At 59.6% G+C, this 113584-nt stretch carries 105 protein-coding genes and 3 pseudogenes (2 of these 108 cut by a window edge); 49 read left to right on the top strand and 59 right to left on the bottom strand.

The features are described from left to right. From OYW20_RS10045 to OYW20_RS10020, 6 genes are all read right to left on the bottom strand, one after another. Nucleotides 1–905, bottom strand: partial view of an MFS transporter gene (locus OYW20_RS10045; protein WP_268800530.1) — the 5' portion only. Its footprint begins 418 nt before the window's first position; 905 of the gene's 1323 nt are visible here — the first part of the coding sequence; it begins with the start codon at nt 903–905; its stop codon lies off the left edge, out of view. Between the two features lie 92 nt (nt 906–997). Further along, nucleotides 998–1876 carry an SMP-30/gluconolactonase/LRE family protein gene (locus OYW20_RS10040; protein WP_268800529.1) on the bottom strand — a complete coding sequence of 293 codons (879 nt, stop codon included), beginning with the start codon at nt 1874–1876 and terminating at the stop codon, nt 998–1000. A gap of 49 nt (nt 1877–1925) precedes the next feature. Continuing rightward, on the bottom strand, nt 1926–2858 hold the full coding sequence (locus OYW20_RS10035; protein WP_268800528.1) for a BKACE family enzyme: 933 nt from the start codon (nt 2856–2858) through the stop codon (nt 1926–1928). A gap of 106 nt (nt 2859–2964) precedes the next feature. Further along, the gene (locus OYW20_RS10030; protein WP_268800527.1) at nt 2965–3753 is read right to left on the bottom strand and encodes an SDR family oxidoreductase; all 789 of its coding nucleotides are present in this window, start codon (nt 3751–3753) and stop codon (nt 2965–2967) included. Next, on the bottom strand, nt 3750–4472 hold the full coding sequence (locus tag OYW20_RS10025; RefSeq protein ID WP_268800526.1) for a GntR family transcriptional regulator: 723 nt from the start codon (nt 4470–4472) through the stop codon (nt 3750–3752). Before OYW20_RS10025 ends, OYW20_RS10030 begins: the two co-directional genes overlap by 4 nt. 503 nt (nt 4473–4975) lie before the next feature. Beyond that, on the bottom strand, nt 4976–5173 hold the full coding sequence (locus tag OYW20_RS10020) for a hypothetical protein (protein WP_268800525.1): 198 nt from the start codon (nt 5171–5173) through the stop codon (nt 4976–4978). Between the two features lie 216 nt (nt 5174–5389). On the opposite strand from OYW20_RS10020, the gene folE reads away from it, so the two are divergent. Both folE and OYW20_RS10010 read left to right on the top strand, forming a co-directional pair. Then, complete coding sequence (gene folE / locus OYW20_RS10015) at nt 5390–5935, top strand: GTP cyclohydrolase I FolE (protein WP_268800524.1); 546 nt, start codon at nt 5390–5392, stop codon at nt 5933–5935. A gap of 60 nt (nt 5936–5995) precedes the next feature. Further along, nucleotides 5996–6367 carry a glutathione S-transferase N-terminal domain-containing protein gene (locus OYW20_RS10010; protein ID WP_268800523.1) on the top strand — a complete coding sequence of 124 codons (372 nt, stop codon included), beginning with the start codon at nt 5996–5998 and terminating at the stop codon, nt 6365–6367. 3 nt (nt 6368–6370) lie between these two features. Here OYW20_RS10010 and OYW20_RS10005 read toward each other — a convergent pair whose 3' ends face one another. Genes OYW20_RS10005 through OYW20_RS09995 form a run of 3 tightly spaced genes read right to left on the bottom strand, consistent with a single transcriptional unit; the run spans nt 6371 to nt 8604 of the window. Then, a complete protein-coding gene (locus tag OYW20_RS10005; RefSeq protein WP_268800522.1) occupies nt 6371–6763 on the bottom strand; it encodes a lysozyme inhibitor LprI family protein in 393 nt (130 codons plus the stop codon). Nucleotides 6764–6789: 26 nt separating this feature from the next. Beyond that, entirely contained in the window at nt 6790–7392 is a 603-nt protein-coding gene (locus OYW20_RS10000; protein WP_268800521.1) for a glutathione S-transferase family protein, read from the bottom strand. A 45-nt stretch (nt 7393–7437) separates the two neighbouring features. Then, nucleotides 7438–8604 (bottom strand): aminotransferase-like domain-containing protein, encoded by a 1167-nt coding sequence (locus OYW20_RS09995; RefSeq protein ID WP_268800520.1) that lies wholly within the window; start codon nt 8602–8604, stop codon nt 7438–7440. 81 nt (nt 8605–8685) lie between these two features. Between OYW20_RS09995 and OYW20_RS09990 the strand changes: the two genes are divergently transcribed. Both OYW20_RS09990 and OYW20_RS09985 read left to right on the top strand, forming a co-directional pair. Further along, nucleotides 8686–9138 carry a MarR family transcriptional regulator gene (locus tag OYW20_RS09990; RefSeq protein WP_268800519.1) on the top strand — a complete coding sequence of 151 codons (453 nt, stop codon included), beginning with the start codon at nt 8686–8688 and terminating at the stop codon, nt 9136–9138. Between the two features lie 265 nt (nt 9139–9403). Beyond that, entirely contained in the window at nt 9404–10594 is a 1191-nt protein-coding gene (locus OYW20_RS09985; protein WP_268800518.1) for a benzoate/H(+) symporter BenE family transporter, read from the top strand. Between the two features lie 133 nt (nt 10595–10727). On the opposite strand, the gene OYW20_RS26190 is transcribed toward OYW20_RS09985, so the two are convergent. Both OYW20_RS26190 and OYW20_RS26185 read right to left on the bottom strand, forming a co-directional pair. Beyond that, nucleotides 10728–11432: a methyl-accepting chemotaxis protein gene (locus OYW20_RS26190; protein WP_408005507.1), complete on the bottom strand. Its 705-nt coding sequence runs from the start codon at nt 11430–11432 to the stop codon at nt 10728–10730. A 204-nt stretch (nt 11433–11636) separates the two neighbouring features. Then, nucleotides 11637–11762: pseudogene (locus tag OYW20_RS26185) on the bottom strand (HAMP domain-containing protein); the annotation flags it as partial. Between the two features lie 974 nt (nt 11763–12736). Here OYW20_RS26185 and OYW20_RS09975 point away from each other — a divergent pair. Then, nucleotides 12737–12907, top strand: a complete 171-nt coding sequence (locus tag OYW20_RS09975) for a hypothetical protein (protein ID WP_268800516.1) — start codon at nt 12737–12739, stop codon at nt 12905–12907. Between the two features lie 62 nt (nt 12908–12969). On the opposite strand, the gene OYW20_RS09970 is transcribed toward OYW20_RS09975, so the two are convergent. From OYW20_RS09970 to OYW20_RS09960, 3 genes are all read right to left on the bottom strand, one after another. Further along, complete coding sequence (locus tag OYW20_RS09970; RefSeq protein WP_268800515.1) at nt 12970–13902, bottom strand: S66 peptidase family protein; 933 nt, start codon at nt 13900–13902, stop codon at nt 12970–12972. Nucleotides 13903–13977: 75 nt separating this feature from the next. Then, entirely contained in the window at nt 13978–15447 is a 1470-nt protein-coding gene (locus OYW20_RS09965) for a mechanosensitive ion channel family protein (protein WP_268800514.1), read from the bottom strand. 130 nt (nt 15448–15577) lie between these two features. Next, a complete protein-coding gene (locus tag OYW20_RS09960; protein WP_268800513.1) occupies nt 15578–16339 on the bottom strand; it encodes an SDR family oxidoreductase in 762 nt (253 codons plus the stop codon). Between the two features lie 232 nt (nt 16340–16571). Between OYW20_RS09960 and OYW20_RS09955 the strand changes: the two genes are divergently transcribed. The 3 genes from OYW20_RS09955 (at nt 16572) to OYW20_RS09945 (ending at nt 19813) form a co-directional block, all read left to right on the top strand. Next, nucleotides 16572–17576 (top strand): NADP-dependent oxidoreductase, encoded by a 1005-nt coding sequence (locus OYW20_RS09955; protein WP_268800512.1) that lies wholly within the window; start codon nt 16572–16574, stop codon nt 17574–17576. 217 nt (nt 17577–17793) lie between these two features. Continuing rightward, entirely contained in the window at nt 17794–19137 is a 1344-nt protein-coding gene (pssA, locus tag OYW20_RS09950) for a CDP-diacylglycerol--serine O-phosphatidyltransferase (protein WP_268800511.1), read from the top strand. A 16-nt stretch (nt 19138–19153) separates the two neighbouring features. After that, nucleotides 19154–19813, top strand: coding sequence for a TetR/AcrR family transcriptional regulator (locus tag OYW20_RS09945; RefSeq protein ID WP_268800510.1), 660 nt, complete (start codon nt 19154–19156; stop codon nt 19811–19813). A 276-nt stretch (nt 19814–20089) separates the two neighbouring features. Here the strand turns inward: OYW20_RS09945 and OYW20_RS09940 are convergent, their stop codons facing one another. The 4 genes from OYW20_RS09940 to OYW20_RS09925 form a co-directional block, all read right to left on the bottom strand. Beyond that, nucleotides 20090–23680, bottom strand: a complete 3591-nt coding sequence (locus OYW20_RS09940; protein WP_268800509.1) for a molybdopterin cofactor-binding domain-containing protein — start codon at nt 23678–23680, stop codon at nt 20090–20092. A 14-nt stretch (nt 23681–23694) separates the two neighbouring features. After that, a complete protein-coding gene (locus tag OYW20_RS09935; RefSeq protein ID WP_268800508.1) occupies nt 23695–24183 on the bottom strand; it encodes a (2Fe-2S)-binding protein in 489 nt (162 codons plus the stop codon). 210 nt (nt 24184–24393) lie between these two features. Continuing rightward, nucleotides 24394–24852, bottom strand: a complete 459-nt coding sequence (locus OYW20_RS09930; protein WP_268800507.1) for a MarR family winged helix-turn-helix transcriptional regulator — start codon at nt 24850–24852, stop codon at nt 24394–24396. A 170-nt stretch (nt 24853–25022) separates the two neighbouring features. Beyond that, on the bottom strand, nt 25023–26075 hold the full coding sequence (locus OYW20_RS09925) for a 2,5-dihydroxypyridine 5,6-dioxygenase (RefSeq protein ID WP_268800506.1): 1053 nt from the start codon (nt 26073–26075) through the stop codon (nt 25023–25025). A gap of 340 nt (nt 26076–26415) precedes the next feature. Between OYW20_RS09925 and OYW20_RS09920 the strand changes: the two genes are divergently transcribed. From OYW20_RS09920 to OYW20_RS09895, 6 genes are all read left to right on the top strand, one after another. Continuing rightward, nucleotides 26416–27564, top strand: coding sequence for an FAD-dependent monooxygenase (locus tag OYW20_RS09920; RefSeq protein ID WP_268800505.1), 1149 nt, complete (start codon nt 26416–26418; stop codon nt 27562–27564). Next, nucleotides 27561–28394 carry an alpha/beta fold hydrolase gene (locus OYW20_RS09915; protein WP_268800504.1) on the top strand — a complete coding sequence of 278 codons (834 nt, stop codon included), beginning with the start codon at nt 27561–27563 and terminating at the stop codon, nt 28392–28394. The genes OYW20_RS09920 and OYW20_RS09915 overlap by 4 nt, the downstream gene beginning before the upstream one ends. Before the next feature lie 159 nt (nt 28395–28553). Further along, nucleotides 28554–29201: an N-carbamoylsarcosine amidohydrolase gene (locus OYW20_RS09910; protein ID WP_268800503.1), complete on the top strand. Its 648-nt coding sequence runs from the start codon at nt 28554–28556 to the stop codon at nt 29199–29201. Between the two features lie 114 nt (nt 29202–29315). Continuing rightward, on the top strand, nt 29316–30629 hold the full coding sequence (locus OYW20_RS09905; protein ID WP_268800502.1) for an MFS transporter: 1314 nt from the start codon (nt 29316–29318) through the stop codon (nt 30627–30629). Nucleotides 30630–30682: 53 nt separating this feature from the next. Continuing rightward, the gene (locus tag OYW20_RS09900) at nt 30683–31759 is read left to right on the top strand and encodes a nucleoside hydrolase (protein ID WP_268800501.1); all 1077 of its coding nucleotides are present in this window, start codon (nt 30683–30685) and stop codon (nt 31757–31759) included. 201 nt (nt 31760–31960) lie between these two features. Then, the gene (locus tag OYW20_RS09895) at nt 31961–32296 is read left to right on the top strand and encodes a hypothetical protein (protein WP_268800500.1); all 336 of its coding nucleotides are present in this window, start codon (nt 31961–31963) and stop codon (nt 32294–32296) included. Between the two features lie 302 nt (nt 32297–32598). Here OYW20_RS09895 and OYW20_RS09890 read toward each other — a convergent pair whose 3' ends face one another. The 8 genes from OYW20_RS09890 to OYW20_RS09855 form a co-directional block, all read right to left on the bottom strand. Beyond that, nucleotides 32599–33498, bottom strand: a complete 900-nt coding sequence (locus tag OYW20_RS09890) for an ATP-grasp domain-containing protein (protein WP_268800499.1) — start codon at nt 33496–33498, stop codon at nt 32599–32601. 126 nt (nt 33499–33624) lie between these two features. Then, on the bottom strand, nt 33625–34371 hold the full coding sequence (locus OYW20_RS09885; protein WP_268800498.1) for an SDR family oxidoreductase: 747 nt from the start codon (nt 34369–34371) through the stop codon (nt 33625–33627). A 49-nt stretch (nt 34372–34420) separates the two neighbouring features. Then, nucleotides 34421–35545, bottom strand: coding sequence for a homoserine O-acetyltransferase MetX (metX, locus tag OYW20_RS09880; RefSeq protein WP_268800497.1), 1125 nt, complete (start codon nt 35543–35545; stop codon nt 34421–34423). A gap of 94 nt (nt 35546–35639) precedes the next feature. Beyond that, complete coding sequence (gene cysK / locus OYW20_RS09875; protein ID WP_268800496.1) at nt 35640–36617, bottom strand: cysteine synthase A; 978 nt, start codon at nt 36615–36617, stop codon at nt 35640–35642. Then, on the bottom strand, nt 36604–37404 hold the full coding sequence (gene dapF, locus OYW20_RS09870) for a diaminopimelate epimerase (RefSeq protein ID WP_268800495.1): 801 nt from the start codon (nt 37402–37404) through the stop codon (nt 36604–36606). The genes cysK and dapF overlap by 14 nt, the downstream gene beginning before the upstream one ends. 159 nt (nt 37405–37563) lie before the next feature. Then, nucleotides 37564–38391, bottom strand: coding sequence for an arginase family protein (locus tag OYW20_RS09865; RefSeq protein WP_268800494.1), 828 nt, complete (start codon nt 38389–38391; stop codon nt 37564–37566). A gap of 268 nt (nt 38392–38659) precedes the next feature. Continuing rightward, nucleotides 38660–39436: a YqcI/YcgG family protein gene (locus OYW20_RS09860; RefSeq protein ID WP_268800493.1), complete on the bottom strand. Its 777-nt coding sequence runs from the start codon at nt 39434–39436 to the stop codon at nt 38660–38662. A 64-nt stretch (nt 39437–39500) separates the two neighbouring features. Then, nucleotides 39501–40661 (bottom strand): MFS transporter, encoded by a 1161-nt coding sequence (locus tag OYW20_RS09855; RefSeq protein ID WP_268800492.1) that lies wholly within the window; start codon nt 40659–40661, stop codon nt 39501–39503. 92 nt (nt 40662–40753) lie between these two features. Between OYW20_RS09855 and OYW20_RS09850 the strand changes: the two genes are divergently transcribed. Next, the gene (locus OYW20_RS09850; RefSeq protein WP_268800491.1) at nt 40754–42085 is read left to right on the top strand and encodes an aminotransferase-like domain-containing protein; all 1332 of its coding nucleotides are present in this window, start codon (nt 40754–40756) and stop codon (nt 42083–42085) included. Nucleotides 42086–42252: 167 nt separating this feature from the next. On the opposite strand, the gene ligD is transcribed toward OYW20_RS09850, so the two are convergent. The 9 genes from ligD to OYW20_RS09805 form a co-directional block, all read right to left on the bottom strand. Further along, a complete protein-coding gene (gene ligD, locus OYW20_RS09845; protein WP_268800490.1) occupies nt 42253–44901 on the bottom strand; it encodes a DNA ligase D in 2649 nt (882 codons plus the stop codon). Between the two features lie 51 nt (nt 44902–44952). Then, nucleotides 44953–45867 carry a non-homologous end joining protein Ku gene (ku, locus tag OYW20_RS09840; RefSeq protein ID WP_268800489.1) on the bottom strand — a complete coding sequence of 305 codons (915 nt, stop codon included), beginning with the start codon at nt 45865–45867 and terminating at the stop codon, nt 44953–44955. A 91-nt stretch (nt 45868–45958) separates the two neighbouring features. Continuing rightward, nucleotides 45959–46414, bottom strand: coding sequence for an REP-associated tyrosine transposase (locus OYW20_RS09835; RefSeq protein WP_268800488.1), 456 nt, complete (start codon nt 46412–46414; stop codon nt 45959–45961). 222 nt (nt 46415–46636) lie between these two features. Then, nucleotides 46637–47365: an MFS transporter gene (locus OYW20_RS09830; protein ID WP_268800487.1), complete on the bottom strand. Its 729-nt coding sequence runs from the start codon at nt 47363–47365 to the stop codon at nt 46637–46639. Nucleotides 47366–47469: 104 nt separating this feature from the next. After that, nucleotides 47470–48408 carry a hydroxymethylglutaryl-CoA lyase gene (locus tag OYW20_RS09825; protein WP_268800486.1) on the bottom strand — a complete coding sequence of 313 codons (939 nt, stop codon included), beginning with the start codon at nt 48406–48408 and terminating at the stop codon, nt 47470–47472. Then, the gene (locus tag OYW20_RS09820) at nt 48405–49598 is read right to left on the bottom strand and encodes a CaiB/BaiF CoA transferase family protein (RefSeq protein ID WP_268800485.1); all 1194 of its coding nucleotides are present in this window, start codon (nt 49596–49598) and stop codon (nt 48405–48407) included. Before OYW20_RS09820 ends, OYW20_RS09825 begins: the two co-directional genes overlap by 4 nt. A 70-nt stretch (nt 49599–49668) precedes the next feature. Next, complete coding sequence (locus tag OYW20_RS09815) at nt 49669–50619, bottom strand: LysR family transcriptional regulator (protein WP_268800484.1); 951 nt, start codon at nt 50617–50619, stop codon at nt 49669–49671. Nucleotides 50620–51106: 487 nt separating this feature from the next. Next, nucleotides 51107–51706: a peroxidase-related enzyme gene (locus OYW20_RS09810; protein WP_268800483.1), complete on the bottom strand. Its 600-nt coding sequence runs from the start codon at nt 51704–51706 to the stop codon at nt 51107–51109. Further along, nucleotides 51703–52338, bottom strand: a complete 636-nt coding sequence (locus OYW20_RS09805; protein ID WP_408005485.1) for a LysR substrate-binding domain-containing protein — start codon at nt 52336–52338, stop codon at nt 51703–51705. Before OYW20_RS09805 ends, OYW20_RS09810 begins: the two co-directional genes overlap by 4 nt. A 217-nt stretch (nt 52339–52555) precedes the next feature. On the opposite strand from OYW20_RS09805, the gene OYW20_RS09800 reads away from it, so the two are divergent. Further along, nucleotides 52556–53281, top strand: coding sequence for a dienelactone hydrolase family protein (locus OYW20_RS09800; protein WP_268800482.1), 726 nt, complete (start codon nt 52556–52558; stop codon nt 53279–53281). 304 nt (nt 53282–53585) lie between these two features. Here OYW20_RS09800 and OYW20_RS09795 read toward each other — a convergent pair whose 3' ends face one another. Both OYW20_RS09795 and OYW20_RS09790 read right to left on the bottom strand, forming a co-directional pair. Then, nucleotides 53586–54695: an HlyD family secretion protein gene (locus OYW20_RS09795; protein WP_408005506.1), complete on the bottom strand. Its 1110-nt coding sequence runs from the start codon at nt 54693–54695 to the stop codon at nt 53586–53588. 83 nt (nt 54696–54778) lie between these two features. Next, entirely contained in the window at nt 54779–56455 is a 1677-nt protein-coding gene (locus OYW20_RS09790) for an MFS transporter (protein WP_268800480.1), read from the bottom strand. A gap of 284 nt (nt 56456–56739) precedes the next feature. Here OYW20_RS09790 and OYW20_RS09785 point away from each other — a divergent pair, with 284 nt between their 5' ends. The 4 genes from OYW20_RS09785 (at nt 56740) to OYW20_RS09770 (ending at nt 62119) form a co-directional block, all read left to right on the top strand. Beyond that, on the top strand, nt 56740–57096 hold the full coding sequence (locus OYW20_RS09785) for a DUF427 domain-containing protein (RefSeq protein WP_268800479.1): 357 nt from the start codon (nt 56740–56742) through the stop codon (nt 57094–57096). 179 nt (nt 57097–57275) lie between these two features. Next, on the top strand, nt 57276–59423 hold the full coding sequence (gene egtB, locus OYW20_RS09780) for an ergothioneine biosynthesis protein EgtB (protein WP_268800478.1): 2148 nt from the start codon (nt 57276–57278) through the stop codon (nt 59421–59423). Between the two features lie 442 nt (nt 59424–59865). Next, nucleotides 59866–60966, top strand: a complete 1101-nt coding sequence (locus OYW20_RS09775) for an enoyl-CoA hydratase/isomerase family protein (RefSeq protein ID WP_268800477.1) — start codon at nt 59866–59868, stop codon at nt 60964–60966. A gap of 1 nt (nt 60967) precedes the next feature. Further along, nucleotides 60968–62119 (top strand): acyl-CoA dehydrogenase family protein, encoded by a 1152-nt coding sequence (locus tag OYW20_RS09770; RefSeq protein WP_268800476.1) that lies wholly within the window; start codon nt 60968–60970, stop codon nt 62117–62119. A 59-nt stretch (nt 62120–62178) separates the two neighbouring features. Here OYW20_RS09770 and OYW20_RS09765 read toward each other — a convergent pair whose 3' ends face one another. From OYW20_RS09765 to dnaX, 5 genes are all read right to left on the bottom strand, one after another. Beyond that, nucleotides 62179–67467, bottom strand: coding sequence for a dermonecrotic toxin domain-containing protein (locus OYW20_RS09765; RefSeq protein ID WP_268800475.1), 5289 nt, complete (start codon nt 67465–67467; stop codon nt 62179–62181). Between the two features lie 119 nt (nt 67468–67586). Further along, a complete protein-coding gene (gene recR, locus OYW20_RS09760) occupies nt 67587–68189 on the bottom strand; it encodes a recombination mediator RecR (RefSeq protein ID WP_268800474.1) in 603 nt (200 codons plus the stop codon). 83 nt (nt 68190–68272) lie between these two features. After that, nucleotides 68273–69301 (bottom strand): NADP-dependent oxidoreductase, encoded by a 1029-nt coding sequence (locus tag OYW20_RS09755; protein ID WP_268800473.1) that lies wholly within the window; start codon nt 69299–69301, stop codon nt 68273–68275. Nucleotides 69302–69493: 192 nt separating this feature from the next. Continuing rightward, nucleotides 69494–69820 carry a YbaB/EbfC family nucleoid-associated protein gene (locus OYW20_RS09750; protein WP_268800472.1) on the bottom strand — a complete coding sequence of 109 codons (327 nt, stop codon included), beginning with the start codon at nt 69818–69820 and terminating at the stop codon, nt 69494–69496. A 66-nt stretch (nt 69821–69886) separates the two neighbouring features. Continuing rightward, on the bottom strand, nt 69887–72100 hold the full coding sequence (gene dnaX / locus OYW20_RS09745; RefSeq protein ID WP_268800471.1) for a DNA polymerase III subunit gamma/tau: 2214 nt from the start codon (nt 72098–72100) through the stop codon (nt 69887–69889). Between the two features lie 177 nt (nt 72101–72277). Between dnaX and OYW20_RS09740 the strand changes: the two genes are divergently transcribed. Both OYW20_RS09740 and OYW20_RS09735 read left to right on the top strand, forming a co-directional pair. Beyond that, nucleotides 72278–73039, top strand: coding sequence for a substrate-binding periplasmic protein (locus OYW20_RS09740; protein WP_268800470.1), 762 nt, complete (start codon nt 72278–72280; stop codon nt 73037–73039). Between the two features lie 121 nt (nt 73040–73160). Continuing rightward, nucleotides 73161–74876 (top strand): acid phosphatase, encoded by a 1716-nt coding sequence (locus OYW20_RS09735; RefSeq protein WP_268800469.1) that lies wholly within the window; start codon nt 73161–73163, stop codon nt 74874–74876. A gap of 182 nt (nt 74877–75058) precedes the next feature. Here OYW20_RS09735 and OYW20_RS09730 read toward each other — a convergent pair whose 3' ends face one another. Then, nucleotides 75059–75598 carry a DinB family protein gene (locus OYW20_RS09730; RefSeq protein ID WP_268800468.1) on the bottom strand — a complete coding sequence of 180 codons (540 nt, stop codon included), beginning with the start codon at nt 75596–75598 and terminating at the stop codon, nt 75059–75061. A 172-nt stretch (nt 75599–75770) separates the two neighbouring features. Here OYW20_RS09730 and OYW20_RS09725 point away from each other — a divergent pair, with 172 nt between their 5' ends. Genes OYW20_RS09725 through arsH form a run of 3 tightly spaced genes read left to right on the top strand, consistent with a single transcriptional unit; the run spans nt 75771 to nt 77348 of the window. After that, nucleotides 75771–76121, top strand: coding sequence for a metalloregulator ArsR/SmtB family transcription factor (locus tag OYW20_RS09725; RefSeq protein WP_268800467.1), 351 nt, complete (start codon nt 75771–75773; stop codon nt 76119–76121). Nucleotides 76122–76143: 22 nt separating this feature from the next. After that, nucleotides 76144–76617 carry an arsenate reductase ArsC gene (locus OYW20_RS09720; RefSeq protein ID WP_268800466.1) on the top strand — a complete coding sequence of 158 codons (474 nt, stop codon included), beginning with the start codon at nt 76144–76146 and terminating at the stop codon, nt 76615–76617. Beyond that, nucleotides 76617–77348, top strand: coding sequence for an arsenical resistance protein ArsH (gene arsH, locus OYW20_RS09715; protein ID WP_268800465.1), 732 nt, complete (start codon nt 76617–76619; stop codon nt 77346–77348). Before OYW20_RS09720 ends, arsH begins: the two co-directional genes overlap by 1 nt. A 28-nt stretch (nt 77349–77376) precedes the next feature. Here arsH and OYW20_RS09710 read toward each other — a convergent pair whose 3' ends face one another. The 5 genes from OYW20_RS09710 to OYW20_RS09690 form a co-directional block, all read right to left on the bottom strand. Beyond that, entirely contained in the window at nt 77377–78630 is a 1254-nt protein-coding gene (locus OYW20_RS09710; protein ID WP_268800464.1) for an MFS transporter, read from the bottom strand. A 70-nt stretch (nt 78631–78700) separates the two neighbouring features. Continuing rightward, entirely contained in the window at nt 78701–79627 is a 927-nt protein-coding gene (gene coaA / locus OYW20_RS09705; RefSeq protein ID WP_268800463.1) for a type I pantothenate kinase, read from the bottom strand. Between the two features lie 95 nt (nt 79628–79722). Continuing rightward, nucleotides 79723–81678, bottom strand: a complete 1956-nt coding sequence (locus OYW20_RS09700; RefSeq protein WP_268800462.1) for a putative bifunctional diguanylate cyclase/phosphodiesterase — start codon at nt 81676–81678, stop codon at nt 79723–79725. A 70-nt stretch (nt 81679–81748) separates the two neighbouring features. Next, on the bottom strand, nt 81749–81967 hold the full coding sequence (locus OYW20_RS25995; protein WP_328284815.1) for a hypothetical protein: 219 nt from the start codon (nt 81965–81967) through the stop codon (nt 81749–81751). 658 nt (nt 81968–82625) lie between these two features. Continuing rightward, nucleotides 82626–83477 (bottom strand): CAP domain-containing protein, encoded by an 852-nt coding sequence (locus OYW20_RS09690; RefSeq protein ID WP_268800461.1) that lies wholly within the window; start codon nt 83475–83477, stop codon nt 82626–82628. 52 nt (nt 83478–83529) lie between these two features. Between OYW20_RS09690 and OYW20_RS09685 the strand changes: the two genes are divergently transcribed. Then, nucleotides 83530–84171 (top strand): DNA-3-methyladenine glycosylase I, encoded by a 642-nt coding sequence (locus OYW20_RS09685; protein WP_268801093.1) that lies wholly within the window; start codon nt 83530–83532, stop codon nt 84169–84171. Here OYW20_RS09685 and OYW20_RS09680 read toward each other — a convergent pair. Next, a complete protein-coding gene (locus OYW20_RS09680; protein WP_268800460.1) occupies nt 84150–84494 on the bottom strand; it encodes a hypothetical protein in 345 nt (114 codons plus the stop codon). The genes OYW20_RS09685 and OYW20_RS09680 overlap by 22 nt on opposite strands. A gap of 135 nt (nt 84495–84629) precedes the next feature. On the opposite strand from OYW20_RS09680, the gene OYW20_RS09675 reads away from it, so the two are divergent. The 6 genes from OYW20_RS09675 (at nt 84630) to OYW20_RS09650 (ending at nt 89746) form a co-directional block, all read left to right on the top strand. Then, nucleotides 84630–85031, top strand: a complete 402-nt coding sequence (locus OYW20_RS09675) for a hypothetical protein (RefSeq protein WP_268800459.1) — start codon at nt 84630–84632, stop codon at nt 85029–85031. 127 nt (nt 85032–85158) lie between these two features. Further along, nucleotides 85159–85722, top strand: a complete 564-nt coding sequence (locus OYW20_RS09670; RefSeq protein WP_268800458.1) for a type 1 glutamine amidotransferase domain-containing protein — start codon at nt 85159–85161, stop codon at nt 85720–85722. A gap of 152 nt (nt 85723–85874) precedes the next feature. Further along, nucleotides 85875–86540 carry a glycosyltransferase gene (locus tag OYW20_RS09665; RefSeq protein ID WP_268800457.1) on the top strand — a complete coding sequence of 222 codons (666 nt, stop codon included), beginning with the start codon at nt 85875–85877 and terminating at the stop codon, nt 86538–86540. Nucleotides 86541–86607: 67 nt separating this feature from the next. After that, on the top strand, nt 86608–87936 hold the full coding sequence (locus tag OYW20_RS09660; protein ID WP_268800456.1) for an Nramp family divalent metal transporter: 1329 nt from the start codon (nt 86608–86610) through the stop codon (nt 87934–87936). A gap of 131 nt (nt 87937–88067) precedes the next feature. Further along, a complete protein-coding gene (locus tag OYW20_RS09655) occupies nt 88068–89171 on the top strand; it encodes a catalase family protein (RefSeq protein ID WP_268800455.1) in 1104 nt (367 codons plus the stop codon). A gap of 149 nt (nt 89172–89320) precedes the next feature. Next, nucleotides 89321–89746: a nuclear transport factor 2 family protein gene (locus OYW20_RS09650; RefSeq protein ID WP_268801092.1), complete on the top strand. Its 426-nt coding sequence runs from the start codon at nt 89321–89323 to the stop codon at nt 89744–89746. Nucleotides 89747–90009: 263 nt separating this feature from the next. Here the strand turns inward: OYW20_RS09650 and OYW20_RS09645 are convergent, their stop codons facing one another. Next, nucleotides 90010–90381, bottom strand: coding sequence for a histone-like nucleoid-structuring protein, MvaT/MvaU family (locus OYW20_RS09645; protein ID WP_268800454.1), 372 nt, complete (start codon nt 90379–90381; stop codon nt 90010–90012). A gap of 144 nt (nt 90382–90525) precedes the next feature. Continuing rightward, the gene (locus tag OYW20_RS09640; RefSeq protein ID WP_268800453.1) at nt 90526–90855 is read right to left on the bottom strand and encodes a hypothetical protein; all 330 of its coding nucleotides are present in this window, start codon (nt 90853–90855) and stop codon (nt 90526–90528) included. A 646-nt stretch (nt 90856–91501) separates the two neighbouring features. On the opposite strand from OYW20_RS09640, the gene OYW20_RS09635 reads away from it, so the two are divergent. Further along, nucleotides 91502–92128 carry a BapA/Bap/LapF family prefix-like domain-containing protein gene (locus OYW20_RS09635; RefSeq protein ID WP_268800452.1) on the top strand — a complete coding sequence of 209 codons (627 nt, stop codon included), beginning with the start codon at nt 91502–91504 and terminating at the stop codon, nt 92126–92128. Here OYW20_RS09635 and OYW20_RS26180 read toward each other — a convergent pair. Then, a pseudogene (locus OYW20_RS26180) lies at nt 92125–92229 on the bottom strand (SAM-dependent methyltransferase); the annotation flags it as partial. The gene OYW20_RS09635 and the pseudogene OYW20_RS26180 sit on opposite strands and share 4 nt — an antisense overlap. A 340-nt stretch (nt 92230–92569) precedes the next feature. Here OYW20_RS26180 and OYW20_RS09625 point away from each other — a divergent pair. Together OYW20_RS09625 and OYW20_RS09620 are read left to right on the top strand one after the other, a co-directional pair. After that, nucleotides 92570–93981: pseudogene (locus OYW20_RS09625) on the top strand (ATPase domain-containing protein). A 63-nt stretch (nt 93982–94044) separates the two neighbouring features. Further along, complete coding sequence (locus OYW20_RS09620; protein WP_268800451.1) at nt 94045–94428, top strand: response regulator; 384 nt, start codon at nt 94045–94047, stop codon at nt 94426–94428. Nucleotides 94429–94643: 215 nt separating this feature from the next. Here the strand turns inward: OYW20_RS09620 and OYW20_RS09615 are convergent, their stop codons facing one another. The 4 genes from OYW20_RS09615 to OYW20_RS09600 form a co-directional block, all read right to left on the bottom strand. Beyond that, complete coding sequence (locus tag OYW20_RS09615; protein ID WP_268800450.1) at nt 94644–95123, bottom strand: copper chaperone PCu(A)C; 480 nt, start codon at nt 95121–95123, stop codon at nt 94644–94646. Next, nucleotides 95123–95731 carry an SCO family protein gene (locus OYW20_RS09610; protein WP_268800449.1) on the bottom strand — a complete coding sequence of 203 codons (609 nt, stop codon included), beginning with the start codon at nt 95729–95731 and terminating at the stop codon, nt 95123–95125. Before OYW20_RS09610 ends, OYW20_RS09615 begins: the two co-directional genes overlap by 1 nt. 141 nt (nt 95732–95872) lie before the next feature. Further along, nucleotides 95873–96259, bottom strand: coding sequence for a DUF2946 family protein (locus OYW20_RS09605; protein ID WP_268800448.1), 387 nt, complete (start codon nt 96257–96259; stop codon nt 95873–95875). A 157-nt stretch (nt 96260–96416) separates the two neighbouring features. Continuing rightward, the gene (locus OYW20_RS09600) at nt 96417–97514 is read right to left on the bottom strand and encodes an NADH:flavin oxidoreductase/NADH oxidase (protein WP_268800447.1); all 1098 of its coding nucleotides are present in this window, start codon (nt 97512–97514) and stop codon (nt 96417–96419) included. A 182-nt stretch (nt 97515–97696) separates the two neighbouring features. Here OYW20_RS09600 and OYW20_RS09595 point away from each other — a divergent pair, with 182 nt between their 5' ends. Continuing rightward, nucleotides 97697–98566, top strand: a complete 870-nt coding sequence (locus tag OYW20_RS09595; protein ID WP_268800446.1) for a LysR family transcriptional regulator — start codon at nt 97697–97699, stop codon at nt 98564–98566. A gap of 148 nt (nt 98567–98714) precedes the next feature. Continuing rightward, a complete protein-coding gene (gene yghX / locus OYW20_RS09590; protein WP_268800445.1) occupies nt 98715–99602 on the top strand; it encodes a YghX family hydrolase in 888 nt (295 codons plus the stop codon). A gap of 18 nt (nt 99603–99620) precedes the next feature. Here yghX and OYW20_RS09585 read toward each other — a convergent pair whose 3' ends face one another. Further along, nucleotides 99621–100253, bottom strand: a complete 633-nt coding sequence (locus OYW20_RS09585) for a cell wall hydrolase (RefSeq protein ID WP_268800444.1) — start codon at nt 100251–100253, stop codon at nt 99621–99623. Nucleotides 100254–100437: 184 nt separating this feature from the next. Between OYW20_RS09585 and OYW20_RS09580 the strand changes: the two genes are divergently transcribed. Further along, nucleotides 100438–100878, top strand: a complete 441-nt coding sequence (locus OYW20_RS09580; protein WP_268801091.1) for a YqaA family protein — start codon at nt 100438–100440, stop codon at nt 100876–100878. A 133-nt stretch (nt 100879–101011) separates the two neighbouring features. Then, nucleotides 101012–102823: an ABC transporter ATP-binding protein gene (locus OYW20_RS09575; protein WP_268800443.1), complete on the top strand. Its 1812-nt coding sequence runs from the start codon at nt 101012–101014 to the stop codon at nt 102821–102823. A 189-nt stretch (nt 102824–103012) separates the two neighbouring features. On the opposite strand, the gene OYW20_RS09570 is transcribed toward OYW20_RS09575, so the two are convergent. Then, on the bottom strand, nt 103013–103303 hold the full coding sequence (locus OYW20_RS09570; RefSeq protein ID WP_268800442.1) for a hypothetical protein: 291 nt from the start codon (nt 103301–103303) through the stop codon (nt 103013–103015). A 134-nt stretch (nt 103304–103437) separates the two neighbouring features. On the opposite strand from OYW20_RS09570, the gene OYW20_RS09565 reads away from it, so the two are divergent. The 7 genes from OYW20_RS09565 (at nt 103438) to OYW20_RS09535 (ending at nt 110076) form a co-directional block, all read left to right on the top strand. Further along, nucleotides 103438–103644: a DUF6434 domain-containing protein gene (locus tag OYW20_RS09565; RefSeq protein ID WP_268800441.1), complete on the top strand. Its 207-nt coding sequence runs from the start codon at nt 103438–103440 to the stop codon at nt 103642–103644. An 8-nt stretch (nt 103645–103652) separates the two neighbouring features. Beyond that, nucleotides 103653–104048: a YkvA family protein gene (locus OYW20_RS09560; protein WP_268800440.1), complete on the top strand. Its 396-nt coding sequence runs from the start codon at nt 103653–103655 to the stop codon at nt 104046–104048. A 178-nt stretch (nt 104049–104226) separates the two neighbouring features. Beyond that, entirely contained in the window at nt 104227–105525 is a 1299-nt protein-coding gene (locus tag OYW20_RS09555) for a sialidase family protein (RefSeq protein ID WP_268800439.1), read from the top strand. Beyond that, a complete protein-coding gene (locus tag OYW20_RS09550) occupies nt 105522–106139 on the top strand; it encodes a hypothetical protein (RefSeq protein WP_268801090.1) in 618 nt (205 codons plus the stop codon). Before OYW20_RS09555 ends, OYW20_RS09550 begins: the two co-directional genes overlap by 4 nt. Before the next feature lie 33 nt (nt 106140–106172). Beyond that, on the top strand, nt 106173–108209 hold the full coding sequence (locus OYW20_RS09545) for an LTA synthase family protein (protein WP_268800438.1): 2037 nt from the start codon (nt 106173–106175) through the stop codon (nt 108207–108209). A gap of 73 nt (nt 108210–108282) precedes the next feature. Beyond that, a complete protein-coding gene (locus tag OYW20_RS09540; RefSeq protein WP_268800437.1) occupies nt 108283–109245 on the top strand; it encodes a GNAT family N-acetyltransferase in 963 nt (320 codons plus the stop codon). Between the two features lie 129 nt (nt 109246–109374). Further along, nucleotides 109375–110076, top strand: a complete 702-nt coding sequence (locus OYW20_RS09535) for a DUF3053 domain-containing protein (protein ID WP_268800436.1) — start codon at nt 109375–109377, stop codon at nt 110074–110076. An 88-nt stretch (nt 110077–110164) separates the two neighbouring features. Here the strand turns inward: OYW20_RS09535 and OYW20_RS09530 are convergent, their stop codons facing one another. Further along, complete coding sequence (locus OYW20_RS09530; RefSeq protein ID WP_268800435.1) at nt 110165–111133, bottom strand: GlxA family transcriptional regulator; 969 nt, start codon at nt 111131–111133, stop codon at nt 110165–110167. A gap of 233 nt (nt 111134–111366) precedes the next feature. On the opposite strand from OYW20_RS09530, the gene OYW20_RS09525 reads away from it, so the two are divergent. The 3 genes from OYW20_RS09525 to OYW20_RS09515 all read left to right on the top strand — a co-directional run. After that, nucleotides 111367–111960: a TetR/AcrR family transcriptional regulator gene (locus OYW20_RS09525; RefSeq protein ID WP_268800434.1), complete on the top strand. Its 594-nt coding sequence runs from the start codon at nt 111367–111369 to the stop codon at nt 111958–111960. A gap of 30 nt (nt 111961–111990) precedes the next feature. Then, complete coding sequence (locus tag OYW20_RS09520; protein WP_268800433.1) at nt 111991–112674, top strand: type 1 glutamine amidotransferase domain-containing protein; 684 nt, start codon at nt 111991–111993, stop codon at nt 112672–112674. Between the two features lie 133 nt (nt 112675–112807). After that, nucleotides 112808–113584, top strand: the 5' portion of a protein-coding gene (locus tag OYW20_RS09515; RefSeq protein ID WP_268800432.1) for an alkene reductase. Its footprint extends 312 nt past the window's final position; 777 of the gene's 1089 nt are visible here — the first part of the coding sequence; the start codon lies at nt 112808–112810; its stop codon lies off the right edge, out of view.

The raw sequence follows: 113584 nt of genomic DNA, 5'->3' as shown, positions 1-113584 counted from the left end.
CAGATCAGTTGCCCCAGAATGCCGGTCAGGGTGAACACCACGCTCATGCCGGCTGACTCCGCCAGCGACAGGTTGAGGATGTTGTAGAGATAGGCCGGCAACACGATGTTTACGCCCATGTACACCACCTGCGTAAGCAGGGTGTTGCCCGCAGTCAGCGCAATGTTGCGATCACTGATGGTGGCCTTGAAAGTCTTCCAGGCCTGGCCTTTTACGTTTGCCGAAGGCGTGCTGTCGGGGGCGGTCATCCCTTTGGCCGCGATGTCGACGTAGAGCGCGGCAATCCGCTCGGCAGTCGAATAGCGCGACCAGAAAATCATCAGCGGCAGCGCCACCACGAACGCGAAAAAGAATACATAACGCCAGTTTTCTTCACCGAACGTGGTGATGACGAAACTCGCTACGAGGCCGCTCAACAACGCGCCTATCGGGTATCCGGTGTGGTGCGCGCCGAGTGCGAAGCCGCGACGTTCCACCGGCCACCATTCGGCGGTGTTGCTGACGCCCACGGGCTCGCCCCAGCCAGCACCCAGGTTTACGCCCACGCGCAAGGCAATGAACGTCGCCAGACTCCCACTCAACGCCTTGAACCCCGAGAGAAAAGAAATCGCGGTGTAGCCCAACACCAGCGGCACCTGGAACCGCGCCCGCTTCCAGCCTCCACCGTAGCGGTCGCTCCAGATCGAGCCCGGAATATCGAGGACGGCCAGCGCCAGCATGACCACGGTTGCCGTGGTGCCCCACTGGTCTGCCGATAAATCGAAATGCTTGGAAATGGTCGGCCCCAGGCGCAATACGATCTCGCGGTCATAGGCGTTGAGGATCCAGATCATCCAGCACACCAGCAACGACACCCACGAATAGCGGTGAATCTTGCCCAACGATGCTTTCTTATTATTTTGCATGAGGGTCTCCAGGCGTGCCGCACACGCCCAATCGAGAGGGTTCAGTCGTCCTTAACGGTCATGTTCACTGTTTGGAAATCGGTTCGGAAATGTCAGCTGGCAAAGCGCCGCTCGGCCACCCCTTGCACGCCCAGCCCGGTGATCGCAAACAGCGCGCCACGTTGCTGACCGTCTTCGGGGAAGCGCGGCAACGGCGGCCTGGCCATGGAGGTGACAAACAATGTGTCCAGATTCGGCCCGCCAAACGCCAGGCTGGTGACCTTCTTGACCGGCATGTCGATGACACGGTCAACCTGGCCGTCCGGCGTGTAACGGACCAGTTTTCCGGCGTACACCAAGGCCTGCCACAGGCATCCTTCGGCGTCCACGGTGCAACCATCCGCTGCCCCGCCGCCGCTAGTGTCGACCGCAGCGAAGGTGCGCCGATTGCCCACATCTCCGGTAGCGTTGTCGTAGTCGTACGCCCAGATATCGCCGGACCAGGTGTCGGCAAAATAGAAGGTTTCACCGTTCGGGCTCCAACACGGGCCGTTCGAGCAAATGATGCCGTCGTCCAGCGTGTGCAGGCTCATGTCCGGGTCCAGGCGGTACAGGCTGGCGCTGGCCTCCTCCTCCAGAGTGTCCATGGAGCCAAAGACGAAGCGCCCGTGACGATCGACTTTGCCGTCGTTGAGTCGGTTGTTCGGACGACCCGGTTCCGGATCGACGATCAGCTTCAGATCTCCGCTCGGCAGGTCAAGGTGGTAGAGGCCGTTCTGCAGCGCCACGATGGCGGCATCGCCGTTCTGGCGCAGGGCCATGGAGCCTATTTTCTGCCCGACGTCCCACGCCCGCAGCTCGCGCCCGTCATCGGTACACCGCAGGACGCGGCCATCAAAGCTGTCGATCCAGTACAAACGCTGTTGCTCCACATCCCACACAGGGCCTTCGCCCAGCGTGGTCTTCACATCAACGACTATTTCGATACGCATGTTTGCACCCCTCTTTTGTTTTTATGGGCGTTTGCTGTGGAGACGGTTTTTAGAAGTCCACCGCATGCTTGCCTTTGAGATCGAGCATTTCCCGGGCTTCGTCTGGCGTGGCGACGCGCCCGCCCAAAGCCTGGATCACTGTGCGGATGCGTTTAACCTGATCAGCGTTGGAGGCGGCGAGTTTGCCCGGGCCATCCCACAGAGAATCTTCCAGCCCTACGCGCACGTTGCTGCCCATCGCAAGCCCCATGGTGCCCAGTGGAATCTGATTGCGCCCCGCGCCGAGGATCGACCACTCGTAGGCGTCCCCAAACAAACGGTCGGCGGTACGTCGCATGTGTGCGAGGTCTTCGGGGTGGCCGCCGATCCCGCCACGCAGGCCGAACACCGACTGAATGAAAATCGGCGCCTTGAGCAGCCCGCGTTGCAGGAAGTGCGCGGCGGTGTACAGATGGCCGATGTCGTAGCACTCGATTTCGAACCGGGTGCGGTTCTCGGCGCAGGCGTTGAGGATGTGTGCGATGTCGCGAAAGGTATTGCGAAAGATCCGGTCATCGCTTTCCGCGAGGTACGGCCGCTCCCAGTCGTGCTTGAACTCGGTGAAGCGGTCGAGCATTTCGTACAGACCGAAGTTCATCGAGCCCATGTTCAGCGACGCCAGTTCCGGCTTGAGTTGCGCCACCGGCTGCAAGCGTTCTTCCACGCCCATCGTCGGCGCGCCGCCTGTAGTGATGTTGATCACTACGTCGATCTTGGCTTTGATCTGCGGCAAAAACTGGCGGAACAGGTCGACCTCCTGGCTGGGACGCCCATCAACCGGATCCCGCGCATGCAAGTGGACAATCGCGGCACCCGCGTTCGCGGCACCAATGGCAGCATCAGCGATTTCCTGCGGGGTGATGGGTAAATGCGGCGACATCGACGGTGTATGAATCGCCCCCGTGACAGCACATGTGATGATGACCGGGCGTTTTTTGGACATGAGTGTTCTCCATTCTTGTTGTTAGCGAGAAAGTTCTGGTGTGACGGCGGCTCGAAAAAGGCGGCGAGTCGTTACTGCAAAGTCTCTGGACGGTTGACCAGCCGTTTCAGAGGTATTCGACGTTGCCATCCACGCTGATGGCCTGCCCGGTGACATTGCGCGCAGCAGGCGAACACAAGAACAGCGCCATGGCCGCGACGTCTTCGGCGGTGACCATGCGTTTCAGCGAAATTTTCTTCAGGTATTCCTGCCGCATCTCGGCCTCGGGCACGTTCATCTGCTCGGCGCGCGCTCGAATGACGCCGTCCATGCGCGGACCTTCAACGATGCCTGGCAGCAAGGCGTTGACCCGGATGTCGCTCTCACCCAGTTCCGAGGCAAGCGACTTCATCAAACCGACGATGGCCCATTTGGTCGCCGCGTAAGGCGTACGCCAGGCATACCCCAGGCGCCCCGCTACCGAAGCGATGTGGATCAGGTGCGCGTTGGGCGATTGCTTGAGCAGCGGCACGGCGTGATGGGCGAAGCGGTATTGCGCGGTGAGGTTGATGTCGAGGGTACGCTGCCAGTCTTCGTCGCTGATGGCGTCGATACCGGCCGTGGGACCAGCGATGCCGGCATTGTTGACCAACACATCGAGGCCGCCGAACTGCTCGCGCTGCACCTGAAACACAGCCTCGATCTGCGCAGGGTCGCCGACGTCGGCGCGAGTGGCGGTGCTGTCAGGGTAACGATCACGGAACGCGGCAATGGCCGCTTCGCTGACGTCGCACACGTGAACCCTGGCACCGGCTTCCATGTACGCCGCGGCGAGGACTTCGCCAATGCCGGCCGCGCCGCCGGATATCAGGACCCGAAGGCCGGTGTAGGGAATCAGCCGATTCAAAACGCTCATGCTTTTTTCACTCCTGAGACGGATGACCGCGAACGGTCGCTCTTGACGAGCAGACGCGCCAGGGAATCGGCGGCCTGCATGATGTCATCGGTCACCGCGGCCCTGGCTGCGGCGCCGTCGCGTGCTGCCAGCGCTGCGACGATGCGGTCGTGCGCCTCCATCGAGCGCTCAAGGTGCGCTCTGTCGGGCGCTACCAGCGCAAAACAGGGGCCCATGTGCAGCCAGAAATTCTCCACGGCAGCCGTCGTCAACTCGGCCTTGGCCACCGCGTAAATGCGTCGGTGAAAGGCAAAGTTGGTCCAGAGATAGCGGGAAACATCGATGTGATCGGCGGCGTGCTGCATCTGCGCGCACAAGTCGCTGATCTCGGCGAGATCGGCATCGGTAAGCAGCGCGACGGCTTTTTCCGCCAGCAGGCCTTCGAGGGCGACTCGTGCATCGCGAATTTCGCGCAGCCTTGCCGGGGTCATCAGGCGCACACGCAGGCGGGAGGTTTCAGTGACTTCGAACGCGTTTTCAGCGCTCAGACGGCTCAGTGCTTCGCGCACCGGCATGGGACTGGAGCCCAGCGCTTCGGCCAGCCCGCGAATGGTCAGCTTCTGGCCTGGCTGGAAACGACCACTCATCAAGGCTTCGCGGATCTGGCGATAAACCTGATCTTGCAGCGTATCGCGGGAAACCTGGCGCATGGTCGGCAGGAGGATCGGACGATCTGTCATGAGGAGAAGCCTGTGTCGTCGTTCTTATGGCTCGAATATGTGATCACAAATCAAATAAGTCAAATCATTTCAGCGGGCACAAAAAAACCGGATCAAACAATTGATCCGGCTTTATAGAACGGACGCTTCTGGTCTTCAAACGGTCAGCGCGGGCCGGTCCACCCTGACCGCCGCCTGGTCCCCAGAACGGCCAGCAACCGGACATGGCTGACATTACTGCCATCACCATCGCGACTTTTGCTCTACGACTCAACAGAGTGGGTACTCTCTGGACGACAGGTATTTATTTATCACCCTGCACACTCTTACAGCGTGCGAAGGTGAATCCGCGTAGACACTTGGTAGGTGTCGGGTACCGGGTCCGATACAGAGTTCGCCTGATCAATTCTATGGAAGGAAGTACCCGACAACAAAAGACCGCGACGGGGAGCCCTTCAGTCGCGGCCTTTGTGCTTGCGTGACGTGGCTACAACGCCATTTTGAGTGGATCGATCTGGTCGGGATCAGCGACGGTAGTCACCGGGGCCTGGACCGTATCCGCGGCCGCCGTCGTAATGCCCGCCTTCGTAGCGTCCACCGTCGTAATAGCGGTGGTCGTATCCGCCGCCGTGTCGCCCCCATCCGGGGCCAAAAAAACATCCCGAAACCGACGACGTCAGGGCGATCACCAGTGCGATTTTCGCGATTCGGCTCAACATCATGATTACTCTCTTCGTCCGGGCATCTATCACCCGTTAACTCAGACACCGAGTAGATACATTTCTGCATGTTTCGCACGGTAAAGGTTCGGTAAAGGTCATCGCGGACGCTTTGCGCTTCATCGCCGTGGCCTTCTTGTCGGTCGGCGGCGGTCCACTTCTCCCGACGGCTACGCTACTATGTGCGCCTTATCGAAACCCACACGGAAACACAGCCCTGTGACACTGGAACATAATTACACCGAGATATTGAGCCAGCTTGGCGAGGACGTTTCCCGCGAAGGCCTGCTCGACACTCCCAAGCGCGCCGCCAAAGCCATGAAGTACCTGTGTCACGGCTATGAGCAAACCCTGGAAGAAGTCACCAACGGTGCGCTGTTCAGCTCCGACAACAGCGAAATGGTGGTAGTCAAGGACATCGAGTTGTATTCGCTGTGCGAGCATCACCTGCTGCCCTTCATCGGCAAGGCCCACGTGGCCTACATCCCTAGCGGCAAGGTGCTGGGGCTGTCGAAGGTCGCGCGCATTGTCGACATGTTCGCCCGCCGCCTGCAGATACAGGAAAACCTCTCTCGCCAGATCGCCGAAGCCGTTCAGCAGATCACCGGCGCACTGGGCGTGGCGGTGGTCATCGAAGCCAAGCACATGTGCATGATGATGCGCGGCGTCGAGAAACAGAATTCGTCGATGATCACGTCGGTGATGCTGGGTGAGTTCCGCGAAAACGCGGCAACCCGCAGCGAATTCCTCAGCCTTATTCGCTGATTCTGCGTCATTCAGGGCGCGGCATATCGTCGCGCCCCGTTCGTCCACCGAGGTTCTATCGTGTTCATGAAGGCATTGAGAGTGGGCTTGGGCCAACTCGTTATCCTCATCGATTTCATCACCCGTCCGGGCAAGAAACAGCGCTCACCAGCCGCCCAGACAGCGGTCGATGAATCCGCAAGAGACCTGACGCTCTATCAGTTTCACGCCTGCCCTTTCTGCGTGAAAACCCGTCGCACCCTGCGCCGTCTGAACGTGCCGGTGGCTCTGCGTGATGCGAAAAACAACGAACTGGATCGCCAGACCCTGCTCAACGAAGGCGGCAAGGTCAAAGTCCCTTGCCTGCGCATCGAAGAAGCGGGTCAGACGGTCTGGATGTATGAATCCAAGGTGATCATCGATTACCTGGAGAAGCGCTTTTCAGCGGTGTGAAGCCTATTTCGGGCAGCCTTCCTGGCGACAAGCCACATAACCCTTTAACTGCTCGGCGCGCACTTTGGTGTGCGCGGCCAGGCAGTTGGTCTGCAACAGCGGCCAGATAGAACCCGAATCCTCGCGTTTACCCACCTGATACGCACAATCGGTATCACGAAACGCAATCCACTTCTTCTGCGCATCCTGGAGCGCCTGCTTTTTCGCAGGCGTCTTGAGGTAATTCATCTGCGCCTTGTATTGAGCGTTCAAGTCAGCATCCAGTGTCGCCAGTTCCTTGGCCGCGCACTGGTTCATGGCTGCCTGATTGGCGTCGCAGCCTTCAGCGCTGGCCGACGCAGAACAGCCGATGCCCAGTGCCATGAACATCCCTGCCGCTATCATTCTGAGTTGCATGCCTGTTATCCCTTTATTGAATGGCTTCAGTCGAGCATGCCGATGTAACCCGGCTGCTGCTTGACGCGCAACAACCACTGCTCGATGGCCGGGAACTGCGCCAGATCGAAGCCGCCCTGGTGGGCAACATGGGTGTAGGCGTAGAGCGCAATGTCGGCAATCGAAAACTCATCGCCCACCAGAAACGGTGTGCGGATCAGTTGTTGCTCCATGACTTTCAAGGCTCTGTAGCCCTGCTTGTGCATGGCTTTGTATTCTTCGAGCCGCTCCTGCGGCAACCCCAGATAAAACTGAATGAAGCGCGCCACGGCGATGCTCGGCTCGTGGCTGTATTGCTCGAAGAACTGCCATTGCAGCATCTGTGTGCGCAGTCGCGGCTCGGTCAGCAGATAAGGCGTGCCTTCGGCCAGAAAGTTCAGGATCGCGTTGGACTCCCAAAGGTAAGTGCCGTCTTCGAGTTCCAGCACCGGAACCTTGCCATTGGGGTTCTTCGCCAGAAACGCTTCGGTCTGGGTTTCGCCCTTGAGAATGTCCACTGGCAGCCACTCGTAGTGAGCGCCCAGCAGGTTGAGCATCAGCTTGATCTTGTAGCAGTTGCCCGAATTGTAATCACCGTAAACCTTGTACATCCCTTCGCTCTCCTGATCCTGTTCGTGTCTGACAGTCGTAACCGCTCAAGCGGCTTTGGCGGCCAGTGCGCTACGCACCACGGCGGCCAGTCGTTGCAGACCTTCGTCCAGCCGTGCGGGGTCGATGTGGCTGAAGTTCAGCCGAATATAACCGGGGTTGGCGTCCGGATCGCTAAAAAAAGGCTCGCCTGGCATAAACGCCACGTTCTGCGCCAGCGCCTGATCAAGCAGTGTCCGGGTGTCGAGTGGCTGTTTGAGCGTCAGCCAGAAAAACAGCCCGCCCTGGGGCTCGTTCCAGTCGGCCAGATCGTTGAAATGCCGCTGCAGCGCGGCCTCGAACTGGTCGCGTCGCTGTCGATAAAAGCTGCGCAGTCCCACCAGATGCTGGCGATAGTGGTCGGTGCCGATCCACTGAAGCGCCTGCCATTGCCCGACCCGATTGGTGTGCAGGTCCGCCGACTGCTTGAGCTTGAGCAGGTGCGGGAACAGGTCCGGCGTGGCAATCAGGTAGCCGACCCGCAGCCCGGGCATGAGGGTTTTGGAGACCGTGCCGGTGTAAATCCAGCTGGCCTTGTTCAAGCGGCTGACAATCGGCCGTGCGCTGCCGCCATCGAAGGTCAGCTCGCGGTAAGGCTCGTCCTCGATCAGCGTGACACCGAACTCGTCGAGCAACGCGGCCACGGCATCGCGCGCCGACTCGCTGTAGCGCACGGCCGAGGGGTTCTGGAATGTCGGGATCAGGTAGGCGAAGGCCGGAGTGTGGTGTTCGAGACGCTCGCGCATCGCGATCAGATCGGGGCCTTCAGCCAGCAATGGCACCGTCAGGCATTCGGCACCGAACAGCTGGAAAATCTGCAGCGCCGCGAGGTAAGTCGGGCCTTCCATGAGGATTTCAGTGCCTTTGTCGATGTACAGCTTGGCGGCCAGGTCCAGCGTCTGTTGCGAACCGCTGATGATAATCACCTGGCTGGCATCGCACGGCACACCTAGCGCACGGGCCTCGGCGGCCAAGGCTTCGCGCAGGGCAGGTTCACCCTCGCTCATGCCGTATTGACCCAGAGTGCGCGGCATGTCGGCCCACTCGGTCTTGGGCAGCATGCTCTCGGCGGGAAGGCCACCGGCGAAGGACATCATCTCCGGACGCTGGGCCGCGGCGAGGATCTCGCGAATCAAAGAACTCTTCAGGCGTGTCACACGTTCGGAAAAAGCCATGGCATCACCGCTAGCAGAAATAATCGGAAATACGTCAAACTGGTTGACTGAAATTACGACGACACGCATGGATACGTCAATATGCTTGACCTTAAAAATTCATCTACTCAGCAAATTGCCATGGAAGCGTTCTTTTTCGGCTACCAGGCGTTTACCGCCAAAGCCGACGAGATGCTCGACCGGCGGGGCCTGAGTCGCGTACATCAGCGGATCGTGTTTTTCATCGCCCGTTATCCGGGCCTGAGCGTGAAAGAGTTGTTGGCGGTGCTGGGGGTGAGCAAGCAGGCGCTGAACACACCGTTGCGTCAGTTGATCGAGTTGGAGTTGGTGCTCAGCATTACCCCCGAGACCGACAAACGTAAGCGCCTGCTTGAACTGACACCTGAGGGCGCTGCGTTCGAGCAATCGCTGCGGCGCGAACAAGTGAAGCTGCTGCAGCGGGTATTCGCCGACGCCGGACGGGATGCGGTAGACGGTTGGCTGGCGGTGAATCAGGCGCTGGGCAATACGCTCAAGCCTGCGATTGATCTTTAGAAACGCGCATTCCCATGATTGAACGGTAGGAGCGCGCTTGCCCGCGATTGCGTTTTGTAAGTAACCCTTTCGGCGACTGGTCCACCGCCATCGCGGGCAAGCGCGCTCCTGCAAGGCAAACCAGGCACGCTCCTGCAGAGCAGTCAAAGTACGTGGCGCACACAACTGTGCCGACCATTGCGCGACTGGCTGTATGGCAACACCCTGCAACAACCGCGTATACGCTTGCACGGACTGATCACCCCGCCGTTCAAGGAACGTTTGCATGACTCACGCGACCCAGGCGCCGCTGCGCCCGCTGGCTGATTCCTCGCTCTCTGCCGTCGTCGCCGGCTTCATCGCCATGATGACCGGCTGCACCAGCTCGCTGGTGTTGATGTTTCAGGCGGGGCAAGCCGCAGGGCTGACGTCAGCGCAGATTTCGTCGTGGATCTGGGCGCTGTTCATGGGCATGGCGGTGTGCAGCATCGGCTTGTCGTTACGCTATCGCTCACCCATCACCGTGGCATGGTCAACCCCCGGTGCAGCGCTGCTGATCACCAGTCTGGGCGGTGTGGCTTATCCCGAAGCGATTGGCGCGTTCATCACCAGCGCTGTTCTGATCACCATTTGCGGCCTCACCGGCAGCTTTGAACGCTTGGTCAAACGCCTGCCCGCCTCCCTTGCCGCCGCTTTGCTGGCCGGAATTCTGTTCAAAATCGGCAGCGAGATTTTCGTTGCCGCGCAGCACCGTACCGGGCTGGTGCTGGGCATGTTCTTCACCTACCTGATCGTCAAACGTTACTCGCCCCGCTACGCCGTGCTGGTGACCTTACTGGTGGGCGTCGCTCTGTCGGGCATGCTCGGGCTGTTGAATTTTGGCGGGTTCGCTCTGGAAGTTGCGGTGCCGGTCTGGACCACGCCCGCGTTTTCCTGGGCCGCGACCATCAGCATTGGCATCCCGTTGTTCGTGGTGGCGATGACCTCACAGAACATGCCGGGCATGGCGGTATTGCGCGCAGACGGCTACAGCGTACCGGCCTCGCCGCTGATCTCGGCCACCGGCATTGCGTCGCTGATCTGCGCGCCATTTGGCTCCCACGGCATCACGCTCGCCGCCATCAGCGCGGCGATCTGCACCGGTCCGCATGCCCATGAAGACAAGGACAAGCGCTACACCGCGGCGATCTGGTGCGGGATTTTCTACGCCATCGCCGGCCTGTTCGGCGCCACGCTGGCAGCCTTGTTTGCGGCGTTCCCCAAGGAACTGGTGCTGTCGATTGCAGCACTGGCGCTGTTTGGCTCGATCATCAATGGCCTGACCGTTGCCATGAACGAACCCAGGGAGCGTGAAGCGGCGTTGATCACCTTCATGGTCACAGCGTCAGGCCTGACGCTGTTTTCAATCGGTTCGGCGTTCTGGGGGATCATCGCGGGCGTCTTGACTCTGGTGATCCTCAATGGCCGCCGGACGTGAAATCGACGAGATCATTGTGGGCGGGAGCTTGCTCGCGATTGCGCCAGTCCATCCGACACGTCTACTGAGCGCCGAGTAGCAATCGCGAGCAAGCCCCCCACAGACCGTGTTTATCGCGCCACGACGGCGGCGGTTACAACCTGAAATGCCCGACCATGCCTTTCAGTGCAACGCCCAACGAAGCGAGCTCGATGCTCGACGCCGCATTGCCCCGCATCGCCAGAGCCGACTGATCGGCGCTGGCACGGATGCTGGTGACGCTGCGGTTGATCTCTTCGGCCACCGAACTCTGTTGCTCTGCGGCGGCTGCGATCTGCTGGTTCATCTGCTGGATCAGCGACACTGCGGCGGCGATGCTGCCCAGCGCGCTTTCGGTTTGCAGCGCATCACTGACGGCCAGCTTCACCAGTTCGCCGCTGCTTTGAATTTGCACCACAGAAGCCTGGGCGCCCGATTGCAGGCGCATGACCAGACGCTCGATTTCTTCGGTCGACTGCTGCGTGCGTTTGGCCAGCGCGCGTACTTCGTCGGCCACCACCGCAAAACCCCTGCCCTGTTCGCCGGCCCGCGCCGCTTCGATGGCCGCATTGAGCGCCAACAGATTGGTTTGCTCGGCAACGCTTTTGATCACGCCCAAGACCTTGCCGATGTTCTGGATTTCAGCGCTGAGGTTTTCAATCGAATCACTGGCCGAACTGGCCGAACTGGCCAATGCTTCAATCCTTGCCATGCTCTGACGCACCACCTGCTGACCGCTGTCGACTTTGCTGTCGGCGGTCTGCGCGGCCCGCGCCGCGTCTTCGGCATTACGCGCGACATCGTGCACGGTGGCGGTCATCTGATTCATTGCCGTCGCCACCTGCTCGGTCTCTTCTTTCTGATTGCTGACTTCCAGGTTGGTCTGTTCGGTGACGGTCGAGAGCGAATGCGCCGATGTTGCCAGTTGCTCGATCCCCGCTTGCAGGCCGCTGACGATACCGCTCAACCCCGCACCCATTTGCTGCATCGCCGACATCAGCTGACCAATCTCGTCGCGTCGTGTGACCACCACCTGGTCGCTCAAATCCCCGGCAGCGATCCGTTGCGCCGTGGCAATGACGCTGCGCAGCGGAGCCACGATCAGGCGGGTGATCACCCAGGCGGCAACCAGCCCCACCAACAGCGCCATCACCGACGATGCGATGATCTTCAATGTGTTGGTCTGCAGCTCGCTGGACACCGCCTGGTCTTCAGCGTCATAGGCTTGATTAACCTGCTGGACCACGGCTCTGGCGTTGGCGGCGAGTTGCTGCGAGACCTTCGCCTCTTGCGCCAGCAATCCGGTGTATTCGTTCAGTTTGTCGCCAAAATTGGTGATATGACCGCTGACTTCGTTGAGCACGGTCTGATAGCCGCTGTCCTTGATGACGCCCTTGAGGTCCTCGGCGAGCTTTTGTGCCTCCACCGCCTGTTCGATGTTGCCCGTGCTGACTTCGTCCGCCGAAGCGGTCTTGCGGCTCTTGTCGAGTCGCACCCGCGCCTCGTCGAGCGCCTGCATCATCAACCTGGATATCTGACTCACCTGACCCGATTGTTCGATGAATTCAGCGCCTTGCTGGCCTTGGGAGTCTTTGAGTGCGTAGGCACCGTCATCGGCAAGGCCCGCCTGCAACACGTCCAGGTTATTGGCGACGCTGGAGACCGACCAACTGGCCATCTCCAGCGCCAGGTCCTTGCTCTGGCTGATGCTGACGAACTGATCGAATGACTGGCGATACGCCGCCAGGCCCTGCTGCACCTCGCTCATCATCGCCTGACTGGCATCAGAGGCCGTCTTCAAATGCTCGGCTTGAGCGCCCAATGCATCGAGGCCCGCGTGCAGGGCGTCGACCAGTTTGGGGTCACTGTGCAGGGCGAAATCCTGCTCTAACAGGCGCACCCTGCTCAGGTCTCCGTTGAGCGTGTTCATGTCTTTGAGGCTGTCAAAATGCACGCTGATCGAGCGCAGCGACCAGACACCGATAGCCGCTACCAGTGCGGTCAGCAGCAGTACCAGGAAGAATCCGATGCCGAGTTTTTTCGCCATCCCGAGGTTGGCAAAACGCGTTCTCACAGCCGAAATCATAGCGCTCAACCCCCGATGGACAGCCTAAGGCGCACAACATGAGCCCTTTGGAGGATGACCATTCAACATTCGTGCAGATTCGCAATGAGCAGGCGGCAAAACAAGCCATTGACGCCACGATAATGGCAAATAGCTACGTAAGCGTCGTTTACAGAATGGTTATCGGCGTAATCGGCGGGAAGTACGGTGCGCCAAGGGATGCAGGATGAGGTGTACGGGCGCGCGGTGGAGCAGCAAATGATCATCGACGCCCGTAATCGTGCAGGTGCAATCAGCCCCGCGCTGCGGCGGCAACGGTCAGCGTGCCGTTGTCGGCATCCAGACGCGCATAAGTCCCGAGCGCCACGGCTTCATTGCGGTCGCCGTGACCGATGGAAAGCCCGCCCAGCACCGGAATGCCCAGATCGCCAAGACGCTCGATCAGCACGTCCGCCGCTTTGATGGTGGCGTTGCCGTTGCCCGGCTCGCTGAACTGCCCCACCGCAATGCCCGCCACCCGCTGCAGAATGCCGCAGTTGAGCAGATGCGTGAGCAGACGATCAATGCGGTAGGCGGGTTCGTTAACGTCCTCGATGAGCAGAATCGCCCCCTCAAGGTCCGGCATGTAAGGGGTGCCGATGCAGGTACTGAGCATGCTCAGGTTGCCACCCAGCAAGAGGCCTTCTGCCAGGCCCGAGGTGCGCACGCGGCAGGTGGGCTCGTCGGCGCTGGCCCTAACCACCACCGGTTCAGCACTCATCAGGGCACGTTTAAGGGTGCTGGTGAACATCCCCCCGCGCTCGAATTGCGCGGCTACGGGACCGTGAACCGTTGCCAGTCGGGCTTCGGTCCACAGCGCGCCGTGCAAGGCGGTGATGTCGGAAAAGCCTATCAGCAGCTTCGGGTCGCGGCGCACTGCATCGTAGTCCACCTGCGCCAGAATGCGTTGGGTGCCGTAACCGCCACGATTGCACAGCACTGCGCGAATCTCGGGGTCTGCCAGCGCGTCGTTGAGGTCGGCGACGCGGTGTTCATCGGTCCCTGCGTAAAACGAGTGAGTGTCCAGTGCATGGGGGTAGACGCGGGGGCGCAAACCAAAGCCCGTCAGCGCCTGCACCGCCGCCTGAACACGCGCTTCAGCCACGGGCGCTGCCGGCGAGACCAGGGCAACGGCATCTCCGGGGCGCAGGACGTTCGGGTGCAGGGTCTGAGTCATCACGGGCATTTCAATCTCTCGGCGTTTCAGATTTCGACAGGGAAGCAATGTAGAACAGCTGTGCAGATCAATCCAGCGTGCGCATCAACTGAGCTTGTCGGGCGCATCCTTGCGCGGCACCTGAAAACGCGTGACGCGCTTGCGCAGCCAGTCGACAAACCCCGTTGGATCGACGGCTTGGGGCTTATTATCAAGCATTGCCGCCCTGGCGCTGGCGCGAAACTTCTGCAAGCCTGCCAGCGCGCCGATCAACTCACTGTGCTCATGCAGCCACGGTTCGAGCTCGGCCCGGTCGATGCGGTAGATCATGCAATCGGTGTAAGCGCAGAAGCGCGCCAGGGTCGGCGTCTGATCGACGAAGCCGCTCTCGCCAATCAGTTCACCGGGGCCCATACGGCCCACCTCGACCCAGGTATCGCCTTGCAGCAGCGAAGCCGACACCACGCCGGATTCAATGATGTACAGCGCCTCGGGCACCACGTCCTGGGCCAGCACCACTTCGCGCGCCGCGTAGGCACTCAGACGCATATTGCGCTGAAGTTCGGCACGGTCGGCGTCGCTGAGCATGCGCAACGCGCCCACGCTGTTGAGCACCGCAGACTGTCGATTGACGGGGCGCACCTGATCCTGACGGGTCTCGGTCGAGGCCAGTTGGCGGTGGATCAGATCGAAAAGTTGATTGCTTACCGCCGAGCGCCGGTCGCGGGATTTCACGTAGCCAGTGACTTCGTACTCCACGACGCGAATACCTGATTTGACCACCACCGCCGACGCCGCAGGCTGCGCGAGCAACTCACGACAACCCTGAATCGCCTTGTTGAGTGAATCCAGCACCAGACTGGGTCGCAAGCGGCTGGAGAGTTCGACTGTCAGTGTGAACGAGTGAAAGTGGTCAGGGCGGCTGAAGTTGGTGATGCGGTTTTTGGCGGCCACAGCGTTGGGGATCACCACCATGCTGCCTTCACTGGTCAGCAGATGGGTGGAGCGCCAGTCGATTTCGATGACTTTGCCTTCGATGCCATCAACGCCAATCCAGTCATCGACCCGAAACGGTTTGCTGGCATTGAGCACGATCCCGGAAAACACATCGCCCAACGTGCTTTGCAACGCCAGGCCGACGATGATCGCCACTGCGCCGGAGGTGGCGAGCAAGCCTTTGACCGGAAGGTCCAGCACATACGCTGCCGCCGCGACAGCCGCCACGAGAAAGATCAAAGCGCCCAGCAAGTCCTGCAGCAGATGGCCCTTGCCGCCGATCTTCGGCGCCATGACCAACAACGCGATCATCGTCAGCGTGCGTGCGCCAAACAGCCACCAGGCAATGCTCAGCAACGTGCCCAACACGTGACGCGGCGCATCCCAGTCGGCTGGCACCTGGTAAAGCGGGCTCAAGCCGCCATCGAGCAAGGCCATGCTGAACAGCACGAACAGCAACACCCGCCCGAGCATTTTCCAGCGCTGAAAGCGCGTCGGCACCCATTGCCACAGCACGATGTCGGCAACCAACAGCAACGAGCCGCTGATCAATGGAAACGCAAACCACAGCTGATCCATCGAGACTCCCCAAACCGCAAACCGCCAATGCAGCGCAGCTTAGCTGATCGGGGTGGCGCGAGTGGGCGGCATTGCGACTTGCCCTCGAAGCTTTCGAGCCTGACTTCTCGCGCAGTGCCTGCGGCAGGGATCAGAATGCGGTGACGCCACCATCGACCGCCAAGGAATGCCCGGTGGTGAAGGCCGCGCCGTCGCTGCACAGGTACAGCACTGCGCTGGCGATTTCCTCGACTGTGCCGATGCGCCCGACCGGATGCATCGTCGCGGCAAATTCGGCTTTGCGCGGATCGGCTTCGTGGGCGCGGCGGAACATGTCGGTGTCGATCACCGCAGGGCAGACTGCGTTTACCCGAATGCGTTTCTTGGCGTACTCGATGGCGGCTGATTTGGTCAGGCCGATCACCGCATGCTTGGAGGCGCTATAAATGCTCATCTTTGGCGCCGCACCCAGTCCGGCGACCGATGCCGTGTTGACGATGGCGCCGCCGCCCTGGGCGAGCATCAGCGGCAACTGGTACTTCATGCACAACCAGACGCCCTTGACGTTGACGCCCATGATCGCGTCGAACTCTGCCTCGCTGCCTTCGGACAAACGTCCCTTTTCGATCTCGATCCCGGCGTTGTTGAACGCGTAATCGAGACGACCGAACGCCTCTATCGTGGCGTCCATCAAATGCTGCACGTCGGCATCGCGGGTGACATCGCACCGAAAGAACAGCGCCTCGCCGCCGGCCTCGCGAATCAATTCGGTTGTGCGTTCGCCGCCGTCGCTGTCCAGATCGGCGACCACCACCTTCAAGCCCTCACCTGCAAACGCCAATGCAGTGGCACGGCCAATGCCGGCCGCGGCACCCGTAACCAGCGCCACGTGCCCGGAAAACGTCATGCTCATGGGATGTCCCTGTTTGTTGTTATGAGTGAAGCGCCGCTGAGTCTAGCCCCGGCAGCCGGGGGCGGATCAGCACTATCAGGCAGTCGGTTAGGCAATCATGCGTGGCAGTGATTTGCGCCCGGCGCACCATCACGGCAGTGGATCGAATTGCATTCGCTGGATCACGCGTACTTGCCCTGAACACGATCAGGGGCTATCACTCGGGTTTGTTCCTGAATACGAGAAACCTGCCATGACGCCGTTGAACAATCGCCAGTTCCTGCTCGCACGACGCCCTGTCGGCGCCGCCAGCCGTGACGACTTCACCTTTCAAACCGTGCCGGTGGATGCCGTCGCCGAGGGGCAGATCCTGGTAAAGAGCGAATACCTCTCGCTGGACCCGGCCATGCGCGGCTGGATGAACGAAGGCAAGTCCTACATCGCGCCGGTTGAACTGGGTGCGGTCATGCGCGCATTGGGCGTTGGCCGGGTGATTGAGTCACAACATCCCAAGTTCGCGGCGGGCGATTACGTGCAAGGTGCGCTGGGCGTTCAGGATTACTTCGTCGGCGAGCCCAAGGGCTTCAACAAAGTCGATCCGAATGTCGTGCCCTTGCAGCGTTACCTGTCGGCGCTGGGCATGACCGGGATGTCGGCTTACTTTGCGCTGCTGGAAGTGGGCGCCCCGAAAAGCGGCGATACCGTGGTGATTTCCGGCGCGGCGGGGGCGGTGGGCAGCATGGCCGGGCAGATCGCCAAAATAAAAGGCTGCCGTGTGATCGGCATTGCCGGTGGCGCAGAGAAATGCCACGCGCTGCTTAACGATTACGGGTTCGACGGCGCAATCGATTACAAGAACGAAGATATCCATGCCGGTCTCAAGCGCGAGTGCCCGAAGGGTGTCGATGTGTATTTCGATAACGTCGGCGGCGAGATTCTGGACGCCGTACTCACGCGACTTGCCCCCAAGGCACGCGTGGTCATCTGCGGCGCCATCAGCCAGTACAACAATAAGGAGGCCGTAAAAGGCCCGGCCAATTACCTGTCGTTGCTGGTCAATCGTGCACGCATGGAAGGCTTTGTGGTGATGGACCATGCCGCGAACTTCGCCAGCGCGGGCATGGAAATCGCTGGCTGGCTGGCCCAAGGCAAGATCAACAGCAAAGAGCACGTCGTTGATGGGCTGGAGACGTTCCCGGAAACCCTGATGATGCTGTTTAAAGGCGAAAACACCGGAAAGCTGGTGTTGAAGGTTTAACGCCCGCCACCCTTTGTAGACGCTTCAGGAGGTAACGACGGTGGCGATGGGCTGCGCAGCGGCCCTGAAACTTGAGGCCTGCGCAGCGTTTGTGTTGTCTCGGACTTCCAGCCTGTAAATAGCCTGAACAACTCGCTGATCGTGCTGCCGAATCAACCTGAAGACGCACGGTGGTGTAAGCTCGTGCGCTATTGATTTTCGACCCATCGAGAGGCTTATGCGGGCGACCTTCCGACGTTCCACGCTTTCAAGACTTCGCGGTTTCCCATTGTCCGGCGACGCGCTGACAATCCTCACTGGCGCGGCTGACTACCGTCGTTGCCTGCTGGAAAAAATCGCCACTGCCGAGCAGCGGATCTATGTAGTTGCGCTGTATCTGCAACAGGATGAAGCAGGCCAGGAAATTCTCGACGCGCTGTATGCCGCGAAGGCCGCCCGGCCAACGCTGGATATCGTGGTGCTGGTGGACTGGTTTCGCGCCCAGCGCGGGTTGATCGGCGCGGGTAAACAGGCCGGCAACTCGACGTGGTATCAGGCGCAACACCTGGAGCACGACGAGGAGGTGCCCACCTACGGCGTGCCGGTGCAGACCCGCGAACTGTTCGGCGTGCTGCACTTGAAGGGCATCGTGGTCGATGACTGCGTGATTTACAGCGGCGCCAGCATCAACAATGTGTACCTGAACAAACTGGGCAAATATCGCCTGGACCGCTATCACCTTATTCAGAACAAACCCCTCGCCGACACCTTCCAGCGTCTGGTCCACGAAGAAATCCTGCCGTCGGACGCCGTGCACCGCCTTGACCTGCCCTCGCCGCCCACCTCCCGCAGTCTGCGCAGCGAAATCCGTCAGTTTCGTCAGCGCCTGAAACGTGCCAGCTACAATACCGATGCCGGCCTGACCGACAACGGCGAGCTGCGTGTCATCCCACTGCTGGGCATCGGCAACAAGAACCCGCTGAGCGGGACGTTGTGCGATCTGATCGCCGCCACCCACACACAACTGACGCTATGTACGCCGTATTTCAACATGCCGCTGGTGATCAAGCGTGAGCTCACACGTGCGCTCAAGCGGGGCGTAAAGATCGACATCATCATCGGCGACAAGACCGCCAACGACTTCTTCATCCCGCCGCAAGAACCGTTCAAGGTGATTTCGGCGCTGCCCTACCTGTATGAAATCAGCCTGCGGCGATTCACCCAGAAGCATCAGGCGGCGATCGCCAAATACCAGTTGAACATCCACTTATGGAAGGACGGCGACAACACGTTCCACCTCAAAGGCCTGTGGTCGGATGAGCGTTACACCTTGCTGACGGGCAATAATCTCAACCCTCGGGCGTTTCAGCTGGATCTGGAAAACGCACTGCTGATCGATGATCCCAAAGGTGAGTGGGCGCAGCCGCGGGCCGCTGAAATCGAACAATTGATGCGCAACACCCAACGGGTCGGCAAATATGACGAGCTGGACACGTTGAGTGATTATCCGGAAGGGGTGCGCACGTTCTTGCGCCGCGTCAGCCGTGTGCGTGTCGAGCGCCTGCTGTACCGCATATTGTGAAACCCGGACTGCACGCGTGAGCAAAAAGACCGGAATCCGCGCCCAGCAAGCCGACCAGACGCGGGCGCGGATACTTCAGGCGGCAATCAAGGTGTTCAACGAGGACGGTTATTCCGGGGGCCGCATCGAGCGGATTTCAGCCGAAGCCGATTCCAACGACCGCATGCTGTATTACTACTTCGGCAGCAAGGAAAAGCTCTTCGTGCGGGTGCTCGAACACACCTACGAGCAGTTCAACCTGGCCGAAATCACGCTGCGGCTCGACCTCTCGACGCCGGTGCAGACCCTGCGTCAACTGGTGGCGTTCGTCTGGGACTACTACGTCGCACACCCGGAGTTCGTCGCGATCCTGAGCATAGAAAACCTGCACAAAGGCAAGCACGCCCGGCAATCCAGTGAGCTGCGGCGGTTGTCAGGCGAAGCCGTCGGCGTCCTCAGGCCGATCATCGAGGCGGGTCAGCGACAGGGCGTTTTTCGGGAGGATCTGGACCTCAAGCACGTGTATTTGATGATCGCCTCGCTGTGCTATTTCTATAACTCCAACGTCCACACACTCACCTCCTTTCTCGACCAGGACCTTGCCCAACCGCAACCGCGCCAGGACTGGCTAAGCTTCATCAGTGACCTGGTGGTGCGTGGGGTGATGAAGCTTGAGGTTAACCCTGCGCCCTTGTAGGAGCGCTTACTGCCGGTGCCCGGCAGATCGTCAGCAAACGGAACGCCGCCCGGCCAGACTCCTACGCCCTTCGGGCAGAAACAAAATCCCGAAAAACGCCGCAAAACCCTGTAGCCAACTTGTTGGCGAGGCGTCTGTACGGTTGAACCCGTTATGGCGCCACGCGAATGAATTCGCGTCTACAGGGTGACGGACATTGGTCAGCGCAGCTTCGCGGGCAAGTCGGGATGCCGCCCACTCGATCCAACAATGATAGGCGGCTGCGCGATACGGCTCTCAATGCGTACCCGGATTGGCCCTCAAGTACGCGACCTTGTCTTGCACCCCCGTCCACTGCGGTTCGTTTGGCGCGAAGCGGCTGCGCAGGTAGGCGATGAGTTCGCTGATCTGGGTGTTGGACAAACTGTCCTTGAAGCCCGGCATGTACCCCAGATCAGGCGTCGCCGGGGTGGCAATGCCCTGCAAAATCACTTTCACCAAATTGTCCGGAAGCGTGCTGTGGACGTTGGTGTTGGTGGCCAGCGACGGGCTGACGCCAAACAGTTTCGGCCCCAAACCATCGGCGTGACAGCCCTGACATGAGCCTTCGAACACCCGCTGTCCATTGCTCAATGACACCGCACTGACGCTCGGTTGTGCGACAGGCTGGATTTGTTGCTGATACGGACTCTCAACAGATGCCGCTGAGGCCTCGACCGAACCATTGAGTGAGGCCAGATACACCGCCATCGCCCGCACGTCAGTCTTCGGGAATTTCGCCAGCTCGCTCACCACCGGGCCCATTGGCCCCGCCGCCACGCCGTGCGCGTCGGAATACCCGGTGCTCAGGTAATTGAACAATTGATCTTCGGTCCACGGCGTCGGCGATTTCGACAGGCTGTTCAACGCAGGCGCTTCCCAGCCATCGACCATGCCGCCCGCCAGAAATGATGTGCCACCCTTCTCCGCCCCCATGAGATTGCGCGGCGAATGACACGCCGCGCAGTGGCCCAATCCGTTGACCAGATAATTGCCACGATTCCACTGGGCGCTCTGCTGCGGCTGAACCTGCACCTCGCCCTTGCGCAAATACAGCGCGTTCCAGCCCGCCATCAACGGCCGAAGATTGAACGGGAACTGCATGTCGTTAGCCAAGGGCGCCTGCTTGACCGGCCCCTGAGACATCAAGTACGCGTACAGCGCCTGCATGTCGGCATCGTCGATATTTCTGAACGCGGTGTAGGGAAACGCCGGATAGAGATTCTTGCCGTCGCGACTGATGCCGTCGCGCATCGCCCGTTCGAACGCAGGATAAGACCAGTTGCCGATGCCGGTTTCAGGGTCTGGCGTGATGTTGCTGCTGTAAAGCGTGCCGAACGGCGTCTGCATCCCCAGCCCACCGGCGTTCGTCGCGCCACCCGGCGCCGTGTGGCACACCGCGCAGTCGCCCACCGCCGCCAGTTGGCGCCCGCGCTCAAGGGTCGAGGCAGACCAGGTGCCTGCACCGGGCGGCGTGATCGGGGCGATTTCCGACTTCCACGGGAACGCAGTCGCCGCCACGCCCAATACCGCCCCAAACGCTGCGAACAGCGAACCAAACAACCATTTCGAGCGCTTGGCCTTGGGCGACTCAGGCGGATTGCTGTTGGCCGCATCCCCTGCGCCTTTCAACGCCGCAAGCACCCGTTCGGCGGTGATCGGCAGCTCGCGGAAACGGATGCCGGTGGCATCGTAAATGGCATTGGCGATGGCGGCCGCACTCGGCACCGACGCAGACTCCCCTGCGCCCATCGGTGGCTCGCTTTGGCGCGGCATCATCAGCACGTCGACTTTCGGCACCTGCGGGAAGGTCAGGATCGGATAACCGCCCCACTCCTTGCTCGACACCGTGGACTCCTCGAACGTCACCCGCTCCTTCAGCACACGGCTGGTGGACTGGATGACGTTGCCGTGAATCTGGTGCTGAACGCCGGCCGGATTGACCATCATCCCGGCGTCATGACCAATCACCACGCGGGTGACGGACACATCACCGGTGTGCTTGTCGATAGCAACATCCGCCACCCATGCCGCCCACGCAGCGCCAAAGCCGGGAAACTTGCTATGGATGTACCGCGCGTAGGCAAAGCCCCGGCCGCGCAAGACACCATCCTCTTCCGGGATCTGCATCGGCTCGGTGCGCGGCGTCCATTCAGCACGGGCGGCGGTGGACCGCACCAGCTCCGAAGCGCGCTCGTCATGCAGGTAGCGCAGGCGGTATTCAATCGGATCAACGCCTGCCGCGAACGCCAGTTCGTCGATGTAAGACTCGTGGGCGAAGGTGTTGGGCAGCGCCGATACGCCGCGCATCCACGAAGCACGAACGATGGGCGCCATGTCGTTGATGGTCACGCGCATGTGCTCGAAGTCGTAGGGCGGAATCGAGGTGCGGTCGCCCATTTCGAACATAGTCGCCACCGGTTCCACACGCCCGGTCAGCAGCAGCGCCAGAGTGGGTGAATTGTTGGAGGGGTAGCTGGTTTGAAAGTCATAACCGGCCACGCCGCCATCGGCGTTGATCCCGCCGTCGACCTCCATCAATTGCGCGGTACCTTTTGGCTCCCACACGTGCTCTTGCTCGCGGGTCAGTTGCACGCGCACCGGCAGGCCAACGGCGCGGGACAGCAACACCGCGTCGGCGCACACATCGTCAGCGCAGTTGCGGCCGTAACAGCCGGCCGCCTCCATGCGGATGATGTCGATATTCTCCTCGGGGTACTCCAGCAACCACGCCAGATCAGCGCGCAGCATGTGGGGATTTTGCGTGCCGGACCACACACGAATGCCGTCGGGCTGGTAGTCCGCCACCCCACACGATGGTCCGATGGAGCCATGAATCTGGTAGGGCCACAGATAGGTGCGGGCCATTCGCTCGCTGGCGCCTTCCAGTGCTTTAACCACATTGCCTTTGTCCAGCACCACGCGCTGAATGCTCGGGTTGTCACGAATCGCCTGCTCGACATCGCTCATGTCCGGCAGCTTGTGCTGCCAGGGCTTCCAGCTGACTTTCAGCTCCCGGGCGGCCTTGGCGGCCTGCTCTTCACGCATCGCGACGACACCGACGAAGTCACGAATCACCACCACCCGCACGATGCCGGGAATGTGGTCAATGGACGATTCATCAACCTCCAGCAAGCTGGTGCCGACAAAGTCCCCGGTGTCGAAACCTGCGTACGGCGGCCGCACCACGCGCCCGTGCAGCATGTCCGGCAGGCGCATGTCGTGCACATAGGTCAGCTCGCCGGTGGCTTTGCCGGGGATGTCGACCCGCGCAGCGGCCTGCCCCACCAGTTTGTAGTCTTCGAGTTTTTTCAGGGGGGCGGTACCGGAGATGCGCAGCTCGGTGTGCTGGCCGCTGACCAGCTCGCCGAACGTCGTCTTACGCCCGTCTTCAGAGATGATCACCCCTGCGTCGATGGTCAGCGACTCAACGGCGACCGACCAACGCCGCGCCGCCTCGGACAGCAGAAAACGTCGTGCTTCGGCGGCGGCATTGCGCAGCGGGATGGCAGAAATCTGCAGCGTCGCGCTGGCAATCGTCGCACCCTGATTGGGCGCACGTTCGGTGTCCCCCAGAATCATCTTCAGCTGATCCATGTTGAGTTCCAGCTCTTCGGCCACGATCTGCGCCAGCGAGGTGCGAATACCGGTGCCCAGGTCCACATGGCCGTTGAACGCGTAAACGCTGTTGTCCTCATCGACGGCAATGAACAGCCCCAGCTCCTTTGGCCTGACGGTCGGCGTGCCGCCTTTGGCAACCGGGCCCGAAGGCGGGAGGATGTCGTCGATGATCAGCAATACGCCGTTTTTCGCCAGCAGTTGGTCACGGGTCGGCGCGGTCTGGGTCATGGTCGTCTGTCCGTTCAAGGCTTTTGGCGAGCGGCGCGCATCACGGCCCGCATGATTTCGATGTGGGTGCCGCAACGGCAGAGATTGGCCGAAAGCTCGTTGCGGATTTGCGCTTCGGTGGGATGCGGGTTGCGGTCCAGCAATGCCTTGGCGGTCATGATCATGCCGTTCATGCAATAGCCGCATTGCGCGGCCTGCTCGTCGATGAACGCCTGTTGAACCGGGTGCAGGCATTCACGGCTGCCGATGCCCTCCAGCGTGGTGATTTCGCGACCTTCGGCGCCAGCCAGCGGGAACACGCAGGCCCGGGCGGCCACGCCATCGATGATCACCGTGCACGCACCGCATTCGCCCAGGCCGCAACCGAATTTGGGCCCGTTGAGTTGCAGGTCGTTGCGCAGGATCATCAACAGCGGAGTGTCCGCCATCGCCGTCACCGAGGTGGTCTGACCGTTGACCCGCAGCGTCACGGTCCTTTCAGCCGCGACAGCACGCTCACTCATGTTCCGCTCCCCGTGTGTTACCGACCATCCCTGGCATTTGATGAAGTGTTCACTTCATGAAATGGGAGCAGGAAGCGTGCCAGTGGTGGGCAGTTCGACGTGTAGGAGCGCGCTTGCCCGTGAAATGACCGGCCTGACGGGGAAATGTGTTGGATGTACTTAAGTCTTCGCGGGCAAGCGCGCTCCTACAGGGGAAGGGAGCACACTGATTTACTCATCGCCGTCTTCAATCAATTTGCGCAGCAGAAACAACACCGCCACGCGCTCGGCGGGGTTGAGTTTGCTCAAGGTCAGTTCACTGATGTGGGCGGCGCGGGGGACGGTTTCCTGCACCAATTGAAGGCCGGTGTCCGTGAGGCTGCAGATGACTTTGCGTTTGTCCTGGGGATCGGGATCGAGGCTTATCAGGTCACGCGCCTTGAGCCGGTCGACAATGCCACGGATGGTCGCCTGATCCACGGCGGTGGCTTTGACCAGTGCGGTTTGAGAGCTGGGGCCGTGATCGCGCAAGGCGCACAAGGTGACGAACTGAACGGCAGTGAGCTGCGAATCCCCGACGTTTTGCTGGAAGATCGCCAGGTGGCGCTGATACGCCTTGCGCAGCAGGTGACCCACCTGGTTGGAAAACGCGTAGGACGCGTCGTTACTGGAAGGTTCGTCGTTCGGCACAGGCTGACTCAGTCGCGGGCTGGGGAAGTTGGCCGGTACATTAACGCGTGCGGGGATAGAGGGGAATCGACACAGATCAGTTACAGGAGCGCGCTTGCCCGCGATGACGGTGTTTCAAACAACACAAGCCTTGCAGACACACCGACGTCGCGGGCAAGCGCTCCTACAGATCAACGCGCTTTCGAAGCCTCCGGCGAGACCACTTCACCGCCCAACACAACGGCTTGATCGTCCAGATAGATGTCGCAGCGACGCAGCGGAATGTCCAGGTGGCATGGCGTCTTGCGCTTGCCGCCGACTTCGGTATTGGGCCCGGTGGAAAACAGGAAATTGCCGTAGAACGCTCGGGCGTCCATGCACATGCCGTCGTTCTTGTCGTGCAACCCCATCGCCGTCCACTGCGCACGCGGCTGCAAGCCCCAACCGATGTGGGAAATGCCATACACCTCGGGGTCGTTGAAATACTGCATGTAATCACGCAGGTATTCAGCCTCGAATCCGCCATGAATCGAGGTGATGAAGCCCTTGTCGATCACCAGCGTGATCTGCTCGCGGGAGTAGGTTTTGAACGGCAGGACAATATCGCCGATGTCGATCACCAGCGTGCCTTCGGCAGTCTCCTCGTTGGGCCAGGAGAACAGAAACCCGCTTGGCCAATGATCCCAACGGCCCGGTTCATCGGCAAAACCATACTCGGTCACTGAAGGGTACTGCCCCAACTGCGCACGGAAATCGCTGCCCGCCTTCGACTTCACATGGATCGAACGGGCCGCCTTGAGCACCTCGTCGGCCGCCATCACCCGCGCCTTGTCCGCCAGCGTTGGCAGCATCCGGGCCAGCACTTCCGGGGGCTCGACGGCCAACAGGATGCGCGTCCCGGTCTTGAGGATCTGCTCCTGTTCCGGCGAATGCAGCAACATCATCGTATCGACCACCAGGTCCGCCGCTTCCAGCGCCCGTTGCGCGGCGAGGTTGCCGGTCAGCGCGGTGTCGCCGCAGTAGGCGGTCATGTCATTGCCCATCGCCGTCGGATGGTTGAACGACGGCAATTCCACCGCATAAACCTTGGCGCCCAGACGCTGGGCCGCTTCCATCGCAGCCCGCACGGTGCGCGGATCGGAGTAATGACTCTTCAACACCGCGACGCTCTGAGTGGCATCGACTTTGGACAATGTCAGGACGTGCTCGAACATCTGGGTCAATTGGCAATCGCTAACCGGCATTTTCATCTCCTCGGCATCTGGCATTCCGCCAAATGCACCATTGAAAGGCATCGCGCTTCAGACCAGTGCATATTTTGTAGCGTACACACTTATTAAAAGCGATCAGACATCAATTGAAGGCTATCTGCAAGAGCTGCGCCATTTCGTTACCAACGGAATCAAACTCAATATCTACTGAGTTACCAAGGGTTACATCGCCCGAAATCTGTCTGGAATTATTTTTAAAAGTGTCTATTCACTTTTAAAAAAAACAGCGTATACACTTAAAAAACGCAGCAGGACGAGATATCCGATTCGTCCGTTTTCTTACCGCTTTCGAGCAACACGAGGGATGCACCCCATGCCAAACACGCAAAGAATCGCCATCGTAGGATCCGGCCTGGGTGGGGCCGCAGCCGCCACGCTGTTGCAGAAAGCGGGCTTCATGGTTGATGTGTACGAGCAGGCTTCCGGGTTTTCGCGCATCGGCGCCGGGATCCACATGGGGCCGAACATCATGAAGATCTTCCGCCGCATGGGGATCGAGCAGCAGCTGAGCGACATGGGTTCGCACCCGGACTTCTGGTTCAGCCGCGATGGCGCCACCGGGGATTACCTGTCGCGCATTGCGCTGGGCGAGTTCTCGCGCAAGGAATACGGCGCGGCGTACATCACCGTTCACCGTGGTGATTTGCATGCGCTGCAAATGTCGACCCTGGCACCCGGCAGCGTGCACTTCAGCAAATGCCTGACCACCCTTGAAGAAACCGAAAACGGCGTGCGCCTGAACTTCGCCGACGGCACTCACGCCACCGCCGATATCGTGATCGGCGCCGACGGCATCAATTCGCGGATTCGTGAAGAATTGCTCGGCGTGGAAAAACCCTTGTACAGCGGCTGGGTCGCCCATCGCGCGCTGATCCCCAGTGAGATGCTGACCAAGTACGGACTGGACTTCGAGAACTGCGTGAAATGGTGGAGCAAGGATCGCCACATGATGGTCTATCACACCACCGGCAAGCGCGATGAGTACTACTACGTGACCGGCGTTCCTCACCCGGCCTGGGATTTCCAGAGCAGTTGGGTCGACAGCAGCCAGGACGAAATGTACGAGGCGTTCGCCGGGTATCACCCGACGGTGCAGGCACTGATCGAGTCCACCACGAGCGTGACCAAATGGCCGTTGCTCAACCGCAATCCCCTGCCGTTGTGGAGCCGCGGTCGCCTGGTGTTGCTGGGTGACGCGTGCCACCCCATGAAACCGCACATGGCGCAAGGCGCGGGCATGGCCATCGAAGACGCCGCGATGCTGACCCGATGCTTGCAGGAAACCGGCCTGACCGACTACCGCACCGCCTTCGAACTCTACGAGGCCAACCGCAAGGAGCGTGCTTCGCGCGTACAAGCGGTGTCGAACGCCAACACCTGGCTGCGCACCCAGGAAGACCCGGCCTGGGTCTACGGCTATGACCTGTACGGCCATGAACTCAAATCGGAGGTGAGCGCATGAGTACGTTCATTCATGGCGGCAACGTGCAAGCCAACGGCATTCGCCAACACTACCTGCGCTACGGCGGCGAGCGGCACAGCGGCAAACCGGCGCTGCTGCTGATTCCGGGGATCACCAGCCCCGCGATCACCTGGGGGTTTGTCGCTGAAACACTGGGCGAACATTTAGACACCTACGTGCTGGATGCGCGCGGGCGCGGCTTGTCCTCGACCGGCCCGGACCTCGACTACAGCGTTGACACCTGCGCCGATGACATCGCTGCGTTCGCCCAGGCGATGAAGCTGGACAGTTACCACATCGCCGGTCATTCCATGGGCGCTCGTTTTGCGGTACGCAGTGCGGTGCGACATCCAAAGGGCGTTAAAAGCCTGGTGCTGATTGATCCCCCGGTATCCGGTCCCGGTCGCCGCGAATACCCGTCGAAACTGCCGTGGTACGTGGATTCAATCCGCCAGTCCCAGGCCGGCATGACCGCTGACGACATGCGCGCCTTCTGCGCCACCTGGACGCCCGAACAACTGCAACTGCGTGCCGAATGGCTGCACACCTGTTACGAGCCGGCCATTGTCCGTGCCTTCAACGATTTCCATGAAGAAGACTTCCACAAGGATCTACCCAACCTTCCCGTCCCTGCCCTGCTGATCGTCGCCACACGCGGCGGCGTGATCCAGGCCAAGGACGAAGCGGAAATCGCAGCGCTACAACCGGCTATCACCATCACCCACGTCGAAAACGCCGGCCACATGATTCCGTGGGATAACCTGCCCGGCTTTTTCGCAGCGTTCGGTGACTTTCTGGGTGAACCGCTGACCGACCCATCATTGATGTGATGTAACGGGGAAATGAGATTGCCGTGTGGGAGGGAGCTTGCGCGCGATGGATGTGTCAGGCACAGGAGATGCATCGACTGTACTGGCGTCTCGCGAGCAAGCAGCCTCCCGCAGATTTCAGGCGTTGGCCTGAACAATCAATTGCACAGTGAGAGCGCCATGAGTGAAGAACAATCCGCCGACGCCAACTATCAGGGCGTTTGGGGCAATCGTATCGGTTTCGGCAAAAAAGCGGCGCTGCTGATGATTGATTTCATGCAGGGCTACACCCGTGAAGGGGCTCCGCTTTATGCGTCAGGGGTGGTCAGCGCCGTGGCCGAGAGCGTCGAACTGCTGGCCAGTGCGCGGCAGCATGGCGTGCTGGTGATTCACACCAATATCCGCTACCACGCCGGGCACTTCATCGACGGCGGCATGTGGGTGAAAAAAGCCCCGGTGATGCGAGACATGGTAGAAGGCAACCCGCTGGCGGCGTTCTGCGAGGAAGTCGTGCCGAACGCCGATGAGGTGGTGATCAGCAAGCAGTACGCCAGTTCCTTTTTTGGCACGTCGCTGGCATCAATGCTGCACGTTCAAGGCATCGACACCGTGGTACTCGCCGGTTGCTCCACCAGCGGCTGCATTCGCGCCACAGCGGTGGATGCCGTGCAGCATGGCTTCCGAACCATCGTGGTGCGCGAATGCGTGGGCGATCGGCATCCGGCGCCGCACGAGGCAAATCTATTCGATATCGACAGCAAGTACGGGGATGTGGTGGCGAAGCAGGAAGCGCTGGAGCAGTTTCAAGCGGCAAGCCACAAGCGGTAAGCTGTAGGAGCGAACGTGTTCACGAGAAGGATTTTGGGTGTACATAAACCGTCTCGCCAACACGTTGGCTCCTACAGGCGCGGTGCACAAAACATAACAGGCCAGGAGACACCGATGCCCTCTGCGAACATAGAAACCGCCGCGACACACGCTGCGGACCCGATCAAGGCGCTCTACCACAAGATCACCTGGAAGCTCATCCCGTTCCTGTGCTTTTGCTATCTGGCCGCCTACCTGGACCGCATCAACATTGGCTTTGCCAAGTTGCAGATGCTCGATCAACTGCATTTCAGCGAAACCGCTTTCGGCCTCGGCGCCGGACTGTTTTTTGTCGGCTACATCCTCTTCGAAGTGCCGAGCAACCTGGTGCTGGAAAAGGTCGGCGCGAAGATCTGGATCGCGCGAATCATGATCACCTGGGGCCTGTTGTCGGTCTGCACCTTGTTCGTGACCACTACCACGCAGTTCTACGTGCTGCGGTTTCTGCTGGGCGCTGCAGAAGCGGGATTCCTGCCAGGCGTGCTGTTTTACCTGACCACCTGGTTCCCGACCTACCGGCGCGGACGGATCATTGCGCTATTCATGATTGGCCTGCCGCTGTCGAGCGTTATTGGCGGCCCGCTGTCGGGCTGGATCATGGGCCATTTCGACATGACCGGCGGCCTGCGCGGCTGGCAGTGGTTGTTTCTGATCGAAGGCATTCCAAGCGTGCTGCTGGGCATTCTGACCTTCTGGGCATTGCCCAATAACCCGCAACAAGCCAAATGGCTGAACGCCGACGAAAAAGCACTGCTCGACAGTGAGCTGCGTCTGGACGACGCCGAAGGCAAAGACAGCAAACACAGTTTCCGCGACGGTTTCTTCAACCTGAAAGTCTGGATGCTCGGCGGTATCGACTTTTCGATTCTGCTCAGTGCTTACGCCATGGGTTTCTGGATGCCGACCTTCATCAGGAACGCAGGCGTGGTCGATACCTTTCACATCGGCATCCTCACCGCGCTGCCGAGCGTTGCGGCACTGATCGGCATGCTGATGATCGGCGCCAGTTCGGACCGTCATCGCGAGCGTCGCTGGCACATCATCGTGCCGTTTCTGGTCGGCGCGGTCGCCATGGCCACCAGCACCTTCTTCACCCACAGCGTGGTAATGACGGTGGTGCTGTTTGCAATTGCATCGGCGGCAATCATCGGTGCGGTGCCGGTGTTCTTCAGCCTGCCGGCGACGTTTCTGAAAGGCCGCGCCGCCGCCACCGGTTTCGCCCTCGCCTGCTCGCTGGCCAATATCGCGGGCCTGGTGAGCAACTCGATGATGGGCATCGCCATCGACGTCACCGGCAGCAGCGCGGGCGCGTTGTGGTTCTTTGCCGGGTGTTTGATCCTGAGCAGCTTTCTGGTCATCGCATTGCCGGCCAAACTGGTCAATCGCTGACAGCCCTTGCGTGCAGGGGCCGCGCATTCCTCTCGTTCAAATGGAAATAGACCATGCAGGCGTTTCTTAAAAGCTGTGCCCTGGCGTTGACCGTCGGGCTGTCCGCTACATCGCTGCACGCGGCGGAAAAAGTGATTTTCGACACCGATTTCAATGTGCTCAATGATGACGGCCAGGCTTTCATTATGCTTGCGCAGCTGCACGCCCAGAAGAAGATCGACCTGCTCGGCATGACCCTGGTCAGCGGCAATGCCTGGGTGGATCAGGCGCAGGTCGATGCACTCAAGGCCGTCGAACGCATGGGCGTGGAAAAAGACGTGGGCGTCTATTCCGGGGCCGCGTATCCACTGCTGCACGACGTTGCCACTTATCCGCAGGAACAGGCGCTGTTTGGCGCTGGCTGGCCGGGTGCATTCAAAAACCCGCGCCCCACTTCGGCCGCGCAATTGACTGCGCCGCCGGATGGCCTGGCCACTCACACCCAATTGCGCAAAGAGTCGGCCGCGCAATTCATCATCGACAGCGTAAAACGTAACCCGCATGAGGTCACCTTACTGGCCGTCGGCCCGCTGACCAACGTAGCGCTGGCGATCCGGACCGCACCGGAGATCGTGCCGCTGATCAAACGCATCGTGTACATGGGCGGCGCCATAGAAATCCCCGGCAACACCACGCCTGCGGCGGAGTTCAACTGGTGGTTCGACCCGGAAGCGGCGCGTATTGTGTTGCGTTCACCCATTGAACACGTGATTTTCCCCAACGACGTGTGTGAAAAGGTGATGTTCGACGCCTCCGTTTACAAGCGGGTGATCGCCGCACAGGGCGTGATCCCGGAGCTTTATAAAACCGTACTTGGGCCGGCATTCGAGAAAGATCCGGCGTACCACAGTTTCACGTGGGACAGCCTGCCCGCGCTGTATCTGGTCCACCCTGAGCTGGTGACTGAGTCGAAGGAGCTGTGGGTGGACGTCGATGCCCATTTCGGCCCCGACTACGGACGCTCGATGGGCTACAAAAAGGGGGCGCCGGTCGGAACGCAAAAGGCGAAAGTCATCTATGGCATCAATCAAAAAGCTTTCTGGGATGAATATGTAGCGCTGGTCACGCTGCCGGCTCCCGTCAAACGCTGACAACGGCCCCGGCCCTGCGAATGCAAAGGTGTCTGCGACCTTCCCTTTCTGAATTCAATCTGGCAGCCGTCCCGTCAACGGGACGGCTGCCGTTCATGCAATAGGTCTCGTCCTTTCGATTTCATCTTCTAACCTCTGTTAGCGGGAACGCCTGCGTACCGCTGTGCGTCAGAGTCTTATACCCGCTCACAAGGAACCGTCATGAAAACCCTGATATCCCTGAAAGAACTGGCCGACGCCGACCTCAAGACCTTCAACGAAATCTGGTTGTCGTCCGCAGCGTCCCTCTCGGAGCACGGTCCAAGCGAAGATCAGCTCTGCCTGTGGCGCGCCAATCAGTTGTTTACCCACGATATGCTCAGCGAAGGCACCCACGGACAAAACGTGAGCCGCGTGTGGCTGGTGCCGGACGACATCGACGCTCCTGCGAACGTGATGGAGATAGAACAAGCTGTCAGGGCAAGGCTGGCTGAGCTGGAAATGGAAGGCGAGTTTTACCCGGCCGAGCAGGCAGACACCCACAACTCCTTTGCCTGAACCCGAAACCGCCGCAACCTGTAGGCGCGCACGAGCAACGCGAGGCCGCGATGGGCTGCGCAGCAGCCCTGAAACCGGAAGCCTCGGTTGGGCCTGAAACACCGCATGCACAGATTTTGCTGCCGGTGCCCGGCAGATCGTCAGCAAGCTGGCCTCCCACGCCCTCCGGGCAGAATCAAATCCCCGGAACGCCACATAGCCAACACCCCGAACACGCCGAAAATCCTGTAGGCGCGCACGAGCAAAGCATCGTTGGCAGCTTTCTCGATATGCCCGGACCGGTAATCCCCTCTAATTTCTGGTTAACCCAGCAACCGTTCCTTCAGCGCCTGCGCAAATCGCAATGCACTGCCTTCACCGAACGGCAGATTCAACGAGGGTTCACAAATCTCCATTTCCATCACCATTGGATTGCCGTGAACGTCGCGAATCAGATCGACCCGTCCGTACAGCAGCGGTTTCTCAAGGCCTAAATGTGATGCCGCTGCGTTGAGCGCAGCTAAAGCCACGGCGCGCTCTTCTTCGTCAGCCGTTCGTGCTTTGCGGAACTCGAGCGTGGGGACATTCACTGTACCGTCCGGCATAAGCATTGCGCTCTTACGGATGGCATGACTGTAGACATTGTCGAAATAGATCAGGTCGGTTTCGCCGTCTCGATCAATTGAGTCGATATAGGGTTGCAGTATCACGTGGCAGCCCTTACCGAGCAGTTGGGCGATATGTTCAGCAGCTTCAGCTTCCCGCGGCCGGGTGTAACGCTGAACACCTCTCGAATAAGAACCCACTGTGGGCTTAACTACAATTTCGCTGGTTTCGGGATACGCCGCTAGAAAAGCCTTGAGCGCCAACGCAGGATCTACGCCCGGTTCAACAAACTGGCTCGGGATAATGGGCACACCGCGTGCAGCAATATCAGCCAGATAAAGTTTGTCGAGTCCCCAGCGCGCAACCGAGACGGGATTAAACAAGTGGGTGTCGGCAGCTACACGCTCGCACCAGGCAAGGAACTCGGGCAGTTGCTCAATGCAGTTCCAGGGTGAGCGCAATAGAACTGCATCAAAACGAGACCAGTCAATGTCGGGGTTTTCCCAGATACAGACCTCGGCTCTAAAGCCGATCGCCTGGCAGGCATCAAGCAACAGTGGCATGTCGTAATCAATTGGAAGACTGGCTTCATCGGTAACCAAGGCAAGGCTGATCATATAGCGAATCCAATATCGAATAGGGTTAGACGTTTTGTCGATCTAAGGCGCAGGTGTTCCATGTTTTCAGTGTTCAATGACTGGACGTAAAAAAGGATGCAACACCAATCAATCGCGAAAGCATGATCACCAAGGCACGGTGTCTCCCATGTGAACGTAAGAGCCAGTTGGGCCATCATCATCTAACAGGGCCATCCTGACGCTTGTTTTGGCGCCGGTCGGGATATCAAGGTCGCCTTCACCTTCGTTCATGTCAGTCTTGGTGTAGCCAGGATGCACGGCGTTGACCTTGACCGGTGTATCGCGTAATTCGTAAGCCAAGTGCACGGTCCAGGAGTTAACTGCGCTCTTGGAGGCGCTGTAAGCCGGGAGCGATTTGAACATGGGACTGTAGGCATACGAGTCCGGATTGCTGTGTGTACTCAACGACGCGAGCAGGCTCGAGACATTGACGATACGTCCTGCCTTCGCCTTCCGAATCAGCGGCAGAAAAGCAATGCTCACCTCGACGACGCCAAAAAGATTGGTGTCGAATGTTTCCCGCCATTGTTGCAGCGGTTGCTCCGATGGTTGTTTTCCATATTGCTCAATGCGGATAGCGGCATTGTTGATCAGGATGTCCAAGCGTCCGTATTTGGCAGCAACGTGCGCGGCAGCCGCAGCGATGCTGTCCGACTGCGTTACATCGAGAGCAAGGGCTTGAACATCGAGACCGGTATCTTGCAGTCTCCTCGCGGCTTCGACTGCGGCCTTATGGTTGCGGCCGGTGAGCAACACGCTGACACCATTCTCGGCAAGCTGACGCGCAATGTCGTATCCGATGCCACGATTGGCGCCAGTGACGAGGGCTATTTTCAAAGGATGTGTGGACAAGTCTTTTGCTCTATCGTGAAAGTGAAAAGAAGGGCTGGCACAGGGCTCATCAAGCAGGCTGTAACGCCGACAGGAAACTTGCCACTGGCGGACCAAAGCGGCCGGTATCAACCAGGAATGCGTCGTGTCCCTCTGGCGACTCCAACGAAAGAAACTGCGCATCTGCACCGCCGGCACGCAAGCCATCGGCAATTTGTCGCTGTTGCTGTAACGGGAACAGGATGTCTGTCTGCACGCCGATCACCAGCGCCTTTTCGATGCGCAACCGGGACAACGCCTCGTCAGCGTTGCTACCGCAGGATTCGCCAAGATCAAACCAGTCTATGCAGCGACTCAGGTAGAGATAGCTGTTGGGGTCGAAAGACCTGAAGAAGCGGTGGGCATGGCACTCCAGGTAGCTTTCCACCTCGAATTCAGGCCCGAACGGTTCCTCATCAAGGCGACGATCCGAGTCCATACACGCGCGGCCGAAACGAGTGTTCCACTCCAGTGCCGAACGATAGGTGATGACGCCGAGTTTGCGTGCCGTGACCATGCCACGTTGCGGATAATGCTCCTCGCAGTATTGGCCTTGGTTCCAATCCGGATCAAACCTGATGGCTTCGCGTTGCAGCGAGCGGATGGCGATCGAAAATGGTAGCGAATGCACCGCTCCGGAAATATTGATATGGCTGCGTGCCAAATCAGGATGCCTGGCCAACAGGGCCAGGGCGCTCATTCCACCCATGGACGCGCCGATCACACAGGCCAGTCGCTCAAAACCCAACGTCCGCACCGCGAAGACCGCAGCATCGGCGATGTCTTCTATAGACAGCTCCGGAAACTCCAGCCGATACGGCTCGCCGGTATTTGGATCAACCGAGGCTGGCCCGGTTGAGCCCTTGCAACTGCCCAGCGAATTGACACAAATCACATGCCAGCGATGGGTGTCGATGGGCTTGCCCGGCCCCAACATGTCATCCCACCAGCCCGGGGTGGGGTCGTCAGCATGCGTGGCGGCGTGCGCATCGGGTGAAAGACCTGTAAGGATCAGGATGACGTTATCGCGTGCGGCATTTAACTGCCCGAACACTTCATAGGCGATGCGCGCACCGTGTAGCACACCGCCGCGTTTCATCTCGAAGCCAGCGGGCAGGTCGATGAAACGCGTTGAAAGGGGGATGAATTCCCTCATACACCTACTCCCATTGTGCAATGGCTTTCTTGCAAGCTAAGAGAATGCGCAACGACATCGTTGCTTGCGCATTCCGGGGGAGAATGTTTCAGATTCATGCGAAGCAAGGCGCATCGTCCAGCGAAGCAAGCCATTCATCGTCGGAGCCTTCATTCATGCCTTCCAGCAAGAAAGTGGACAGGTAGCGTTCCCCGGTGTCAGGCAGCATGGCGAGCAATACCGAACCCTTTGGCGCGCTTTCTGCGACCTTTAGCGCGGTCGCCAAAGTAGCGCCGGCAGAAATGCCTGCGAATATCCCTTCTTCAGCGGCCAGACGGAGCGCGGTATCTCGACCCAGCACTTCGTCAATAGGCACCAGTTCGTCGATCACACTTTGATCGAGCACGCCAGGTACAAAGTCAGGAGCCCAGCCTTGAATTCTGTGCAGATTCCACGGCTGGCCAGACAGCAGCGCCGCATTTGCAGGTTCGGCAGCGATGATCCGCACTTCAGGTCGCGCGAGTTTCAACATCTGGCCGACGCCCGTCAGAGTGCCGCTTGTACCGAAACCGGTAACGAAGTAGTTCAATCGTTTGCCGGCAAAATCGCTGAGGATTTCTGCAGCTGTCGTTTCGCGGTGGTAGGCCGGGTTAGCTGGGTTCTCGAACTGATTGGCGCGGAACCAGCCATGTTTTCTGGCCAGATCATCCGCTATGCGATTACCGCCGCTACTGCCCAGGGCGCCAGGAAAGAGGATCACCTTGCCGCCGTAGGCACGTATCAGCTTGCGCCGTTCCAACGAGTAAGCATCGGACATCACGGCGACGAATTTATAGCCACGCGCTGCAGCCACCATCGCTAGTGCGATGCCGACGTTGCCGGATGTGCATTCGGCGATCGTGTCGCCGGGCTTCAGCAACCCTTTCGCCTCGGCGTCAAGCACAACGGAGAGCGCGAGGCGGTCTTTCACTGAACCGCCGGGATTGAACGACTCGACCTTCACGTAAACGGTTACATGCTTTGGTGCCAGACGGTGCAGTTTGACGATAGGCGTGCGGCCGATCGTTTCAAGAATGCTGTCATAGAGAGGCATATGAGAATTCTCCTTCAAAGACAAAAGTAGCAGGGCCAGCCAAGGTGATTTGTTCAGTGGCGCCTGGCCAATTGATTTGGAGCTCGCCGCCGGGCAGAGCAACTGAGACACTGCGGTTAATACGACCCAGGCGCATCAAGACCGCCGCTGCAGCACAAGCACCGCTGCCGCAAGCCAGAGTCTCGCCAGCGCCGAATTCGTAAACGCGTAAATTGATACGGTCGCGGGATACGATTTCAGTGAAGCCGACATTGACTGTGGGCAGAAAGAAATCTGATTTCTGTAAGGCCTGACCGAGTTGAGCAACGGGAGCGAGGGCTATATCGTCTACTTCGATGACTGCATGTGGATTGCCCGTTGAAACAGCTGCAAAACGAGCCCTCAATCCATCCCCGAGCTCAGCTTCATACTGGTCCTGTTCGCTATCAAAGCCGACCAGGGGAATCCGGTCTGGTGCGAACTGCGGTACGCCCATAGCGATCCGGAAGGATCGTTCGTCAAGCACCTCTACCTCGTGCGTGCCGCTAGGGCTATCAAGCACAAAGCGTGGACCCTGCGCCAAGCCAGCGCGAAGGACCCAGGCTGCAATACACCGTGCGCCGTTACCGCATTGTTGGGATGGGGAGCCATCCGCCGTCCATATCTCATAAGAAGCGACAGCATGTGCGCTGCGTGGTGCTTTGACGCCGAGAATCATGTCGCCGCCAACGCCGGTATGGCGGTCGGCCAGTGCGCGACACAGTTCTGCAGAGGGCGGTTGTGCATCGCGTAAGTCCAACACAATCATGTCATTGCCAGCGCCGTGCATTTTGCTGACATGTAGGGTGGATGAATGTTTGATAGCTCTTACTCCTGTTTGAGCAAACAACTGTGGCTGTTCCGGTTTAGCTGACCCAAGAGGCTACGCCCACGTCAGTCCTGCGCCCGCCACGCGAAGCCTTCTCTCTTAAATGGTGCGCTCGGCCGCCAACTTTTCGAAGACCGGAGCAACGATATCGAGAATGATTGAAACCGCCTTGTTGCTGCTGGCGTCATCGGCAGGAGCGTTAAATTCGGCCAATTCAATGCCCAGAATCTGCGACAACGGAATAGCCTCAAACAGCGCCCGAAGTTGCGCCGGGAACACACCGTCAGGGACTTGGTAATCGGCGGGCACGAAGCCCGGTTCGAGCACATCCCAATCGATATGCACCCAGACCTGCGCGCCGTTAATGGCGCTCAACACGGTTTGCGGCGTTACTTGTGCTGGAGGAATGATCCGCACCCCGGCCCTGTTGATCATTTCGCGTTCGCTTGGATCGATGTCTCTTGCTCCGATCAGGATCACTTGCTCGGGGCGAAGCCCAGCGCCATGACCACTGTCCCAAAGTCCACACGCAGCGGAAACCACCATACCGCCGAGATAGCCGGAATCGGTCGTTTCCGGCGTATTGAAGTCACCGTGCGCGTCTATCCAGAGCACTACAGCGTCCGGGTACTCACGGGCCACAACGGGAAGTGTGGCGATGCTTGCCGGGCAGGTATTAGAGGCCAGGATTGTAAGGTTTCCCCGTTTGATGCTCGCAGAGACCGCAGCACCCAAATCGACAAGGTTCTCCCTTGCCTGGGGAAGACTGACGCGCCAATCGTCAGTGGCAGCTGGAGCAGCTCTTCCGACAGCATTGCCCTTGATTCTGTAGCGCTGTTCCAATGCTTTCGCCGTGCGGACCGCACCCACTACCGTGCGTGCCGTCTTGTCAGCGACACGGCCCTGAGAAACAATAAGGTCAATCATTTAATTAAACTCTCTTGTATATGTTGGTAACGCACTGCTGTTCGATTAATGCTTCAAGCCACGAGATAGGGCGCAAACAAGCACAATTCTGAGACGACTGGGACTTTTACAGTTTGCCGCTGTTGTTCGAAAAGAGAAAAATCAAGGCATAGTTTCTATAACTGCTACGGCAGATAAAACCAGAAATGCCATGCCTTAACGACCGACACTCAATTAATCTTCTGCAGTGAAGCGCGTCGAAAAGAAGGGCCTTGCCTTATACAAACTTTTAGGATCGGGACTTCATGAACATAAAAGGACATTTATCTGTCCGTTCAACGTTTTTTTCCACGAGTCCGTACTGCCACCACTCTATGCCACCTGCTCCATAAGAAGCCAGTTGTGAGGCGTGGGGAGATTCATCGTAGCGAACGATCCGGCTGCGGATATTAGAGCGTACCTTACGACCACCCACGTTATTGCCGGCAAAAATATCGAACCGTTCGCGTGGGTTGATGACAAGTATGAAGTGCTTGCCGAGATTGCGGCTCTGCCGGACTTGATGCGCTGGATTGCTCATATTGAAGAACAGTGGCATGCCATTGAAACACATGGACCAGTGTTGGGATTCAGGATCGTTAGCGACGTCTTCTGGCCAAGGTGCGGAATCGACCTCATGTAGCTTCTGAAGTACCTCCCAGCCAAAGGCATGATAGCCCTCGACCGTTTCAGCATTTATGGCGTCCAGTGAAAATGCCACGAGCAATGGGTATGCTGTGTCTAAGGTACCTTCCCAGTGGTTAGAAATATCAACATATTCCCTAAGACCTTCGGCCAGGTGCTGAATACCACCGGGCTCAACATTTTCGACGAAGATAAACTTTAGAAGTTGTTTGCGAAATGCATTCTTCGAGAATACGCAGGGAAACCCGGAATCGCGATCCAGGCGTAATTCAAGATCACTGAAGACCGCACGGTGCCAGTCCTTTCCCTCTTCAATGATGCGTTTGTGACAGATTAAATTCTTGAATTCCAGGCGCGCGATTGAGTTATCCAACAAAGACATCCTTTCTTAAATGGAAGAAACGTTTTTTTAATGCGAAATCTTATGAAATATGGCTATAGCACTATCAGGCCAATTCGGCTCTCTGTAAGGAAGGCTGTTTCATCCAGAGCATGATAATCAGTGAAGTAATGCTGATCTGGGCAATTGCGAATATAGTCATTGCCGGCAGCAAGCCGAACAGGTCCGCTAGCGCTCCGCTCGCGATGACCGGAAGCGAAAACCCGGCGTAAGCGTAAACAAACAGGCCTGCGGTAGCACGCGCACGATTATCCGGTGCTCTTGATGTAACTTCGAGTAAGGCCGCGAGGTACGTAAAGCCGTAGTTCGAAGCACTGGTAATGCAGGTTCCAAGCAATACCAGACCAAGCGAACCTGTCCAGACACCTACTACAACAACAAGAAAACCAAGGGGAGTTAGCACAAATCCTATTGCCAGTGACTTGGTGTTGCTCATCCGACGCGCAATGGGTTGGCAGAGAAAGCCCACAAAGATTGCCAAGAAAACAACGAGTCCTGTCCAACCATCAAGGCCTTGGTTTTTTAGTTCCAGGGGTACTACAGCGATCACCATTCCGCTCGTTGACCAAGCCAGGATCATGGCGATACCGAACACCCATGTGCCCCTGGGAAATACCGGAAGCCGGAGAAGCGAGACACGCTTGGACACATCGACGGTTGGGAGTTTGAAGGCAAGAAGCGCTAGTAGGGGCGCCAATACAAATAGCAGGGTAAAGCTGGCAGGCATCAAGGTTGAGCCTTGTACCCCAAGGCTGATACTCGTGGCCAGAGCACCGCCCCCAAAACCCAGCGTTGTGGCAGATGTCACGATCAGCGCGGCGCGCCGGGCGTTGTCCTCACCCATGATTTCGGTCATGTAAGCGGTGCCTGCGGTTGTCACCAAACCTGTACCAATGCCTAGCAGTGCACGCGCGACAACCAGACTTCCCCAGTTGGGTATCCAGACCAGAAGTGCAGTCGCTAATACGCCGAGTAACAGCGCTGTCGCTATAGGGAGTCGGCGACCGATACGATCCGATAAACCTCCCAACAACAGCAGTGTCGGCATTAATCCAGCCGCGTACGCTGCAAAAGCGACGGTCACGGCGGTTGCGCCTACGTCGCTTTCAGCCGCGTAAGCCGCATACAATGGGGTTTGGAGATTGACAGCGAAAGTTGACGTGAATAACGCCAGGGCAAGTAACGCTGTCGAAAGTGAATTCGGCATAGTTTGTGACGATCCTTCGTTACAGTTGTTGCTAGATAACATGGTATTTCAGCTTAGTGCAATTAATAAATTGTACTAATTACGGTGGATTCATGCCCAAAGCTCAGTACACAGAAATCGCTGCGGCCCTCGCCGATGACATCCAGAATGGAAACTTGCCCCCAGGCACTCGACTTGCGACGCACAGGGCGTTTGCCGAGCAACATGGTGTCGCTCTCGCAACGGCGACGCGAGCCTATCGAGAGTTGGAGCGCCGTGGCCTGATCGTCGGAGAGAAGGGGCGCGGTGTCTTTGTGCGCGACCTCGGGCTGCCCTTGACACTGGGTGTTGAGCAGACTGCCGCCGAAGGGCTGCTCGATCTGGTTTTCAATATGCCCAGCGATGCAGGTGACTCGGAGGTGTTGAGAGCAGGACTCAAACGCTTGGCGGTGGCTGGTGATCTTGACGCTATGCTCCGCTATCAGCCCCACGGCGGAAGGCCACACGAGCGGAAAATTATCGCTTCGCACCTCGACAAATTAGGTGTCATCGCCCCAGAGCGTTTACTTATTACTTCGGGTGGGCAGCATGGCTTGGCGATCACGGTGTTGGGTCTTTTGCGGCGCGGAGATTCGGTCGGCACCGACGCACTGACCTATCCTGGCTTTAAATCTGTAGCGGCACTCCAAGGTCTGAACCTGGTGGCCATCGACGGTTTGGGCGGTTCTATGAACGCTGACGCGCTGGAGCGCAAATGCCGCGAAGACAAACTGCGTGCGATCTATTTGATGCCTACGGTTCATAATCCGCTGGGTTCTGTTATGGACGAGGTGACTCGCCGGGCACTGGTTGACGTGGCCCGCCGCTATGATCTCTTGATTATCGAAGACAGCGCTTATGCATTCCTCGAACCTGACCCACCACCCAGTTTGCTCGAACTGGCACCCGACCGGACGATCTACGTCGGGGGATTCTCGAAAAGTCTCGCGACAGGACTACGACTTGGTTATCTGATTGCGCCGGACCAGCACATCGACAAACTGTCACATGCCATAAGGGCGACTACATGGAACGCGCCAGCTCTCATTTCCGCGCTTGTAACCGGTTGGATTGAAGACGGTACGCTGGCAGTCTCGGAGAAAAACCGGCGGCGTGACGGCGCTCAAAGTCAGCGTCTGTGCCAGGAAATATTCAAGGACATGTCGATCATCTCCCACCCCAACGCAAGTTTTGCGTGGTTGCCGCTGGCGAGTGGTCAGCGCGCGGAACCCATTATCACCAGGCTTATTGCCCAGAGCATTGCCGTTTCCTCAGGTGAACCCTATGCGGTTACAGAGGCGGCGCCGCAGGCTCTGCGCCTTGCGTTTGGGGGCATCCCAATGGAACAGTTACGAACTGCATTTGAAAACGTTCGTGACCAGATTGCCCAGGCGTCAAAACTGTAAGGAGGGTGTGCAGTCAGGCGTTCGTCCGACCTGTGACTGCGTTAATCCTGTGTAGGCGCGCACGAGCACCGCGAGGCCGCGATGGGCTGCGCAGCAGCCCTGAAACCTGACACCTCGCTTGGACCTGAAAACGACGCAATCCAATGCACCAGCCTACCGAAGTGCGCTCAGGGCGCTTTCGCCCCCAACTGCTTCCACATCTTCTTGGTGATCCGCTGCTTGTTCCTGTACCCGGCCCACGGATCAGCCTTGAGCTTGCGCAAGCGCGCCTGGAGGTTGGCTATATTCCACTGCGCGGCGGATTTGAGCGCGGGCAATTCTTCCCGGGTAATCGGCACCGAAACCGGCAAACCCGGCCGTGCCCGCACCGAATAAGCGGTCGCCGTGCTGGCGCCACGGGTATTGCGCAAGTAATCGATGAAGATTTTGCCGACGCGATTTTTCGGACCCATCACCGCCGTGAAACGCTCCGGCAGCTTGTCGGCGATGAACTGCGAGATCGCCTTGCTGAAGGCTTTTACCGTGTCCCAATCCGCACCCCGCGCCAACGGCACAATGATGTGAATCCCCTTGCCGCCACTGGTTTTGATAAAAGCCTCAAGGCCCAGCTCATCCAGCACCGCAAGCGTCATGCTGGTGGCTTCGATCATGCTGCGCCATGGCAGTGCCGGGTCCGGATCGAGATCCAGGACGAAATGGTCCGGTGTTTCGATCTTGTCGCTGGTTGCACCCCAGGTGTGCAGCTCGATGGTGCCCATTTGCGCAGCCCCGACCAGCGCCTGCACGCTGTCGATCTCCATCAGTCGCGCGTGGCCGGGATCGAGTGCCGGGTCCAATTGCTTGATGTTGGGGATCGCCAGCCGCTCTGAGTGCTTCTGAAAAAACTGCTCACCCTCGACCCCTTCCGGGCATCGCAACAGCGCCACCGGCCGATGCACCAGGTGCGGCAACATCCAGTCGCTGATCGACGCGTAGAACTGCGCAAGATCAATCTTGTGCAGCCCGCTGTCCTTGTCGATGACCCGCTCCGGGTGACTGATCACGACACCCTCGACCTCGACGTTCCCCTTGGCGACGCGCCTGGCAGGAGCTGCACCCTTGGCGTTCGCAGTGCTGGACGCCTTGGGTTTGAAAGGCGCTTTCAGATCCTTCGGGGTTTTCGGATGTTCATGCACCACCTCGCTGGCCGGCTTATCGGTGCGCAGCGCGATGAACGAGGCATGACGAATGATGCCGTCGCGCGTCCACTCACCGAACTCGGCCTCGCCGACCAGTTCTGGTTTGATCCAGTGCACGCCACGTGCCTGGGCACTGGTGAGTTGTTTATCCAGCGGCGAAGCGTCCTGCTCCAGCGCCTTCATCTGTTTGTGCAGCTCGGTCAGCATGTTCTGACTGAAACCCGTGCCCACCCGGCCGGCGTACACCAGCCCCGCGCCCTCCTCGTTGACGGCCAGCAGCAGCGCGCCAAAACCGGTGCGCGTTCCTTGCGGCCGGGTGAAACCAACAACGACGAACTCCTGGCGCTGCTTGCACTTGAGCTTGATCCAGTCGGGGCTGCGTTTGCCGTCGTAAAAACTCCCTGCGCGCTTGCCAATCACCCCTTCAAGCGAAAGCGAACAGGCGCTTTCGACGATGTCCTGGTGATTGGCCGTAAACGCATCGGAGAATCGCAGCAAGCGGCTACGCTGCTTGCCCAACAGCTTCTTCAGGGTGGCGCGACGATCCTCCACCGCGGTCTGGCGCAGGTCTTCGCCATTCAGAAACGGCGCATCAAACAGGTAATAGACGATGTCCTTGCTGCGCCCGGTTTCGAATGCGTTCTGCAACGCCTGAAAATCCGGCAGCCCGGCGTCATTGAGCATCACCATTTCGCCGTCGAGCCAGCCGTCGCCGAGCTTCATCGCCTTCAGCGCCTTGGCCTGCAGCGGCATACGCTCGGTCCAGTCGTGGCCGTTGCGGGTGAATAGCGTCACCTCGCCCCCAACAATGCGCGCCATGATCCGGTAACCGTCGAATTTGATTTCGTACAGCCACTTGCCCGCTGGCGGTGTGTCGACCAGGGTTGCCAGTTGCGGCGTGAGTTTCTGCGGGATCTGCGCGGGTTTCGCAGTGGTAGATTTTTTTGCAGCGGGTGACTTTTTAGCGGTGGACTCAGGCTTGGCGGCCTTGGCTTTGGCTGTTTTTCTGGAAGGTTTGGCAGGCGCTGCCGCAGCGGTTCTGGTTTTCCCGGTGCGCGCCTTTGCGTCCCCTACCGTCGCACTGCTGACCACGCTCTGGGGCTGGTCAGCGACGATGTCGTAATCGTCGGCCAGCCGCACCGCATCGTCTTTTTCCTTGATCAACAGCCACTGTTCCTTGTCGCCACTGCCGGGCAGATGCGTGCGCACCAGCGCCCAGTCGCCCGTGAGCTTTTCCCCGATCAGGGTGAATTTGAGTTTGCCCGCCTTGTACGTCACTTTCGGGTCGCCATGGGGTTGCCACACGCCGCGGTCCCAGACGATCACATCGCCGGCGCCGTATTGCCCTTCCGGAATGCTGCCCTCGAACGCGGCGTAGTCCAGCGGATGGTCTTCTACATGCACGGCCAGACGCTTGTTTTTCGGGTCCAGGCTCGGGCCTTTCGGCACAGCCCAGCTCTTGAGCGTGCCGTCGAGTTCCAGACGAAAATCGTAATGCAGGTTTCGGGCGTCGTGCTTGTGGATGACAAAACTCAGCGCCTGGTCCTTTGCGCTACGGCGCCTGGCGGGTGTTTCCGCAGGCTCGGAGGTGATGTCGAAATTGCGCTTTCGCGTGTATTCGCTGACGGGTTTGGCCATGATCGATTAAACCTCTGCACCGGCTGGCGGATGTAGACCAGCGGGTGGTACTCAGGAAGCCTTGGTGGTTTTTTTCCTGGCAGGGGCGCGACGTTTGGCCGGTACTGCATCGTCCGCGGCGGCGGTTTTGCTTTTGCTGGGAGACTTGGTTTTAGACGTGGCTTTGGCAGAACTGCCTTTGCTGCCCAGACTGCGTTTGAGCAATTCGGTGAGATCAATCACGTCTGCCGACCTGCGCTCGGTCTCCCCGGCGTCGGCTTCGACGTTTTCCAGCTTGCCGTCCCGGGCCTTGGTTTCGACCAGTTCCATGATCTGATCCTGAAAGGTGTCGCGGTACTCCTCGGGTTTCCAGTCGGCGCTCATGTCCTTGACCAGACGCTTGGCCATGTCCAGCTCGCTTTTGGTGAGCTTGGCATCGGTGACGTCCTTGGTCAGCTCCAGGGTGTCGAGACTGCGTACCTCAGAAGGCCAGCGCAGCAGGACCAGCACAATTGCTTCATCAAGTGGCATCACCGCCGCCAAATGCTGACTGGTGCGAATGACCACATTGGCCAGCGCGACCTTGCCGGTGTCGATCAAGGTTTGACGCAGTAAAGCGTAGACCTTCTCGCCACGCTTGTCGGGCGCGAGAAAGTAGGGCGTATCGATGTTTTGCAGGGGGATTTGATCGCTGTCGACAAAGCCGAAAATATCAATCGTCTGGGTCGATTTGGGGTGCGCGGCGCGAATTTCTTCCTCGCTTATCACCACGTACTGGCCTTTCTGGTACTGCACGCCCTTGACGATGTTTTCCTTGGTGATGTCCTTACCGGTGACCTTGTTGATGCGCTTGTAGCCCACCGGGTCCATGCTCCGCTTGTCCAGCCAGTCGAAGTCGACACCCTGCCGTGAGGTCGCCGACACCAGCGCCACCGGAATATGCACCAGCCCGAAACTGATTGCGCCCTTCCAGATTGCCCGAGCCATTGCTGTAGTCCTTTGGGGTGCTGTGTTTAGCAGTGACAGGAACGCGTGGGAAAAAGTTTCGGTGGGGCGACGGGAAGTATAGATGGCGGCGTCAGAGCCATACGGCATCCCAGAGGGGATAGTCGCCCAAGCGATCTGCGAGGCCGGCCCGCAGGGGATTAGCAACGACATAGCGGGCGGCGGCTTGCAGGTCTTCGTCACGGCGCAGGGCCCTGTCGTGATAGCCCCGTTGCCAGACAGGGCCTGCCTGGCCGCTTGGTTTCGTGATCGAATGACTGCTCCGGGATTTCACACGGCTCACAAGATCGGACAATGAGCCGTGCTCAAGCGACACCAGCCAGTGAAAGTGATCGGGCATGACAACCCACGCCAGTGACTGGACCAGACCTCGTTGCTGGGCACACCTGAATTGCTGAACAACCAAACGCCCGACTCGCCAGTCGGTGAATAACTCGGTGCGTTGGTGTGTCACGGTGGTGAGCCGGTAGATGTTCCCGGTTGCGGAAAAGCGGCCTTTGCGTAATTGATTTCCACTGAAATTGTGCATAGCGGCGCCCTCCCTGGCAGGGATGTACCAGCAGGTTAGATGCGCCAGAGATGATTGCGAAAACAGTGGGTGTCAGCGTATGTCAGATGAACCGCATCGCGGCCTCGCCCTGGCTCGTCAACTCCTACATTCTGACCGCGTGCACCCTTACCCAGCGCTCACTCAACCTCGTTAGGCTCTGACGAGCCAACGCGAGGCCGCGATGCGGTCTGGTGGAGAGCCTCAATCCTCGCCTTTATCCAGCGTCCGCAACTTCGCGGGCAGTGCCCACATCAGCAGCGCGGCGGCGAGCAGGCTCGACACGCCTATGACGTACAACGCCGGGGTGGTGCTGCCGGTGAGGTCTTTGATGCTCCCCACCATCACCGGGCTGACAATCCCGCCGAACTGGCCCAGGGTGTTGATCAGCGCTATGCCGCCAGCAGCCCCTGCACCGGCGCCGGCCAGCAGCTTGGGCGGAAGCGTCCAGAACGCAGGGATCGAGGCCACGATGCCCGCGCCAAGCATGGCCAGTGCAACGATCAAAAAGACCGTGTGCTGGGCAAATATGCCCGCGCTGAAAAACCCGATCGCGCCCAACACCACCAGACCGCAGACGAACTTGCGGCGCTCCCCGGTGGCATCCGACAAACGTCCGACCACCACCATGTTGATCGCACCGAAGATATACGGAATGGCCGTCAGCAGACCGATCACCACCGGGCTCTCGGTGCCCGCGCTGCGAATCAGCTGCGGGGCCCAGAAGTTCAGGCCATAAGCGGTGTCACTCAGGCTGAGGTCGGGCTGCAACTGGAACTTGGCGAAGCTGATGTTGATGCGGTCAAAAAAGGCAAACAGATAGCACACCATGATCAGCGGCATGATGCGCCACGCGACCTTGCGTATCAGCGCCTTTTCAGCACTTACAACCTCGGCGAGGCTGCTGTCCGGATTAAGAACAGAAAGGGTCATTGCAGTTTCTCCAGACGGACTTCCCACAGGAGTCCGGTTGTTTTTGTTGTCTGGTCGGGCACGCGGGCGCCCGTTTTTGGTGACGCGAAACAGGCAGCGATGAATCAGCGGGGCAGGTTTTCCGGTATCGGGTGCAGGTCACAATTGCGGCCGGCCTGGGCCACCTGACCAGGCATTTCATGGCCCAGCAGCGCCGGCAAGCGGCGCGAAAGGGTCAGCAGATGCATCAGGTCAATGCCGGTGTCGAGACCCATCTCATCACACAGATTCACCAGGTCTTCGGTGCAGATATTGCCCGACGCGCCGGGTGCGAACGGGCAGCCGCCCAGCCCACCCAACGACGCATCGAAACGCCGCGCACCGGCTTCATATCCCGCCAGCACATTGCTCAGGCCCAACCCGCGGGTGTTGTGAAAATGCAGCGTCAGCGCTGCAGCCGGTACCCGTGTCAGCACCCGCTGAACCAGCCGATGAACCTGACGCGGATTGGCCATGCCGGTGGTGTCCGCCAGCGTTAGGCCGTGCATGCCGAGTTCCAGATAGGCATCGACGATCTGCAGTACGCGGTCTTCATCGATACGGCCCTCGAACGGGCAGCCAAAAGTGGTCGCAATCGAGCCGTTCAGGCTCACTGCAACGCCGTGCGTCAATGCCACCACATCCGCGAAAGCCGCCAGCGATTGCTCGCAGTGCATGCGCATGTTCGCCAGGTTGTGGGTCTGGCTGGCAGACATCACCAGATTCAGTTCATCGGCGCCTGCGGCCAGTGCGCGCTCCGCACCCTTGAGGTTGGGGATCAATGCCACGTAGGTCACGCCCGGCTGACGACGAATGCCCCGGAACACCTCATCACCATCGCGCAACGCCGGAATCGCCTTGGGCGAGACGAACGACCCGGCCTCGATGCGAGAAAATCCTGCCAGCGACAGTTGATCGATCAGTGCAATCTTGTCAGCGGTTTCCACCCATCGCGGCTCGATCTGAAGGCCGTCTCGCGGGGCCACTTCCTGCACGATCAGGCGCTCGGAAAAATCACTGATCATTGCACCACCCCGTCTTTCTTCAGGCGTTCGATGTCGGTGCCGGTCAGGCCCAGACCGCCGAGGACACTGTCGGTGTGCTGGCCAAGGCTTGGGCCTTGCCAGTTCACCTCGCCGGGCGTCTCCGACAGTTTGGGCACGATGCCCGGCATCTTCACCTTCGCGCCGCCCGGCAACTGTGCATCGAGAATCATCCCTCGGGCCTGGTAATGCGGGTCGGCGACGATGTCGGCCACGTTGTAGATCCGCCCGGCGGGCACTTCGGCCTGTTCCAGCGTGCGCAGAACATCGTCGATCGGCAGACTCGACGACCAGGCGCTGATGGCGTCGTCGAGCAAGCCACTTTGCGCAGCACGGCCGTCGTTGTGGGCGAATTCGGGGTTTGTGCCAAGGTCATCACGGCCGATGGCGCTCATCAGGCGTTTGAAAATCGGGTCGCTGTTACCCGCAATGACCACGTAGGCACCGTCGCCCGTCGGGTAGGTATTGGACGGCGCAATGCCGGGCAATGCACCGCCGCTGCGCTCACGCACATGGCCGAGCATGTCGTATTCCGGCACCAGGCTTTCCATCACGTTGAACACGCTTTCAGCCAGCGAGACATCGACGATCTGGCCGTCGCCCTGCCCGGTCTTCACCCGCAACAACGACATCAGCGCACCCATGACAGCGTGCATCGAGGCCAGAGAATCGCCCAGGCTGACGCCGACGCGGGCCGGTGGGGAACCGGGCGTGCCGGTGGTGTAACGGATGCCGCCCATGGCCTCGCCGATAGCACCAAAGCCCGGACGGTCGCGGTACGGGCCGGACTGGCCGTGGCCGGAGATACGCACCAGTGTCAGTTTGGGGTTGATTGCATGCAGGACGTCCCAGCCAAGGCCCAGCTTTTCCAATGCACCGGGACGCAGGTTTTCGATCAGCACATCAGTGCTCTCGGCCAGTTGTTTGACGATGGCGATGCCTTCGGGGGACTTGAGGTTCAGGGCGAGGGATTTCTTGTTGCGCGACTGCAAGTACCACCAGAGGGAGGTGCCTTCGTGCAGTTTTCGCCATTTACGAAGAGGATCACCCTGCCCCATGGATTCGATTTTGATTACTTCAGCGCCGAACTCGGCCAGCAGGCGAGCCGCAAAAGGTGCTGCGATCAGCGTGCCTATTTCAATCACGCGAATGCCGTTCAGGGGGGCAGTCATGGGGCCGTACCTCAGTCTTTCTTGGAATTTGAGCCAAGACTAGGGGACGAAGTGTCAGACAATCCAACCGTCAGTTGGCAATAGGCGTTCGCGAAACGCGAAGACCGGACTCGTTGTTGGCGTCACGCAGATGCTCATACAACAGACGGCTGACCGGCGACAGCGGCTCATGCTCGCGTGTCACCAGGATGAGCGTGCGCTCGGACCACTCGTCTATAAGCGGCACAGCGGTCAGCGCCAATGCTTGTCCGAACAGTTCATACGCTTTGAGCGGCAGCACACCGATCCCCATGTCGGCCTGCACCATGCGACACACGGCATCGAAGCCCGGCACATGAATGCGCAGGCGCAGTGTCTTTCCCACCGCTCTGGCCGCCGCGTGGATGCGCATGTTGATCGAGCTTGCCGCATGCAGCCCAACCTGATCGAAATCCAGAGTCTGGGCAAACGCCACCTGCTCAAGCGTGGCCAGGGGGTGATCACGACGCATCACGACGACCAGCTTGTCACGGCGATACGGCACGCTGATCAGGTCCTGGACGTGGGTATCTTGGGAGCAAATGCCAATATCGGCCACGCCATCGACAATGCCCTGCACCACGCCTTCACTGGGGCGCTCTTCGAGATCGACTTTGACCTGCGCATGGCTGGCAACGAAGTCGTGCAAGTCTTCGGGAAGAAACTGGATGATCGCCGAGAGATTGGCCAGCATCCGCACATAACCGCGCAAGCCCTGGATGTGCTCACCCAGTTCAAGGCCCATCTTTTCGACGTCCATCAGCATGCGCCTGGCGTGATGCAGCAAGGTTTCGCCCGCCGCAGTCAGCAACATGCCCTTGGCACTGCGCATGAACAACGCAATGCCCAGCGCTTGTTCAAGCTCCATCAGCCGCTTGCTCGCCGCCGACACCGCAATGGCCTCGCGCGCCGCTGCGCGGGTTAATGTGCCCTCCTCATGAACGGCAACGAACACTTGCAGGGTGATCAAATCAAGGCGGCGTATGAGGCTTTTTTGCAGCATCGAGGCGCAATCCAGAAAACGGGGTGTGCCAGAGGATAGTGTGATTGGCGACATGGGAGGGGATTGGGTTATCGCGGCCGGACACAGAATCCGTAGGCGCGAATTTATTCGCGAGGCGCCGGGATTGATTCAACCCATGTCGGCGTCTCGCCTGTAGGAGAGCAACGCGAGGCCGCGATGGGGTGCGAAGCGGCCCTGAAACTGCGCCCACGTTGCACCTGAAACACCGCATTCGCTGGTCTTGCTGCCGCTTCGCAGCAGATCGTCAGCAAGCTGAACTCCCACGCCCTCCGGGCAGAATCAAAAGCTTCGCGGGCAAGCCGCGCTCCAACAAGTCGGTATGCACCGCATCGCTTTTGTAGGCGTTGACGAGCCAGCGCGAGGCCGCGATGCGGTTGGTCAGGTGTATCGAATCGCATCCTTCGTGACCTCGTCAGGTTCTACCGGAAGCGTCGTACGGCACATACATCGAGTCAGGACATCCAGCCTACGAAGCGCTTTGACCCTCAGGAAACACCGGCTTGCCCAGGTTCAGCATCAAGCGATTGGCCCAGGCGAAAATCGCGATGGCGTGGATGAGGTCCAGCACGTGTGCATCGTCCAGCCCCTGTTCGCGCAGCGCCTGAATATGCGTGGCGTTGAGCGAGGCAGGTTCGCGCGTCAGGTCGATGGCGAACTGCACGATGGCTTTCTCACGTGACGTGGTGCCCGCCGTTGCTGGGTCCGCGAAGACCTCCTTGATCACGTCATTACGCTTGGCCAGTTGCTCAAACCGTTGCGCATGCACCGAAGCGCAATACACGCAACGATTGATCCGCGAAACCACCGTGCTCGCCAGTTCTCGCTCCGCACGCGACAAACCACCTGGCGCGTACATGATGGCGTTGAAGGCCAGTGAGCGCTGACGAAGGATGTCCGGATGGTGGGCCAGGGTCAGGTAATAATCCGAAGTCTTGGCCTGCGGATGACTCTCCTCCAGCACCGCCACCTGCTCTGCGCTGGCCGTGTTCAGGTCAACCGTCGGCAACCAGGCCTTCCAGCCCAGCACCTGATTGGTGAAACCGTGGCTGTCGATAAGCTCGCTCATTGGGCTGCTCCAGCGGACAGCAACGCGCCCAGCCCGGCGGCCAGACGCATTTGGTAGGAAAGAAACGCAACCAGCTGCGCCAGCACCACGACCTCGGCGGTGCTCAGGCCCATGGCCGTGAACGGATCGACCAGCGCGACGCCCAGCCCCACGCGGGCCATCTGCATGGCGATCAGTGACGTGTTGGTGTCGAGCATGCGCGGCGGCTCGCCCCCGGCGTCCTGAAAGGCTTTGTCGATGCGCCGGCGAAAACGGTACGGGTTGGCCATGGTGATCAGCGTCTGCTGTACCAGCACCTCCATCGAGAGCACGGCGTGCGCCGCCAGTTCCGAGTCGGCCGGCAGCACTGCCACGCATGGCGCTTCGCCGATCCAGTGAATGTCCAGGCCGCGGTGTTCAAGCGGCAGGCTCACTGCGCCCAGGTCCATGGTCTTGCTCAACACCGCCTGCACTACGTTTTCCGGGGACATGCTTTGCAGCTGGATCTGATGCGGGCGCAAGTGTTCAGGCAGCCGCGATAACGCGACAGGCAGCAGCCCGGCCGCCAACGCTGAAATCGCGACCAGTTTGATCTGGCGGTTCTCTTCCTGGGCAATGTGCTGCGCGCGCCGGCGCGGGGCCCGAGATTGCAAGGGCGAAAGTCTACACGCTGGTGGAGCGTATCGCTCAAGGGTGAGATTTGCGCATGGCTGACAACGGGAGTGTGTCTAGAGCGAACCCTGCCCGTGCGAGCGCTGGCATGGAGCCGAAGGCGCCAGAGATGCCTGCGGCGGCACTGTTTTATCACCCGCCTGTCTGTATGCTGCGAAAGCTTTTTATCCATCCGGCTTGTATCAACAGGAGATCAACATGACTCACGCATCTGTCCTCCCCAGCACTGGAAAAACCATCACCTACCGCCGTCCTGACGGCAAAGAAGTCAGCGGTTATCTGGCCAGTCCGGAAAAAACCGAGGGCGCTCCGGCCGTTGTGGTGATTCAGGAATGGTGGGGCTTGAACGACCAGATTCGCGGCGTCGCCGACCGGCTGGCGGCCTCGGGGTATCTGGCGCTGGTGCCTGATCTGTATCGCGGCAAATCCACGGTGGAGGAAGAGGAAGCCCATCACCTGATGGACGCTCTGGACTTCAGCGATGCCGCCAGCCAGGACATTCGCGGCGCCGTTCAATACCTCAATGGCTACACCCCCAAGGTCGCAGTGACCGGGTTCTGCATGGGCGGTGCGCTGACCCTGCTGGCGCTGAATGCGATCCCGGAGATTTCTGCCGGGGTGGTCTGGTACGGCTGCCCGCCACTGGAATACCTGGACGCCAGCGCAATCAAAGCACCGGTTCTGGCGCATTGGGCGACGCAGGATCTGTTCTTCCCGGCAGAAACAGTTGACGCACTGGAAACGAAATTGAGCGAAGGCGGCGTCGATGCCGAGTTCCATCGCTACCTCGCACACCACGCCTTCGCCAACGAAACCGCCGTCGGCTTCGGGCGCATCGCTGCCACCCAGTACGACCCGGTCTGGGCGCAACTGGCGTGGGACCGGACCCTGACGTTCCTCGGCAAACAGCTGTGGAATAGCTGAGTGACCTGAGGCTGAACGGACCTCATCGCGAGCAAGCTCCCTCCCACATGTTCATTGACGACCCTGGATCATGGGCAGGGACTTGCGGCGTCCTCGGGATTTTGCTTCTGCCCGGAGGCTGTAGGAGTGAACTTGTTCGCGATCTGCCGGGCACCGGCAGTAAACCCTGCGCATGCGGTGTTTCAGGTACAACCGAGGCGTCTGGTGTTGGGGCTGCTGCGCAGCCCATCGCGGCCTCGCGGTGCTCGTGCGCTTCTACATTGATTGCGAGCAGATGTAGAGCTTTTTATATCTTTAAAATCAGTTACTTATTTTTTTCAACCGTCCCGTCCACGGGATCGGGCGGCACGTCGCCGTCCTGGCTGGTGTCGATGCTGACAACCACGGACATGCCCGGCCGCAAGCGATCAACGTCGGTCTGGTCGTCATCCACGGTAATTCGCACAGGGATGCGCTGGGCTATCTTCACAAAGTTGCCGGTGGCGTTGTCGGCTGGCAACAGGCTGAACTCCGATCCGGCAGCCGGCGAAATCCGCTGCACGCGACCGTGCATCTTGCGGTTTTCAAGCGCATCGACGGTGAACGTCACCGGCTGACCCAAACGCACATTGGCCATCTGGGTTTCCTTCATGTTGGCGATGATCCAGCGCGGACGCGGCACCACCGCCATCAACTGCGCACCGGTGTTGACGTAAGCGCCCAACCGGACGCTGATCTGCCCCAACTGACCGTCTCGCGGCGCGGTGATGCGCGTATTGCTCAAATCAATACGAGCCAGCTCGATTGCCGCCTCGGCGTTTTGCACGGAAGCCTCCAGCGAACCACGATTGACGATGACGGTCTGCAGGTCCTGGCGAGAAATCTCGAGCGTCGCCCTGGCCTCCGCCACGGCAGCCTTGGCCTGTGCATCGGCGGCACGCGTCACGCCGAGTTCGCTCTTGGAAACCGAACCGTCACTGATCAGCAAACTATTGCGCTTAAAGTCGGCGGCTGCCTTCTGGCCCTGAGCGATGGCACTCTCCACCGCTGCCTGGCGTTGCAGAATCGTCGCTTCGGCACTGCGCCGTTGTTGCATATTGTTGGCCAGCGCGGCCTTTTGCATGCCCAACTGCGCCAAACCCTGATCCAGACGTTGCTGATAGATGCGGTCGTCGATGCGCACCAGCAGATCACCCTGCTTGACCCATTGATAATCCTGCACCGGGACTTCGTAGACGTAGCCACTCAATTGCGGCCCGATGAACGTGGTCTGCCCGCGCACCAGCGCATTTTCCGTGCTCTCGATGGGGCTGCTGAACGGCGGCAGTTGCCACGCGTAAAGCACGATCAAAATACCGGCAAGGGCAATGCCGCCAAACAGGATCGACGACACCAGCCGGACCCGCGCCGAACGTGGCTTGTTGGTTGCCGGCATCGCCGCTGGCGCAGGTGGAGGCCCTTGCGAGGCCTGGGCGGTGGACGTTTCAGCATTGCCTGACGGCGACGTGGTCGGTTCGGTCATGAAGGTTGGGCGCCATTGGGTTGAGCAGCAGATGTCGGTAAGTTCGGGGTAAAGGGTGCAACGGGTTCAGTGGTCATCCAGAGCCATATGGCGCGGGTACTGATCCAGATCATCGTCAGCACGGCAATCACCGCAATCAGCATGAATACGTCGTTGTAGGCCAACACATTGGCCTCACGGGTGGCGATGGCGGCCAGCGAGCGAATGCCCTGACTGTTCTGCGCAGCCAGGTCGGTCAGCGCAGACGTGTAAGCCCCGCTGGCGCTTTGCAAACGCGACTGCATGAGCGGATTGAGCAGCGAGAGGTGCTCGACGATGTGGCTGGAATGAAATTTTTCCCGTACCACCTGGAACGTACCGAGCAACGAGGAGCCGATCAGGCCGCCGACGCTCTGGGTGATCCCGAACAGCACCGAGAAACTGACCATGTTGCGCGGATTGCCGATCACCCCGCTGATGCCCAGCAACAAAGTCGGCCCCAGAAAGAAAGTGCCCCCGAACGCCAGCAGGAACTGGCTGAAATACATGTTCGACTGCCGGGTCAGGCTGGTCGAGAAGCTGTCCATCAGCGAACCTGTGGCCATGAACGCCAACGCGATGATCAGCGGCAGCAACAGGTGCTGCGGGTTGATGGTCAACGCACTGACCAGCAACCCGGCCACGCTGCCCAGCAGCATGAACAAATACAGCGTGTGCAGTTGCTCGCTGCCCATGTTGAGGTTTTGCAGAAACCCCACTGCACCTGTGGCCTGCTCGGACAGCACGATGCGCGACAGAATCACCCCCAGCGCCAGGCGCACAATGCGGCCGCTGCCCAACCATCGCGTGATCAGCAGCGGGCGCTGGCGATTGTGCTCAATGGCAAGCCCCGCCGCGATCAGCGCGATTGAGCCGGCCAGCGCCATGCCTATCCACGGCGCCTCGAACCACCATTCGATGCGCCCCAGTGACAGGGCTGCGCAGAGCAGTGCAAAGCCTGTGGCCAGCAATGCGAAGGTCAGAAAATCCAGCGGCTCGAAGGCCTTGAAACGGTCGCCGGGCGGCAACTTCAGCGTCAGCACGCAGCCAAGCGACAGCAGGCACATACCCAACTCAAACAAGTACAACCCGCGCCATTCAGCGATTTCCAACAGGTCTTCAGACACCAGCCTCGCCAGCGGAATCGCCAATTGAGCGGTGCCCAGTCCCAGGACCAGCGCCTTCATCCGCCACTTCTGCGGGAAGGCCTGGATCATGTAATACAGCCCGAGCGAACTCAACGCAGCGCCCACCATGCCGTGTGCCGCACGCACTGCAATGGCTGAGTTGAGATCGTTGACGAACAAATGAGCGAAGGTCACCAGGGCGTAGAGCACCAAAAACACTTCGGTGAACGCACGCAGCCCGAATTGTTGCCGAAACTTCACCAGCAGCAGGTTCATCGACACGTTGGTCATGACATAAGCGGCCGGCAGCCAGGCGATTTCCGCCTGCGTGGCGCCGAGCGGACCTTGCAGATAAGGCAGGTTGGCGACCACCAGCGCATTGCCCAGGCCACCCGTAAGTGCAACGATAACCCCGACGAGCGCAAACGCCAGACGCTTGGGCGTGGGATGCAACGGAGTCGAGGGAGACCCCGGCAACGTCGGTCGCTCGTGGGGCGCCCAGTCGTGGGGCTTGTACTTGTCGCTCATTGAGCAGCCCTGACGAATTCGTTTCTGAGACCTTCAGCGGGACGATAATACTCACGAACGCACGGCATCTCATTAAGTTAGCGTGAGGCGGTGCAGGCGATGCTGCTGTGGCGCATGCAATTGAGCGTAGTAAATAGTGGCAACTTGGGTGCCTACTGATTGAGTGCCTGCTGACCCTGAATTCAGGCGCATTGACGTTCATCCTCGCCGACACCCGACCGGGTCGCTTGGCTGTACTAGTCTCCACTGTTCATTTCGCCTACCCCCAACGAAGGTTTACTGCTATGAAAACGCCAGGCCCCGATCATCCAATCACCATCACCCCGCTCAACCGTGAGGTCAGCGTGCTGTTCAATGGCACGCTCGTGGCCAAGAGCAGCAACGCGCTGCAACTCAACGAGGCCAGCTACCCGCCGGCTATCTACCTGCCCCGTTCAGATATTTCGATTGAACATTACGAAAAGACCACGCATCAAAGCCATTGCCCGTACAAAGGCGACGCCGGTTATTTCAGCTTGAGCGCCGGTGGTGAAACCGCAGCAAACGCGGTCTGGACGTACGAAAACGCTTATCCAGCCGTGAAGGCAATCGAGGGCCATGTGGCCTTTTACACCAACAAGGTATCCATCCAGATTGATTAAAAACGGCGGGCAATCGCACAGCGATGTCGAGCGCTTGATCCGTTTCACTACTCGACCTCCGGGCCGGGGCGCCTGTTTGACGAGCGCTCCGGCCCGGTCATGACAAATCGCAGGAACCCGTACCGCCTGGCTGCGTGACTCAGCCCACCAGGCGTCGGCAAACTCCGGAGAATGACCCGATGACGCGCCAATCCCGCCAGCTACGCGATGCACCCGCCAGTCTTGAACTCTGCAAACGCTATCAAGGCGTGCGCAGCCGGACTGAAGGTCTTGTCGCGCCGCTCAGCCCCGAAGACATGGTCGTACAGTCGATGCCCGACGCCAGCCCGGCGAAATGGCACATTGCACACACCACCTGGTTCTTTGAAACCTTCCTGCTTATGCCCAATCTGGCTGGCTATACGCAGTTCGACCCGACGTTCAACTACCTTTTCAACTCCTACTATGAAGCGGTCGGTCCACGTCAGCCTCGTCCGCAACGAGGTCTGATGACACGCCCGGCAGTTGACCATGTGCTGGCGTACCGCAAACACGTGGACCAGCACATGGAAACATTGCTGACGGACGGCGTGTCGCAAGCGCTCACCAGCTTGATTGAGCTGGGTCTGGCGCATGAGGAGCAGCATCAGGAACTGTTGTTGATGGACATCCTGCATCTGTTCAGCGTGTCGTCGTTGAAGCCTGCTTATGATCCGCAATGGCCGGCTGATTTGCCTGGCCGCCGCGGCCAGTTCAAACCGCTGGCGGGTGGACTGACCGAGATCGGTCATGGCAGCGAAACCTTTGCTTTCGACAACGAAGGGCCGCGCCACAGCACCTACCTGCAGCCTTTCGAGATCAGTGATCGACTGGTCACCAATGGCGAATGGATGAGCTTCATCGCCGATGGCGGCTATCACACGGCAGCACTGTGGCTGTCCGAAGGCTGGTCGCTGATTCAGGAAAACGGCTGGAACTCGCCCCTTTACTGGCAGCACGACGACAGCGGCTGGACGCGCATGAGCCTGCGCGGACTGGAGGCTATTGACCTGGCGGCACCCGTCACGCACATCAGCTATTACGAAGCCGCCGCCTACGCCAACTGGGCTGGCGCCCGGTTGCCCACTGAAGCGGAGTGGGAAGCCGCCGCACGCGCAGGTCTGCTTGAGCAAGTGGATGACGTAGCGTGGCAATGGACCCACAGCGCGTACAGCGCTTATCCCGGTTTTCAGCCATCGGTGGGAGCGGTTGGTGAATACAACGGCAAGTTCATGATCAACCAGATGGTGTTGCGCGGCGGCGCCAGCGTCACCTCGCCCCAACACTGTCGTGTGACTTACCGCAACTTTTTCCATGCCGACAAGCGCTGGGTGGTATCGGGGTTGCGTCTGGCCCGTGACAGCCGTCAGCCGGGGGTCGTCAATCCCAATGACAGTGAATTCGCACGGGATGTGATCGCGGGCCTTACAGCCAAAGACAAAAATCTTTCGCCCAAGTATTTCTACGACGCAGCCGGGTCTGACCTGTTCGAGGCGATCTGCGAAACCGCTGAGTACTACCCGACGCGCGCTGAAACCGGATTACTGAAAAACACCGCTGCGCAGATTGCAGCCTCGATCCCCGAGGGGGCCGCGCTGGTGGAATTTGGCAGCGGCGCCAGCGAGAAGACCCGACTGGTATTGGACGCCGCGCCGCACATTGCGGTGTACGTCCCCATCGATATCAGTGCGACGGCATTAAACAAAGCGGCGGTGGCATTGCGTCAGCGTTACCCCGGACTGGTTGTCGCGCCGCAAGTGGACGACTTCACCCGCGTGCTGACGCTGCCCAAAGAGGCGGACGGCCATACCCGTGTCGGTTTCTTCCCAGGGTCGACCATCGGCAATTTCACTCACGAGCAGGCCGTTGAGTTTCTGCACTCCGCGCACGATGTGTTGGGCGCGAAGGCGCACTTTATTGTCGGCGTCGACTTGGTAAAAGAGCCCGCCACGCTGGTGGCAGCCTATGACGATGCCGAAGGCGTGACCGCGCGCTTCAACAAAAACCTGCTGACACGCATCAACCGCGAGTTGAACGCAAACTTCAACGTCGACGCGTTCGAGCACTTGGCGCGATGGAATGCCGAGCAGGAGTGCATGGAAATGCACTTGGTGAGCCAGGTTGAACAGGTGGTCAAGGTTGCCGGGCACAGCTTTCACTTCGCCGAGGGTGAATGCCTGCACACCGAGAACTCCCACAAGTTCACGGTCGAGTCATTCACCGCCCTCGCCGCCCGCGGCGGGTGGAGCGTCAGCGAGCACTGGATCAGCGAAGACCCGCAGGTCGCGTTGTTCAGCTTGCAGGCGTAAGTGGCTGCTGCGGTGCGTCAGACAAGACGCATCGCAGCCGTCGTGATCTGCGATCAAGCAACTGATAGGTCAATGACATTTGTGCATGCAAAAATCCCTTCGTCTGCCCGCAATCAAGATAGGAGCCCACGCTCCTGCGGCCTTCGGCCAGAATCAAAATACGAGGCGCGCTTCTACGGCCTCCGGCCAGAATCAAAAAGATCAGCGAATTGCCCCCGTTTGCTGCGCGACAGCGCGGCGCCCTGGCGACGGGGGAAGCGCCAACCCAGATCACGCCAACAGCGATTTGCGAACACCCGTATGTTTATGCACAGCATTGATGCAGGATTGCTCATTGTCATTTGCAAATTTGCGCTGTTAGCATCCATCCCGAAGCTCACGCAAGACGGTTCAACCGAACCGCTTTGTAAGCGCAAAAATAAAAAGCCACAGGGAGTCAGTGATGACGGCACAGGTAGCATCGGCCCAACCTGTAATTCAGCAGTCCACCACCTGCCACACCGTACTGGCCGAAGTACGCAACCACATCGGGCACCTCACCCTTAACCGACCGCACGCTCTGAACGTGATTGATCTGGCCATGGTCAGGCATCTGCGCGAGCAGCTTGATGCGTGGGCCAGCGACGACGACGTGTACGCGGTGGTATTGCGAGGCGCAGGGGAAAAGGCGTTCTGCGCAGGCGGTGATATCCGGGCGCTTTACGACAGCTTCAACAACCAGCAAACGCTGCATCAGGACTTCTTCGCCGAGGAGTACGCCCTGGCCCTCGCCCTGCACCACTACCGCAAACCCGTGCTGGCCTTGATGGATGGACTGGTGCTCGGTGGCGGTATGGGTCTGGCCCAGGCCGTTGATCTGCGGGTGGTGACCGAACATAGCCGGCTGGCGATGCCCGAGGTCGCCATCGGCTATTTCCCTGATGTCGGCGGCAGTTACTTTCTGCCGCGACTGCCCGGCGAGCTGGGTATTTACCTGGGCGTGACAGGGGTGCAGATTCAGGCGGCAGACGCGCTGTATTGCGGCCTGGCGGACTGGTACGTGCAACGCCAGAACCTTGCTTTGCTCGACAAGCAGCTGGACACCATGGCCTGGCACGCCAACCCTTTGAAAGACCTGCAAGGGCAACTCGCAAAGCTGGGCAGTCAGCATCTTCCCGACCCTCCCCTTGCAACCCTGCGCCCTGCCATCGACCACTTCTTCGCCTTGCCGGACATCCCGAGCATCATCGAACAACTGCGCGCCGTCACGGTTGCCGACAGCCACCGATGGGCGATGTCCACCGCTGACCTGATGCAAACACACTCACCGCTGGCCATGGCCGTCACGCTGGAGCTACTGCGACGCGGCCGACGCCTTCCCCTGCTGGCCTGTTTCGAGCTGGAGCTGCATCTGGATCGCCAGTGGTTCGAACGCGGCAACCTGATCGAAGGCGTGCGCGCATTGATCATCGACAAAGACAAGAAACCGCACTGGAATCCCGCCCACGTAGACGCGGTAGATGCGCTGCACGTGGCCACTTTCTTCAGCGGTCATGAGGCCTGATATGAACGACCTGGAACTCAACGAAGAACACGTCATGATCCGTGACATGGCGCGCGACTTTGCCAAAAACGAAATCGCCCCTCATGCGCAAGCCTGGGAAAAAGCCGGCTGGATCGACGATGGTGTGGTGACCAAGCTGGGCGAGCTTGGCTTGCTGGGCATGATCGTTCCCGAACAATGGGGCGGCACTTATATCGATTACGTGGCCTACGCGCTCGCGGTCGAAGAAATTTCCGCTGGCGATGCCGCGCTCGGCACATTGATGAGCGTGCACAGTTCCGTCGGCTGCGGTCCCGTGCTCAACTACGGCAGTGACGCGCAAAAACAGCAATGGCTGGCCAGACTGGCAAGCGGACAGGCCATCGGCTGCTTCTGCCTGACCGAACCGCAAGCCGGCTCCGAGGCGCATAACTTGCGCACCCGTGCCGAGTTGCAGGGTGACGAATGGGTGATCAATGGGGCCAAGCAGTTCGTCAGCAACGGCAAGCGCGCGCAACTGGCGATTGTCTTTGCAGTGACGGACCCGGAGTTGGGCAAAAAAGGCATTTCAGCCTTCCTCGTGCCGACCGATAACGCCGGTTACGTCGTTGATCGCATGGAGCACAAGATGGGCATCCGTGCCTCGGACACGTGCGCAGTGACCCTGAATAATTGCCGGATACCCGCCGACAATCTGCTCGGCGAACGCGGTAAGGGCTTGTCTATCGCCCTTTCCAACCTGGAAGGCGGACGCATTGGCATTGCCGCGCAGGCATTGGGCATCGCCCGCGCTGCGTTTGAAGCGGCGTTGGGTTACGCCCGCGAACGGGTGCAGTTCGACAAGCCGATCATTGAGCACCAGAGCGTCTCCAACATGCTGGCCGACATGCACACGCGCATCAGTGCCACGCGCCTGTTGACCCTGCACGCCGCCCGTTTGCGCACGGCGGGCAAACCCTGCCTGTCCGAGGCTTCACAGGCCAAACTGTTCGCCTCGGAAATGGCCGAATGGGTGTGCTCCAAAGCGGTACAGATTCATGGCGGCTACGGCTATCTGGAGGATTACCCGGTGGAGCGTTATTACCGGGACGCACGGATCACGCAGATTTACGAAGGCTCCAGCGAAATCCAGCGCCTGCTGATCGCCCGCGAACTGCGGCACTACAGCCTCTGAGCGTGTCGAGAGTCGGGCCGGCTCGTGCAAAGCACGTGCAAGCCCGCCTCGCGGACGGATCAGCTGAACCGCGTACGCCCCAGCAACGTCATTAACAGCGAGACTGAGTCGGCGTTTTTCATGATGAGCTTCCAGCGGATCTGCTCATCAGCCAGAAACGTATCGCGGGCTTCCTCCAGGTCCATTGCCTTGGTAGTGTCCAAAATGGTTTTAAGGGCCTTGCCGTCCTCCTCGCTCAAATCGCTCCAGACCCCGTTCTTGAGCACTTGAAAAAGCCTGTTCCTGGGCGTTCGGTGAGACAGGCTCATCCCCCGTATATCAGTGATACCCGCCTTGATTAATGCCCCGTTCAACGTGGAGCCTTGCAACAGGTCCACAAACGGTGCCGTGGATTCAACGTACGCAATGTCCTGCGTATTAAGAGCAAGGTGCGAAAGTTCGTGGATCAGGATGGTTGCCCGATAGTGGGCACCGGCCTCGAACCCCTCGGTCTGCGCAGTGCTGGCAAGGCTAAAGGCCGGCGCGTGGAAGAACCGCTCGGTCAGGAAAATGCGCCGTTTGGGGTCCGCCTTTACGGTGAATCCGAGGGTGTACTCAAAGCCAGGTTTATTGATGCCGACCACAAAACGCTCGGATGACCATGGCGACAGTGAGGCGTCGAGCACTTGGTCAAACAGTGCCTTGGCTGAGTTTTGCAGCTCAAGGTGCAGCGCCGGGTTGACCGTGGTCACTTCGAAGAAATCTTTGATGAGGGTCTGCGCTCGGCTGTCCAGAGCGGTGCTGGTGTCAGGGAAATTCAGGTTATCCAGCGCGTTCTCCAGATACCGCTTGGCGTGCAGATGGGCCTGTCCGATGCGTCGCGCGTCGTCGCGACTGAGCGCACGAATCTCTTCCATGCCCTGCGCCTGAGTGATAAACACTTCGGCCACATTGGCGTCAGCCCGCGACGCTTTAATCCGGCTAATGACCGGACCGCCACCAACTAGCCCCCATTTGACATCCAGTTCCCACTGTTGCCGAGTATTCAGGCGCAAGGTCGGCCCGCTGGCTCGGGTGTGGTCGCCTACAACCCGCCAGCTGCCCCCGACCTGCCGAACCTTAAACACTTTGCCGCCTACCGATGCATAAAGTTTGTTCGGGGTGTTGCCCAGATAAAGGTTGAGCAACGGATCCTTCTGCAGCGCCTGCAACTCGATATCGTTGACTTCAAAGGCGCGCAGGCGCGCTTTCAAGTCGGCTGACAGTTCGCCGTTGCCCCATGAAAAATCCAGCGCCTGCCCGCCCTCTGGTTCGGGCGACTCTTGCAGCTCGTCGCCTTTAATTTCCCTCAGGTCCAGGGCCTCAGCTTCTTCTTCGCGAGCGGTGCGCTGGGAAAGCAACATCGCCAACCCCGCACCAAACTCCGAAATGGCCTTGCCCCAGCGTTCTGCCGTGGCAGAGGAAAAAGACGACTTGAACCACGACTGGCTGTGCCACGCGGCCACCAGCATGCCGAGCCTGCCGGGAAGGAAGGTCAGCACCTGCTCGCCTGTCAGGGTCAACAGGTAGGTAAAGGATGCCCAATCGGATTGTGCGGTGGTCACCGTCTGGTTCTTCGCCAGATTCTTCATGGCACGCAGCGTGTCCTCAAAAAAGAACAACTTGGCGTTACCCTTGACCAACGCCCGGCTGAGCGTTGGGGGCAAAGGAACGTCCGCCGGTAATTCCAGAGGCGGGATGATACCGGTGGGCAAATGAGCCCCATGGAAGCCCCCAAAGTCGTAACGGGCTCTGGCTTGCGGGCTCAGACGTTGTAAAACCAGGTTTTGCAGGCCGGTATCTTTGTGCAGATCCGCCATCAAGGCGGCTTCACTGGCGTATTCCTTAAAGCAGAAGTCTTCGTGAAAGATGACCTGCAATACCAATGGTCCTTGATCGGGATCATCGGGACCAAACAGATACATCCCGGTCGCCAAATCAGCGTCCATGCCCGGTGCTGCGATCAGTGCGAATGGCCGAAGGTCAACGCGCACACCCTGCACTGGACTTCGCGCCAGTCCGTCCGGCATTTCGATGACTCGCTCGACAAACCACCACGCCCTTTCGCTGAGTACACCCTGAAGCTTGAGCTCGAACGCCATCTCAAGCGTCTGCGCCGGGTACTGCCAGCAGAACCGAGCGTATCGTTCAGCGTAATCAGGCGATTGGGTGCTCAACTTTTCTTCCAGCACCTTCTGGAAATTACCACCCACATCGAGCTTGCGCGCAAGTTGGTTCAGGTACGGCGCAGTCAACACACTGATGACGCTTCGGGGGTCAGTCGTAGAAACAGACAGGGAAAAGCTCTTGTCAGCGCCCAAGTGGTTGAGCACAAAGTCGGTCAGTGTTTCTTCGTAGGCTTCTGTTGCAGCCGCAATCCCCAACGGGCTATTGGCGCCCATGACACCCGGCGTCACGTATCGCAAATGCTTAACCAGAATGTCGTCCGGCTCAATTCGCTGCCCGGGGAAGTCAGCCGCTAGCTGGCTGACCAGCATTTCTTTTGCGAAATCCTTTAGTTGGGGAATATTGAACAAAAAATCCTGATCCGGACTTCCGACCCTTAAATACAGATCCAGGAGTTCGCAGTAGATCGTCAGATCAAGATTTGATGCCTTGGTCAGCCAATCGGGAAACGAGGCACTGAGCAGCAGATACTCCAGGCTGAGCGTGAAGGCGTCTAGCGTTGCAGTGGCAACGTTCTGAGTCTCGGCACTCCGACAAATCGCTATAAACGCCTTGCTGTCGAGTTTTCGACGTGTGGCGAAAAAATAAGCCGCCTCAATGGACAGATACTGACGATGTTCCTCGGCGCGCTGCAGGTGCTCGATGAAAGGCGTCTGGATGACTTGAGTCTGCAGACGGACGCCCGGGGAGGCTGGCTGCTGTAGCCACACGCTGATCAACTGCGCATCCTGCTCTGAAAGCAAGGCCCGCAAGCGCACGTTTTGTTCCGGCTTACGCAGCCAACGATTCAGGTGATCCGTCAACTGAGCCAACGAGCTGTACATCCGAAGCCCTTTGATCGCCGACCAGAACACCAACGGCCCTTCAGCGTGCGCCGGTCGATGGAACACAAACACATTGGTCAGTACCACGGCGTTCTGCCTGGGGTCGTGTTCGATACTCACGCTCGATACCTGAACTCGCTGATTGCCCAACGCCGAACGCATCGATTGAGCTGGCCGATCCAGCAGCTGTTGCAGCATGTCGAGCGCATCGGGACCGAACTTTTCGAGGTGCTTCTCCACGGCCAGTTCCAAGCGCAACTGGCGCATGCGGATGTCGCAGCTCAGTTGACCCAGCTCGGTCTGACGGTCGCCTTCACGCACGACGCTCCGGTGAGCTTCGCGGATCTGTTTGAGGTAACTTTCCTGGAATTGCCCATGAGCGCGTTTGATCAATCGATTGAGGGTCAAGCGCTGCATCGAGGCGTTGAAGTATCCGGATGCCGAGACGTAGGAGGGCACGAACACCTGCGTTCCGACCGGAATGTCCACCAGTCTCGCGCCAGAGACACGCGCAAGCAGCCAATCCACCAGGCTGATGCTGACGTGTGGCTCATCAGCCTTATCAACCGGCAGCCGCAGCTGCATATCCCGAGCATCAAATCGCCCGTCAGCGAACACACACAGCTGTGCATTGAGCAACCTGCGAGCGCACGCTTCAATCCCCGGGCGGCTGGTGCGTACGTGCAGCAGATCTGCCTCCAGCGTTTGCAGCTGCGACACCCACGTGTCCTCGTGCTTGCTGACCGAGTCAACGGACGTCGAGGTCGGGCTAACCACCTGCTTTGCGACCGCGACGCTCGGTTCGGGGGTGGACGACTGATGGATAGCATTTGCATCCAGAGAGGAAGGCACGAATAAACGCGGGCTTTCGCGCCAACGGCCGCTGTCGTTACGCGCATGCAGGCGCGAATCCAGCAATCGTCGAACGTCCAGTGCATCGTCGACCATTACCTGCGCTTCGTGTCGATCGCGGTAGCCACGGGCCAGAGCGAAGTTGAGGTTGCGTTGCTGAAAAACGATGATGCCGTCCACAAGGCTGGACGCCAGATCGCCCTCATGGGCGTCGTAAGACTCGTACGCCAAGTCAAGCCAGCCGCTCCAGGTGGCCAACGCATGATCATTGAATGACAGGTGCCTGAATAAAAACCCGCGACCTGCCCAAGTGCTGACGTGCACCCGCAATGCGTTGCGGTCGTCAAAACGCCGCAGCCCGGTCTCAGCCGAGAACAGCCACACGCCTTTATCCTGCAAGTCGACGAACTCGACGGTAAACATGCCCACTAGCTTGATCGGTTCCTGCCCGGGGAACATCGCTGCCAGCTTGCTGATCCTCGTGACCCCTTGGTCAGTGCGAGCCGCACGGCCTGGCAACAAGGTCCGCAGGTCAGCGAACTGTCGAGCCGTGAGATTGCCGTTGGCTTTGTTGTCCAGCAGCGATTGGCGCAACGATTCGGCGAGCGCCAGTATGGCTTTGTCTCTGCGCAAAGTTGTGGGGCCGCGCCACCAGGTTTGCAGTGTGCGTTCGAACACGCGTGGCAAGGTGTCCTTCACGCCACTGAGTGCGTCGCGATAGGGTTTGGACCAAATGGCATCAAGGGTTTCGCCGTTGCCATCCAGGAAGACAAACGACTGATCTGCCGCCAAAGCCTTGCCGGCGTAAGTATCAAGCGCAGCATCGAGCAAGCTGCACGTGCCGACGATCTCGGTGGTGGTTGAACCGTCGGCAGCGGTGCCCTGCTTTGCAATCTGCAAACACACCCAACCGATATCCAAGGGCACGTCGGGTGACGAGCGCTCCACGGTGTTTTGCAGCAACTCAGTCATGGCACTGCGCAGTGTCGGCAGCGCTTGGATCTGCTGGAAGACGGCGTTCACCGCGTCGACCTGCACATCGACAATGGCGCACGTCCACGACTCGAACACGGGAGAGTCCAGACGCTCGGCTTCGAGCTCTGACAATGCCTGGCTGGAGGAATAATTGCGCTCCTCCAAATATTGGAGAAGGGATTGGCGGTTATCGAACGGCTCAAGGCCGTTCAGCAGTGTGTACAGGTAAACCTGAGGCTCACTGTTGTTTTCACGGCTGATCAGCAACGCTTCTGGCAGTTCGCTGCCGGCGAACTCGCTGGACGCGCTTGTCAGTCGATCCACACGCGGCGTATCGGCCTGTGATTGATCATCGGTGTCATCCACCAGGGTTTGAAGCCAGCGGCGCTGGTCTTCGCTGATACGCCGCGACGACGCAACAGCGGCTAAATCCGCCGCGAAGGCAACTTTAAGCAGGTCAGGGTCAAAATAGGGGGTGAGGGGACGATTCATACTCGGTTCCTTTTGAACCGTGCCCAGAACGAATGGACAGGCACGGATCAAAAAGACTGAATACGAAACGTCACGCAGATTGAGTTACATATTGCTCGCGACGGCTTTTTTACGAGGATCTACAGCGAGATAGGTTTGCGTCCTGCAAACGAGTGAGCAAGCGTGCCGCCATCGACCAGCTCAAGCTCGCCGCCCAGCGGTACACCGTGGGCAATGCGCGAGGCGATCAGGCCTTTTTTGTTCAGTAACTGAGCAATGTAATGGGCGGTGGCTTCGCCTTCGACTGTCGGGTTGGTGGCAAGGATCACTTCAGCGAAGGTGCCTTGCTCTTCAATTCGCGCCAGCAGCAAGGGGATACCAATGGCTTCAGGGCCCAGACCGTCCAGCGGCGACAAATGCCCTTTGAGCACGAAGTAGCGCCCTCGATAACCGGTCTGCTCAACCGCGTAAACGTCCATCGGACCTTCGACCACACACAGCAGAGAATCATCCCGACGCGGGTCGGAGCACTGTGGACACAGATCATCCTCAGTAAGGGTGCGGCATTGGCGGCAATGCCCTACCCCCTCCATTGCCTGACTCAGCGCCTGCGCCAGACGCGTGCCGCCGCTGCGGTCGCGCTCAAGCATCTGCAAAGCCATGCGCTGGGCGGTTTTCTGGCCAACGCCGGGTAAGGTGCGCAGTGCGTCGATCAACTGACGGATCAGGGGGCTGAAGCTCATGGGGCCAAGCTCATCACGGAAAGCTCCGACAAGAAAACGAGACGCGGTTTATACCCGCGCCCCCGGGCAGCGTCAATTGAGGGTCACGAGACCTTGACCACCAACTTGCCGAAATTTTTGCCTTCGAGCATGCCGATGAACGCATCCGGTGCGTTTTCCAGGCCGTTCACCACATCTTCACGGAATTTGACTTTGCCGTCCTTGACCAGCGGCACCATAGCCTGCATGAACTCGTCGAGACGATCGGAATACTCTTCAAACACGATGAAGCCCTGAATGCGTGCGCGCTTGGTCAGCAACGTGCGCATCAACAGCGGCAGCTTGTCCGTGCCTTCCGGCAGACTCTGGGCGTTGTACTGCGCAATCACGCCGCACAACGGAATACGCGCGTGTTGGTTGAGCAACGGCAGTACGGCTTCAAACACCTTGCCGCCGACCAGTTCGAAGTAGACATCGATACCGCTCGGGCACGCTTCAGTCAGTTGCTCGGCGAAATGTTCGCTCTTGTGGTCGATGCAGGCATCAAAACCCAGCTCGTCCATCACATAACGGCACTTGTCGACACCGCCCGCGATACCCACCACACGCAGGCCGTGCAGCTTGGCAATTTGCCCGACCACCGATCCGACGGCGCCCGACGCTGCTGCCACCACCAGGGTTTCGCCTGCTTTCGGCTGACCAATGTGCATCAGCCCCATGTAACCGGTGATGCCGGGCATACCGAGCACACCAACCGCCATCGAAGGGCTTGACAGGTCTTTGGGCACGGCCATCAGGTTTTTGCCATCAGACACGCTGTGGGTCTGCCAGCCGGTCTGGCCGACCACCAGATCGCCTTCCTTGAAGTCCGGATTGCGCGACTGCTCGACCACGCTGACAGCGCCCCCCTCCATCACGCCGTCGACTTCAACGGGCGGTGCATAGGACGGGGCGTCGCTCATGCGGCCGCGCATATAGGGGTCGAGGGACAGGTAAAGGGTGCGCAATTGCACCTGGCCGTCCTGCAACTCCGGCAAGGCTTCGCGCTCCAGGCGGAAATTCTCCGGCGTCGGTGCGCCCTGTGGACGGGAGGCAAGTACGACACGCTGATTGAGGATCAAGTCTTGAGGCATTGGAATGCGGCTCCTTGATGAAATGAACGGGTATGAAGAGCAGACCGTACTGGCACCGAGGCGTTCGGTCGGATGAGGCACGACATACTGTTAAAGTCAGGGGCAGCCTTCAAACCTCAACTTCCTGCAAAAAGCAGATAAAAAAAATGCCAGGCGCATGGCCTGGCATTCGGTTGCAACCTTAGCGCCGTATCAGAACGGCAGCTTCATGCCTGGCGGCAGCTGCATGCCAGCGGTCATGCTGGCGGTTTTTTCCTGGCTGGCCGCGTCGATCTTGCGCACGGCGTCGTTGACGGCGGCGGCGATCAGGTCTTCAAGGATTTCCTTGTCTTCCTGCATCAGGCTGTCGTCAAGGCTCACGCGTTTGACGTCGTGACGACCGGTCATGACGATGGTCACCAGGCCTGCGCCCGATTGGCCGGTCACTTCGGCATTGGCCAGTTCTTCCTGCATCTTGGCCATTTTTTCCTGCATTTGCTGCGCCTGCTTCATCAGGCCAGCCATGCCACCTTTCATCATGGGAGTACTCCTCGAGAGTCGATGGGGTCATTGCGGGACGCTAAACAGCTTAGCGCCTCACGGTCATTAATGGGTCTGTGTTACCGGTGCATCAACCGGGGCAATCGTATCGTCCCGGATGACGGCGCCAAACTGTTGCAGCATCTGCTGGATGAACGGATCTGCCTGAATGGAGGCCTCGGCCTGCCGCTGCCGATCGGCCCGACGTCGCGCACCGGCCTGGGCGGGAGTTTCCTGTTCAGGCTTGATCAGCTCGATACTCAGATTGAGCGTGCGCTCGTGAAATTGGTTCAGCGCATCGTTCAGACGGCGTTGCTGGGTCGCATTGAACAAGGCGCTGTGGGCCGGATCGAGGTGCAACAGCCACTGATCGCCGTCCACCGAGACCAGCGTGCAGTTGGCGGCGATGCTCGCGGTCATGCCGGACACCGGAAGCTTGGGAAACAGCTCCAGCCACTCAAACGCCAACCCTGTGGCCGGCATCGCGGCCGGTAAAGGTTCGGGCTCGGCCTCGACCGCTTCAACGGTCTCGACGGCTTCGTGGGCCAGATCATCCAGGTACGCATAGGACGCCGGATCGATGTCCACGTCCGGCTCGTAATAATCGTCATCCGGCGGCGGCTCGTCGTCGCGGTCCATCGGCGCTGGCACGTAAGGCACCGCATCGGGCAGGGCCTCTAGCATGCCCGGGCTGACGGCCTCTACCGCGGCTTGCAACTGCTCGGGCGAATCGATTTCAGGTGCGTCCGGCACCGGGCTTGCGGGGGCTGGTGCAGGCATCGGGGTCAGATCGGGTTGTTCGGCAACGGTGTCGAGCACAGGCCCGGGCACGGTTTGCGCAGGCTGCGGCGCGGCGTCCACGGGTGCTGATGGCTCGTCTGCCTGCTCGTGCGCCTGATGGGCCGGCGCTTGCGATGGGGTTTGTGCATCAGGCGTCGTGGCGCTGGCAGCCGGGCTAGCCTTGGCCGCGTTCCACGGCAGGTCGAGGTCATCTTCCGGCGCGGAGGCGGCGTGAACAGGTGCAGCTTGCGCAACGGCCGGGGCTGGCGCGGTTATCAGAGCGGGGGGTACGACGGCCGTTGAGGCGGTCGGCGCCGACGCAACAGATGTCGCACCGGCCACCGCTTTTTGGGAATCAACCGTGGCCGGGCTGATCCCCACTGACTTTAGTGTCTGCCTCGGCGCATCGTCATTGTCGGCCGGACGGAACGCCAGCATGCGCAACAGGACCATCTCGAAACCGCCTCGCGGATCCGGGGCCAGCGGTAGATCGCGACGGCCAATCAGGCCCATCTGGTAATAAAACTGCACGTCTTCGGCAGGCAGCGCCTGAGCGAGCGCCAATACCCGGTCACGATCTCCATGGCCGTTGTCGACACCTTCCGGCAGCGCCTGGGCGATGGCTACACGGTGAAGCACGTTGAGAATCTCCGACAGCACGCCATTCCAGTCCGGGCCTTGCTCGGCCAGATGCCGCACCGCTTCGAGCAGACTGCGCGCGTCGCCGTCGATCAGGGCGGTCAGTACGTCAAACACCTGGCCGTGATCCAGCGTGCCCAGCATGGCGCGCACATCGGCGGCCATGACTTTGCCTTCGCCAAACGCAATTGCCTGATCGGTGAGGCTCATGGCATCGCGCATGGAGCCGTCGGCCGCACGCCCGAGCAACCAGAGCGCGTCGTCTTCGAACGGCACGTTCTCGACGCCCAGCACATGGGTCAAATGCTCGACGACGCGCTCAGGCGTCATGTTTTTCAGGGAGAACTGCAGGCAACGCGAGAGGATGGTCGCCGGCAGTTTTTGCGGGTCGGTGGTTGCCAGGATGAACTTGACGTACGGCGGCGGCTCTTCGAGGGTCTTGAGCAGCGCGTTGAAGGAGTGGCTGGAAAGCATGTGCACTTCGTCGATCAGGTAGACCTTGAAGCGTCCGCGACTGGGCGCGTACTGCACGTTGTCCAGCAGCTCACGGGTGTCTTCGACCTTGGTCCGGCTGGCGGCGTCGATCTCGATCAGGTCGACAAAACGCCCCTCATCGATTTCGCGGCACACCGAGCACTCTCCGCAGGGTGTTGAAGTGATACCGGTCTCGCAGTTCAGGCACTTGGCAATGATACGTGCGACGGTGGTCTTGCCGACGCCGCGTGTCCCCGTAAACAGGTAGGCGTGGTGCAGGCGCTGGCTGTCCAGTGCGTTGATCAGGGCCTTGAGCACATGGGTCTGGCCGACCATTTCGCGGAACGAGCGCGGACGCCATTTACGTGCAAGAACCTGATAACTCATCGAAAACCGTCGCGACTGGGAAGCGGAGGAGCGCAATGCTAGCGGAGCAGCACTAAAATTGCATCCGATGTACGTGGTTAAGTCCTTTATATAACTACGCTGAGGCTGGTATCAAAACGCTACACAGCCCCGTTACACTGACCCGCTGCACTACGTTGCTCACCTTGAGGGTCCCGGATGCGTGTGTTGGTTATAAGCGCCCTGCTGCTGACAAGCGCTTCTGCGCAGGCAGGCGCGCCGCCCTTGCGTTTCTCGGTATCAGACAGCTGGTCGATGCCGCTGATGCAGGTTGGCCGTGATGGCCCGACCTCCGGCATTTTGTTCGACATCATGGAAAGCCTGTCGCGCCAGGTTGGCCAGACCGCGGAGTATCGCGTCTATCCACGGCTGCGCCTGCAAGCGGCGCTCGAACGCGGCGATGTGGATGTGCGCTGTTATGCGGCGCAATCCTGGCTGCCGGACATGTCGGGCGATTACACCTGGAGCCTGCCGCTGCTCAATCAGCGCAATGTGCTGATCAGCACCTCGTGGAACTCGGGGAGCGTTCAACTGAGTGACATCCTGGGTGATCACATTGGCACCGTGCTGGGTTATTCGTACCCGACGCTGGACTCGCTGTTCGAGCGTGGGGAGCTCATCCGCGAGGATTCCCGGCTTCAAGAGCAAGTGTTGCAGAAGCTTGCCGCGCATCGCTTTCGCTATGCCGTGGAGACCCAATGGTCACTCGACTGGTACAACCGCAGCCGCAGTGATCGCGACAAGTTGGCGGTGGTGGGGGTTATCGATGAGCAACCGGTCGGGTGCATCGTGCGCAACGACCCGGACGTCCCCGCGCAACGCATCATGCGCACGCTGTTACGGATGAAGATGTCGGGTGAAATCGAGCGGATCGTCGACCGTTACAACACTGTGTCCGGCAACCCTGCCGAGCCGCAATGATCCTGCGCACCCCCCGCCACTCACAAGGGACGCACGCCGTTGTAGCATTACCGTCACATTGCATCGCTAGGCTCCGCCGACATAACTCGTAACAACTTCGGCCCAGCGAACAGGTAGCGCCATGAGCGAAAAACCACAAGACCCGACCACTCCGTCCTCCCACGACTCGCCTGCCGACACTGGGCGACGACGCTTTTTGGGCGGCGTTGCAGTGCTGGGCGCGGGTGTGACGCTCGGCGGCTACGCCAAGGCGCAGGAACAGGCCGACCCAAAAGCCGGCCAGCACGGCACTGCCGACACGTCTTTGTCTGTCACTGCCCTCGACAAGGCCTTGCAGGACAACGTCAAAACCATCGTGGTGATCTACGCCGAGAACCGCAGTTTCAATAACCTGTTCGCTCATTTTCCAGGCGTCGAGAGACCGCTGGCGTCTCTAAAGCCGGCTGACTTCCAGCAGCGCGACCGCGACGGCACATTGCTCGACCGGCTGCCACCGGCGTGGGGCGGCGTGTTGCAGGTGGGTCCACAATCGGTGGACGGCGTGGCCTACACCACCGGGGTGCAGTTTCAGGAGAATTTGCCCAATGCGCCCTACCCGCTTAAAGGTCCGAACGGCGAAGACCTGCCCCTGGGGTTGGTGACCCGTGATTTATGGCATGTGTTCTATCAGAATCAGATGCAGATCAACGGTGGCAAAAATGATGGTTTCGTGGCCTGGGCAGATTCGGGTGGCCTGACGATGGGACATTACGGTCAATCGCAATATTCGCTGCGTCTGTGGGATGTCGCGAAAGAGTTCGTGCTGTGCGACAACTTCTTTCAAGGCGCATTTGGCGGCTCGTTTCTCAATCACCAATACCTGATTTCAGCGACCGCACCGTTCTATCCCGACGCAGCGAACTCTGTGGCGAAATCACAGATAGCGGCACTTCAAAGCGATGACCCGCACGATTACCGACTCAAGCCACTGGAAAAATCCCCGACAAGCGCCATGAGCGGACCTCCGCAATTTGGCCCGAGCGCCCTGACGCCGGACGGATACGGCGTCAACACCCTTGCCCCGCCGTATTGGCCGACCTGGCTGCGCGATCCGGACAATCCTGATTATTCCAAGCCGGACCTGGCCAACGTGCTGGTGCCCCAGAGCCACGAGCACATTGGCGACAAGCTTTCGAAAAAGAACATCGACTGGGCGTGGTACGCGGGCGGCTGGCAAGCGACGCTTGACCAGTTCAAGGATTCGGGCGGCATCCCTAAAATCCCCAATTTCCAGTACCACCATCAGCCGTTCAACTACTTCAGCCAACAAGGCCCACAGCACCCGCAGGAGCGACAGAAACGCCTGCGCGACGGTGGTCTGGGTGATGAGTCGAGCAGCAATAAATTCTTTGCCGACGCGTTGGCCGGGAAGCTGCCGGCAGTATCTTTCTACAAACCTCAGGGCAATCTGAACATGCACGCCGGTTATGCGGATGTGGCCTCCGGCGACCGACACATTGACCGTGCCATCAAGGTGCTGCGTGAAAGTCCGCAGTGGGAAAACATGGTAATCGTCGTCACGGTGGATGAGAACGGCGGCTGGTGGGACCACGTTGCACCGCCCAAAGGCGATCGCTGGGGCCCCGGCACGCGTGTTCCGGGGCTGGTCATTTCACCCTTCGCCCGCAAGGGCACGGTAGACCATACGGTTTACGACACCGCCTCGATCCTGCGCCTGATCACCCGCGTCCATGGCCTGGAGAAACTCAACGGCCTGAGCGAGCGCGACAACGCGATGACTGCTCGCGGACAGACGCCTATGGGCGATCTGACCAATGCCCTGCAGTTTCCTGGCTGACCACCAAACCTGTGTTGAACCAGACCTGGCGCCTCGCGAATGGATTCGCGACTACAGACTCAACACACCGCCTGCCGTACACGCGGCAACGCAGGTCCTCTGAGCTGACGAGCCAAAGCGAGGCCGCGATGCGGTACATCTGATACACCGCAATCGCGGCCTCGCCGAGGCTCATCACACGCCTACAAAGACTCGTTAGGAATTAGCGCCAGCAGGTCTGTGCTGCCGACGTCGACGCAGGCCTGGCACAACAAGGTCGTGGCCTGTCCCCGGTGGTGGGTCTGGTGATTGAAGAAATGAGTCAACAGCGCATAAAACTGCCTACTTCCCTGAACTCCGGCGGTATTGGCGTAATGCAGCGTGGCGTCAAGGTCCGCATCTACCAGTTCGCCGGTCCAGGCGATGATCGCCGCGTCCAGCATCTGCCGACGCTCGTGCAGCGCATCAAGGTGATCGAATAACCGCACGGCCAGTCCCGATGGATCGTCCAGCTGCGTCACCGCCAGCAACGACGGCCACTGCAACGGCTGCCGGGCGAAGCGCTTCAGCCAGATCATATCCGCCGCCACAAGGTGGTTCAGGGTGCCGAACAACGATCCAAAAAACGCCCCGCGCGCCTCAAATAGCTGTGCTTGAGGCAACGTTGCCGCCGCTGCGTAAAGTTTGTCGTTCATCCACTCGTTGTATCGGGCCATCAATTGCAGTTGCTGGATGCGGTTCACGGACTGGCACTCTGGCAATTATTCATGAAAGCGACGCTACGGTTTTGCAGCGCCGATGTCCACGTGAGGCCAACAGGCGGGCGGTCCCCGGAAAAGCGACAACCGGCCGTTTTGTTTCTGGAGGCATATATGTACATTAAAATATATGTATTTCCATATATGAAAGGTCTGCATGCCACTCCTTCCCGTCACCCTCTTTAAATGCCTGTCAGATGAGACCCGTCTGCGCACCATGCTGCTGATGAGTGCCCACGACGAACTCTGCGTTTGCGAACTCATGTGTGCGCTAACGGACAGCCAACCCAAAATCTCCCGGCATCTGGCGCAACTGCGCGAGTGCGGCCTCTTGGCGGATCGTCGTCAGGGTCAATGGGTTTATTACCGCCTGCACCCTCAACTCCCGCAATGGGCGCGCGACGTACTGAGCGTGACTCTTGATGCCAATGAGGCCTGGATTCAGGCCGACACCCTGCGCCTGGAGCAGATGGGCGACCGCCCCTTGCGCCTGACGACCTGCTGCTGAACCTCTTCACCGTGAGTGACCAATGAAAATCCTGTTCATGTGTACGGCCAACAGTTGCCGCAGCGTGCTATCCGAAGCGCTGTTTAATGACAGTGCGCCCCAAGGCCTGCGAGCGGTCAGCGCAGGAAGCTTTCCCAGTGGCCGACTGAACGAAAGGGCATTGAGCACGTTGTCAGCCCTGAACGTTTCCACACAAGGGCTCTACAGCAAAGGCTCCGACGCTTTTACCGAAACGCCGCCTGACATTGTTATCACCGTGTGCGATCAGGCCGCTGGCGAACCCTGCCCGGTGTACTTTGGCCCAGCATTGAAAAGCCACTGGGGCTTGATGGATCCCTCAGATGTGTCTGGGAGCGAATCCGAGACTCAGGCCGCATTCGATGCGACGGTGGCACACATCAAACGGCGCCTTGACGCTTTCCTGGAAAAAGACCTCAGGGCCCTCTCGAACACTGAACTCAAGACGCTGCTTGATCAAATCGGAGCATTACCGTGATGGATACCGAAGCTGTCGACAGTCACGACTTTCCCGCACTCGATCAGTCGTTGCTGCAGGTCCCGGACCCTGAGGCTTTGGAGACGCGCGACCGCCCTGCCCACAAACCGCGAATCCTGCTGTTGTACGGGTCAACACGCGAGCGCTCTTTCAGCCGTCTGCTTACCGAAGAAGCCGCCAGGGTGCTGCAATTGCTCGGAGCGCAAACCGTTGTCTTTAACCCCAATGGCCTGCCGCTGCCGGATGATGCCCCCGTGGAACACCCGAAAGTGCAGCAGTTGCGCGACCACGTGATGTGGTCCGAAGGCCAGGTCTGGTGCTCGCCCGAGAGACACGGCTCAATGTCCGCCGTGTTCAAGGCCCAGATCGACTGGATCCCCCTCGAACTGGGTGCGGTGCGGCCGACACAGGGCAAGACACTTGCCGTGATGCAAGTCTGCGGTGGCTCGCAATCATTCAACACGGTTAACCAACTGCGTGTGCTGGGCCGCTGGATGCGCATGTTGACCATCCCCAATCAATCGTCGGTGCCCAAGGCGTTTCTTGAGTTTGACGAAGACGGGCGAATGAAGCCCTCGCCCTACTACGACCGAATGGTTGACGTGATGGAAGAGCTCATGAAATTCACGCTCCTTACACGCGGGCGCGAGGCGTACCTGGTAGACCGTTATTCCGAGCGCAAGGAAACGGCAGAAGCCCTCTCCCGCCGCGTCAATCAGCGTTCAATTTGAAGCGATCAAACCACTGGCCTGCTGCCAATCAAAGGGCAGGCGTCTCACCGAGCCCGCTCGTCTCACGTCGGGCCTGCACGGTTTCATTGGGCAAGCGCAGCGTCAACAGGCCCAGCACGATGGCAACCGCGACGATGGCGCAATACACCCCGACGAATGTGCCGCTGGCGCTGGCGAGCCAACCGGCGCAGTAGTTGCCAAGCATCCCGCCGACGCCCTGCATGATGTTGGCGATGCCGAAAAGCGTGACCGCGAGGGAAGCGCTGGAGGCCATTTTGGAGACGTAGGCCGGGATCAGGCCAAAGATCGGATAGAACGCAATGGCGAACAGTATCCCCGCCGCCAGCGGCCAGTACCCGACAGGGTGTACCACGAAAATCAGCGCCGCCAGCGCCACGTTGACATACACCAGCAGCATCGCCGTGCGCAGCCCGATCCTGTCCGACAGCCAGCCCACCGCCAGCCCGGCGAACATGCCGACAAAGCCGATCACTGCCCAGATTTGCGCCGTACTGTCGACGGCGAAACCCAGCTCGGTTCGCAAGTAGGAAGACAGGTAATTCTGAAAGGGAAATGTAGAAAACCCGATCAGAAAATTCATCGCCCAGACCGTGATCACCCACGGTTGCAGCAGCGGACTGCGCCCGGTCTTCACGTCTGTATCGGCAAAGCCGGAAGCGCCGGACTGCGGGCAATGGCTCGTCGCCGGGTCATTCACGAACATGCCGGCGCGCCTGAACACCCAGAACACCACCAGCGATATGCCGACCGTGAGCAAGCCGACGATCACCCAGACCGTGCGCCACTCGCCCTGCGGCGCGTAGAGCGGCACCAGCAGGCTGTTGATGAACACGCCATAACTGGTGCCGCTGGACACCAGTCCCATCGCCATGCCCCGATAACGGTAAGGCACGGCGCGGGACAGGACGTCGACCATGGGCACGAACACCGTGGCGGCGGTGCCAGCAAGAACCGTCAACAAAGCACCGATGACCAGGACGTTGTGCGACAGCGGGATAAGCAGCAACGCCGCGCCGCAGATCACACCCGAGCCGAATATTACCCAGCCGCCACCCAGTCGCGGGGTCAGCCAGGCGGCCAGCAATGCACAGACCAGAAACCCGAATTGCCCCGCTGCAGTAATCGCGCCTACATAGGCGATATCAAAACCCAGGCTGGCGCGCATGTCCGGGACGAGTTGAGCAAAGAGATAAATCCCGAAGCCATAAGTCGCTGCGACCAGTCCGGTGAGCAGCACGACGATCAAAGCCTGCAAGCGCATGATGAGTTTCCTGGTGGAATCCATTCGGCAGGACATGCCACTGCGTTTTTGACCAGCGATTACAAAGGATTTAACGCAACCAGAGCTCACTCACCACATGATCCGCAGCCTTGCGCACCACCAGATTGGCACGTTCGCGGGTCGGCAGAATGTTTTGCAGTAGATTGGGACGGTTGATATCACGCCAGATCTTGCGCGCAGCGTCCGGCGACTTTGCCGGATCAAGGTCTGCCAGCTCTCGAAAGTAGGCACCGCGGGCACGGAACGCAGTTCGTTGCAGCATCAGGAAGCGCTCGACGTACCACTGCTCGATGTTGCTTTCGTCAGCATCGAGGTAGATCGAGAAATCGAAGAAGTCAGACACAATGCTGCCAGGCTTCTGGCTGCTGTCGCCTTCAGTCTGCAGTACATTCAGGCCTTCGAAGATGAGAATGTCCGGCTGGCTCACCGTCTGAAACTGGTCAGGCACGATGTCGTAGCTGATGTGAGAATAGACCGGCGCGGTGATTTGTGCAGCACCCGCCTTGAGGTCGGACAAAAACCTGACCATGCGCTTGCGGTCGTAGCTTTCGGGAAACCCCTTGCGGTGCATGATGCCGTCGGCGTCGAGCCTGGCATTGGGGTGCAGAAAGCCGTCAGTCGTCACCAGATCGACCCGTGGGTGATCAGGCCAACGCGCCATCAATGCCTGCAATACACGGGCGAAGGTGCTTTTGCCGACCGCGACGCTGCCCGCCACTGCAATCACGAACGTCTGTTTATGGGCCGGGCGGCCGAGAAACGTGTCCTTGATGCCCGACAGATTGTGTGCGGCACTGACGTGCAGGTTGATGAGTCGGGACAGCGGCAGGTAAATATTGGAAACGTCTTCCAGCGAAATATCTTCGTTTACGCCTCGCAACGCCGACAGTTCTTCTTCGGACAAAGTCAGCGGGGTATTGGCGCGCAGCCCCGCCCATTCCTTGCTGGTCATTACGAGATAGTCATCAGGCGCCATCTATAGCTTTCCGTCCAAGTGTCTGTATCGACAATGGTGCGAAGACTATCGCATCGTTCAAAAAGGCGGCAGATTTATTTGATTTGCCTGCACTTTTAACCCAATGCAAGGTTGGCGACACTCAGGGTTTCGCGCTGCAACCACGCCTCGATCTTGTCGGCGGACAGCGGCTGGGAAAACAGATAACCCTGTACGAGCGTGCAACCCAGACTTTTCAGGGCATCGAGTTCGTCGTCGGTCTCCACGCCCTCGGTGATGCACTCAAGTTCCATGTCCAGGCTCAGCGCCAACAGCGATTTGACGATCTTGTAACTGGCCGGGTCCTGATGGATGTTGGTGATAAAGCTGCGGTCGATCTTCAGTTTGGTCAGCGACAGCGCGTGGATCTGACTCAGGCTCGAATACCCGGTGCCGAAATCATCCAGTGAAATACCACAGCCCAATTGACGAAACAGGCTGATCGCCCTCTGTGCCTGGTCGAGGTCTTGAATAACGGCGGTTTCGGTGATCTCGAAATCCAGGCGGTGCGGGTCGAACTGGCTGCTCGTCACAACCTTCAGAATCTGTTGCACGGCCTCCTCGGAGCCGCAATCGTGCGCGGAAAGATTGAACGACAATCGCACATCGTGCGGCCAGGTGTGCGCTGCCGCGAGCGCTTTTTCCAGCAAGGGCAAGGTCAAGCGGTTGATCAGACCAATGCGCTCGGCCACCGCAATGAAATGACACGGGGCAACGGTGCCAAGCTCAGGACTGGCCCAGCGCGCCAGCGCTTCGAACGCCACGGTACGCTGGATGCGGATGTCGATTATCGGCTGGAACACCACCGTAAATTCTTCAACGATATTGGCCCTGCGCAGGCCCTGTTCGGTCAGCACGTCGCGGTGCAACTGCTGAAAGTGCTCGTCTGAAAACAGGCACATGCTGCCCGGCGCCAGACGCTTGCTCTGGTAAAGCGCGTAGTCGGCGTATTCGTAAATCTCAACGCCTGAGGCCGCCATGTCCGGGAAAATCACCACCCCTAGCGACGCACTGATCTGAATCTGGATGTCGCCGACCAAAAACGGCTCACGCATTGCGTCGCAGATAGCGTTTCCCAGCGTACGAAGCCCGCTTTCATTGATGTCTCCCGAGAGGATCAACGCGAACTCGTCACCGCCCAGTCGCGCCAGATGCACCTCTTCGTTAGCGAAACCCTGCAGCCGCTGCCCTACCTGAACCAGCAGTTTGTCGCCCACGCTGTGGCCATAGATATCGTTCACCGGCTTGAAGCCGTCCAGATCAATCAGGCCCGCCGCCAGCCGCGATTTATGGAGCACGGTAGCCTCGAGAAGCGTGTCGAGGGTGCTGAAAAACTGCCGGCGGTTTGGCAGCCCGGTCAGGCTGTCCTGATTGGCCAGGCGCTGGTTTTCGTTGCTCAGCCGCTCGGTGCTGGCCTGCATGTTTACCAGCCGCGTGAAGTCGCGGTAGTGATTTTGCAAGACCACCAGCATGGCCATCGACACCAGTAATACATTTACCGACATGGCCACGAATATCGCCTGGTGGGTGGACGCAAAGAAGGCGATGAAGGCGATGTTCACAATCGCGGTGGTGGTCAACGCGGCAGGCCGCAGGTGCATCAGGCAAAAGATGCAGACGATGACCGTGATCGCCATGTAGAACGCGACATACGCCTTGGCGTACACGTCGCCATACGGAAATAAAGCCAGAGCCCAGGCTGTAAAACACAGGGCGATCAGCGCAGACAAGCGATTGGTCCGAATCAGCCGGGTGAGGATCTTTTCCGGGGACGGCATCTGCCGCCGATCGCGGCACCACATCACGGCGCGAGTGACCCCTACCATCGTCAGCGCGAGCGGGCAGTAAAGCACCAGCCACACGGGCGCCATAGCGTAGTGGGTCGCGGCCAGCGCGAGCGTGTTCACCAGCAAGATGAAATACATCATCGGCAACTGACTGGACAACGCAACGTATTGCGCCTTGAGCAGACGGGGATTGTCGCGCGGCACTGACATCAGCGTTTTCAGGCTGGCAGGCAGACTTTTTTTCATGGCGGGTCGAGCACTCAAGAGCTGCACCGGGAGAAGCTCCGGCAAACTGATACGGAACCGTGGAAATCCTTTACCCAGGGCCTACCCATGAGCATCGGCCAGCTTTCCCCATTCTGTAATATTCCCGACCGGCAGCATGTGCTAGGCCGAAGGGTCGTTCAGCCGTTGCACGTCTGATCGCCAAGCGCGCTTTCGCGGCAGTGCCTGGCTGCGGACGACCAAAGAAGTAACCCTGAATATGCGAGCAGCCCTCCCCGATCAGCCTTGGTAATTGAAGGTCGGCTTCCACGCCTTCTGCCGTGGTCTGGATTTGCAGGCTTGAGGCGATGCCAATGATCGCCCGGGCCTGGCGACCTTATCGTGGGAAGTGGGTTACATGGCTTAGTCCGAATCGGCTGCCTGTTCGCAGGAAACATCCGGGTAAATCCCTGTACCTAAACCGGACCTGCAAGAGTATTTGTATAAGCGTTGAGGGGTTCCTTCAACGACCGACCGTCGAAAGATGGCATCACGCCACGCAAGCGATACAGCACCCTTCACAACCTATCCAATTGGGTGTTACTGCCTGTAAGTGCAAGGGGTAAGTGATCCGCATGCGGTGTTTCAGGTCCCAACGAGGTGTCGGGTTTCAGGGCCGCTGCGCAGCCCATCGCGGCCTCGCGCTGCTCGTGCGCTCCTACAGGGATTGGCGACGTTCTTGCGGTTTCGATTCTGCCCGTAGGCCGTGGGAGCGTGTCTTGTACCGCGATCTGGCGCGCAGCGGCAGTGAATGCTGTAACTGCTGCTAATGCGGTGCATCAGGTGCAGCTGAGGTGTCCGATTTCAGGGCCACTGCGCAGCCCATCGCAGCCTCGCGCTGCTCGTGCGCTCCTACGGGGATTTGTGCCGGTTGGGGATTTTTAGTCTGACCGCAGGGCGTTGCCGCAAATGGCTGGCTTTCAGGGTGCTCATTGCGCGCCGAACATTGCGGTCCAGTACACCCCGGCGTCGCTCTTTGGGTCGGTTGCATAGGCGGCGCCCAGTTCACGGAATTGCGGGTTCATCAGGTTGGCGCAATGCCCGGCGCTGGCAAGCCAGCCATCGACCACTTTGCGCGGCGTGTCCTGTCCGGCCGCGATGTTCTCGCCCACTTGTTGACCGGCATAACCTGCCAACTCTGCGCGGTCACCGGGGGTGCGGCCATCGCGGTCGAGATGGTCAAAAAAGTTGTTGTTGGCCATTGCACGGCTATGGCCTTGAGCTGCGGTGCCGAGGATGGCGTTCCAGGCCAGCGGCGCGGTGGCTGCAAAGTCTTGAGTGCCGCACGTACGCGGTTGGGCGCGGGCGGTATTGATCATGTCCAGCAGCTTCTGCCCTTCCGCCTGCCAGTCACCCAGCCGTGCGGTCAGCAACGGTCGCGCCAGCACAATGCGCCAGTCACGCCCTTCCCGGCTCACACCCACGTCAATAAACTGCGGATTGAGCACCACCTGACAGAACGTTTCCTGAATGGCCGTCATCGCCGATTGCGCATCGCGAGGGCCGGACAACGTGATGGCCTGCACGCTGACCATCGGATAAGACGCCCGCGCCAGCGCTTGTTGCAGGTCACCGCCACCGGTGGCAGGCAAATTAAGGCGAGGGTCCGCAGCCAGCGGCGGCAGCTCCTGAGACGCCTGCCCGGCGCAACGTTGCACCTGGCCGCGATAGGCGTTGATGGATTGCACCAACTGCGTCTCTTCACTCGCGAACGCAGTGGTCGCGCAGGTCAGCCCCAGCGAGAGCGCAACGAAGCTGGCAATAAACGGTACGACGCGCATGTAAGTCTCCTTTAAGGTAGGCCGAGAATATCGCGAGGAAAGCCCCATGACCATGGTTGCCCCCGGGCTGATAATTGATCAGAACGGCTTAGCCCGATGCCTTTGGCGGTCGGCAGCTTCAGAGTATGTCCACTACCACGATTGCGAGTGGGGCCGCCCCGTTTACGACGATGTGCGCTTGTTCGAAAAAATCTGTCTGGAGGGATTTCAGGCAGGCATGGCGTGGCTCACCATCCTGCGCAAGCGCGAGCATTTTCGTGAGGCGTTCGACGGTTTCGACATCGACACGGTAGCGGCCTACACAGAAGCCGACGTCGAGCGGCTGATGACCAACCCCGGCATCGTCAGAAACCGCGCCAAGATTCTCTCCACCCTCAACAACGCGCGACGGGCGCGTGAACTGATCGATGAGTCCGGCTCGCTGTCGGCCTGGCTCTGGGCGTTCGAGCCACCAGACGAAGAGCGGCCCAAAACCATTGACCTCGATTACTGGAACGCCAATCCGCTTTCAACTGCCTCGATTCGTCTGTCCAAAGCGCTGAAAAAGCGCGGCTGGACATTTGTCGGGCCGACCACCTTGTACGCGTTCATGCAGGCCATGGGGCTGGTGAACGATCACCTGACAGGGTGCGCATGCCGTGACGAAATCGAGCAGCAACGCGCCGCGAAGCATCAGCGGGTGTCGCCGGCCTGACCTTTGCGCTCCTGAATCATCTGCTCGCCGCTTTGCTGGCGTTGCTGTTGCAGCGAGTCGGTGGTCCCGCTGCCACCCGGCTCTGGCGTAGACGGTTGTTGAACGTCCGGATCTCGACGATTGGGGTTTCGATTACCGTTGACCGTGCCAGCACCGTTCACGCCCGTATTGCCAGGGCTGATTACGCCCGCGCCGACACCCGCCGCCCCGGTTCCAACCGAGCTCGGTGCGTTCCCACCCGCCGCTGCTCCTGCCACGCCCAACAGGCCATTGAGCGCCAGCGTCACAGATAAAGTCGCCATGCTCTTACCCAGCGTATTCATGTTTACCTCTCGTGCGCAGTAGAACCATTGTGTATGGACGACGTGAGCGCGGTGAGGTTCGCTCCTATTGCAACGCGATCAGCGGCAACCAAGACGATGGGCAAAGCGGCAGATGCATCGCTATGATTGCACCCCATGAGCCCACCCCCACCGACTCGCCAACCCTGCCCACCGGGCGCTTGCGACTGCGAGCGCGAACGGCTGGTCGAACGACCGGACGCCGACCTGCGCATCCTGTGGCTGACCCGCGCCGAAGAAAAACGCCTGCTCGAGCGTCTTGAAAGCATCGCCAGCCTGGACGACCTCAAACACATGCAACAGCGGATGCACGAGCAACTGGGCATTCGTGTGGATATCGCGCCAGGTTTCAACGAAGTCAAAAGCGTCAGAGGCCTTGATTTCCAGATCGCGGTGCTGCCTGGCATGTGCCGCAAAACCCGTAAAGCCATCCCGACTTCGATCCGTCGTGCGCTGGAAAAACGCCCGGAAATCGCCTACCAGTTGCTCAACGCCCACGACTTGCTGCGCGACGCCTGACACGTCCTGGCGCGATTACAGCTCGGTCAATCGGGCTGAACTTTCCCTTTTGTAATTCCCTCCCACTGTCAGCGCCGCCGAAAAACAAGTCGGCAGCGACCGCATCCACTACGAGGGAAACAACGCAATGAGCACCCAACTGCAAGGCAAGAAAATCCTCATCATCACCTCCAACACCGGCATTGAACGCGATGAGCTGGTCAAGCCTCTGGAAGCACTGCGCGGCTTCGGCGCCACGGTCACTCACGCGTCAATCGAAGGCGGCACCACGCAAACGTTCGTGGGTGATACCGAGAAAGATAAAACCGTCGACTCCGACAGCAAACTCGCTGGCCTCAATGCTGCTGATTTCCATGCGCTGGTGATCCCGGGCGGCACCGTCAACGCTGACACCATTCGTCAGGACGCCGATGCACAAGCGCTGGTCAAAGCCTTCACCGATGCTGGCAAAACCGTTGCTGCGATCTGCCACGGCCCATGGCTGCTGATCAACGCTGGCGTGATCGCAGGTAAAACACTGACTTCGTACCCGAGCGTGCGCCTGGACCTGGAAAACGCCGGCGCTGCGAAATGGGTCGATGAGCAGGTGAAAGAGTGCCCGGCCAACGGCTGGACTCTGATCACGTCGCGCAATCCCGACGATTTGCCTGCCTTCAACGAGGCCATCGCCAAAGCGGTTTCCGCTGCCTAAGCGTTAATCAATCAAGGGCATGCGACCCGACGCGCATGCCCTTTGGCTGTTCGGTCTGCCAAAAATCAAATACTTGAAACGAATATTGAGCAGAGCAAGTCGACATCGGTAGGCCAACGCGATAGTCGCTTGCGCCGCGACGAGACTCGCCGATGATCGCAATCATTGTCCCTGCCCATAACGAAGAACTGGTTCTGGACGCCTGCATCAAGTCGTTGCAGGCCGCCTCCGCGCATCAACACCTGGCGAACGTAGCCGTTGAAATTCTGATCGTGCTGGATGACTGCGACGACGCCTCGTTGCACGTGGCACTGCGTCACGACGTGCTGGTGCACACCTGTCAACATCGCAACGTCGGGATGACCCGCGCTGCAGGTGCTGAAATGATGCTTGCCCGAGGCGCCACGTGGCTGGCCTTCACCGATGCCGATACCGTTGTGCCCTATTCGTGGCTCGCGCACCAAGTGGGTTTTGGCACCGACGCCGTGTGTGGGGTGGTGCAGGTCAGCGATTGGTCCGAGCATTCTGGCTCGGTGCGCGAGCAATATGATGCGCACTACACTCCGATGGACGGCCATCGTCATATCCACGGCGCAAATCTGGGCGTCAGCGCCGATGCTTACGTCAAAGCCGGAGGCTTTCGAGCCCTCGCCGCCCATGAGGACGTGCGCCTGATCGAAGACCTGGAGCGCACCGGCGCCGTCATCACCTGGACCGCCGTCAATCAGGTCACTACCAGTGCGAGGAAAAGTTGTCGCTGTCGCGAAGGCTTTGGTGATTACCTGAAATCACTGGCCGAGCCGCATGCCATGGGTTGATACCCCACAAGGAACGGGCCGTTTTTTCACCGACTCCCGCTATTCATTGGCCCTCAAGTGAGCATCAATGCCAGAACGCAAACACGAAGTGCATGCTCCTGAATCAGCTCTGGGCGGCGGCATGATGAGCGCCAGCATTGCGCTGCCGCAGACGGGCAACTGGTTCAAGCGCCTGCTGGCTTTTACCGGTCCCGGCTACATGGTTGCCGTTGGCTACATGGACCCAGGCAACTGGGCCACGGACATCGCAGGTGGCTCGCAGTTTGGCTACATGCTGCTGTCGGTGATCCTGCTGTCCAACCTGATGGCCATTGTGCTTCAGGCACTGTCGGCCCGGCTCGGCATTGCCACCGGCTGGGACCTGGCACGCGCCTGTCGCGAGCGCTACAGCCGCCCGGTGTGCATCGCGTTGTGGCTGGCCTGCGAAATCGCGATCATCGCCTGCGACCTGGCTGAGGTGATCGGCACCGCGATTGCCTTGAACCTGCTGTTTGATATCCCGTTGGTGTGGGGCGCGGTGATCTCGGCTGTCGATGTGTTCCTCATTCTGCTGCTGATGGGCCGGGGCTTCCGCGCGCTTGAAGCGTTCGTGATCGCGCTGCTGACGATCATTTTTGCCTGCTTCGCCATCCAGATGTTCCTCGCCGATCCGGTGCTGAGCGAAGTGTTCAACGGGTTCATCCCGCGGTCAGAAATCATCACCAATCCGGCGGCGCTGTACCTGGCAATCGGCATCATCGGCGCCACGGTCATGCCGCATAACCTCTACCTGCACTCCTCCATCGTTCAGACCCGCGCCTACCCGCGCACCGACGCCGGGCGCAAGACCGGCCTGCGCTGGGCCGTGACGGACAGCACCATAGCGCTGATGCTGGCGCTGTTCGTCAATGCCGCGATCCTGATCACCGCCGCCACGGTGTTTCACAAGGCCGGCAAGACCGACGTGGTCGAGATCGAGCAGGCTTATCACCTGCTGTCGCCCATGCTTGGCGTAGCGCTGGCGTCCACCTTGTTCGCTGTTGCCCTGCTGGCCTCCGGGATCAACTCCACGGTCACTGCCACGCTGGCCGGACAGATCGTGATGGAAGGCTTTTTACGGCTGAAGATTCCTGGCTGGGCCAGGCGTCTGGTCACACGGGGTCTGGCGATCATCCCGGTGATCGTGGTCACGCTTATCTACGGCTCCGAGGGCACCGCAAAGCTGCTGGTGTTAAGCCAGGTCATTCTGTCGATGCAACTGCCGTTCGCGGTGATTCCGCTGGTGCGTTTCGTCTCGGACAAGCAACTGATGGGCGCACTGGTGACGGGCCGGACGCTCACTGTGTGCGCATGGTCCATCGCGACGCTGATCGTCGTCCTGAACCTGATTCTTCTGATCGGCATGTTCCGTGACTGACCTCAAGAATCACGCTCGCCAACTCCACTGAACCGCTTGAGCACGGCTAAGTCAGCCAAGAATCAGGCGCGTAGACGCCTGTCAGAACTGGATCACGCCTGCTTCCAGATCAACCTGAATGAGTAGCCTCCATGACCGTGATTAACAGCAATGTTCAACCGTTGATGTTCCAACCTTCATTCGAACAGATTCCCGAAGACGAAGCGCAAACCAGCCAGGAGTTGGTCGACGCGATGCACACCATCCTCGAAACCACCTACCAGGATTCGGGCCACGCCATACGCAGCGTGCATGCCAAGGCGCATGGCCTGTTGCGCGGCACGATTCACGTGCTCGAAGGCCTGGCGCCGACGCTGGCACAAGGCGCTTTTGCAAAACCCGGATCGTTACCGGTGGCGATGCGTTTCTCGACCAATCCCGGCGATATTCTGGATGACGAGGTGTCCACGCCGCGTGGGCTGGCGATCAAGATCGTCGGCGTCGAAGGCGATCGCCTGCCGGGGATGGAAGGTCTGGTGACGCAGGATTTTGTCATGCAGAACGCCAATGCTTTCACCGCCCCGGACCCCAAAGCGTTTTTGAAGACCCTGAAGATGCTGGCCAAGACCACCGACAAAATGCCGGGTACCAAGAAGGCAATGTCTGCCGTGCTGCGTGGCATCGAGTCGGCCGTGGAAGCGGTCGGTGGCGAGAGCGGAACGCTGAAAAGCCTGGGTGGACACCCGCTCACGCACATTCTGGGCGAGACCTTCAACACGGTGGTACCGCTGCTGTACGGCCCTTATTACGCCAAGATCAGCGTCGTCCCGGTCTCTCCGAATCTGACAGAACTGACCGACAAGAAGATCGACCTGGATGGGAAACCCGACGGTCTGCGTGAGGCCGTGCAGGCCTTCTTTGCCAATAACGACGCGACCTGGGAAGTGCGTGTGCAGTTGGCAACCGACCTGGAGAAGATGCCCATCGAGGATGCTTCGGTGGCATGGCCGGAAGAGCTGAGCCCGTTCATCACCGTGGCGCGCATTGAGGTGCCGCGTCAGGGCTCGTGGACCGAATCGCGCAGGCAGGAAATTGACGAGGGCATGAGCTTCAGCCCTTGGCATGGCCTGGCCGCTCACCGCCCGTTGGGCGGGGTGAACCGGGTGCGCAAACCTTCGTATCAGCACTCTGCCGGGTTTCGCAGTCAGCACAACAGGTGTCCGATGCACGAACCGCGCTCGCTCGATAACGCATAGCGCCGCGTAGGACGTCGCCCGCTGCAACGGCGGGCGTTTCGGTAAAACTATTGCCGATTGGCCGGGCGATTGCTTCCCCTTACAGTTGTATGATGACATACGAGCGGGCTACGCCCGATGGCACTCATCACAACAATAAGGAAGTTCCCATGACACGCGTCAAACTGCTGGTTGGTTTTCTCTGCTTGTTCAGCGGCTATGTTGCCGCAGCGACAGCCGAAGAGGACGTTGCCATTGCTGTCGACAAACTCACACAAGCCATGTGGCATCACGACATTCCTGCGCTTGAGGCCCTGACGGCAGACAACCTTACATACGGACATTCCAGCGGCAAAATTCAAACAAAGAAGGAATTCATTGCTGATATTGACACCGGTGTCAGCGGCTTTGACGACCTGAAAATGCTCAATCAGAAAATCACCATGAGCGGCGACACCGCGCTGGTGCGCAACCATTTCTCCGCCCAGGCCAATAACAGCGGAAAAAAAGTCCCCACCGAAATAGAGAACTTCCAGATCTGGCAAAAACAGAACGGCCATTGGCTGCTGATTGGTCGTCAAGCATTCAAATTCTGATACACACCGAGGGCTGCGTCGCCCGCGTATCAGTACCGGTTACCCTGGCTGTTTGAAATTGATTGATTGTGAAGTTGTCGATCAACGCAGCGCCGCCGTACAGGAATTTTTTGTACGGCGGGGCTACGGATCAATGCGTCGTCGATCAACTGCTTCGTTGCAAAACAGTCGAGGCTAAGAAACAACGCGTTACATCAGCACATCAGCACATCAGCGGGATGAGCCGAGTAAAAAGAAAGCCGCACGAATGCGGCTTCGGTGAATCAGTGCGAGCGCCACGATTCAACAGTGTCTGCGCCGTGTTCGGCTTTCCACTGCTTGAGCAGCTTGTGGTTGCCGCCTTTGGTTTCTACCAGTTCACCGGTGTGCGGGTTTTTGTAGACCTTCATGTCACGCGCTTTACGCTGCGCTTTGACCGGAGCAACGGCCTGGGCCTGTGTGCGGCGACCGGCGTTTGGATCGAGAATATTGATGACGTCTTTCAGGCTGAAGCTGTACTCGCCCAACAGTGCGCGAAGTTTGGTCTCGAATTCAATTTCCTTTTGCAGACCGGAATCATTTTTAAGAGATTCAAGTTCTGCCAGATGCTGAGCGAGTTGCTGTTCGAGTTTGCGAAATTCAGCGAGACGAGACATTGAGTATTTTCCATTGACATTAGTGGGAGCGCGTTACGCACAGGCAATGCTAACGCCTGAATAGCCAAGAGTCATCCGTTATTAATTCAAATTAAGAACATGTCATGTTTAAACCTTCGAGGCCCCACATGTACCTGCCTTCCATTACCGACGCGCCATTTCGTGTTTGATGCAGTCTTCATAATAGGTTTGCCGGACGGCTGCAGGTTTTAGCCGCGACGCGCTGTCGTACGTCTGTTCCGTGATCCCCAGGGCCATCATGCGCATCCAGGGCTGGGGGTATTTGCGGGCCTGGACCTTGTTGCGTGCGCCGTAAAGAGAAACGCGGGAAAGCTTGGCGGCCTGCGCCGATCCAGCAACGGAAGAACCCCAATTACAGATGTAACGGTCATGGCTCGTCAGCGCCCTCGCCTGCGCTGTACAGACGATCCCGGACAAACTTCCCAGCGCGACGACAACCACAAATATCCGCATTCAGCCACTACCTAACGTTTTGAAAAGAAAGCGAGTTTGCCTGCCCTTTGCGATTCCGGGGGCCAGCACTTTGCCTCCTAATCCATGGCGATGTTGCCTACAGCCTTCGATGAAATTGCTCGCTTCCCAGTTGGAAAATACCTACCCGCCACCCAGATGAAGGGTTGTCCGTTTGGGTTTATACGAGCTCTGTACCGCTACTGTCAGGAGCTGAAGCGGGAGGAAATTATCCTGATCGGATACCCTCATATGACCACTCATCAAATTTCCACCAAAAATCACGCCAAAAACCCAACGCCATCAAGAGGTTTAATTTGTCTTTTTGCTTGGGAGCAAGTGGTCGTCCTACATTCCCGGCCACGCTGGACGATGCGGGCGTTTCGTCATCGATTTTCAGCACAAAAATAGACGGTCCCGACGTTTAACAAACCCTGCAGCCCAGGATCTGCCTCGCCTTGGGCGATCGGGGCCGTCCGCCAAAATAAAATCCTTTGCTATAACAAAGGTTATCCGGATGAGTGCGAAAACAACGCACCTGGCAACACTAAAAACCGACCGAAATCACTCGTTTGAGTGACCTCTACTCAAGGGCAGGCCAGGACACCCGCAGTCTGGCAGTGGCAAGCGCGGAAAGGCAGGAGCCGTTATGGACAACATCCTAGTCGCCGATAAAGCCACGTCTGAAATCTCTGCCAATGCCTGGGGCAACCTCCAGCTTTCTCGTACCCGCGTCGTACAAATGCCCGTGGCCCCGAGCCACGTCGCGTCGGTCAGCCGAAGTGGCCAGGACCTCACCGTTGTACTCAAATCCGGCGAACGCGTAACGGTTTCCAATTTTTTCAACACGGACCCCAACGGGGTGCGCAGCGACATGGTGTTCCAGTCTGAAGACGGCACCCTTTGGCAGGCCGAATACAGTGCCGACGCCTTCAACGGCTTCACCTTCGATGAAATTTCTTCGCTGGATACGCTACTGGCCGACGCCGGCGTGATTGGCAGCGCGACGCCGACATTTGCCATCGCCGGTCTTGGATTACTGGGTGTGGGCGGCGCAGCTGCCGCGTCGGAGGTGGCGGATGTGGTGGGGAGCCCGAACGGCGCAGTGGTGTCTGGCAAGGGCGAAGCGGGCGACACGGTCACAGTCCGTGACGAGAATGGAGCGGTACTGTTGCGGCCAATGGCACGTTCATCGTCACCCTCGATCCGCCCGTGCCCGCGGTACGGTTTTAAATCAAGGTCACCATCTGCGCGACGTGCGAGCCAGAGCGTTTAGCCGCGTTGTGTGACAATCAATTCAACGGCGGCAATCCGGTCAACGCGCTGGTAGCCCGGCTCTAATAATTCCTCACCAAAAACGTCCGGGTCCAGCTCACGGTCGCGGGAGATCCTCACTGACAGGTTGGCGCCCAATGCGTGCCTGAAACCCGGACAAAAGGCGCAACATATATTCATTTGAGTGTCATCTTGGTTGATCCCCGCTCAAATGAACAAGCTGAACATTGGCGCCATTCTGCATCGTCAATTTTATCCCTCAACCCTGAAGAAGCGCCCCAGTCACTCTGCAGTCTCGGAATCAAAGAGACTTGCCGGGAACTGGCCGATTTACCATCAAAAGCTTGGAAACAGGCCGCAAACACGGAAGAATAGCGGCCACGCAAAAGCGCGAAATGTCTCGCTCGTCTCAGGATGCTGATCAACACCAGCAGAGGGCTTAATTTTGAATCAGCTAAAACGCCTTCAAAGCGGAATTGAAGGGCTCGATACGCTGTTGAAGGGCGGCTTCGTCGCTGGCGCCTCTTACATCATTCAGGGTCGCCCGGGCTCAGGCAAAACCATTCTTGCCAACCAACTCGGGTTCAACCACATCAAAAACGGCGGACGCGTGCTGTTCGCCACCTTGTTGGCAGAGCCGCACGAGCGACTGTTTCAGTTTCTCTCAACGCTGAGCTTTTTCGACAGGACCAAAATCGGCGCCGATATTCAGTTTGTCAGCGCGTTCGACACGCTTGAAAACGATGGGCTCGACGACGTCGTCAAGCTGCTGCGACGAGAGATCACGCGCCAGAAGTCCACTGTGATGATCGTTGACGGCTTGCTCAACGCGCGCTCCAAGGCAGAGTCGGCCATCGACACCAAGAAATTCATTTCCGAACTGCAAGGCCATGCCGCATTCGCAGGCTGTACGGTGCTGTTCCTCACCAGCTCGCAGCTGGACGACGGCAGCCCGGAACACACGATGGTCGACGGCGTCATCGAGATGGGCGAAGAGTCCATCGGCCCCAGGACCGTGCGCCGTATCAAACTGCGCAAAACCCGTGGCAGCGGTGCAATCTCCGGGATCCACGAGTTCGAAATCGACGACTGCGGCATCGTGGTCTATCCACGCCTTGAAAGCGTGTTGCCCCCTCCCCCGCTGAACGACGAAGCCTCACTGACCCATGTGCCCAGCGGCATGCCGACGCTGGATACGCTGATCGGTGGGGGGCTGGTTTCTTCTTCGGTGACATTGCTCGCCGGGCCGTCGGGCTCTGGCAAGACCTCATGCGGCATTCAGTTCTGAGCGAGTGCACCCCAAACGCGCCGGGCCTGCATTTCGGCTTCTACGAAACACCGCAGCGCTTGCGGATCAAGGCGTCGGCACTGGGCCGCGACTTTCGGGCGATGGAAGCGCAAGGCGCTTTGACAATTGCCTGGAACCCCAGCACCGCCGGGCTTATTGACAAGCTGGCGTTCGAACTACTGAAGATCGTCGACGAGAAAAACGTCAAGCGAGTGTTCATCGACAGCCTGGGCGGAATGGCCCAGGTGGCCGCCGATAAAGGCCGAGTCATCGATTTGTTTACGGCGCTGATGAGCGAACTTCGCGGGCGCGGCGTCACCGTGATGGCCTCATGGGAGGTGCAAAGTCTGCTGGGCTCGCATATCGACGCCCCGGCACCGAACCTTTCCGGAATCGTCGACAACCTGCTGCTGATCAGATTTGACCAGCATACGGCTGAACTAAAGAGGCTGTTGTCCATACTTAAGATAAGGGACAGTGCCTATGACCCGTCCCTGCTAGAGGTTGTCATCAGCCACCAAGGTATAGACGTCAAAAAGGTTTCCCAGCATGCAATCGGCGACTGAACCATCGCAGTGCTCGGCGTCATGTTTGCCTGACCATGCGGCAATGAGCCGAATGAGGGCAAAATGACGACCGTTCTGATAATCGACGACGAGTACCTGATCGCAGACATTTTGAGCTACGCGCTGGAAGACGAAGGTTATCTGACGGTCAAGGCGGGTAGCGGCCAGAAAGCGCTGGATATTCTCAACCGGGAATCGCCAGAGCTGATCATCACCGACTACATGATGCCTGGCATGAACGGAATCGAACTCGCTGAAGCGGTGCGCCGGCGTCCAGGCATGGAAATGACGCCGATGATCCTTATGAGCGGCGCGCAGGCTCATCTGGGCAAAGCGAGGCCGGATCTGTTTTTCAACGTGTTTGAAAAACCGTTCGACATCGATGAAGTGGTAGATGCCGTCAAGCGTCGGCTGGCGACCAGCCCGGCTACTGACAATCCGGCCTAACGCTCAGGCCTTCACCAGTCAGGTCCTCAAAATTGGCAGCCGAAAAATAAAAACGCTGCCGTTGCTGAGCTCGCTCTCGGGCTGCAGCGTCTCGCCGTGGGCTTGGACGATCCCGCGCGAGATGAACAAAAGCGGCGTCATGGCCAAGGAAATCTGGGAGCTGAGCCGGGAGCGCTAGCTTGAAAACCCTGGCTGATGCTCCCGCCCCCCTGCCGTCAATGCATGTGCATGCCGCCATGATCAGGAGCGTTCAGCGCCCGTGCAGTTGCGTTGACCTGAATCGACTCTTGCTCACCTTTGGCGTTCTCGACGATCAACGTCAGCGGCACCTGATCGCCCGCATTGATCTGCCCTTTCAGGTTGATCAACATGATGTGATAGCCCTCTGGCTGGATCTGCACGGCCTCACCCGCTGGCAGCGCCAGGTCGGGGACTTCCTTCATGCTCATGACGTCGTTGAGCATGCTCGACTGGTGAATCTGCACCGTCGCGGCGACCGGGGATTTCACCGCCACCAGCTTGCTGTCAGTACTTGAGGTGATCCGCATGAACGCGCCGGTGGACGCCTGTTGCGCCACGGTCGCACGCACCCAGGGTTCCTCGACAGTCGTTTGCGCCCAGCTCTGAACACTCACACCCAGCAGCGCAACCAGCGCACACGGCTGAACCAGCAACTTGAACAATGAAGTGCTCATCAGCAGACCTCCATGACGGTGAGCAGGTCTTCTGCGCACTGTTTTGCAGAAAGGGACGGCGACAGGCCAAGGCGCAGATTGCCTCGGGAATCGAAGACGAAACTGGTCGCCGTGTGAGACATGGTGTAAGTGTCGCCGATGGGAATTTTTTCGTAGAACACGCCGAATTCTTTCGCAGTAGCGGCGGTTTCTTCAAGGGTTCCGGACAGCGCCACGAAGCTTGGATCGAACTGTTTGACGTAGGCATCGATCATCGCTGGCTTGTCGCGCTCCGGGTCCAGCGTAATGAAGATGACCTGCAACGTGGCGCCGTCCGGGCCCATCAGTTTTTTGGCTTGGGCAGCCCTGGCCAAAGTGGTCGGGCACACCGCCGGGCACTGGGTGAAACCGAAGAACACCATTGGCATCAGGCCTCGGTAGCTCGACAGCAGTTTCACATCACCGTTGACGTCTTTGAGCTTGAACGTGCGGCCAAGGATCTGGTTGCTCAGGTCTTTGCCGTATTTGAACGACAGCGCACTGGTAGAGCCATCGCAACCCGCCAGCAAGCCCAGGCTCACCACGCTCATGCCGGCAAGCACTTGGCGACGGGTCAATAATTCAGTCATTTTTAACTTCCTCTCGCGCAGACAAAGGCTGTCGTCGCGGTTTTATTCACTCATTTGTCTCGCAGCACGCTGCGCCTTCACGCCACAAGACGCATCGGCGCAGGCATTTACGAGCGCACAGGGTGAGTCATCGCGTGAGGTTCAGGGCGCCTGAGGCAGCAGGCCGGGGAAGAGATGACGCGGCGTTCGCTTGCGCAGGCTGTAGACCGTGTGCAGTCGTGGCTGCAACAAGCGGATCAGCCAGCCGAGGGCAATGAAAAAGACCATCGACAGCGCCAGCGTGCCGGCAAATGCGCAGTTGTCCATGGACAACTTCATGAGCAGCGCGTGTTCGCCCATCGCCGACATATCGCCCCTATCAGCGTGAGCCTGCGGGGCTGCGTGCGGCCCGCAGATGTCCGACGGCACCGCCCTGGAAAACGCACCGAGCATTTGTCCATGGCTGACGCTGCACGCAAGCCCATTGAACAGGATGAAGCCGTACAGCATCCAGGCAATGAGCGATTGGTGAGTTCGAACGAATTTCATGGGCGAAGAATTTAACATCGCAGGGCGCGAGGAACACGCCGCATGCGACCGAAACCCTGCGACTAAATGGCACAGGGACTGATTACCGTAGGCTGCACCGGCACTGCGCGAATGAATTCGCGCCTACAGAACCCAGGCGCAGTCAGGGGCAATCGGATCAGTTGGTGCGATAGCGCTCAAGCCAATGCGCGTAAGGCGCTGGCAGTACCCAGGTGGGTTTGTCGATATGCAATTGTTGTGCGGCGTGCATCGGCCAGTGCGGGTTGGCCAGGTGCGCGCGGCCGACCATCACCAGGTCCATCTGCCCTTCGGCGATCACGCGTTCGGCTTCGGCCGGCGCGTCGATACCCCAAGAGGATGCGACCGGCAATTGCGCTTCTTCTCGCACTCGCTGGGCAATCGGAGCCAGGAAGGCACCGCCCCACGGGATGTTGGTTTCCGGGATCGTGAAACCGACGCTCACATTGAGCATGTCCAGCCCACCCTGACGGAACGCCTTGGTGATCTCGATGGACTCGACCAGCGTCTCTTCATCACGACCGTCATACTCGATCACCCCGAAACGCGCGGTCAGCGGCAGATTCTCCGGCCAGACCTCACGCACCGCCGCCAGCGTTTCCACGAGAAAACGGCTGCGTCCGGCAAAATCGCCGCCGTACTGGTCGTCGCGCTGGTTGGAGTGCGCCGAGAAAAAACTCTGCGCCAGATAACCGTGAGCAAAGTGCAGTTCGAGCCATTCGAAGCCAGCGTCACGGGCGCGGCGAGCGGCCGCCACGAAGTCACCCTTGACCCGCTCGATGTCAGCAAGCTCCATCGCTTTGGGCAGCTGCGGCAGGTTCGCGCCAAAGGCGATGGCTGACGGCGCCAGGGTTTGCCAGCTGCGCGGATCAGACTCAGGAATATGGTCATCGCCTTCCCACGGACGGTTGGCGCTGGCCTTGCGCCCGGCGTGCGCGATCTGGATGCCGGGGACTGCACCGCTGGCCTTGATCGAGGCAGCGATCATCGCCATGCCTTCAGCCTGATGGTCGTTCCAGAGGCCTGTGCAGCCTGGCGTGATACGGCCTTCAGGAGAAACCGCCGTCGCTTCGACGATCACCAGTCCGGCGCCACCTCGGGCAATGCTGGTGTAGTGGGCGTGGTGCCAATCATTGGTCACGCCATCGATTGCGCTGTACTGGCACATAGGCGGCACAGCGATACGATTGCGCAGGGTGACGTCTTTCAGGCTGAACGGTGAAAACAACGCGGACATTGGAAATCCTCAAACAGGGGAATGGATTTAGAAGACTTGGCCAGCACTGCGGCAGACTGAAGCAAACCGCCCTTCTCTCGAAACGATGGCTCGCGACCCTAAATCCAGGTTGCGGCGAAGCCTACCCGCGCGCCACTATAATTAAAACCACGCCATCATTATCAAGGCGATAAGAATTCCTTATGTTAAATCCCATGTGGCTGCGCACGTTTGAAACCTTGGCCGATCTGCGCCATTTCACCCGGACCGCCGAACGCCTTGGCCTGACTCAGGCGGCCGTAAGTCAGCACATCAGGCACCTCGAAGACCAGCTCGGGCCACTGCTGATACGCAGACCCCGACAACTGGAAATGACTCCGGCCGGCATTGCGTTGCTGGACTATTGCGGTGAGGTCAGCCGTGCTTCGCAGCGCTTGCAATCGCGCATTGATGAAACTGACGACGAACGCGGAGTGATCAGTCTGATCAGCCCCGGCAGCATCGGGCTGATGCTGTATCCGCTGCTGCTCGACGTGCAGCAGGCCAACCCCGGCCTCGTGGTGCGCCATCGGTTCGCGCCTTGCAATGAAGTGCTCGAAGCGGTGCTGAACAATCACTACGAGCTGGGGCTGGTGAGCCTCAAACCCGATGATCCACGCCTGCACGCCAGCCTGTTTGCCGAAGAGCCGCTGGAACTGGTGATCCCGGCCGGCCCGCCGATTCATGAATGGGCGGACCTCGAACGGCTTGGCTTCATCGATCATCCGGACGGCAAGGCGATGGCAAACCGTTTGTTGAGCCGGCGTTTTCCGGGAGCTCCGGGCATTCGCACCATTGCCGTCCACGGGTTCAGCAACCAGGTCGGCCTGATCGTCGAGCCGGTGGCACGCGGGCTCGGTTTCACGGTGCTGCCGCGTTATGCACGTCAGGCGTTCGCGCGGCAGGATGAAATCCAGGTGATCGAATGCGGCGCACCAGTGATCGACACGTTGTGGCTGATCCATCGCGCCGAATGGCCGTTGTCCAGCCGCGCCGAGCGGGTGGTGGCGCAACTGCGCGCGCGGATGCCGTGAGGGGACGTCCCGACAAGACTGAGCAGTGGAGCCCTGATATTTTGCGCGACACAAATTGCGCAGTGGCCCGATCCTGCCTAATGTCCAAAGGCGCGCACATCGCAGCGCTGACAGCGGCACCGCCCCAACGGACAGAAAGGACGTAACGATGACCCGCCTCACCGCCAAAGACTTCGCTCCCGAACTGCTCGAACTGTATGACTATTACGCCCATGGCCGGATCAACCGGCGAGAATTTCTCGACCGTGCGGCCGCGTTCACCTTGTGCGGCCTCACGGCCTCCGCGATGCTCACGTCGCTGAGCCCCAATTACGCGCTGGCCGAACAAGTCTCCTTCACCGACCCGGACATCATCGCCGAGTACATCACCTACCCCTCGCCCAAAGGCAACGGCACCGTGCGGGCGTACCGCGTACAACCGGCCAAAGCCAGCGGCAAGTTGCCGGGGGTGGTCGTGGTGCACGAAAACCGGGGGCTCAATCCCTACATCGAAGACGTGGCACGACGACTGGGCAAGGCCGGCTACATCGCGCTTGCCCCTGACGGCCTGACCTCGGTGGGCGGTTATCCCGGCAACGATGACAAAGGCCGCGAGCTGCAACAGACAGTCGACCCGACCAAACTGATGAACGACTTCTTTGCCGGCATCGAATGGCTGATGAACCACGACGCCAGCACCGGAAAAGTCGGTATCACCGGCTTCTGCTACGGCGGCGGTGTTTCCAACGCAGCGGCCGTGGCGTACCCGGAGCTTGCCGCAGCGGTACCGTTTTACGGACGCCAGCCAAAAGCCGAAGACGTCGCACGGATCAAGGCGCCGCTGTTGCTGCATTACGGCGAGCTGGACAAAAGCATCAACGAGGGCTGGCCCGCTTACGAGCAGGCGCTTAAGGCTGCGGGCAAAACCTACGAGGCCTATATCTACCCCGGCGCCAACCACGGTTTTCACAACGACTCGACGCCGCGTTATGACGAAGCCGCTGCAACGCTTGCCTGGGAGCGGACACTGGACTGGTTTAAACGTTATCTGGTCTGAGCCGCTAGGTAACGGGGCCTACTTAGCGTCCCCGTTACGGGGTTTGTAGAACAGAAACTCGCCGGTCTCAGCGGTCTTCAGGTATTGCCTGCCCCACACAGGCGAGACGTTGCGATCATGGAAATACATCGCGCCCCGGGTGTGATCAGCCAATTGCTGGTTGAGCGCCTTGCGCGCGATCTCCTTGGCAACGTCGTAGCGGCGTTCCTCCTGCACATCGTCCGGACGACCGTCGCACCACCATGAAAACTGGCAGCGCTTTTTCTCTGATCCTTCCTTGACGACCGCACAGACCGTGTCGGGAAATCCGTCATGCCCCAACCGGTTAAGCACCACATTGGCCACAGCCTCCATGTCCGCAGGCTTGCCGCCCTTTGCTTCCCAGTAAATGGTGCGTGCCAGGCACGTCAGCGCATCATCCACCGGCGCTTCGCCCACTGGATCGACAGCCTGCACTTCGGTTTTGGTGAGCTTCTGGGATTTTGCGGGCGGCGTCTGCGTGTCGTTGACCGCCGCTTTTTGTTCCAGCACGTGCGCCTTGTCGACAGCAATTTCAGACACTTGCTGCTGGTCAGCGGCGACGGCTGGAGGGCTGAGTAACGCAATGGCGAAACAGAAAGCGAGGCAAATTGGAGCGTGTATGGCGCGCATGATCGACCCTGAATAAAAACCCGCCCGAATGATGCAGCCTGAGTGGTGGTGTCGGCAATTGGAGACTCACCACAACGCCACCTTGAACATGCAGGTCACGCCCGGGATAAGATGCGCGCCTTGCTCGTCCATGCCAGCGCCGCAGGTCTGGCACACGCTCGACTTCCGCTTGCGAGAGATCACTGTGTTCGAACTGACCAGCTATCTGGGACTTTTTGCCGTGGCGTTCGGCGCCGCCACGCTGCTGCCGCTGCAATCGGAGGCCGTGCTGGTCGGCATGCTGCTTTCGGAGCGCTACGCCACTGCGCTGCTGTTGCTGACGGCCACGGCGGGGAATGTCCTGGGCAGCGTGTTCAACTGGTATCTGGGGCGCTCAATAGAGCGCTTTCGGCACAGACGCTGGTTTCCGGTCAGCGAACGCCATCTGGATAAGGCCCAACGACACTATCAACGCTTCGGCCGCTGGGCGCTCCTGCTCAGTTGGGTGCCCGTCATCGGCGACCCGATCACCCTGGTCGCAGGCGTGATGCGCGAACCTTTCTGGCGATTCCTGCTGATCGTCACGCTTGCCAAAGGCTTTCGTTATCTGGTGCTGACGGCCATTACGCTGGGCTGGGCGACTTGACAGGCTGACGTGCAGGATCGAAACCGGCGATGATGTGTCCCAATGTTTCACCGGAACGCGCCAATACCGCCGCTTCCGTTTTTTGCCAGGCCCACTAAGGCTGCGCATGATCGTCCCCGGAGCCTGTTGACACATGAAGTCTTTCACCCGCCTGCGGGCGTTTCTTGACCAGACCCGCCGTGCGCTCGGTCTGGTCTGGAGTACGTCCAGAGGGCTGTTTATCGGCCTGATCGTCGCGACACTGGTCGCAGGGCTGCTGCCCGCACTGGCAGCCTGGCTTGGCCAACGTATTGTCGATGCCGTACTGGAAGGCATGCAGGTACACGCAGCGCAAGGTGTGGCGCCCCTGTGGCCGGTGCTGCGTTTCGTGGTCGCCGAAGCAGGCGTGCTGGCGATGCTGGCGGCGGCGCAACGGGCATTGTCAGTCCAGCAATCGCTGCTGCGGGTGCAACTGGGGCAGAAGGTCAATCTGCTGATCCTGGAGAAGGCTCAGACTTTGTCGTTGCTGCAATTTGAGGACTCGGACTTCTACGACAAGCTGGTGCGCGTGCGGCGCGACGCCTCAACGCGGCCGCTGGGGCTGGTGATCAAGTCGCTGGGGCTGGTGCAGAACCTCATCTCGCTGGTGAGCTTTGCCGTACTGCTGGTGCACTTCTCGCCGTGGGCGCTGGCGATTCTGGTAGTCGGCGCGTTACCGGTGTTCTTTTCCGAAACGCATTTTTCCGGTGACGCCTTCCGGCTTTTCACCCGCCGCGCGCCGGAAACGCGCCAGCAGAACTACATCGAAGCCCTGCTTTCGCAAGAAGCGCATATCAAGGAGGTTCGGCTGTTTGGCTTCGCACCGCTGTTGCTCAACCGCTATCGCGAAACCTTCACGCGGCTGTATGCCGAAGACCGTCGATTGACGCTGCGTCGTGACGGCTGGGGCTTTGCGCTCGGGTTGCTGGGCACCCTTGGGTTTTACCTGGCGTATGCCTGGGTCGTGCTCGACACGGTCAACGGCAACACCACTCTGGGTCAGATGACCATGTACCTGGTGCTGTTCAAGCAGGGCCAGGCGGCAATCAGCTCCAGCCTCAGCGCCATTGGCGGCCTGTATGAAGACGGACTGTACCTGACCCATCTGTATGAATACCTGGGCCAGCCGGTCAAAGCCGAAACCGGCCATCTCACGCGCGGCGAACAACCTGGCGACGGGCTGCGTTTCGAAGGTGTCGGCTTTACCTACCCCGGCGCTTCGAACCCGGTATTGCGCGCCATCGACCTGCACCTCAAGCCGGGCCAGAGCCTGGCGCTGGTCGGCGAAAACGGCTCGGGCAAAACCACTCTGATCAAGCTGCTCACGCGGCTGTACGTCCCCAGCGAGGGCCGCATCCTGCTGGATGGCAGCGACCTCCAGGACTGGGACCAGAACACGCTGCACCGGCGCATCGGGGTGATTTTTCAGGATTACCTGCGCTACCAGATGAAGGTCGGTGAAAACCTTGGTGTCGGTGATGTGCAAGCTTTCGACGATGAAACGCGCTGGCGAGAAGCTGCGGCGCAAGGGATGGCATCCGGTTTCATCGAGCGTCTGGACAACGGCTACAAAACGCAGCTCGGCAAATGGTTTGCCGGCGGGCAGGAGCTGTCTGGAGGCCAATGGCAAAAAATTGCCCTGTCGCGGGCGTACATGCGGCGCGAGGCCGACATCCTGATCCTCGACGAGCCCACCGCCGCGCTGGACGCGGGCGCCGAAGCTGCGGTGTTCGAGCACTTTCGCGAGTACGCGCAGGGGCGCATGAGCCTGCTGATCTCGCACCGTTTCTCCAGCGTGCGCAACGCCGAACACATCGTCGTGCTGGATCAGGGACGCATTCTGGAACGTGGTGATCACGCCAGCCTGATGGACCAGGCGGGTCGCTATGCGCAGCTGTTCGACCTTCAGGCGCGGGGTTACCGCTAACCTGCCGAGGCGACGAATCGGGTGATGAAATAGCCGTTCATCGGACGGAGCAAAGGCGAATCATTTTCAATAGCCGTTTCACAAAATATTCACGCCATGGGGCGCAAAGTCCTTTTACTCCTTTTGATTCTCTTTAAGCCCGCCGCCCCAGCGGGCTTTTTTCTGCCTGCGATTTGGGATCGAAGGGGGCTAGCGAAGTGGGTAGATATCGTGTGCGTCCTGATTCAGGCGATTGACAGCCTCCACCCAGACTTCCAACAGTTGTGAACGCAACGAGGTGTACCAGATCGGTTCTATGACACGGGCGTCTGCCAGTGCCTGAAGAAAACCGCAGCAAAAATGATAACCCTCGGCAACGCGCAGCGGGTCTGTCGCGGCGCGCAGTGCGGCCAGCGCGCCGCGCCATGTGGCGTGGATTTCTTCTGGCAGGCCGCGTGGCAGCCCATCAAATGTTGGTGCCGACTCCTTGATTCGGAACATATTCGAATTCCTTGTCGAATGAATACTGAAACGTCTTCGAGAGACCATTGGCCTCTTTCTCGAATTTCGCGATTATAGCCATCGGTTTTCACCCTCGCACGATCCCAGCCATCCCCATGTCGGCAGGAGCCACCATGACGTTCAACTGGCACAGCGACTCCATCAGCCCTGAAACCCCTGTGGATCAGCGCTACAAAAACACGCAAAACGTACGGCGTTTCATGCTTGAACAGTGTGGGCCGACGTTTCGGTTTGATCGAGATTTCATGGCGTGGATCAAAAACACCACAGCCAAAAACATGGGCGACGTGGTGCAGGAATGGAAGCGTCGAAACCTTTAGGACACGCCATGTTTGCCAACACCCTGAAAACACTCAAGGCCTGGGCCCGACGCCTCAAAGCCAACCTGATCCTGCTGTGGGTGTGCTGCCGTCAGCCGGACATACCTTGGCTGCCCAAAACTGTTGCGCTGGTCACGGTGGCATATGCCCTGAGCCCCATTGACCTGATACCAGACTTCATTCCGCTGCTCGGTTATCTGGATGACGTGATCCTGCTGCCGCTGGGCATCGCGCTGGCCATGCGTTCTATTCCGGCGCCGCTGCTGGCGCGTTGCCGTCCCCAGGCTGAAACGATGGCGGGGCAACGCCTGAGCCTGAAGGGACGATGGATAATGGCCGCGCTGTTTGTGCTGATCTGGCTGGCACTGGCCTGGGCGGTAGCAGAGGCGGTGTGGCGGAGGTGAGTTAGAGTTGACACCGCAGACCGTTGGTCCGGGAGCTGGCGGTTAAATGATCTCTAACCCCTGCCCCGTCTACGCCAAACAATTGCTTACACATCTGTCGGTGGCTAAAACATGAGTTTGTAACCTGTGGTGTTAGCTTACGCCGCTTGATCGGGTCACGAGATGCTTAGTCACTGTCATGCGCATCACTCTACCCAGCCGTACGGCCCTGAGCGCCTACCTCGCCATCATCTGCCTGTTCGCGGTCGCGTGGTTTACCCACCCCGGCAACACCCATTCTTCGTTCGCGCTGATGGGCTCGGCGGCAAAGGCGACCGGTCAATCTCCCAAACCCATCTACACCAGCCGTTTTGCCTCCTCCGGGCTGGTGGATTTCGTGCATTCCTCTGCCGTGACCGCCCTGCCCGATGGCAGCCTGATGACGGTATGGTTTGCCGGCACCCGTGAAGGCGCTGCCGATGTGCAGGTGCGCGCCGCCCGCTTCGATGCAGGCACCGGCGAATGGGGCGCAGAGCAGGTGCTGGCAACCCGCGACTCGACCCAGCGCGGCACGCAAAAATACATTCGCAAACTCGGCAATCCGGTCGTCGCACTGGCACCGGACAATCGCCTGTGGCTGTTCTATGTCTCGGTGTCCATGGGCGGCTGGGCGGGCAGCGCGGTCAATGTGATGGTCTCCGAAGATTTTGGCCGCAACTGGTCTGAACCGCGCCAATTGATCACCTCACCTTTTCTCAACATCAGCACGCTGGTGCGCTCGGCGCCGGTGTTTCATGCCGACGGTTCGATCGGATTGCCGGTCTACCACGAATTTCTGGGCAAGTTCGCCGAGTATCTCTACCTGAGCGCGAACGGCGACGTGATCGATAAATTCCGCATCAGCCGGGGCAACAATTCGCTGCAGCCGACCGTGGTGCCGCTGGACGGCCAGCGGGGCATCGCGCTGCTGCGTTATGCCGGAAACACTCACCACCGGGTGCTGGCGACCCGCACCGAAGACGCCGGGCAAACCTGGAGTGAACCTTATCCGCTCGACCCGTCCAACCCCAACTCATCGCTGGCCGCTGTCGCCACGCCAGACAATGGCCTGCTGGTGGCGCTCAATGACCTGCGCGATGGCCGCTTCAAGCTGAGCCTCTACGGCACCGACGCCAAAATGGACGACTGGCAGGCGTTGCGTGACCTGGACAAGTCCCCCGACCCGAACGGCAATCCGTTCTCGCCCGACGCTTACAAAGAAATCATCGGCAACGAGTTTCGCGGGTCCAGTGGCGCACTTCGACTGCCGCTGGAGACGCAGTTCCTGAGCAACCTCGACACCCGCGTCTGCACCAGCCGCGGCTGTGAATTCAAATACGAGTACCCCTACTTCATCCGCAGCCCGGACGGGATGTATCACTTGGTTTATTCCTGGAACAACACTTTCATCAAGCACGTCACGTTCAACGATGCGTGGCTGTCCGAGCGTCGCAATTGATCAGCCTGTGGCAGGCCCATGTCAGTTTCGCGCTGCTCATCTTCCTGATGCTGCCGCCGCTGGGGCTCAACCGTGGGCTGCGCGTCGGGCTGTTGTTCGCGTTGCTGGCGGCCAGTTTCATACCTGTCGACGGCTTGTCGCTGGCGGCGTACCTGCGCAGCTACATTGATGACCTCGCCATCACTTCGCTGGTGTTGATGCTCTGGGGTTGCCTGCGCAAATTGGGGCTGCCTGCGCCCGCCCGTCACGCGCAAATCAGCGTGCTGGTGGTGTTCGCGGCGATGGCGCTGCTGCTGTACCCGGCAACGCTGGGCTTGAGTTATCTGGACCCGTATCGCCTCGGCTACAGCCCGCGGGCGATGCTGGTGATCATCGCACTGCTCACGCTGGGCCTGTTTTACCTGCGCAACGGTCTGGCGGTGGTGATGCTGGCCAGCGCAACGCTGGCGTTCGTGGCAGGCATCAAACCCTCGCACAATTACTGGGATTACCTGATTGATCCGCTGCTGGGGCTGTTCTGCTGCACGGCCTTGCTGGTGATCGTCGTGAGATGGGCCTATCGCCGGAGCAGGTTGCTATTGCGCAGCGCCAGCGATGCACGTCAATCAGTTTGAGAATCAACGAGACTTTTCACCGGGGGAACCGCAATGGGTTGGCTGCACGCAAGACGTCTGCATTACTGGCTGGCCGCAACAGCCATTATCTGGTTTCTGTTGGCGGTGCTGCGGGTGGTGTTCTTTTTCGGCTTTTCCGGTTTCGACGCCAAGGCCCTGAGCGACGATAACGCGCTGCTGGAAACGCTGGGCATCGGCTTTCGGTTCGACCTCAGGCTGGCGATCCTGCTGATGTTGCCCGTTGCCGTGCTGGCCTGGATACCGCGCTGGAACCTGCTGGGCAGCCGCCTGTTGCGCGGTGTGGCGCGCATCTACCTGTTTGTCGCGCTGAGCGTTGTATTGCTGATCTACATCATCGACTTCGGCCACTACGCGTACCTCGGCGTGCGAATCAACGCCACCATTCTGCGCTATCTCGACGACGCGCAAATTTCCCGCGACATGGTCTGGCAAACCTACCCCGTGATCTGGATTTCTCTCGGTTGGCTGCTCACGGTCGCGCTGGTGACACTGGCGCTGGTGAAGCTGGAGCGCCTGACGCTCGACCGCCGTCGCATCGTGATTCATCCACTGTCAGCCACGTGGGGCGGTACGGTGATGGTCGTGCTGGTGCTGCTGGGTATTTTGGGCCGTGTCGAAAACATGAACCTCGAAAACCCGGTCCCGTTGCGCTGGAGCGATGCGTTTTTTTCCGGCAATAACCAGATTGCAGCGCTGGGCCTGAACCCGGTGATTTTCCTCTATGACACCATCAAGGTCGGCCAGTCGCGCTACGACGAAGCTCAAGTGCGTGAACACTACGCGGTGATGTCCAAGTACCTGGGCGTCGACAAGCCCGACCCGCAAACGCTCGACTTTGTGCGCCATCAGGCGCCGCAGCCTTACAAGGTTGCCAGCGCCAGGCCACCGAATGTGATGTTCGTGATGCTGGAGTCCCTCGGTACCAGCGCGGTGGGCGCCTACGGCAACCCGATCAATCCAACGCCCAACATTGACCGCCTCGCCAGCCAGAGCTGGTTTTTCGAGCATTTTTACGTGCCGGTCACCGGAACGGCGAAAACCGTGTGGGCGAGTATTTCGGGCGTGCCGGACGTTACCCGTCAGGAAACGGCGACGCGCAACCCGTTGATCACGCGCCAGCACACGCTGATCAATGCGTTCAACGGCTACGAAAAGATCTACACCATCGGCGGCAACTCCGGCTGGGCCAACATGAACGCCCTGATCCGGCAAAGCATCGACGGCGTGCGCCTGTTCGAAGAGCGCGACTGGAAATCCCCGGTGGTGGATGTCTGGGGGATCTCTGATCTGGACCTGTTCAAGGAAACCGACCAGATCCTGCAAGCACTGCCCAAGGACAAGCCGTTCTTTGCCTACGTGCAGACCGCAGGCAACCATCGGCCCTTCACCATTCCCAAAACCAATGACGGCTTTGAGGTGAAGAACCCGACGCTGGCCGAAGTACAAGCCGCAGGATCACGCAGCGTCGAGCAATACAACGCCGTGCGCCTGCTGGACTTCAACATTGGACGCCTGATGGAAATCGCCAAGAAAGGCGGTTACTACGAAAACACCATTTTCGTGCTGTTTGGCGATCACAACACCCGGATCGCCCAGATCCCGTATCTGGCGCCCGCTTACGAGCAGCTCGGCCTGGAGAGCAACGCGGTGCCGATGATCATCCATGCGCCCGCCTTGCTCGGCGCGCGCACTGTCAACGAGGCAGTAGGTCTGGTTGACTTGCTGCCCACCGTTGCCGGCATGGCGGGCCTTGAGTTTCGCAACAGCGGCATGGGGCGGGACATTCAGCAGCCAGCGCCGGAAGGCGAGCGCGTGGTGCCGCTGGTGCTGCGTGAAGGCACGTTCCCGCTGATCGCCGGTGTCACGCAGCATTACATGGTGCAGATGCAGCACGACGGCAGCTCGCCGACGCTGCATGACCTGGCCTCGCAAACGCCACTGGATGATGTGGCCGGGCAGAACCCGGCGGAGTTCAGGCGACTGGTCGAGCTGACCCGCGGCATGCACGAAACATCGCGGCTGATGCTTTACCAGAACGTGCGCAAATAAGGGACGAAAGCCGGGTTGAACCAACGCAGCGCCCGGCTTATCGAACAGACAATCCCGCTGCCGAGAATGCCCCATGCCCGCTACGTCCCAGCACCCTGAAACGGTGAATGTCCTGCCGCTCACCCGCGCCGAACTGGCCCAGGCCTGCGAACTGGTCAGGCTGGCGTTCGCGACGTTCATCGAAGCAGCGGAGCCCGGAGAGTTCTGGAATGACCGCGATTACGTGCACAACCGCTGGAACGCGCCGCACAGCAACTGGCTCAAGGCCGAGATCGACGGCCGAATGGTCGGCGTGCTGTGCGTGTCGCGCTGGGGCAGTCATGCGGTTGTCGGGCCAGTGGCCGTGCACCCGCAATTCTGGGACCGCGCCATCGCCAAAAGCCTGATGACCGGTTGCATCGAGCAGCTGGATGCCTGGGGCGTTAGCCATGCCGGGCTGATGACCTTTCCCGACAGCGCTAAACACATCGGGCTATACCAGCGTTTTGGCTTCTGGCCGAGGTCGCTCATCGCCATTTTGCAACACCCGGTCAGCGCTGAAAGCGGCCCGACCGGCGTGCTGAAATACGGCGCGCCAGGCAGCGATGCACAGGCCCTGAAAAACGCATGCGCCGCCATCACCCACGCCATCGCGCCTGGGCTGGACGTGACCGGCGAGATGGACGCCGTGCGAGAACAAAAGCTCGGCACCACATTGATACTGGTCGACGAGGCGGCTCAACCTCACGCCTTCGCGATCTGCCATTTCGGTCCGCACAGCGAGGCGGGCGCCGGCGTCTTTTACGTCAAGTTCGCAGCAGTGGCCTCTGGTCCGCGGGCGCCTTCGGTGTTTGCCACGCTGATCGCCGCCTGCAACGCGGCGGCGGTGCAGGCCAGTCAGGAGACCCTCACCGTCGGGGTCAATACCGCGCGCGACGGAGCGTACCGCTGGCTGATCGATGAAGGGTTTCGGACTGACATTCTGGGCATCTCGATGCACCGAGGCGGCGCTGGTTACGATCACGCCCAAGCCTGGATCCTTGATGACTGGCGCTGAGCTGATCAACGTGCCTTTGTGTTCGACCAATGACTTTGAACCCCTGCAAGAGAAACGCTAAGCTTGCCGCGCCTACTCGCAGACCCGTCTATTACGGGCCTGTCCCTTTGCTTCAGGAGATCCAAAGACATGAATGTCTCGCTTCGCCCTCAGTGGCTACTCGTCCTTGCCCTGCCCTTCTTACTCATCGCCTGTGGCGACAAAGAACCCGAACAACGCGCGGCCTTCACGCAGTTTCTGCAAACCCGCATCGTCGACAAACCGGGCGTACACGTGCCCAAACTGACGCCGGATGAGTCGAAAGCATTTGGTGAATACTCCACGCATTACGCGGTAATCACCGACTTCAACAGCGGGATGGACACCGCCGTCAAACCGTTGGCCACACTCGTTCAGAAAGGCGCCGTGCGCTCGCTGGGCGATCTGGTTTCACGCCGGGACGACATCAAAACGGTGCAGGCCGGCCTCACCGACATGAACACCCAACTCAAGCAGCAACAGGCTAAAGCCGACAGCGCTCACGCCCAGCTCAAGCAACCGGAAGACTTGAAAGCGGTCTACGACAAAGCCTACGACCGCACCGTAACCGTGCCTGCCAACACGCTTCTGGAGGTGCTGCCGCAGATTAACGGCACACTGGACACCAGCCTGAAAGTGGCCGACTACGTGAATGCGCACAAGGCGCAGATCGAGATAAACGGCGCGTTGGTCAAGGTTCAAGACCCGAAGGTGCAGGCGGAACTGAACACCCTTCTGGAAGAGTTGAACACCCAGGCCAAGACCGTCCAACAGGCTCAGGTCCGCCTGAAAACCCTGATGTTCGGCAACTGATCTGGTTGCAGCCGCAACCTCTAACGAGTAACGCCTGCAACGTTGATCACGGCGCTGAGTGATCACTCACCCAGCGCTGGCAGCGCGCCTACCGGGGTGTGCCGGGCATCAGCTCACCCCGCTCAGCCGTGGCTAGTGCCCGTTGCATGGCTTGCGGATGCTGGCCGAAGGTGCGCAGAAACGCTTGCCGCATCCGCTCGCGATCACCAAATCCTGACTCACGGGCAATCACCTCTATGGGGTGACGGCTGGTTTCCATCATCACCCTGGCGGCCTCGACCCGAAGACACTCGACCGCCTTGGCTGGCGTCTGCCCGGTTTCTTCACGGAACACCCGGCTGAACTGTCGCGGGCTCAAGCGCGCCACTGCCGCTAACGCCTCCACCGACAAATCGCTGTTCAGATTTTCCCGCGCGTAAACCAGTGCCAGCTGGACCCGGTCAGATTTGGGGTCAAGTTCCAGCAGCGCCGACAACTGCGATTGTTCGCTGCCCCGCCGCTGATAAATCACCAGCTTGCGGGCAATCCGCCGCGCTATGTCGCTGCCCAGATCGTTTTCGACCATCGCCAGCGCCAGGTCCAGCCCGGCACTCATGCCTGCGCCGGTCCACACGTCACCGTCCACAACGAACAGCCGGTCTTCCTCAAGCTGAATATCGGGGTAGCGTTTTTTGAACGCCGGCGCATAGATCCAGTGAGTGGTTGCGCGTTTGCCGTCGAGCAGACCGGCCTCCGCCAGCACAAAGCTTCCGGTGCACAACGACACGATGCGGCGCGAGTGCGCAGACGCGGCGCGCACGAACTCCAGCAGGCTCAGGGCCGGAAGCTCGAACTCCATGTGGCCGCTGATGATCACGGTGTCGTACCCCTCGGCGCTAAGCGGCGTGGTCAGCACCGAAAAGCCCTGCGACGACATCACCGGCCCGCCCGACTCCGACACCAGATGAAAGGTGTAGGCCGGCTCGTCGCGCATCATGTTCGCGCACTCGAACACCGAGCCCACGGACAGGCTGAGCGACTGGAAGTTGGGATAAACAATCAAAGCAACGGAATGCATCACGCTCTCTTCAGCAGGTGCGCAGGCCAGAAATAATGAGCACCCCTTGGGCAACTGATTCGGCTGCGGGCCGCATGGCGGCTCGGTGCGATGCTATCTCGCCAGGCAGAGCGGCGCACGCAACTTTGGTCCCGTGTCCGAAATCCTTGCGGATACGACATTGTCGGGTTTTGCCTCACTCCCTACGATGGGCTCACCCACTAGACGACTGGTCTACTGACAGAGCGGTGACGATGAACACGACTTTACCCACTGACGCCAGACAACGAATCCTTGATGCCGCAGCACAGGTCATCGGCCGCAAAGGGTTCGCGGCCGTAGGGCTTAATGAGGTACTGCTGCTGGCCAAAGTCCCCAAGGGCTCGTTTTACCACTACTTCAGTTCCAAGGACGCGTTTGGTCAGGCACTGCTGGAGTCCTATTTTCAGAACTATCTCGCTGAGATGGATCAGATCTTTGAGGCCCCTGCGCAGACAGAACGCGAAAAGCTCGAGAAGTACTGGCAGCGCTGGCTGGAAAACCAGTCCCTGCACCACGATTTCGGCAAGTGCCTGGTTGTGAAGCTGGGCGCTGAGCTGGCTGATCTGTCCGAGCCCATGAGGCTGGCGCTGGATCAGGGCACGGCCAAGGTGATCCAGCGCATTGGCGCCGCACTTTCACGGGGTCTGGACGACGGTTCGTTCCGCCTGACCGACCCACCGTCACACGTCGCGCTCAGGCTGTATCAGCTTTGGCTGGGTGCCAGCGTGATGACAAAGATAACGCGCACCACCGCACCGTTCGATGAGGCGATTTCGGCCACACGGCACGTGCTTAATCACTCCTGACATTTTTTGATCAAACCAGAGGTAACACCCATGAAGATTCTGATGGTTCTGACATCCCACGACGCACTGGGCAACACCGGCAAGAAAACCGGTTTTTGGCTGGAAGAATTTGCCGCGCCGTATTACGTGTTCAAGGACGCAGGCGTGGAGATCGTTCTGGCTTCGCCCAAGGGCGGTCAGCCTCCGCTGGACCCGAAAAGCAGTGAGGCAGATGCGCAAACCGACGCCACCCGCCGCTTCGATGCCGACAGCAGCGCCAAAGCACAACTGGCCAGCACCCTGCTGTTGAAGGATGCGGCACGCGGCGATTACGACGCAGTGTTTTACCCAGGCGGCCATGGCCCGCTGTGGGACCTGGCTGAAGACGCAGACTCCATCGCGCTGATCGAAAGCACCCTGTCCGCCGGCAAGCCGGTTGCCGCGGTATGCCATGCGCCGGGCGTTCTGCGCCACGTCAAGTCAGCCGATGGCAAGCCGTTGGTGTCGGGCAAATCCGTCACCGGCTTTACCAACACCGAAGAAGACGCGGTCGGCCTGACCGACGTGGTGCCGTTTCTGGTTGAGGACATGCTCAAACACAACGGCGGCCAATACTCCAAGGGCGCCGACTGGCAGTCCTACGTGGTCGAGGATGGGCTGTTGATCACCGGCCAGAACCCGGCGTCGTCCGAGGCTGGCGCCCAAGCGCTGCTGGACAAGCTCGGTAACCGCTGAACACCTCTGCAATAACCCATCCGGGCGTCTGATTCAGACGCCCGGATACTTTCTACGCGCCCTCCCCTTGCTGTTGATGCCCTTTGTTTTCAGAGGCCGGGGAGCGTTTGCGCCGCGTTCGGGAACACAGGTAATGAGCACTCTTTTTGACCCCGTCACTTTCGGTGATATCGCACTCGCCAACCGGGTGGTGATGGCACCTTTAACCCGCAGCCGCGCCATCGACCGCGTGCCCAATGCGCTGATGGCCGAGTATTACACCCAACGCGCCGGCGCCGGGCTGATCCTGAGCGAGGCAACGTCGGTCACGCCAATGGGCGTGGGCTACGCAGACACACCGGGCATCTGGTCTGAAGCGCAGGTCGCAGGCTGGTCGCTGGTGACTGACGCCGTGCACCGGGCAGGCGGGAAGATCGTGCTGCAGTTGTGGCACGTCGGGCGCATCTCTCATCCGGTATTCCTCGACGGCGCGCTGCCTGTAGCACCCAGCGCCATTCAGCCCAAAGGCCATGTGAGCCATCTGCGGCCCAAAGTGCCGTTCCCAACGCCACGGGCACTTGCGATCGAGGAGATTCCAGGGATTATCGAGGCCTACCGCCAAGGGGCTGAAAACGCCAAACGTGCAGGTTTTGACGGCGTGCTGGTCCACGGTGCCAACGGTTATCTGCCGGACCAGTTTCTGCAAAGTTCGAGCAACACGCGCACCGACGCTTATGGCGGATCACATGCCAATCGCGCGCGCTTGCTGCTGGAAGTGACCGATGCGGCAATCAGCGTGTGGGGCGCAGGCCGGGTCGGGGTTCACCTTGCCCCTCGTGGCGACGGCGGCGTCGGCAGTTACATCGACCACAGCATGGGCGATGACAACCCGGTGGAAACGTTCAAGCACGTCGCCCGCGAACTCGGGAAG

This window comes from Pseudomonas sp. BSw22131, from assembly GCF_026810445.1.
Classification (GTDB): domain Bacteria; phylum Pseudomonadota; class Gammaproteobacteria; order Pseudomonadales; family Pseudomonadaceae; genus Aquipseudomonas; species Aquipseudomonas huanghezhanensis.
This window is presented reverse-complemented; position numbering and strand designations above follow the sequence as displayed.

Excerpts from the sequence above, each read along its gene's own strand:
- OYW20_RS10040 (WP_268800529.1), bottom strand. The coding sequence starts at position 1,876 with ATGCGTATCGAAATAGTCGTTGATGTGAAGACCACGCTGGGCGAAGGC.
- OYW20_RS10035 (WP_268800528.1), bottom strand. The coding sequence starts at position 2,858 with ATGTCCAAAAAACGCCCGGTCATCATCACATGTGCTGTCACGGGGGCG.
- OYW20_RS10030 (WP_268800527.1), bottom strand. The coding sequence starts at position 3,753 with ATGAGCGTTTTGAATCGGCTGATTCCCTACACCGGCCTTCGGGTCCTG.
- OYW20_RS10025 (WP_268800526.1), bottom strand. The coding sequence starts at position 4,472 with ATGACAGATCGTCCGATCCTCCTGCCGACCATGCGCCAGGTTTCCCGC.
- OYW20_RS10020 (WP_268800525.1), bottom strand. The coding sequence starts at position 5,173 with ATGATGTTGAGCCGAATCGCGAAAATCGCACTGGTGATCGCCCTGACG.
- OYW20_RS10005 (WP_268800522.1), bottom strand. The coding sequence starts at position 6,763 with ATGCAACTCAGAATGATAGCGGCAGGGATGTTCATGGCACTGGGCATC.
- OYW20_RS10000 (WP_268800521.1), bottom strand. The coding sequence starts at position 7,392 with ATGTACAAGGTTTACGGTGATTACAATTCGGGCAACTGCTACAAGATC.
- OYW20_RS09995 (WP_268800520.1), bottom strand. The coding sequence starts at position 8,604 with ATGGCTTTTTCCGAACGTGTGACACGCCTGAAGAGTTCTTTGATTCGC.
- OYW20_RS09990 (WP_268800519.1), top strand. The coding sequence starts at position 8,686 with ATGCTTGACCTTAAAAATTCATCTACTCAGCAAATTGCCATGGAAGCG.
- OYW20_RS09985 (WP_268800518.1), top strand. The coding sequence starts at position 9,404 with ATGACTCACGCGACCCAGGCGCCGCTGCGCCCGCTGGCTGATTCCTCG.
- OYW20_RS26190 (WP_408005507.1), bottom strand. The coding sequence starts at position 11,432 with ATGACCGCCACCGTGCACGATGTCGCGCGTAATGCCGAAGACGCGGCG.
- OYW20_RS09975 (WP_268800516.1), top strand. The coding sequence starts at position 12,737 with ATGAGCCCTTTGGAGGATGACCATTCAACATTCGTGCAGATTCGCAAT.
- OYW20_RS09970 (WP_268800515.1), bottom strand. The coding sequence starts at position 13,902 with ATGCCCGTGATGACTCAGACCCTGCACCCGAACGTCCTGCGCCCCGGA.
- OYW20_RS09965 (WP_268800514.1), bottom strand. The coding sequence starts at position 15,447 with ATGGATCAGCTGTGGTTTGCGTTTCCATTGATCAGCGGCTCGTTGCTG.
- OYW20_RS09960 (WP_268800513.1), bottom strand. The coding sequence starts at position 16,339 with ATGAGCATGACGTTTTCCGGGCACGTGGCGCTGGTTACGGGTGCCGCG.
- OYW20_RS09955 (WP_268800512.1), top strand. The coding sequence starts at position 16,572 with ATGACGCCGTTGAACAATCGCCAGTTCCTGCTCGCACGACGCCCTGTC.
- pssA (WP_268800511.1), top strand. The coding sequence starts at position 17,794 with ATGCGGGCGACCTTCCGACGTTCCACGCTTTCAAGACTTCGCGGTTTC.
- OYW20_RS09940 (WP_268800509.1), bottom strand. The coding sequence starts at position 23,680 with ATGACCCAGACCGCGCCGACCCGTGACCAACTGCTGGCGAAAAACGGC.
- OYW20_RS09935 (WP_268800508.1), bottom strand. The coding sequence starts at position 24,183 with ATGAGTGAGCGTGCTGTCGCGGCTGAAAGGACCGTGACGCTGCGGGTC.
- OYW20_RS09925 (WP_268800506.1), bottom strand. The coding sequence starts at position 26,075 with ATGCCGGTTAGCGATTGCCAATTGACCCAGATGTTCGAGCACGTCCTG.
- OYW20_RS09920 (WP_268800505.1), top strand. The coding sequence starts at position 26,416 with ATGCCAAACACGCAAAGAATCGCCATCGTAGGATCCGGCCTGGGTGGG.
- OYW20_RS09915 (WP_268800504.1), top strand. The coding sequence starts at position 27,561 with ATGAGTACGTTCATTCATGGCGGCAACGTGCAAGCCAACGGCATTCGC.
- OYW20_RS09910 (WP_268800503.1), top strand. The coding sequence starts at position 28,554 with ATGAGTGAAGAACAATCCGCCGACGCCAACTATCAGGGCGTTTGGGGC.
- OYW20_RS09905 (WP_268800502.1), top strand. The coding sequence starts at position 29,316 with ATGCCCTCTGCGAACATAGAAACCGCCGCGACACACGCTGCGGACCCG.
- OYW20_RS09900 (WP_268800501.1), top strand. The coding sequence starts at position 30,683 with ATGCAGGCGTTTCTTAAAAGCTGTGCCCTGGCGTTGACCGTCGGGCTG.
- OYW20_RS09895 (WP_268800500.1), top strand. The coding sequence starts at position 31,961 with ATGAAAACCCTGATATCCCTGAAAGAACTGGCCGACGCCGACCTCAAG.
- OYW20_RS09890 (WP_268800499.1), bottom strand. The coding sequence starts at position 33,498 with ATGATCAGCCTTGCCTTGGTTACCGATGAAGCCAGTCTTCCAATTGAT.
- metX (WP_268800497.1), bottom strand. The coding sequence starts at position 35,545 with ATGAGGGAATTCATCCCCCTTTCAACGCGTTTCATCGACCTGCCCGCT.
- cysK (WP_268800496.1), bottom strand. The coding sequence starts at position 36,617 with ATGCCTCTCTATGACAGCATTCTTGAAACGATCGGCCGCACGCCTATC.
- dapF (WP_268800495.1), bottom strand. The coding sequence starts at position 37,404 with ATGATTGTGTTGGACTTACGCGATGCACAACCGCCCTCTGCAGAACTG.
- OYW20_RS09865 (WP_268800494.1), bottom strand. The coding sequence starts at position 38,391 with ATGATTGACCTTATTGTTTCTCAGGGCCGTGTCGCTGACAAGACGGCA.
- OYW20_RS09860 (WP_268800493.1), bottom strand. The coding sequence starts at position 39,436 with ATGTCTTTGTTGGATAACTCAATCGCGCGCCTGGAATTCAAGAATTTA.
- OYW20_RS09855 (WP_268800492.1), bottom strand. The coding sequence starts at position 40,661 with ATGCCGAATTCACTTTCGACAGCGTTACTTGCCCTGGCGTTATTCACG.
- OYW20_RS09850 (WP_268800491.1), top strand. The coding sequence starts at position 40,754 with ATGCCCAAAGCTCAGTACACAGAAATCGCTGCGGCCCTCGCCGATGAC.
- ligD (WP_268800490.1), bottom strand. The coding sequence starts at position 44,901 with ATGGCCAAACCCGTCAGCGAATACACGCGAAAGCGCAATTTCGACATC.
- ku (WP_268800489.1), bottom strand. The coding sequence starts at position 45,867 with ATGGCTCGGGCAATCTGGAAGGGCGCAATCAGTTTCGGGCTGGTGCAT.
- OYW20_RS09835 (WP_268800488.1), bottom strand. The coding sequence starts at position 46,414 with ATGCACAATTTCAGTGGAAATCAATTACGCAAAGGCCGCTTTTCCGCA.
- OYW20_RS09830 (WP_268800487.1), bottom strand. The coding sequence starts at position 47,365 with ATGACCCTTTCTGTTCTTAATCCGGACAGCAGCCTCGCCGAGGTTGTA.
- OYW20_RS09825 (WP_268800486.1), bottom strand. The coding sequence starts at position 48,408 with ATGATCAGTGATTTTTCCGAGCGCCTGATCGTGCAGGAAGTGGCCCCG.
- OYW20_RS09820 (WP_268800485.1), bottom strand. The coding sequence starts at position 49,598 with ATGACTGCCCCCCTGAACGGCATTCGCGTGATTGAAATAGGCACGCTG.
- OYW20_RS09815 (WP_268800484.1), bottom strand. The coding sequence starts at position 50,619 with ATGCTGCAAAAAAGCCTCATACGCCGCCTTGATTTGATCACCCTGCAA.
- OYW20_RS09810 (WP_268800483.1), bottom strand. The coding sequence starts at position 51,706 with ATGAGCGAGCTTATCGACAGCCACGGTTTCACCAATCAGGTGCTGGGC.
- OYW20_RS09800 (WP_268800482.1), top strand. The coding sequence starts at position 52,556 with ATGACTCACGCATCTGTCCTCCCCAGCACTGGAAAAACCATCACCTAC.
- OYW20_RS09795 (WP_408005506.1), bottom strand. The coding sequence starts at position 54,695 with ATGCCGGCAACCAACAAGCCACGTTCGGCGCGGGTCCGGCTGGTGTCG.
- OYW20_RS09790 (WP_268800480.1), bottom strand. The coding sequence starts at position 56,455 with ATGAGCGACAAGTACAAGCCCCACGACTGGGCGCCCCACGAGCGACCG.
- OYW20_RS09785 (WP_268800479.1), top strand. The coding sequence starts at position 56,740 with ATGAAAACGCCAGGCCCCGATCATCCAATCACCATCACCCCGCTCAAC.
- egtB (WP_268800478.1), top strand. The coding sequence starts at position 57,276 with ATGACGCGCCAATCCCGCCAGCTACGCGATGCACCCGCCAGTCTTGAA.
- OYW20_RS09775 (WP_268800477.1), top strand. The coding sequence starts at position 59,866 with ATGACGGCACAGGTAGCATCGGCCCAACCTGTAATTCAGCAGTCCACC.
- OYW20_RS09770 (WP_268800476.1), top strand. The coding sequence starts at position 60,968 with ATGAACGACCTGGAACTCAACGAAGAACACGTCATGATCCGTGACATG.
- OYW20_RS09765 (WP_268800475.1), bottom strand. The coding sequence starts at position 67,467 with ATGAATCGTCCCCTCACCCCCTATTTTGACCCTGACCTGCTTAAAGTT.
- recR (WP_268800474.1), bottom strand. The coding sequence starts at position 68,189 with ATGAGCTTCAGCCCCCTGATCCGTCAGTTGATCGACGCACTGCGCACC.
- OYW20_RS09755 (WP_268800473.1), bottom strand. The coding sequence starts at position 69,301 with ATGCCTCAAGACTTGATCCTCAATCAGCGTGTCGTACTTGCCTCCCGT.
- OYW20_RS09750 (WP_268800472.1), bottom strand. The coding sequence starts at position 69,820 with ATGATGAAAGGTGGCATGGCTGGCCTGATGAAGCAGGCGCAGCAAATG.
- dnaX (WP_268800471.1), bottom strand. The coding sequence starts at position 72,100 with ATGAGTTATCAGGTTCTTGCACGTAAATGGCGTCCGCGCTCGTTCCGC.
- OYW20_RS09740 (WP_268800470.1), top strand. The coding sequence starts at position 72,278 with ATGCGTGTGTTGGTTATAAGCGCCCTGCTGCTGACAAGCGCTTCTGCG.
- OYW20_RS09735 (WP_268800469.1), top strand. The coding sequence starts at position 73,161 with ATGAGCGAAAAACCACAAGACCCGACCACTCCGTCCTCCCACGACTCG.
- OYW20_RS09725 (WP_268800467.1), top strand. The coding sequence starts at position 75,771 with ATGCCACTCCTTCCCGTCACCCTCTTTAAATGCCTGTCAGATGAGACC.
- OYW20_RS09720 (WP_268800466.1), top strand. The coding sequence starts at position 76,144 with ATGAAAATCCTGTTCATGTGTACGGCCAACAGTTGCCGCAGCGTGCTA.
- arsH (WP_268800465.1), top strand. The coding sequence starts at position 76,617 with ATGGATACCGAAGCTGTCGACAGTCACGACTTTCCCGCACTCGATCAG.
- OYW20_RS09710 (WP_268800464.1), bottom strand. The coding sequence starts at position 78,630 with ATGCGCTTGCAGGCTTTGATCGTCGTGCTGCTCACCGGACTGGTCGCA.
- coaA (WP_268800463.1), bottom strand. The coding sequence starts at position 79,627 with ATGGCGCCTGATGACTATCTCGTAATGACCAGCAAGGAATGGGCGGGG.
- OYW20_RS09700 (WP_268800462.1), bottom strand. The coding sequence starts at position 81,678 with ATGAAAAAAAGTCTGCCTGCCAGCCTGAAAACGCTGATGTCAGTGCCG.
- OYW20_RS09690 (WP_268800461.1), bottom strand. The coding sequence starts at position 83,477 with ATGCGCGTCGTACCGTTTATTGCCAGCTTCGTTGCGCTCTCGCTGGGG.
- OYW20_RS09685 (WP_268801093.1), top strand. The coding sequence starts at position 83,530 with ATGGTTGCCCCCGGGCTGATAATTGATCAGAACGGCTTAGCCCGATGC.
- OYW20_RS09680 (WP_268800460.1), bottom strand. The coding sequence starts at position 84,494 with ATGAATACGCTGGGTAAGAGCATGGCGACTTTATCTGTGACGCTGGCG.
- OYW20_RS09675 (WP_268800459.1), top strand. The coding sequence starts at position 84,630 with ATGAGCCCACCCCCACCGACTCGCCAACCCTGCCCACCGGGCGCTTGC.
- OYW20_RS09670 (WP_268800458.1), top strand. The coding sequence starts at position 85,159 with ATGAGCACCCAACTGCAAGGCAAGAAAATCCTCATCATCACCTCCAAC.
- OYW20_RS09665 (WP_268800457.1), top strand. The coding sequence starts at position 85,875 with ATGATCGCAATCATTGTCCCTGCCCATAACGAAGAACTGGTTCTGGAC.
- OYW20_RS09660 (WP_268800456.1), top strand. The coding sequence starts at position 86,608 with ATGCCAGAACGCAAACACGAAGTGCATGCTCCTGAATCAGCTCTGGGC.
- OYW20_RS09655 (WP_268800455.1), top strand. The coding sequence starts at position 88,068 with ATGACCGTGATTAACAGCAATGTTCAACCGTTGATGTTCCAACCTTCA.
- OYW20_RS09650 (WP_268801092.1), top strand. The coding sequence starts at position 89,321 with ATGACACGCGTCAAACTGCTGGTTGGTTTTCTCTGCTTGTTCAGCGGC.
- OYW20_RS09645 (WP_268800454.1), bottom strand. The coding sequence starts at position 90,381 with ATGTCTCGTCTCGCTGAATTTCGCAAACTCGAACAGCAACTCGCTCAG.
- OYW20_RS09640 (WP_268800453.1), bottom strand. The coding sequence starts at position 90,855 with ATGCGGATATTTGTGGTTGTCGTCGCGCTGGGAAGTTTGTCCGGGATC.
- OYW20_RS09635 (WP_268800452.1), top strand. The coding sequence starts at position 91,502 with ATGGACAACATCCTAGTCGCCGATAAAGCCACGTCTGAAATCTCTGCC.
- OYW20_RS09620 (WP_268800451.1), top strand. The coding sequence starts at position 94,045 with ATGACGACCGTTCTGATAATCGACGACGAGTACCTGATCGCAGACATT.
- OYW20_RS09615 (WP_268800450.1), bottom strand. The coding sequence starts at position 95,123 with ATGAGCACTTCATTGTTCAAGTTGCTGGTTCAGCCGTGTGCGCTGGTT.
- OYW20_RS09610 (WP_268800449.1), bottom strand. The coding sequence starts at position 95,731 with ATGACTGAATTATTGACCCGTCGCCAAGTGCTTGCCGGCATGAGCGTG.
- OYW20_RS09605 (WP_268800448.1), bottom strand. The coding sequence starts at position 96,259 with ATGAAATTCGTTCGAACTCACCAATCGCTCATTGCCTGGATGCTGTAC.
- OYW20_RS09600 (WP_268800447.1), bottom strand. The coding sequence starts at position 97,514 with ATGTCCGCGTTGTTTTCACCGTTCAGCCTGAAAGACGTCACCCTGCGC.
- OYW20_RS09595 (WP_268800446.1), top strand. The coding sequence starts at position 97,697 with ATGTTAAATCCCATGTGGCTGCGCACGTTTGAAACCTTGGCCGATCTG.
- yghX (WP_268800445.1), top strand. The coding sequence starts at position 98,715 with ATGACCCGCCTCACCGCCAAAGACTTCGCTCCCGAACTGCTCGAACTG.
- OYW20_RS09585 (WP_268800444.1), bottom strand. The coding sequence starts at position 100,253 with ATGCGCGCCATACACGCTCCAATTTGCCTCGCTTTCTGTTTCGCCATT.
- OYW20_RS09575 (WP_268800443.1), top strand. The coding sequence starts at position 101,012 with ATGAAGTCTTTCACCCGCCTGCGGGCGTTTCTTGACCAGACCCGCCGT.
- OYW20_RS09570 (WP_268800442.1), bottom strand. The coding sequence starts at position 103,303 with ATGTTCCGAATCAAGGAGTCGGCACCAACATTTGATGGGCTGCCACGC.
- OYW20_RS09565 (WP_268800441.1), top strand. The coding sequence starts at position 103,438 with ATGACGTTCAACTGGCACAGCGACTCCATCAGCCCTGAAACCCCTGTG.
- OYW20_RS09560 (WP_268800440.1), top strand. The coding sequence starts at position 103,653 with ATGTTTGCCAACACCCTGAAAACACTCAAGGCCTGGGCCCGACGCCTC.
- OYW20_RS09555 (WP_268800439.1), top strand. The coding sequence starts at position 104,227 with ATGCGCATCACTCTACCCAGCCGTACGGCCCTGAGCGCCTACCTCGCC.
- OYW20_RS09545 (WP_268800438.1), top strand. The coding sequence starts at position 106,173 with ATGGGTTGGCTGCACGCAAGACGTCTGCATTACTGGCTGGCCGCAACA.
- OYW20_RS09540 (WP_268800437.1), top strand. The coding sequence starts at position 108,283 with ATGCCCGCTACGTCCCAGCACCCTGAAACGGTGAATGTCCTGCCGCTC.
- OYW20_RS09535 (WP_268800436.1), top strand. The coding sequence starts at position 109,375 with ATGAATGTCTCGCTTCGCCCTCAGTGGCTACTCGTCCTTGCCCTGCCC.
- OYW20_RS09530 (WP_268800435.1), bottom strand. The coding sequence starts at position 111,133 with ATGCATTCCGTTGCTTTGATTGTTTATCCCAACTTCCAGTCGCTCAGC.
- OYW20_RS09525 (WP_268800434.1), top strand. The coding sequence starts at position 111,367 with ATGAACACGACTTTACCCACTGACGCCAGACAACGAATCCTTGATGCC.
- OYW20_RS09520 (WP_268800433.1), top strand. The coding sequence starts at position 111,991 with ATGAAGATTCTGATGGTTCTGACATCCCACGACGCACTGGGCAACACC.